This is a genomic window from Polyangium fumosum, assembly GCF_005144585.1.
Lineage (GTDB): Bacteria > Myxococcota_A > Polyangia > Polyangiales > Polyangiaceae > Polyangium > Polyangium fumosum.
Genome location: NZ_SSMQ01000023.1, coordinates 57,672 through 164,862 on the forward strand (window position 1 = coordinate 57,672; position 107,191 = coordinate 164,862).

89 protein-coding genes and 1 pseudogene (1 of these 90 running past the window's edge) are annotated in these 107,191 nt (G+C 69.4%); 49 read left to right on the top strand and 41 right to left on the bottom strand.

The window, feature by feature from the left end:
• Positions 1–304, top strand: partial view of a carboxypeptidase-like regulatory domain-containing protein gene (locus E8A74_RS55570; protein WP_136931071.1) — the 3' portion only. Its footprint begins 2,636 nt before the window's first position; the window shows 304 of its 2,940 coding nt (coding positions 2,637–2,940); its start codon lies beyond the left edge, outside the window; the stop codon is at positions 302–304.
• A 73-nt stretch (positions 305–377) separates the two neighbouring features.
• Here E8A74_RS55570 and E8A74_RS22330 read toward each other — a convergent pair whose 3' ends face one another.
• A complete protein-coding gene (locus E8A74_RS22330) occupies positions 378–1,847 on the bottom strand; it encodes an RCC1 domain-containing protein (RefSeq protein WP_136931072.1) in 1,470 nt (489 codons plus the stop codon).
• Positions 1,848–1,910: 63 nt separating this feature from the next.
• Entirely contained in the window at positions 1,911–3,701 is a 1,791-nt protein-coding gene (gene ggt, locus E8A74_RS22335; protein ID WP_136931073.1) for a gamma-glutamyltransferase, read from the bottom strand.
• 107 nt (positions 3,702–3,808) lie between these two features.
• Between ggt and E8A74_RS22340 the strand changes: the two genes are divergently transcribed.
• Positions 3,809–5,497, top strand: a complete 1,689-nt coding sequence (locus E8A74_RS22340) for a choice-of-anchor Q domain-containing protein (RefSeq protein WP_136931074.1) — start codon at positions 3,809–3,811, stop codon at positions 5,495–5,497.
• Positions 5,498–5,522: 25 nt separating this feature from the next.
• On the opposite strand, the gene E8A74_RS22345 is transcribed toward E8A74_RS22340, so the two are convergent.
• The 4 genes from E8A74_RS22345 to E8A74_RS22360 form a co-directional block, all read right to left on the bottom strand.
• Positions 5,523–6,842 carry a GAF domain-containing sensor histidine kinase gene (locus tag E8A74_RS22345; protein WP_211365424.1) on the bottom strand — a complete coding sequence of 440 codons (1,320 nt, stop codon included), beginning with the start codon at positions 6,840–6,842 and terminating at the stop codon, positions 5,523–5,525.
• Positions 6,843–6,951: 109 nt separating this feature from the next.
• Positions 6,952–8,550 (bottom strand): L,D-transpeptidase, encoded by a 1,599-nt coding sequence (locus E8A74_RS22350; protein WP_136931076.1) that lies wholly within the window; start codon positions 8,548–8,550, stop codon positions 6,952–6,954.
• On the bottom strand, positions 8,547–9,488 hold the full coding sequence (locus E8A74_RS22355; RefSeq protein ID WP_136931077.1) for a type 1 glutamine amidotransferase family protein: 942 nt from the start codon (positions 9,486–9,488) through the stop codon (positions 8,547–8,549). The genes E8A74_RS22350 and E8A74_RS22355 overlap by 4 nt, the downstream gene beginning before the upstream one ends.
• Positions 9,489–9,550: 62 nt before the next feature.
• Entirely contained in the window at positions 9,551–10,135 is a 585-nt protein-coding gene (locus tag E8A74_RS22360; RefSeq protein WP_136931078.1) for a hypothetical protein, read from the bottom strand.
• 112 nt (positions 10,136–10,247) lie between these two features.
• Between E8A74_RS22360 and E8A74_RS22365 the strand changes: the two genes are divergently transcribed.
• Complete coding sequence (locus E8A74_RS22365) at positions 10,248–12,452, top strand: prolyl oligopeptidase family serine peptidase (protein ID WP_136931079.1); 2,205 nt, start codon at positions 10,248–10,250, stop codon at positions 12,450–12,452.
• A gap of 37 nt (positions 12,453–12,489) precedes the next feature.
• Here the strand turns inward: E8A74_RS22365 and E8A74_RS22370 are convergent, their stop codons facing one another.
• Complete coding sequence (locus E8A74_RS22370; RefSeq protein WP_136931080.1) at positions 12,490–13,371, bottom strand: HU family DNA-binding protein; 882 nt, start codon at positions 13,369–13,371, stop codon at positions 12,490–12,492.
• A 150-nt stretch (positions 13,372–13,521) separates the two neighbouring features.
• Between E8A74_RS22370 and E8A74_RS55575 the strand changes: the two genes are divergently transcribed.
• The 3 genes from E8A74_RS55575 (at position 13,522) to E8A74_RS22380 (ending at position 18,581) form a co-directional block, all read left to right on the top strand.
• Positions 13,522–13,644 carry a hypothetical protein gene (locus tag E8A74_RS55575; RefSeq protein ID WP_269749887.1) on the top strand — a complete coding sequence of 41 codons (123 nt, stop codon included), beginning with the start codon at positions 13,522–13,524 and terminating at the stop codon, positions 13,642–13,644.
• 184 nt (positions 13,645–13,828) lie between these two features.
• Positions 13,829–15,826: a hypothetical protein gene (locus E8A74_RS22375; RefSeq protein WP_136931081.1), complete on the top strand. Its 1,998-nt coding sequence runs from the start codon at positions 13,829–13,831 to the stop codon at positions 15,824–15,826.
• Positions 15,827–15,980: 154 nt separating this feature from the next.
• A complete protein-coding gene (locus E8A74_RS22380; RefSeq protein WP_136931082.1) occupies positions 15,981–18,581 on the top strand; it encodes an FG-GAP-like repeat-containing protein in 2,601 nt (866 codons plus the stop codon).
• A 71-nt stretch (positions 18,582–18,652) separates the two neighbouring features.
• Here E8A74_RS22380 and E8A74_RS22385 read toward each other — a convergent pair whose 3' ends face one another.
• Entirely contained in the window at positions 18,653–19,963 is a 1,311-nt protein-coding gene (locus E8A74_RS22385; RefSeq protein ID WP_136931083.1) for a Kelch repeat-containing protein, read from the bottom strand.
• A 245-nt stretch (positions 19,964–20,208) separates the two neighbouring features.
• Here E8A74_RS22385 and E8A74_RS22390 point away from each other — a divergent pair, with 245 nt between their 5' ends.
• Complete coding sequence (locus tag E8A74_RS22390; RefSeq protein WP_170229290.1) at positions 20,209–20,958, top strand: metallophosphoesterase family protein; 750 nt, start codon at positions 20,209–20,211, stop codon at positions 20,956–20,958.
• A gap of 1 nt (position 20,959) precedes the next feature.
• Here E8A74_RS22390 and E8A74_RS22395 read toward each other — a convergent pair whose 3' ends face one another.
• Together E8A74_RS22395 and E8A74_RS22400 are read right to left on the bottom strand one after the other, a co-directional pair.
• Entirely contained in the window at positions 20,960–22,657 is a 1,698-nt protein-coding gene (locus E8A74_RS22395; protein WP_136931085.1) for a carboxylesterase/lipase family protein, read from the bottom strand.
• Positions 22,658–22,673: 16 nt separating this feature from the next.
• The gene (locus E8A74_RS22400; protein ID WP_136931086.1) at positions 22,674–23,996 is read right to left on the bottom strand and encodes a monooxygenase; all 1,323 of its coding nucleotides are present in this window, start codon (positions 23,994–23,996) and stop codon (positions 22,674–22,676) included.
• A 127-nt stretch (positions 23,997–24,123) separates the two neighbouring features.
• Between E8A74_RS22400 and E8A74_RS22405 the strand changes: the two genes are divergently transcribed.
• The 6 genes from E8A74_RS22405 (at position 24,124) to E8A74_RS22430 (ending at position 32,358) form a co-directional block, all read left to right on the top strand.
• Positions 24,124–26,046 carry an acyl-CoA dehydrogenase family protein gene (locus E8A74_RS22405; protein ID WP_136931087.1) on the top strand — a complete coding sequence of 641 codons (1,923 nt, stop codon included), beginning with the start codon at positions 24,124–24,126 and terminating at the stop codon, positions 26,044–26,046.
• A complete protein-coding gene (locus tag E8A74_RS22410) occupies positions 26,043–26,618 on the top strand; it encodes a hypothetical protein (RefSeq protein ID WP_136931088.1) in 576 nt (191 codons plus the stop codon). The genes E8A74_RS22405 and E8A74_RS22410 overlap by 4 nt, the downstream gene beginning before the upstream one ends.
• Positions 26,619–26,691: 73 nt before the next feature.
• Positions 26,692–28,653, top strand: coding sequence for a LodA/GoxA family CTQ-dependent oxidase (locus E8A74_RS22415; RefSeq protein ID WP_136931089.1), 1,962 nt, complete (start codon positions 26,692–26,694; stop codon positions 28,651–28,653).
• A gap of 551 nt (positions 28,654–29,204) precedes the next feature.
• Positions 29,205–30,662, top strand: coding sequence for a GAF domain-containing sensor histidine kinase (locus E8A74_RS22420; RefSeq protein ID WP_170229291.1), 1,458 nt, complete (start codon positions 29,205–29,207; stop codon positions 30,660–30,662).
• On the top strand, positions 30,662–31,573 hold the full coding sequence (locus tag E8A74_RS22425; RefSeq protein WP_136931091.1) for a pirin family protein: 912 nt from the start codon (positions 30,662–30,664) through the stop codon (positions 31,571–31,573). Before E8A74_RS22420 ends, E8A74_RS22425 begins: the two co-directional genes overlap by 1 nt.
• Positions 31,570–32,358, top strand: a complete 789-nt coding sequence (locus E8A74_RS22430; RefSeq protein ID WP_136931092.1) for a hypothetical protein — start codon at positions 31,570–31,572, stop codon at positions 32,356–32,358. The genes E8A74_RS22425 and E8A74_RS22430 overlap by 4 nt, the downstream gene beginning before the upstream one ends.
• A 542-nt stretch (positions 32,359–32,900) precedes the next feature.
• Here the strand turns inward: E8A74_RS22430 and E8A74_RS22435 are convergent.
• Entirely contained in the window at positions 32,901–35,612 is a 2,712-nt protein-coding gene (locus E8A74_RS22435; RefSeq protein WP_136931093.1) for a DUF2961 domain-containing protein, read from the bottom strand.
• 29 nt (positions 35,613–35,641) lie between these two features.
• On the opposite strand from E8A74_RS22435, the gene E8A74_RS22440 reads away from it, so the two are divergent.
• Positions 35,642–36,973, top strand: coding sequence for a DUF418 domain-containing protein (locus E8A74_RS22440; RefSeq protein WP_136931094.1), 1,332 nt, complete (start codon positions 35,642–35,644; stop codon positions 36,971–36,973).
• Here the strand turns inward: E8A74_RS22440 and E8A74_RS22445 are convergent.
• Entirely contained in the window at positions 36,944–37,366 is a 423-nt protein-coding gene (locus E8A74_RS22445; protein ID WP_136931095.1) for a DoxX family protein, read from the bottom strand. The two genes, E8A74_RS22440 and E8A74_RS22445, sit on opposite strands and share 30 nt — an antisense overlap.
• Before the next feature lie 285 nt (positions 37,367–37,651).
• On the opposite strand from E8A74_RS22445, the gene E8A74_RS22450 reads away from it, so the two are divergent.
• The 3 genes from E8A74_RS22450 (at position 37,652) to E8A74_RS22460 (ending at position 41,024) form a co-directional block, all read left to right on the top strand.
• Positions 37,652–39,373, top strand: coding sequence for a thiamine pyrophosphate-dependent enzyme (locus E8A74_RS22450; protein WP_136931096.1), 1,722 nt, complete (start codon positions 37,652–37,654; stop codon positions 39,371–39,373).
• On the top strand, positions 39,370–40,473 hold the full coding sequence (locus E8A74_RS22455) for a 3-oxoacyl-ACP synthase III family protein (RefSeq protein ID WP_136931097.1): 1,104 nt from the start codon (positions 39,370–39,372) through the stop codon (positions 40,471–40,473). Before E8A74_RS22450 ends, E8A74_RS22455 begins: the two co-directional genes overlap by 4 nt.
• A 77-nt stretch (positions 40,474–40,550) precedes the next feature.
• Complete coding sequence (locus E8A74_RS22460) at positions 40,551–41,024, top strand: hypothetical protein (protein ID WP_136931098.1); 474 nt, start codon at positions 40,551–40,553, stop codon at positions 41,022–41,024.
• A 36-nt stretch (positions 41,025–41,060) separates the two neighbouring features.
• Here the strand turns inward: E8A74_RS22460 and E8A74_RS22465 are convergent, their stop codons facing one another.
• Positions 41,061–42,605 carry a hypothetical protein gene (locus E8A74_RS22465; protein WP_136931099.1) on the bottom strand — a complete coding sequence of 515 codons (1,545 nt, stop codon included), beginning with the start codon at positions 42,603–42,605 and terminating at the stop codon, positions 41,061–41,063.
• A gap of 210 nt (positions 42,606–42,815) precedes the next feature.
• Here E8A74_RS22465 and E8A74_RS22470 point away from each other — a divergent pair, with 210 nt between their 5' ends.
• Together E8A74_RS22470 and E8A74_RS22475 are read left to right on the top strand one after the other, a co-directional pair.
• Entirely contained in the window at positions 42,816–43,694 is an 879-nt protein-coding gene (locus tag E8A74_RS22470) for a lysophospholipid acyltransferase family protein (RefSeq protein ID WP_136931100.1), read from the top strand.
• Positions 43,691–44,617, top strand: coding sequence for an SDR family oxidoreductase (locus tag E8A74_RS22475; protein WP_136931101.1), 927 nt, complete (start codon positions 43,691–43,693; stop codon positions 44,615–44,617). Before E8A74_RS22470 ends, E8A74_RS22475 begins: the two co-directional genes overlap by 4 nt.
• A gap of 49 nt (positions 44,618–44,666) precedes the next feature.
• Here E8A74_RS22475 and E8A74_RS54900 read toward each other — a convergent pair whose 3' ends face one another.
• The 4 genes from E8A74_RS54900 to E8A74_RS22495 form a co-directional block, all read right to left on the bottom strand.
• Positions 44,667–45,359 carry a hypothetical protein gene (locus E8A74_RS54900; RefSeq protein WP_232379697.1) on the bottom strand — a complete coding sequence of 231 codons (693 nt, stop codon included), beginning with the start codon at positions 45,357–45,359 and terminating at the stop codon, positions 44,667–44,669.
• Between the two features lie 44 nt (positions 45,360–45,403).
• Entirely contained in the window at positions 45,404–45,907 is a 504-nt protein-coding gene (locus tag E8A74_RS22485; RefSeq protein ID WP_136931102.1) for a hypothetical protein, read from the bottom strand.
• A 130-nt stretch (positions 45,908–46,037) separates the two neighbouring features.
• Positions 46,038–47,645, bottom strand: a complete 1,608-nt coding sequence (locus E8A74_RS22490; protein ID WP_136931103.1) for an FAD-binding oxidoreductase — start codon at positions 47,643–47,645, stop codon at positions 46,038–46,040.
• Positions 47,632–48,747 (bottom strand): AI-2E family transporter, encoded by a 1,116-nt coding sequence (locus tag E8A74_RS22495; RefSeq protein WP_170229292.1) that lies wholly within the window; start codon positions 48,745–48,747, stop codon positions 47,632–47,634. The genes E8A74_RS22490 and E8A74_RS22495 overlap by 14 nt, the downstream gene beginning before the upstream one ends.
• Before the next feature lie 133 nt (positions 48,748–48,880).
• On the opposite strand from E8A74_RS22495, the gene E8A74_RS54040 reads away from it, so the two are divergent.
• Entirely contained in the window at positions 48,881–49,537 is a 657-nt protein-coding gene (locus E8A74_RS54040) for a hypothetical protein (protein ID WP_211365425.1), read from the top strand.
• 28 nt (positions 49,538–49,565) lie between these two features.
• On the opposite strand, the gene E8A74_RS22505 is transcribed toward E8A74_RS54040, so the two are convergent.
• The gene (locus tag E8A74_RS22505) at positions 49,566–50,339 is read right to left on the bottom strand and encodes a MopE-related protein (RefSeq protein ID WP_136931105.1); all 774 of its coding nucleotides are present in this window, start codon (positions 50,337–50,339) and stop codon (positions 49,566–49,568) included.
• Positions 50,340–50,570: 231 nt separating this feature from the next.
• Between E8A74_RS22505 and E8A74_RS22510 the strand changes: the two genes are divergently transcribed.
• Positions 50,571–51,719, top strand: a complete 1,149-nt coding sequence (locus tag E8A74_RS22510; RefSeq protein WP_136931106.1) for a hypothetical protein — start codon at positions 50,571–50,573, stop codon at positions 51,717–51,719.
• 6 nt (positions 51,720–51,725) lie between these two features.
• On the opposite strand, the gene E8A74_RS22515 is transcribed toward E8A74_RS22510, so the two are convergent.
• Together E8A74_RS22515 and E8A74_RS22520 are read right to left on the bottom strand one after the other, a co-directional pair.
• Positions 51,726–52,847: a hypothetical protein gene (locus E8A74_RS22515; RefSeq protein WP_136931107.1), complete on the bottom strand. Its 1,122-nt coding sequence runs from the start codon at positions 52,845–52,847 to the stop codon at positions 51,726–51,728.
• A 34-nt stretch (positions 52,848–52,881) separates the two neighbouring features.
• Positions 52,882–54,063, bottom strand: coding sequence for a saccharopine dehydrogenase family protein (locus E8A74_RS22520; protein WP_136931108.1), 1,182 nt, complete (start codon positions 54,061–54,063; stop codon positions 52,882–52,884).
• Between the two features lie 60 nt (positions 54,064–54,123).
• On the opposite strand from E8A74_RS22520, the gene E8A74_RS22525 reads away from it, so the two are divergent.
• Positions 54,124–54,882, top strand: a complete 759-nt coding sequence (locus tag E8A74_RS22525; RefSeq protein WP_136931109.1) for an NAD-dependent deacylase — start codon at positions 54,124–54,126, stop codon at positions 54,880–54,882.
• Positions 54,883–55,103: 221 nt separating this feature from the next.
• Complete coding sequence (locus E8A74_RS22530) at positions 55,104–55,904, top strand: membrane lipoprotein lipid attachment site-containing protein (RefSeq protein ID WP_136931155.1); 801 nt, start codon at positions 55,104–55,106, stop codon at positions 55,902–55,904.
• A 10-nt stretch (positions 55,905–55,914) separates the two neighbouring features.
• Here E8A74_RS22530 and E8A74_RS22535 read toward each other — a convergent pair whose 3' ends face one another.
• From E8A74_RS22535 to E8A74_RS22550, 4 genes are all read right to left on the bottom strand, one after another.
• The gene (locus E8A74_RS22535) at positions 55,915–57,582 is read right to left on the bottom strand and encodes a serine/threonine-protein kinase (protein WP_136931110.1); all 1,668 of its coding nucleotides are present in this window, start codon (positions 57,580–57,582) and stop codon (positions 55,915–55,917) included.
• Between the two features lie 84 nt (positions 57,583–57,666).
• Positions 57,667–58,371 carry an NAD(P)H-dependent oxidoreductase gene (locus E8A74_RS22540; protein WP_136931111.1) on the bottom strand — a complete coding sequence of 235 codons (705 nt, stop codon included), beginning with the start codon at positions 58,369–58,371 and terminating at the stop codon, positions 57,667–57,669.
• Between the two features lie 58 nt (positions 58,372–58,429).
• Positions 58,430–59,398, bottom strand: a complete 969-nt coding sequence (locus E8A74_RS22545; protein WP_136931112.1) for a Rossmann-fold NAD(P)-binding domain-containing protein — start codon at positions 59,396–59,398, stop codon at positions 58,430–58,432.
• Positions 59,399–59,450: 52 nt separating this feature from the next.
• Positions 59,451–60,032, bottom strand: coding sequence for an NADPH-dependent FMN reductase (locus E8A74_RS22550; RefSeq protein ID WP_136931113.1), 582 nt, complete (start codon positions 60,030–60,032; stop codon positions 59,451–59,453).
• A 188-nt stretch (positions 60,033–60,220) separates the two neighbouring features.
• On the opposite strand from E8A74_RS22550, the gene E8A74_RS22555 reads away from it, so the two are divergent.
• The 4 genes from E8A74_RS22555 (at position 60,221) to E8A74_RS22570 (ending at position 66,508) form a co-directional block, all read left to right on the top strand.
• Complete coding sequence (locus E8A74_RS22555) at positions 60,221–60,868, top strand: RNA polymerase sigma factor (RefSeq protein ID WP_170229294.1); 648 nt, start codon at positions 60,221–60,223, stop codon at positions 60,866–60,868.
• Positions 60,865–61,644: a hypothetical protein gene (locus tag E8A74_RS22560; RefSeq protein WP_136931115.1), complete on the top strand. Its 780-nt coding sequence runs from the start codon at positions 60,865–60,867 to the stop codon at positions 61,642–61,644. The genes E8A74_RS22555 and E8A74_RS22560 overlap by 4 nt, the downstream gene beginning before the upstream one ends.
• Complete coding sequence (locus tag E8A74_RS22565) at positions 61,641–64,382, top strand: CHAT domain-containing protein (protein ID WP_136931116.1); 2,742 nt, start codon at positions 61,641–61,643, stop codon at positions 64,380–64,382. Before E8A74_RS22560 ends, E8A74_RS22565 begins: the two co-directional genes overlap by 4 nt.
• Positions 64,383–64,612: 230 nt before the next feature.
• Entirely contained in the window at positions 64,613–66,508 is a 1,896-nt protein-coding gene (locus tag E8A74_RS22570; protein WP_136931117.1) for a S8/S53 family peptidase, read from the top strand.
• A gap of 154 nt (positions 66,509–66,662) precedes the next feature.
• Here E8A74_RS22570 and E8A74_RS22575 read toward each other — a convergent pair whose 3' ends face one another.
• From E8A74_RS22575 to E8A74_RS22585, 3 genes are all read right to left on the bottom strand, one after another.
• On the bottom strand, positions 66,663–67,778 hold the full coding sequence (locus tag E8A74_RS22575; protein WP_170229295.1) for a hypothetical protein: 1,116 nt from the start codon (positions 67,776–67,778) through the stop codon (positions 66,663–66,665).
• Between the two features lie 114 nt (positions 67,779–67,892).
• Positions 67,893–68,159 (bottom strand): hypothetical protein, encoded by a 267-nt coding sequence (locus tag E8A74_RS22580; RefSeq protein WP_136931119.1) that lies wholly within the window; start codon positions 68,157–68,159, stop codon positions 67,893–67,895.
• Positions 68,160–68,175: 16 nt separating this feature from the next.
• Positions 68,176–68,874: a DUF1775 domain-containing protein gene (locus tag E8A74_RS22585; RefSeq protein WP_170229296.1), complete on the bottom strand. Its 699-nt coding sequence runs from the start codon at positions 68,872–68,874 to the stop codon at positions 68,176–68,178.
• Between the two features lie 113 nt (positions 68,875–68,987).
• On the opposite strand from E8A74_RS22585, the gene E8A74_RS22590 reads away from it, so the two are divergent.
• The 5 genes from E8A74_RS22590 to E8A74_RS22610 all read left to right on the top strand — a co-directional run bounded on the left by E8A74_RS22590 (position 68,988) and on the right by E8A74_RS22610 (position 73,583).
• Positions 68,988–69,527, top strand: coding sequence for a hypothetical protein (locus E8A74_RS22590; protein WP_136931121.1), 540 nt, complete (start codon positions 68,988–68,990; stop codon positions 69,525–69,527).
• A 392-nt stretch (positions 69,528–69,919) separates the two neighbouring features.
• A complete protein-coding gene (locus E8A74_RS22595; RefSeq protein WP_136931122.1) occupies positions 69,920–71,263 on the top strand; it encodes a hypothetical protein in 1,344 nt (447 codons plus the stop codon).
• A gap of 729 nt (positions 71,264–71,992) precedes the next feature.
• Positions 71,993–72,550 (top strand): hypothetical protein, encoded by a 558-nt coding sequence (locus tag E8A74_RS22600; protein WP_136931123.1) that lies wholly within the window; start codon positions 71,993–71,995, stop codon positions 72,548–72,550.
• A gap of 155 nt (positions 72,551–72,705) precedes the next feature.
• Complete coding sequence (locus tag E8A74_RS22605) at positions 72,706–72,921, top strand: hypothetical protein (RefSeq protein ID WP_136931124.1); 216 nt, start codon at positions 72,706–72,708, stop codon at positions 72,919–72,921.
• Positions 72,922–72,938: 17 nt separating this feature from the next.
• A complete protein-coding gene (locus tag E8A74_RS22610) occupies positions 72,939–73,583 on the top strand; it encodes a hypothetical protein (RefSeq protein ID WP_136931125.1) in 645 nt (214 codons plus the stop codon).
• Here the strand turns inward: E8A74_RS22610 and E8A74_RS22615 are convergent.
• Positions 73,510–74,010, bottom strand: coding sequence for a hypothetical protein (locus E8A74_RS22615; RefSeq protein ID WP_136931126.1), 501 nt, complete (start codon positions 74,008–74,010; stop codon positions 73,510–73,512). The two genes, E8A74_RS22610 and E8A74_RS22615, sit on opposite strands and share 74 nt — an antisense overlap.
• Before the next feature lie 104 nt (positions 74,011–74,114).
• Here E8A74_RS22615 and E8A74_RS22620 point away from each other — a divergent pair, with 104 nt between their 5' ends.
• The 6 genes and pseudogenes from E8A74_RS22620 to E8A74_RS56045 form a co-directional block, all read left to right on the top strand.
• Complete coding sequence (locus E8A74_RS22620; protein ID WP_232379698.1) at positions 74,115–75,776, top strand: hypothetical protein; 1,662 nt, start codon at positions 74,115–74,117, stop codon at positions 75,774–75,776.
• A 57-nt stretch (positions 75,777–75,833) separates the two neighbouring features.
• Positions 75,834–77,075 carry a hypothetical protein gene (locus tag E8A74_RS22625; protein WP_136931127.1) on the top strand — a complete coding sequence of 414 codons (1,242 nt, stop codon included), beginning with the start codon at positions 75,834–75,836 and terminating at the stop codon, positions 77,073–77,075.
• 267 nt (positions 77,076–77,342) lie between these two features.
• Positions 77,343–77,663, top strand: coding sequence for a hypothetical protein (locus E8A74_RS54045; RefSeq protein ID WP_211365426.1), 321 nt, complete (start codon positions 77,343–77,345; stop codon positions 77,661–77,663).
• 15 nt (positions 77,664–77,678) lie between these two features.
• Entirely contained in the window at positions 77,679–79,121 is a 1,443-nt protein-coding gene (locus E8A74_RS22635) for a TolC family protein (protein WP_136931128.1), read from the top strand.
• An 18-nt stretch (positions 79,122–79,139) separates the two neighbouring features.
• A complete protein-coding gene (locus E8A74_RS22640; RefSeq protein ID WP_136931129.1) occupies positions 79,140–80,450 on the top strand; it encodes a multicopper oxidase family protein in 1,311 nt (436 codons plus the stop codon).
• Between the two features lie 6 nt (positions 80,451–80,456).
• Positions 80,457–80,657, top strand: a pseudogene (locus E8A74_RS56045) (twin-arginine translocation signal domain-containing protein); the annotation flags it as partial.
• Positions 80,658–80,662: 5 nt separating this feature from the next.
• Here E8A74_RS56045 and E8A74_RS22650 read toward each other — a convergent pair.
• The 5 genes from E8A74_RS22650 to E8A74_RS22670 form a co-directional block, all read right to left on the bottom strand.
• The gene (locus tag E8A74_RS22650) at positions 80,663–81,646 is read right to left on the bottom strand and encodes an adenylate/guanylate cyclase domain-containing protein (protein WP_136931131.1); all 984 of its coding nucleotides are present in this window, start codon (positions 81,644–81,646) and stop codon (positions 80,663–80,665) included.
• 47 nt (positions 81,647–81,693) lie between these two features.
• Positions 81,694–82,227, bottom strand: a complete 534-nt coding sequence (locus E8A74_RS22655; RefSeq protein ID WP_136931132.1) for a response regulator — start codon at positions 82,225–82,227, stop codon at positions 81,694–81,696.
• A 5-nt stretch (positions 82,228–82,232) separates the two neighbouring features.
• A complete protein-coding gene (locus tag E8A74_RS22660; protein WP_136931133.1) occupies positions 82,233–83,534 on the bottom strand; it encodes a PAS domain-containing protein in 1,302 nt (433 codons plus the stop codon).
• 141 nt (positions 83,535–83,675) lie between these two features.
• Positions 83,676–84,116, bottom strand: a complete 441-nt coding sequence (locus tag E8A74_RS22665; protein WP_136931134.1) for a hypothetical protein — start codon at positions 84,114–84,116, stop codon at positions 83,676–83,678.
• A gap of 31 nt (positions 84,117–84,147) precedes the next feature.
• Positions 84,148–84,921, bottom strand: a complete 774-nt coding sequence (locus tag E8A74_RS22670; protein ID WP_170229297.1) for a YoaK family protein — start codon at positions 84,919–84,921, stop codon at positions 84,148–84,150.
• 278 nt (positions 84,922–85,199) lie between these two features.
• On the opposite strand from E8A74_RS22670, the gene E8A74_RS22675 reads away from it, so the two are divergent.
• Positions 85,200–86,693, top strand: a complete 1,494-nt coding sequence (locus E8A74_RS22675) for a HAMP domain-containing sensor histidine kinase (RefSeq protein WP_136931136.1) — start codon at positions 85,200–85,202, stop codon at positions 86,691–86,693.
• 26 nt (positions 86,694–86,719) lie between these two features.
• Complete coding sequence (locus E8A74_RS22680) at positions 86,720–88,189, top strand: sigma-54-dependent transcriptional regulator (RefSeq protein ID WP_136931137.1); 1,470 nt, start codon at positions 86,720–86,722, stop codon at positions 88,187–88,189.
• Here the strand turns inward: E8A74_RS22680 and E8A74_RS22685 are convergent.
• A complete protein-coding gene (locus tag E8A74_RS22685; protein ID WP_136931138.1) occupies positions 88,179–89,135 on the bottom strand; it encodes a PAS domain-containing protein in 957 nt (318 codons plus the stop codon). The genes E8A74_RS22680 and E8A74_RS22685 overlap by 11 nt on opposite strands.
• A gap of 135 nt (positions 89,136–89,270) precedes the next feature.
• On the opposite strand from E8A74_RS22685, the gene E8A74_RS22690 reads away from it, so the two are divergent.
• Together E8A74_RS22690 and E8A74_RS22695 are read left to right on the top strand one after the other, a co-directional pair.
• Positions 89,271–90,236 (top strand): MBL fold metallo-hydrolase, encoded by a 966-nt coding sequence (locus tag E8A74_RS22690; RefSeq protein ID WP_136931139.1) that lies wholly within the window; start codon positions 89,271–89,273, stop codon positions 90,234–90,236.
• A 140-nt stretch (positions 90,237–90,376) separates the two neighbouring features.
• Positions 90,377–91,591, top strand: a complete 1,215-nt coding sequence (locus E8A74_RS22695) for an ammonium transporter (RefSeq protein WP_136931140.1) — start codon at positions 90,377–90,379, stop codon at positions 91,589–91,591.
• Here the strand turns inward: E8A74_RS22695 and E8A74_RS22700 are convergent.
• The 5 genes from E8A74_RS22700 to E8A74_RS22715 form a co-directional block, all read right to left on the bottom strand.
• Positions 91,579–94,248, bottom strand: coding sequence for a sensor histidine kinase (locus tag E8A74_RS22700; protein WP_136931141.1), 2,670 nt, complete (start codon positions 94,246–94,248; stop codon positions 91,579–91,581). The two genes, E8A74_RS22695 and E8A74_RS22700, sit on opposite strands and share 13 nt — an antisense overlap.
• A 145-nt stretch (positions 94,249–94,393) precedes the next feature.
• Positions 94,394–96,433 carry a monovalent cation:proton antiporter family protein gene (locus tag E8A74_RS22705; protein ID WP_136931142.1) on the bottom strand — a complete coding sequence of 680 codons (2,040 nt, stop codon included), beginning with the start codon at positions 96,431–96,433 and terminating at the stop codon, positions 94,394–94,396.
• 15 nt (positions 96,434–96,448) lie between these two features.
• Positions 96,449–97,654: a protein translocase subunit SecF gene (gene secF, locus E8A74_RS22710; protein ID WP_232379699.1), complete on the bottom strand. Its 1,206-nt coding sequence runs from the start codon at positions 97,652–97,654 to the stop codon at positions 96,449–96,451.
• A gap of 39 nt (positions 97,655–97,693) precedes the next feature.
• Complete coding sequence (locus tag E8A74_RS52555; protein ID WP_170229298.1) at positions 97,694–97,852, bottom strand: hypothetical protein; 159 nt, start codon at positions 97,850–97,852, stop codon at positions 97,694–97,696.
• A gap of 199 nt (positions 97,853–98,051) precedes the next feature.
• Positions 98,052–98,579, bottom strand: coding sequence for a hypothetical protein (locus E8A74_RS22715; RefSeq protein WP_136931144.1), 528 nt, complete (start codon positions 98,577–98,579; stop codon positions 98,052–98,054).
• Positions 98,580–98,728: 149 nt separating this feature from the next.
• Between E8A74_RS22715 and E8A74_RS22720 the strand changes: the two genes are divergently transcribed.
• On the top strand, positions 98,729–99,517 hold the full coding sequence (locus E8A74_RS22720) for an alpha/beta fold hydrolase (RefSeq protein ID WP_136931145.1): 789 nt from the start codon (positions 98,729–98,731) through the stop codon (positions 99,515–99,517).
• A 31-nt stretch (positions 99,518–99,548) separates the two neighbouring features.
• Positions 99,549–101,690, top strand: a complete 2,142-nt coding sequence (locus tag E8A74_RS22725; RefSeq protein WP_136931146.1) for a TolB-like translocation protein — start codon at positions 99,549–99,551, stop codon at positions 101,688–101,690.
• Between the two features lie 15 nt (positions 101,691–101,705).
• Here the strand turns inward: E8A74_RS22725 and E8A74_RS22730 are convergent, their stop codons facing one another.
• A complete protein-coding gene (locus tag E8A74_RS22730) occupies positions 101,706–101,897 on the bottom strand; it encodes a hypothetical protein (protein ID WP_136931147.1) in 192 nt (63 codons plus the stop codon).
• Positions 101,898–101,941: 44 nt separating this feature from the next.
• On the bottom strand, positions 101,942–103,747 hold the full coding sequence (locus E8A74_RS22735) for a S53 family peptidase (RefSeq protein ID WP_136931148.1): 1,806 nt from the start codon (positions 103,745–103,747) through the stop codon (positions 101,942–101,944).
• A gap of 98 nt (positions 103,748–103,845) precedes the next feature.
• Between E8A74_RS22735 and E8A74_RS22740 the strand changes: the two genes are divergently transcribed.
• From E8A74_RS22740 to E8A74_RS22760, 5 genes are all read left to right on the top strand, one after another.
• Positions 103,846–104,397: a YkgJ family cysteine cluster protein gene (locus E8A74_RS22740; protein WP_136931149.1), complete on the top strand. Its 552-nt coding sequence runs from the start codon at positions 103,846–103,848 to the stop codon at positions 104,395–104,397.
• A 50-nt stretch (positions 104,398–104,447) separates the two neighbouring features.
• Positions 104,448–104,837 (top strand): ArsR/SmtB family transcription factor, encoded by a 390-nt coding sequence (locus tag E8A74_RS22745; protein WP_136931150.1) that lies wholly within the window; start codon positions 104,448–104,450, stop codon positions 104,835–104,837.
• Positions 104,834–105,478 (top strand): SRPBCC family protein, encoded by a 645-nt coding sequence (locus E8A74_RS22750; RefSeq protein ID WP_136931151.1) that lies wholly within the window; start codon positions 104,834–104,836, stop codon positions 105,476–105,478. Before E8A74_RS22745 ends, E8A74_RS22750 begins: the two co-directional genes overlap by 4 nt.
• 144 nt (positions 105,479–105,622) lie before the next feature.
• Positions 105,623–106,615 (top strand): LysR family transcriptional regulator, encoded by a 993-nt coding sequence (locus tag E8A74_RS22755; RefSeq protein ID WP_136931152.1) that lies wholly within the window; start codon positions 105,623–105,625, stop codon positions 106,613–106,615.
• A 16-nt stretch (positions 106,616–106,631) separates the two neighbouring features.
• Entirely contained in the window at positions 106,632–107,012 is a 381-nt protein-coding gene (locus E8A74_RS22760) for a hypothetical protein (RefSeq protein WP_136931153.1), read from the top strand.
• The last annotated feature ends 179 nt before the right edge of the window (positions 107,013–107,191 follow it).

Consider the following 107,191-nt stretch of genomic DNA (forward strand, 5'->3'; position numbering starts at 1 on the left):
GAACCTGACGAAAAACGCCACGCACTTCCGCGTCCAGATCGGCACCGATCCGGGCAAGGGCAGCGTGTCGGGCACGGTCACCGACGCGATGACGGGCCAGTTCGTGTCGGGCGCGTCGATCACCCTGAACCGCGGCATGCACGACGGGACGACCAACGCGAGCGGCGGCTTCGCCTTCGCGAACGCGGTCTTCGCGCAGCAATACGAGGTGCGCGTGAGCAAGGCCGGATATCAGGACATGGTCAAGATGGTCACGGTCACCTCCGGACAAACCTCGACCGTGAACTTCGCGATCCAGCCCTGACCCGGAACGACCCACCCCTCCGCGGCCGGGACGAACCCGTCCCGGCCGCGCTCCCCTCCCTCGCCGGATCCCGTCAATTGCAGGTGAGCTGCGGCTGCACCGGCGTCGCTTTCAAAAGGACGGCCGTGCCATCGCCGAGCTGCCCGGCGTCGTTACGCCCCCATATGTAGATCGTACCGTCGGCCGTGAGCGCGAAGCTGTGCTGCGCGTCGGGGCCCGCCGCGATCGTCTTGATCGCGGGCAGTCCGGCGATCTGCGCCGGCGTCGCTCGTTGCGAGGTGCTGCCATCACCGAGCTGCCCGTTCTGGTTATCGCCCCAGGTCCATAAGGTCCCGTCGCTCCGGAGCGCCATGCTGTGCAGATCGCCTGCAGCGATGGCCACCACGTCGGAGAGCCCCTGCACCTGCACGGGCGTATTTCGCTGCGTCGTGGTCCCGTCGCCGAGCTGACCGTTCGTATTCTGGCCCCAGGCCCATACGGTCTTGTCGGACTTCAGCACCAGGTTATGCCCCTGCCCGGCTGCCACAGCCACGGCCCCCGTCATGCCTTGCACCTGCACGGCCGTATTTCGTTGCATCGTGGTGCCATCGCCGAGCTGGCCATACAGGTTCAATCCCCAGGCCCACGCCGTTCCATCTGCCCGGAGCGCCACGTTGTGGAGCTGCCCGGACGCGACGATGGCCACGTTGGCGAGGTTCTGCACCTGAATGGGCGCCGTGCGATTGTTGACGCTCCCATCGCCGAGCTGACCGTTCGTGTTCTGCCCCCAAGCCCATACCGCGCCGGCCTTCGTGAGCGCCAGCGAATGGTACGAGCCCGCGGTGACGGAAATGATGTCGGCAATGTTCTGCACCAGCACCGGCGTATTCCGTTGCGTCGTGGTCCCGTCGCCGAGCTGGCCATACAGGTTCGATCCCCAGGCCCGGACCGTGCCGTCACTCTTGACCGACACCGCGTGGACACGCCCCGCGGCGATCCGCAAGGCGCCCGTCAGCCCCTTGACCGGCACCGGCGTGGGCTGATTGTTCGTGCTCCCTTCGCCGAGCTGACCCGAGGCGTTGCTCCCCCAGCCCATGACCGTGCCTTCGCCGCGCACCGCCAAGCTATGCCCGCGACCGCCGGCCACGTCGACGAGACAAGGCCCCTTTTCGCAGGTTGGACCCGTATATCCGGGGGCACAAACGCATACGAAGGCGCCATCCGTGTTCGTGCACGTGGCGTTTGCGCTACACGGGTTCGACGTGCACTCGTCGATGTCCTCGCATTTCGTGGGCTCGCCGCTGCACGTGAAGCCCTGCTCCGTCGAACACGTGGCCGAGCACCCGTCACCGTCCGCCGTATTGCCGTCGTCGCAGTCCTCGCCGCCGCCGACGATCCCATCGCCACATTCCTGGTCGCCCTCCCCTCCGGAACCCCCCTCGCCAATCGTCCCGGAGGCCCGCGCGCAGCCCCCGCCCGATGCTCCGAGCACGCCCGAGAGGAGCGCCCCGCTCAGCAACGTGGCCAGCGCTGTCCAGCTCGTCATCGTTCGAATTTGGTCCACTGCTCGACTCCTCCCTCTGGATCTCGCCGCGTACCACGTCCATATACCCGATTCCAGGAACCTTCAAAGCCCCAGCGCGAGCCCGCTCTTGTTGCGTGGCTCGGCGGCGCCCGTCCACACGCCGCCCGGACCCCGCACGATCGACGGCGCGTCAGCGATCGCGTCCCACGCCTCGAATTTGTGCCCACGCGCGCCGAGCGCCCGCTGCACGTCGTCCGGCAGCCCGCCTTCCTCGATGAAGATCTGATCGGGCAAATGTTGATGATGCACCCGCGGCGCGCCCACGGCCGCGGTCGCGCCCATTCCGTGATCGAGCACGTTCGTGATCACCGCGAGCGCCGCCGAGATGATCGTCGGCCCGCCGGCCGCGCCCGTCACGATCCGCACGGCCCCGTCCGGCCCCACCACGATCGTCGGCGTCATCGACGAGAGCATCCTCTTGCCCGGCGCGACCGCATTCGCCTCGCCCTGCACGAGGCCAAAGACGTTGGGCTTTCCGGGCTCGGTCGCGAAATCGTCCATCTCGTTGTTCAGGAGAAACCCGCCGCCCCGCACGACCACGGCCGAGCCGAGGGACGTATTGATCGTCGTCGTCAACGCCACGGCCGCGCCGCTGCGATCGACGATCGAAAAATGGGTCGTGTGTTTTTTCTCGTCCGCGCCCCCGCGCCCGGGCCCGACCTCGGACGAGGGCGTCGCGCGGGCCGGCTCGATCGAGGCACGCGCCTTCTCCATGGCCTCCGCCGAGAGAAACTCGCCCGTGGGGACCGGCACGAACGCGGGATCGCCCAGGAAATGGTTTCTCTTGGCGAACGCGCGCCGCGACGTCTCCACCGTCACGTGCAGCGCCTCCGTCGAAAGAAACCCCATCTTCCCGAGATCGTAGCCCCCGAGCACGCCGAGCGAGAATGCGAGCACGAGCCCGCCGGACGAGGGCGGCGGCATCGCGAACACCTTGTGCCCGCGATACTCCATCTCGACCGGCGTCCGCCAGACCGGCCGATAGGCCGCGAGATCCTCGGCCGTCACGATCCCCCCGCCCGCCTTCATTTCCTCGACGAGGAGGTTTGCCGTCTCGCCCTCGTAAAACCCCGGCGCCCCGCGCTCCGCGATCCGCACGAGCACCTGCGCGAGCTCCGGGTTTTTCAGGACCGCCCCCACGCCGAGCGGCTTTCCCCCGGGCATGAACATCGCGGCCGAGGCCGGAAACCGGGCGATGTCCGCCGCGCGATCCCGGAGGATCTCGGCGAGCCCCTCGTCCACGACGAACCCCTCCTCCGCGAACCGGATCGCGGGCGCGACGAGCTCCTTCCACGGAAGTTTCCCGTACGTACGATGCGCCTCCCCTAACCCGGCCACCGCCCCCGGCACCCCCGCGGCCAGGTGACCCACGAGCGACGCGTCGTTTTTCCCAAAGAACATTTCCCGCGTCGCCTTCGCCGGCGCGGTCTCGCGAAAATCGAGCGCGCGCACCTCCCCTTGTTCCGCGCGTACGACCATGAATCCCCCGCCGCCGATGTTCCCCGCCTGCGGGAACACCACGGCGAGCGCGAATGCCACACCCACCGCCGCGTCCACGGCGCTCCCGCCCTTGCGGAGGATCTCCACGCCCACGCGCGTCGCGTCGGCCGCGTCGCTCGTGACCATGCCCTCCCGCCCCGACGCGGGCGCAGCGCGCAAATCGAAGCGCCACTTCGCAGGGACACGCGCGAGCGCGGGCACCACGGCAGGCGAGGACGCGACCGCCGGCACCTCCGGCGGTTTTGCGCCTTCGCCGCACGAAGCCGCGAGGATGGAGGAAACGAGGAAAGTGGCGCGGACGAGGAGCCGGCGCGCGGCAGCGTTGGCGTTCACGGGCGCTACATACCACGCGCGTCGCGAAGGCCCGCATCGATCGTACGATCGTCTTCATGCCGCCGCGCGCCTCGCGTAAGGATGGACAGGAACCGCGGAGGTCCTCCATGCGATCTTTCTTTTCGTCCATCACCCTCGCCACGCTCGCCTGCACCACCCTGCTCACCGCTTGCGGAGGCAATGGCGGCAAAGTCGAAAGCGGGAGCGGCGCCGGAAGCGGCAGCGGCGGCGCAGGCGGCAGCGGCGGCGGCAGCGGCGGCGCAGGCGGCAGCGGCGGCGCAGGCGGCAGCACCCCGATGGGCTGCGAGCCGCCGAACGAGCTTGCCGACGTCTCCAGCCCGACCACCGTCGTCGGCACGGGGACGCCCGCGAGCTGCACCGAAGCGGCGCTCGACGCGGCGATCACGAACGGCGGCGTCATCGTCTTCGATTGTGGCCCCGACCCGGCCACCATCGTCCTGAGCAAGGCGAAGACCATCCAATCCGATACCGTCGTCGACGGCGGCGGCCGCGTCACCTTGAGCGGCGACCAAAAGACCCGCATTTTCGAGATGGACACGAAAAACTTCGAGGCCACGAGCCCCACCCTCACCGTGCAGCGCCTCACGCTCCGGGACGGCAAAGCCTCGGGCACGGCCATTCCGCTCGGCACCGACGTCGACGGCGGCGGCGGCGCCATCTACCACGTCGGCGGCAACGTCAGCGTCGTCGATTGCGTTTTTCTGGACAACGAGGCCGCGCTGGAGGGCCCGGACGTCGCGGGCGGCGCCATTTCCAGCATCGGCCGGGGCACGCTCCGCGTCATGAGCAGCCGCTTCGCGGGCAACCGCGCCTCGAACGGCGGGGCCATCGGCGCGCTCGGCGCAGCGATCCTCATCGCGAACAGCACCCTCGAAGGAAACCGGGCCACGGGCTACGGCGCCAACTCCGTCGAGCCGAATGGCCAGCAGATCGGCCGCGGCGGCAATGGCGGCGCGATCTGCATGGATGGGCAAGGGCGGACGCTCTCGATCTGCGGCACGCTCGTCCAGAACAACCAGGGCCGCGCCTACGGCGGCGCGCTCTTTCGCACCGGCTACGAGACCGAACCCACGATCATCGATCGTTCGACCTTCGACGGGAACTCCATCGTGGATCAGAACGACGCCCCCGGAATGCCGAGCAGCGCCGGCGGCCTCTACATCCAGGGCACGCACGTCACGATGACCGCGTCGACGGTCTCGAACAACCAATCCGAGGCCGTCGCGGGCCTCTGGATCCTCGGCCACGGCGCGACGCCCGCCATCGCGGATCTCACGAACGTGACCCTCACGGGCAACACCACCTATCCCCGCGCCGATTTCACGACCCGTGGCATCGGCGGCGGCCTGTACATCGGCGATAAGACCACCGGCAAGCTCACGAACTGCACGATCGTCGGGAACGCGGCCCAGTTCGCCTCGGGCATCGCCAACGTCTCGAACCTCGAGCTCCACAACACGATCCTCCACAACGACGCCGAGAACCCGTACACCCCCCTCAACTGCACGGGCAGCGCCTACGCGCAGCCGCCCGGCACCGGGACGAACAACCTTCAATGGCCCATCGGGATCAAAGACGACATGGATTGCACGCCGGGCATCTCCCGCGTGGATCCGCTCCTCGGCGACCTCGCCGACAACGGCGGCCCCACACGGACGATCGCGCCCCAGGCGGCGAGCCCCGCGATCGGCGCGGGCACCAATTGCCCGCCCACCGATCAACGGGGCAACCCCCGCAATCCGGCGCAATGCACGCTCGGCGCTTACGAACCCTGACGCTTTCGACCGCGCGTGCCCCCGGTCAACTCGCGCCGGCGCGAACGACCGGGAGCCGGAAGCAGAACCGGCTCCCCCGCGGCACGTTGTCTTCGATCCAGCTCGTGCCGCCGTGCGCCTCGACGGCCATTTTGCAAAAGGCGAGTCCGAGCCCCCAACCGGTGCGGCCCTTCTCTTCGACCCGCACGTACCGGTCGAAAATGCACTGACGCATCTCGACCGGGACCCCGGGGCCCTCGTCGCAGATCGCGACCGTCACCCACGCGGCGTCCGCATGCGCCTCGATGCGCACCGTGCTCTTCGTGGGGCTGTGACGAATCGCGTTGTCGACGAGGTTCTGCAGCGTGCGTCCGAGGAGCTCTCGATCGGCCCAGAGCGCGCCCTCGGGCACATCACACGACACCTCGATCCCCTGCTCGCGTTTTTCGGCGAGCGGCAAGAGCTGCTCGCGAATCTCGGCGATGAGCCCGCCGAGATCCACGACAGCGTAACGCGGCACGAGCCTGCCCTCCTCGCTCTGGGCGATATCGAGCACGCTCGCCGCCGTGCGGACGATGCGCTCCGCCGAGGAAAACACGACGCCCCAGCGGCGCCGCTCCGCGGGCCCGAGGTCGGGGCTCCGGAGCTGCAAAGAAGCGGCGAGCACGATGGCGGCGGCGGGGCTCTTGAGATCGTGCACGACGAGCGCGCTCAGCGCCTCCTTTTGCCGCTGAAGCTCGAGCAGGGCCGCGTGCTCCTCGGCGAGCCTTTGGCTCTTCTCCTCGAGCTCGCGCGTCCGGTCCTGCACGCGTTTCTCCAGCTCGGCGTAGACCTCGACATTCTCCATCGCCACCGAGGTGCTATTGGCGAGCGCCTGGAGGAGCGCGAGCTCGTACGGCGTCGTCAGGTGCCGCGTCGCCCAGTAATTGCCGATGGCGCCGATGGGCGCCTTCGTCCGGATGGGCACCATGCACAGGCTCTTCACGAACGTCGGCCGATACGCCTCGAAAGGGATGCGCGGATCCTCGTAGATGTCCTCGATGACGACGGCCTCGCGGTGGATCATCGACCAGCCGCTGATGCACGCGGTCATCGGGAATCGCCGGCCTTTCCAGAGCGGCTCGATGGCGTTCTCCTCCGCGTAGTAGCAGAGGTCGCCGTCCCGCAGGACGAACGTCGCGCCGTCGGCGCCGGTCAGCTCCCGGGCCGCCTTCCGCACGACCTCCATGAGGGCCGGCATGTCGCGCACGAGCGACAGATCCTGGACGACGCCGACGAGCGAGACCGGCGAAGGCTCCCGCCCCTCCGCCCGCGCGCCCTCCCCGAGGCGCGCGGGCTCGATCAGACTGCCAACAGCAGCCGTCATCTTCATTTGATACGGCAGAGCCAAGGCCGTGACAAGCTCGTGTTCAGGCATGCCGTTCGATGGGGACCCACCTCGATCCACCCGCCAAAGGACGAGGACCCCTGCTTGCTCACCGCCGAAGGACGATCCAGGTCCCCGGCGCGCTCGGGCGCGCGTCCGCGCTCGACCAGCCGTCGGGGACGGGCGGGTCGGTCCAGGCAAACACGATCGACGCGTCCTCGAGCGAGAGGTTGATGCAGCCGCCGCTCTTCGGGCTGCCGAAATCCTCGTGCCAGTATGCCGCGTGAATCGCGAAGGGGTTTCGGAAGTATTGCACCCAGGGCACGTCGGCGATCCAGAACTTCGAGGGATCCGGCGTCGCCTCGTCCGTGAGCTGCGCCGCGCGGTATTTCACGGCGATCCGGTAACTCCCGAGCGGCGAGAAGGCCCCGCGGACGAGCTCCTCCGTGGTCGCCTTCGGCGACTCCGTCACGCCGCCCGCGCCCGGCGACATCAACGTCGAATACACCGCGCGGCGCCCTTCGAAGAGCGTCATCGTCCCGCGCGCGAGCGAGACGTCGATCCATTTCTCGTCGGACCCGACCCTCCGGGGCCACGCCTCCGGCTCGGCGACCACGGAAATGTCTCGCGCCCGCGCGTACGTCGGCCCCGGCTCGCGTGTCTCCCAGTAAAGATCCCCCTCGTGCGGGATGGATGTCCCCGACAGCCGCACGAACGTGCGCGGCGCCCAGGTCTCGCTCGTCGCGACGAATGCGCCGCTCTCCTCGCGTTTGTACTTCGTCCGCGCCGCCTTGCGGAACCAGCCGATCGGTAGTGGATTCGTGGTGCCGATGGCGACCCCGTGGAAGGCGCTCGGGCGGAAGGGACGCATGCGATCGGCGGGGACGAGGGTCAGATCGGGCGCGAGCAGGAAGGCGCGTCCTTCGACATCGAACGCGTGCGAATACGAGAGCATGGATCCGTGCGGGATCTCCTTGCGCACGAGGCCGCCGCGCCGGCCCGCGGGCACGGGCGCCTCCTTTCCACCAAGCAAAAACGCCGGAATGGGATCCCGCGGCGGCGTGGGCGCGAGATCGGCGAGATCCTCGTGCCCGTCCCTCGAGCGGCGGACCCGCGCGAGGTCCGCCACGGGCCGCAGCCGCCGCTCGGTCCGCTCCTGCTCGCTCGACGTCGGGACCCGGCCGTACATCGGTGCCCGCGTGGAAAACGCGTAGTCGTACGGACGCGGGCCCTCCCGCGGGGCGGCGAGCGCGAGGGCGCGGAAGCGGGCATCGTCGAGGTCGCGGGTGATCGTCTCGTCCTCGCAGATGAACCCGCGGGGCGCGACGGGGTAAAAGCGGCCGCTCTTGCAGCCGCCGAGCTGCGAAGGCGGCACCTCGACGGGCTCGTCGCTCGTGAGGACGACGGTCGTCCCCGGACGAACCTCGCCGATCCGGCGCTTTCGGGAGCGATCCTCGTAGATGAAGGTGGTGAAGCCGATGGAGCCGAGGCGCGGCGGCTCGTCGTCCGCCGGCGCTTCCGCCGGCGCGTCCGCCGCCGCATCCGCATCCGCTGCCGCGTCCGCTACCGCATCCGCATCCGCATCCGCATCCGCTGCCGCATCCGCACCCGCTCCCGCCCCCGCGCCCGCGTCAGGCATGGGCGCGGCCTTGGGGCCGCCGCAGCCGGCCGCGAGCGCGAAGAGGAGCGTGAGGCGGGCTTGGATCAATGCGAGGCGAGGATCTCCGCGATGCTCGCGTACCGGCTCGGCGCGCGCGTGCCGTAGTGCAGGAGCCCGCCGCCGGCCGTCATCCACGACTCGTCGAAGCGGCCGTCGGGGGACTGGATCCGCACGAGGTGATCCCCGTTGTCGAACGCCCAGTGCCGGCCGTGCGGATCGAAGTGATCGATGAGCGCGCCCTGGCGCGTGCGGATGTGGAACTGATCCGACGGGATGTCCCACGTCCGGTCCACGACGAACTCGTAGATCTGCCAGATGTTGCCCGAGGGCAGCACGCCCCAGTCCGTGTTCAGGCCCGCGTCGTTCGGCAGGCCGAAGACCCGGTAGTCCCCGAAGCGCCGCGCCGCGTCCCAGAGATCGCCGTTGCGGCTCGCGTCGTGGTGCAGCGTGATCATCGACTTGCGCACCAGGCCAAAACCCTTCGTGTCCGTATAGTCGTCGTACGTGCGCCGGAAGATGTGCTCGCAGAGCTGATCGGCGCCCGCCGAAAAGCCCACCGTGAGCAGGCCACGCGCCTTGCGCTCGTGCAGGATCCGCCCGAACAGCCCGGGCTCGCCGTTGAAGCGCGCGCCGAGCTCCTTGTAGCGGTGCAGCCCCGTCACGCTGTGACCGCCGCCGAGGATCACGACCTCCGACGACCACAGATAATGCCAGAACGTCTCGACGTCCTCGCCGCGCAGGCCGCTGTTCCAGTAAAACGGCAGGTACTCGAGGCCAAACCGGTCGTAGAAGCTGAAGAAATACCGGAAGTTGCCCCAGGCGAACTCCTGGCGTTCGTACTCGCTCCCGTTCTGCGGGGTCTCGGACATCGGAAGGAACAGGATCCGCCTGTTGTCCTCGCCGCGCAGCGCGCGCTGCACGATGAAGTGATCGTGGATCAGGTCGGAGCGGTCGTGCGAGCTGTAGACGAGCGAGGTGCCTTTCATGATCGGGGCAGAGTAGAGTCCCGGAAGGCGCCGTTCGTCAAGGCGATCGTGACGGAACGTGATCAGTCCATGAAGAGCATCAAGGAGAGCGCGGAGAGGCGCTCGGCGTCGCTCCATGTGGACAAGCCGCGGCCGACCTGCAGCTCCACCTCCTCCGGCTGCCAGCGCCCGTCACAACGCTTGCGCCCCACGTACACCGGTCCGCGGCGCCCGAGGTCGAGCTCACACGGCCCGAGCACCACACGCGCGCGCTCGTCGCTCAGCGCGACCTCCACGTTCCTCCCGTAGACGAGCCCGCGCGCCGTCACCACGCGCTCTTCGCGCGCGATGGCGAGCTCGAACGGCAGCGACGACGCGAGCCCGCGCACGCGATCGCCCTCGATGCGCATGTCGACGAGCCGACCGTAGACGCGCCCGCGCAGCGCGTGATCGTCGGCGTCGGTGTAGCGGCCGAGGTTCACGTCGAGCCCGAGCACCCCGCCCGCGTTCACCTGACCGCCGATGACCTCGCGGCCATGGCTGAAGACGGCGAAACGATTGTAGTCCCGGGGTTCGTCGTAGAGCTCCTCTTGCGAGGGGAAGTTCGACGGAACCGCACACCCCAGGGGAACGACGAGCGCGAAAAGCGACAACATCCACGTTCGCACGAGCACCTCCCTCGGCCGGTTACGCTCGGGCAAGCCGAGCTACAGCCCGGCGATTCTGCCACGGGATGCAGCCCTTGAAAACCCTCGCGACGCGTGAGCATCATGCGCGCCGATGAAGCACTCGCGCCCCTCCCCTCTCGCCGTTCTGCCCGTGCTCCTCGCCGCCTGCGCCGGCGCGCCGCCGGCCCCGCCCGAAGGCGGCGAGGGCGCGCCCCCGCCCCCGCCCGCGACGGCGACCGCCGAAGTCAAACCCGACGCGCCCGCGAACAAGGCCGCGTTCCCCTACCCGAAGACGCGCAAGGTCGACGCGGCGGACACGTTCTTCGGCGTGAAGGTGGCCGATCCGTACCGGTGGCTCGAAGACGAGCGTTCGCCCGAGGTGCAAGCGTGGGTGAAGGCCCAGGACGAGCTCGCCCGCGCCGAGCTCGCGAAGCTGCCGAAGCGCGAGGCGCTCGCCGAAAAGCTCCGCGCGCTCTCGTACCTCGAATTCGTGAGCCCGCCGCTCCGCCGCGGGAAACGTTCGTTCTGGTCGCACCGGCCCGCCGACAAGGAGAAGAGCACGATCTACTGGCGCGAAGGGGAGAAGGGCGAACAGCGGGTCTTGATCGACGTCGCCTCGCTCAGCGCCGATGGCTCGACGTCGCTCGGCGCGTGGGTGCCCTCGTACGACGGCAAATGGGTCGCGTACATCGCGCACCCGAACAACGCGGACGCGGGGGAGCTCCGCGTGCGTGAGGTCGCGACGGGCAAGGACAGCACGATCGACACGATCCCGGGCGCCGAATACGCCCACCCGCTCTGGACGCCGAAGGGCGACGGGTTTTACTACGTCTCGATCCCGGTGGATTCGAAGATCCCGGCCTCCGAGCTGCCGGGGTACTCCGAGGTGCGCTTCCACAGCCTCGGCAAGAAGGCGGACACGGACACGGTCGTGCTGCCGAAGAACGGCGATCCCGAGACCGAGCTCGAAGCGCGGCTCTCGCGTGACGGCCATTTCCTCGTGGTCAACGTCCTGCACGGCGGCAACGTGAGCGGCATCAAGTTCCTCGACCTGCGCAAGAAGGGCGCGGCCTGGGTCGATCTCGTGAAGGGCTACGAGGGCTCGATGAACGCCTTCGCCTACAAGAACGTGATTTACCTCCGCACCACGGAGGGCTCGCCGCGTGGCCGCATCTTTGCCATCGATCCGGCCAAACCCGCGCGTGATCAGTGGAAGGAGATCGTGCCCGAGTCGAAGGACGCGGTGCTCCAGGAAGCGTCGATCGTCGGCGGCCACCTCGCGCTCGACTACCTACGCAAGGCGTCGAGCGAGATCGAGGTCTGGACCACGGCGGGCAAGAAGGTGCACGCGATCAAGTTGCCCGGCATCGGCACGACGAGTGGCCTCCTCGGCGAGCCGGACGAGGATCGCGCCTACTACGTGTTCACCTCGTTCACCTACCCGACCTCGATCTTCGAGGCGAGCATCAAGACCGGCGAGAGCAAGCTCTGGTACGCGCTCAAAGCGCCCGTCGATCCGGCGCCGTACGTGGTCGAGCAGGTCTTCTACCCGTCGAAGGACGGCACGCAGGTCTCGATGTTCGTCGTCCGCAAGAAGGACGCCCCGAAAAACGGCACGACGCCCTTCCTCCTCACGGGCTACGGCGGCTTCAACATCAGCAAGACGCCGGCCTTCTCGCCGATGCTCTACACGTGGCTGGAGAACGGCGGCGGCCTCGCCCTGCCGAACCTGCGCGGCGGCGCGGAATACGGCGAGGAATGGCACCGCGGCGGGATGCTGACGAAAAAGCAAAACGTATTCGACGATTTCATCGCCGCGGCCGAGTGGCTGGTCAAGGAAAAGCTCACCGCGACGGACCGGCTCGTCGTGTATGGCGGATCGAACGGCGGTCTGCTCGTCGGCGCCGTGGCGAACCAGCGGCCGGACCTCTTCAGCGCCGTGCTTTGCGCGGTGCCCGTGCTCGACATGATCCGGTATCCGCTCTTCGGCGACGGGAAGACGTGGGTCTCCGAGTATGGCTCGCCCAAGGAGGAGAGCCTGTTCAAGGCGCTCTTCGCGTATTCGCCGTACCACAACGTCAAGCCCGGGGCGAAGTACCCGGCGTTCTTGATGTTGTCGGCGGACGCGGATGATCGCGTGCATCCGCTGCACGCATGGAAGACGACGGCGGCGCTGCAGGCGGCGCAGGCGGGGGATCCGCCGGTCCTGATGCGCGTGGAGAAACATTCGGGGCACGGCGGCGCGGATATGGTGAAGAGCCGCGTGGAGCAGGCCGTCGATATGCTCGCGTTCGCGTTCGGGCACGTGGCGCACTGAGAGAGAGGCGGCAGCGGCGACGGTTGCCGCTGCTGCGTCATCCCTTCAGCAAATTCTCGGTCGCGCCGAGGAGCTCGACGTCCGTCGGGACCGGCTCGGCGCCAGTCGTGCCGTACCGCTGCGCGAGGACGCGAGCCTGCGCGTCTTCGCGTTCCGCGACTTCGACAATCACGGCATCGTACGAAAGACCGTAGTTGCGCCGAAGCTCGGCATTGTAGGCGAGAGCGTATCGCGCCGCGTCGAGGGTGCGGACGAACGCGCGCGCATGGTCCACGAGGCGCTCGTCCTCGCCTTCGACTTCGAGGAACCGAACGAGCTTCGTATCGAGCGCACCGGGGGCCTCCATCATGACGAACGGATACGTCTGCGCCGACGGATCGGAGGTCGCCCTCGCGTGGTCGAACGCGCGAGCCGCCAGAAGCTCCAATGGATGGTTTCTTTCGAGGGGAACGGGCGCTGCGAACTCTTCACGCAACGCGCCCTTGAGCACGATGCTCGGCTTGAACGAGAGGCGTCGCTTTCCCCCCTTCTTCTCGATGCGAAGTTCTCCGAGCCCGGACACCTTGACGACATTCTTGCTCGAAAGTGCGGCGACGAGATGCGCGTGAAGGTTGGGACAGGAAACGGTCGGGCCTCCCCCTGTCGCCTCTCCCTGCTCGGCCGAGCGGGGCGCCGATGCATCGTCGACAGCGTCGAGCGTGACCGCCTCCAGGAGTGCCTTCGAGGGAACGAAGCGCGGATCGAGCCGCCGCGGTACGAAAAGGGGCCGGCCGCTGCTCGGCACCACGGAGATGTGGGGGGGAGCCTCGACGCACGCGAAGGAGCCGAAGCTCGTTTCCACCCTGCCCGACGGCCGCCGGAGCGACGCCGCGAGCATTCCGCATAACTCGTTCAGCTCCTGGGCGATGTCGGGTTTCACGAGGGCCTCCCGGTCGGGTCCCAACGTAGCTCATCGTAGCCCGCCTGCGGGCAACGGAGGGTTCGCGTCCACGCGAACGACGAGGGCGACGACGCGAGCGGGGGTTCGTGTTCACGCGAACGACGAGGGCGAAGGCGCGAGTGGGGGTTCGTGTTCACGCGAACGACGAGGGCGAAGGCGCGAGGGAAGGCTCGTGTCCACGCGAGCGACGACGCGCCCGTGCACGTCGACACGCTGGTGGGGATCGGGCTCTTCTTGTCGAGCACACGGTGAACCTCGATAACTTCGCGACCGCCGAGGGGCGCTTCGTCGCGGCGATTTGACCAAACCGTGGCCTCCAGCGGAGCATAACGATCGAAGTCGGACACGGGTTTGGCCATGCAATACCCATGACGGCCACGCGCGTGCCCTTTTTGCCCGTTGCTCCCGGCCGCCCGCTGGGGCATAGGCCGCGCCCATGGGCTCCTTCTTCACCAACGTGCATGTCCGCCTCCCCCAGGGGACCTCGCTCGAGCCGCTCCGCGCCGCGCTGATCGCCGCCGCCGAGGAAGAGGGCGCGGAGCTCTGCGCCGAGGGCGCGGAGCCGGACCGGACCGTGCTGATCCTCGGGCCGAACGAACATGGCTGGGTGTCCCTTTACGACGAGCGTACCGAGGGCCAGGACCAGGCGCGGCTCGACGAGCTCGCCGCGCTCACCTCGCGCGCGCTGGGCGCGCCCGCCCTCACCGTGCTCGTGCACGACAGCGACGTGCTTTGTATGGACCTCTTCGACAAGGGCGCCTGCGTCGACCGATACAATAGCCATCCGAGTTATTTCGGCGAGGAGGTCGACGCGGGGGACGCCGAGGATCTTTCGGGACACCCGGAGCGGTGGGTGAAGGGCTTCGCGCTGGCCCTCTCGGCCGCGGATCTCCGCGCCATCTGGAGCGGCAACGCGCTCTTCGCGGAGGCCACGCTGGCCGAGACGGCGCGCGCCCTGGGTGCACCACCGGAGCAAATGGGCGTGGGGTACCGGTATCTGGACGAGCAGACCCGGGCGAAGGCGACGGCGCTTCGCTTCCGGCTGCGCGAGCGGCCGGGGTACGAGGCCGCCGCCGCGGGGCCGACGGTGCTCGTGGCGCAGACGGTCGGGGAGAACGTGCCGGCGAGATTCGCGGTGGGCGACGAAGTGCGCGTATCGTTGACCACGCACAACCAGGGCGGGCCGTCACAGGGATTGCTGGTGGCGGCCTGGGGCGAGGCGATCACGCAGGGTCTCGTGAAGGTGGAGCACTTCGAGGTGCTCGTTGGTGATGTGCGCGCGGGCGCGCAGCACGAGATGGTGACGCCCTCGGCGCGCGAGCACCAGGGCAGCACGATGGCAGTGGCCGAGCTGAAGGAGGCCGTCTTGCCTGCGGGCGTGCCCGGGGGCTTTCATGCAATGGCGCCCGGCGGGGACTGGCAGCGCGCCTTCGCGGCCATGCAACGGGCGCAGGTGCACGTGAACGTGGTGGGCCGGGTGGTCTCCGCGGGCGCGGCGGCGCTCCACGTGGGATTGGTGCCGCTCGCGCATCGCGAGGGGCAGACGTCGATCACCTACGAGCTGACCCTGGACGCGCCTCTCTGGCGTCCGCTGCGCGCGGCGCCGGAAACACCCTCGCAAGTGCTCCTGCCGCTCTCGATGGGGCAGCTCTTGGTGGCATTCGTGGTCTTCCCCGACCGCAGCGAGGCCGTCGCCCAGCACGCGGCGCAGGCGTTCGAGAAGCTCGCGACGCTGGCGGCGAAAGCGTCGGCCTTCGATACCACCATGTTCCTCGCCGAGGCGGGCCGCCGTCCCGACACGAAATCGGCGCCGGGCAATGATTTTTTCGAGGGCGCGCGCTGGCGGGCGCTCGTCCAGGGAATGCGCGAGGAGCAGGTCGTCACGGTCCAAGCAAAAGAGGACATACACGCGCGCATGGCCCAGGCGGCGGCCACGGGCTTGATGCCCATGCCAGGGCTCGGGATCTCGTTCGGCGGCTCGATCCTGCCGCAAGAGGAGCCGGAGACCACGGTGCTCAGCTTGTGGGTGAACGTCACGGAGCTCGCCGAGGCGCGAGGTTCCGCGGCACGGGCGCACCTCGTCGAGGTGGTGGAGGGCGCCCTGGAGCGGCTGGGCGCGCTGCAAGGGTTTCTCGCGCGCTGGGGGACGGCGCCGTCGAACAGCCTGGACACGACGCCGTACGAGGTGGCGTGTGGCATTCACCGGGGCACGCTGCGCCCGAGCTGGGCCTCGCGCTGGCTGCGCGCGGTGGGGAGCGAGGTGACGTGGATCGGGGCGCCGCTGCTCGCGCATCTGGACGCGGCGTCCCGGGAGAGGCTCGCGCAGGTGGCGGACGTCCGCGCGGGGACAGAATGGCTGCGCGTGGAGGCGCGGCCGGGGGAATCGCTGACGGAGATCGAGCGGGCGCTCGCGGCGTTGCTCCCGGAGCGTTGAGGAAGCCGCGCGGCCGTGGCGTCGGGGGGACGACGCACCGACGGCGCGCGCGGATCAAAAAACGCACGGCTGTGCAAAAAGCGCAACCTTCCGGTCCGACCCCGGCGATGGCCGTCGCGAGCGCGTGTGCACTTCGGCTAGGATGCGCGCACCAATGACATCCTCCTCTTCCATTTCCATGAATGCAGCCACGTTGAAGGTGGTCGGGCGGCTCGGCTGCTGGGCCCTCGGCCTCGGGGTGATGCTCGGGTCGACGGGGTGCGAGATCATCGCCCGCATCGATCGCAGCGAGATCGACCAAGGCACCAGCGGCACGAGCGCGGTCTGCGGCGACGGCGCCCTCGCCGCGCCGGAGACCTGCGACGACGGCAACAAGACGAGCGGCGATGGCTGCTCCAGCGACTGCAAGGTCGAGAGCGGCTGGACCTGCACCGAGCAGCCGAGCACGTGCACGAACGTCGACGACTGCACCCCGAACCCCTGCCAGAACGGCGGCACCTGCACCGACGGCGTCGACAGCTACACGTGCGAGTGCGCACCCGGCTTCACCGGGACGAACTGCGAGACGAACGTCGACGGCTGCACCCCGAACCCCTGCCAGAACGGCGGCACCTGCACCGACAGCGTCGACGGCTACACGTGCGCGTGCGCGCCCGGCTTCACCGGGGCGAACTGCGAGACGAACGTCGACGACTGCACGCCCAACCCGTGCGAGAACGGCGGCACCTGCACCGACGGCGTCGACGGCTACACGTGCCAGTGCCCGACCGGCTTCACCGGGCCGAACTGCGAGACGAACGTCGACGACTGCACCCCGAACCCCTGCCTGAACGGCGGGACGTGCACCGACAGCGTCGACGGCTACACGTGCCAGTGCCCGACCGGCTTCACCGGGCCGAACTGCGAGACGAACGTCGACGACTGCACCCCGAACCCCTGCCAGAACGGCGGCACCTGCACCGACGGCGTCGACAGCTACACGTGCCAGTGCGCGACCGGCTTCACCGGGCCGAACTGCGAGACGAACGTCGACGACTGCACCCCGAACCCCTGCCAGAACGGCGGCACCTGCACCGACAGCGTCGGCGGGTACACGTGCCAGTGCCCGACCGGCTTCACGGGGGCGAGCTGCGAGACGAACATCGACGACTGCGCGCCCAACCCCTGCCAGAACGGCGGCACCTGCACCGACGGCATCAACAGCTACACGTGCCAGTGCGCGGCGGGCTTCACGGGGACGCTCTGCGAGACGAACATCGACGACTGCACCCCGAACCCCTGCCAGAACGGCGGCACCTGCACCGACGGCATCAACAGCTACACGTGCCAGTGCGCGGCGGGCTTCTCCGGGGCGAGCTGCGAGACGAACATCGACGACTGCGCGCCGAACCCCTGCCAGAACGGCGGCACCTGCACCGACGGCATCAACGGCTACACGTGCCAATGCGCGCCCACGTACGCGGGGACCAACTGCGAGGCGTGCGCCGGCACCCTCGCGGACTGCAATGGGCTCGCGGCCGACGGCTGCGAGGCGAACCTCCAGAGCAGCGTCGACCACTGCAACGCGTGCAACCTCGCGTGCTCGATGGGCGACATCTGCTCGAATGGCGCGTGCCAGACGCCGCCCACCGGCCAGGTCCCCGGCACGCCGATCGACGTCCCGGCGACGCACACCCCGCTCGCTCCGGCCATCGCCGATGTGAACGGCGACGGCAGGCTCGACATCCTCGTGGCCAACGCCGAATCCGGCTCGGCGAGCACCCCCTCCGGCTCGGTCTCCGTTTTCTTCGGCAATGGCGACGCGACCGTCCAGGCGGAGGTCAATTATGCGGGCGCCCCGCTCTCCAGCAATGCGGTCGTGGCGGTCGACGTGGACGGCGACGGGTGGCTCGACGCCGTCACCGTCGACGGCCAGACCAACCTGCCCGCCACGAACGGGAACATCAGCGTCTACCGCAACCTCGGCGCGAGCGCGCCCGGGACCTTCGGCACGCTGACGAGCTTCACCACCGGCGCCCCGGGCTCGGTGCACCTCTGCGCCGGGGACTTCGACGGCAATGGGCAGATCGACATCGCCACCACCAGCGTGGTCTCGAACCAGGTGAGCGTGATGTTCGGCGACGGCGCGGGCAGCTTCGGCGCGCCCGTGCTCATCTCCATCCCCTCCACCGGCGGCGTCCAGTCGACCATTGCCTGTCGTGATCTGAGCGGCGACGGCCACCCCGATATCGTGGTGACGAGCCCGAGCTCCGCGCGCCTCTCGATCCTCATCAACCAGGGCGACGGCTCGTTCGCGGCCCCGGTCTCCTACACGAACGCGCTCAACGGCCAGACGGCTGGCATTGCCTTCGGCGACGCCGATGGCGACGGCACGCTCGACATCCTCGCGAATGGCGCAGCCGGCGCGTACCTCTTCTTCTTCAAAGGGAACGGCAACGGCACCGTCGCGAACGGCGTGCAGTCCGCCACGGGGGCCAGCGCAATCGCCAACTCGGCGCTGGGCGTCGTCGCCAGCGACTTCAACGGCGACGGCAAGCTCGACGCCTACATCCTGGCCACCACATCCGCGGGCGGCGTCCGCCCGATGACCGGCAACGGGAACGGGACCTTCTCCGCGGGCGCCTTCGTCGCGACCGGCGCGTCGCCCGGCCTCAACGCCATTGCCGTCGCGGATTTGGATGGGGATGGATACGACGATCTCATCCTGACGAACAAGGGCTCGGCCACCCTCACCGTGATCCCGAACGGACTCTGAGAGGGCGTTCCACGGGCGGCGCGAGGCATCCCTCGCCTCGCGCCGCAGCCTGGGGAACACCCTCGGAGATGTCAGCGGCGACGGCGGCGAAGAAGGAAGCCGAGACCGACGAGCGCGAGCCATCCGGGAGTCCCCGAGGAGCGCGGGGCGACCGCGCATTGCACGCCCCCGCCACCGGGAGGCGTACCTGCGCCGCTGCTGCTGCTGCCGCCGCTGCTGCTGCCGCTGCTGCTGCTGCTGCCGCCGCTGCTGCTTCCGCCGCCGCTTCCGCCGCCGCTTCCGCCGCCGCTTCCGCCGCCGCCGCCTGCGCCGCCGGCTCCACCGGCTCCACTCCCACGGCCATCCACGCACACGCCGTCCGTGCAATCACCACTCGCGCATTCATCGCCGATGACACATGCGGCGCCGAGGGCGGCATTGCCGAGCGGGTAGAGTTCCACGTTCGCCCAAATGGGTCCGCCGAACGCGTACGACTCTCCGCCGGCCACAACCAAACCGTGCCCCGGCACGAACGTGGCCGTGTGTCGCCAGCGGTTCACGGCCATGGGCGGGAGCAACGTCCAGGTCCCCGTCGTGGGATCATACACCTCCGCGGACGTGAGCGCCGTGCCGCCACCGAGGCCGCCGGTGACCATCACGCGCCCGCTCGGGAGCGACGTCATCGTATGCCCCCACCTCGCCTCGTTCATGGGCGCGATCTCGACCCACGTATTCGCGGCCGGATCATAGACCTCTGCCGCCGCCGTGGGCGGAAAGCCTCCCGCGACGAGCACGTTGCCGGACGGCAAGAGCGCGGCCGCGTGCTGGTAGCGGGCCGTGTGCATAGGCGAAACGAGGGTCCACGTATCGGTCGTGGGGTCGTACACCTCCGCCTCGGCCCGGGGCCATTGAATCTCGTCGCCCTCTTCCGTCGGGCCCCACGCCCGGCCGCCCGCGACGAGCACGCGCCCGGAAGGCAACGTCGTCGCCGTATGGCTGGCGCGGCGTTGATGCAGGCTTCGAACGAGGAGCGTTTGGCCCATGCGATCATAACGCCTCGAGGTACCCGACGTGTTGAAGTCCATCACTCCGCCCGTGGAGAGCACATCGCCGTCCGGGAGCGCGGTGAGTGTCATATCGTCGTCAAAAGAGGGGAGCTGGGGTTCTTCGATCCAGGTGTCGCTCACGGGGTCATACGTGTAGGCCTGCTCGATGTCGCAGACGATCCACAGGCCATCTGGGAGCAGAGCCCCTGTCACGAAACGCATGGAGGGCGCGGGATTTCGCGGCGTCCACGTACCGGTGGCCAGATCGAGCGCCTCGAACGAGGAGGGCCCGCCCACGGCGACCACGCCAATGCCCGGAAAAAACTCCGCCGCATGGCCGTGGCGTGCCACGCCCATGTCCGGCAGGCCCTGCCAGGACGGAGCCGCGAGCGCAGCGGACGAAACGAGCTAAAGGCAGAGAGGCGCGATGCAAGCAATGAAGGATTTACGGAGGTGCATGGATCTCCCCATGGGGGTCGAGATACGCCCCCCATTCCTGGTACGACGAGCGGCCACCGTGCATGGTCTGCGTGAGGACGTCAACACGAGAGCAAGCAAAAGCCCCTTGCCTTCCCCCCAGATCCCTGCTGCTCTCGCCGCCCATGCCCGGCCGCACCTTCGCCATTGGCGACATTCACGGCGACCTCGACGCGCTCCTGCGCCTCCTCGGCACCCTGCCTCCGCTCGACGCTGCCGACACCCTCGTCTTCGTCGGCGATTACCTCGATCGAGGTCCCCGCTCGGCCGACGTCGTCGCGCTCCTCCGCGCCCTGCCCTCGCAGACGCCCGCGAAGGTCGTCCTCCTCCGCGGCAATCACGAAGACGGCTGGCTCCGCGTCCTCGAGCGCGGCTGGCCCGAATTCGTCATTCCCCCGCAAAACGGCTGCCTCCCCACCCTCCGCTCCTTCCTCGGCCGACCCCAACCGGCCGAAGGCGAAGGCATGGCCGACGACGAGGTCGAGCCCCTCTTGAAAGGCACCTTTTTCCCGGCGGACGTCGTCGAATGGATGCAGGCGCTCCCGTACTGGTACGAGGACGAGCACGCGATTTACGTGCACGCGGCCCTGCCGAAGGGCCCGAACGGCTTCGAGCACCCTTCCACCACGCAGAAGCGCCTCGCGATGCTCTGGTGCCGCGACGATGAGTTCGTGCGCGACTACCGCGGCAAGCTCGTCCTTTTCGGGCACACGGCCACGAAATACCTCCCGCCCGAGCTCTCGGAGTATACGCCCGAGGACAAGGAGGACGCGTGGGTCGGCCCGTGCGTGATCGGGATCGACACGCGCTGCGGCAAGGGGGGTTTTCTGACGTGTGTGGAGCTGCCGTCCGGGCAGGTGTACGAGTCGCGCTGAGTCAGGGCGCTCCGGCGATCTGCTCCCAGGCGTCGCATTGCGCCTTGCGCACGCCCTCGCCGCTTGAAATCGGCGAATCGAGCACGATGTGCGAGTCCTTCTGCACGTCGTATTGCGGCCAGGGCGCGGCGCCGCTGCCGTTCGGATCTCCCTTCGCGGCGAAACGCCCCCAGTAGCCCATCATTGCGTCCGAGAGCGCGACGTCCTCGGGGGCCGGCGTGAAGAGCGCGATGTCCGTCAGCGTGTGGAAGACGTAAAGCAGCTCGACCGCGTGGGCCGCCGGGTTCTCGCCTTGCGCCGTCTTCGCCCGCCGCGTGAAGAAGTACCGATAGACGGCCTCGCTCTGGTTCCCCGCGACGGCCTGCGCGATGCTCCGGTTCGGGCAGTTGAAGCGCAGATCGGAGTAGAGCGCGACGAGCGCGTCCTGGGGTGTCGGGTAATCGCCGACCGGATACGCAGCGAGGACCTGGGGCGCGAGCGGGCCGAACGATTGCGTGACCACGGTCTCGAATTGCGCGGCCGTGGACACCTCGATCGCCATCCCCTTCGCGAGCTCCTCGCCGTTCGTTCCAATCACGAGCGGCACGTGGTTGTGCTCGCCCGCGGAGAACGTCGCGAGCGTCGCCTTGGGCAGCACGTGGCCGTCGATGACGGGGCCGTACTTGGCGGCATCCATCCCGATCGAGACGTTCCCGATCCCCACGGAGCCCGGCAGCTCCGCGAGCAGTTCCGCCGGCGTCTTGCCCCGCAGGCACACGAGTGTGTCCGCCGCGCTCCCGCAGGACGATGCAGCGACGCGCTCGCTCATCGCCGCCTCGGCGTCCTGCTTGGGCGTCGAGGTCGTGCCCCCGCTCTCGGCGAGCGCCGCGGCGAAGAGGCCCTTCGCGAGCGGCGAAGCCATGAGCGTGAGCGTGTTCAGCGCGCCGGCGGATTCGCCGAACAGGAGGACCTGCGCGGGATCCCCGCCGAACGCGGCGATGTTCTTCTGCACCCATTGCAGCGCGGCGATCTGATCCTGCAGACCGTAATTGCCGGACGCCGAGACAGGCGACTCCGCGGCGAGCTCGGGCAAGGCGAGGAAGCCGAGCACGCCGAGGCGATAGTTGATCGTCACGACCACGGCCTTTTGCGACTCGGCGAGGTCTTGACCATTGTAGAGCGGGGCGCCGCCGGGGAGGCTCTCGCTGCTCGCGCCCTGGATGTTGCCGCCGCCGTGCACGAAGAACAGGACGGGCAGCTTCGCGCTGTCCTCCGTGACGTCGGGGGCCCATACGTTGAGGGAGAGGCAATCCTCCTCGCCGATGGCCGTCTTCGTTTTTTCGTCGAACTGCGGGCATTTCGCGCCGAACGAGCTCGCGTCCCGCACGCCCTCCCAGCAGGCGGCGAGCTCGGGCGGCTTCCAGCGAAGGTCACCCACGGGCGGCGCCGCATACGGAATGCCGCGGTAGACCCAGCTCGCGCCTTCCATCTTGCCGCGGACGAGGCCGCTGTCCGTGGCGACGATGCCCGGATCGGAGGGCGTCTCCACCACGCAACGCGCGGAGTCGCCGCCGCTGCCGCCGCTGCCGCCGCTTCCGCCGCCGCCGCCGCTGCCGCCGCTGCCGCTGCTGCTGCTGCTGCCGCTGCTGCTGCAGGCGAGGAGGGCCGCTGCGAGCGGGACGAGCAGCGTCAAGGCCGAACGTGGGTGACCGAGGTTCATCGAGGTTCCTTCTTTCTCAGGGCGCGGCCTGGCATTCCGAGCTGACCGCCGGCAGCCCCCAGTGCCAGTTCGGGACCTGGACACGCGGGTAATAGGCGGCGAAGACGAAGCACATCTCGCTCGACGTGTCCTCGCCGAAGGTCACGTTCGAATTGCTCGGGTTTTGCCAGACGCAGCGCGTGGTGATGGTGTCGCCGGGGTTGATGGTGGTGCTCGTCATGTCCCAGTATTGATCGTCGAAGCTCCACGGCTCGCGGTGCGTCAGGTCGACGGCGGCTCCACTTCCCTTCTTGTGCTGGGCCGAGATGACCGTGCCGAGCTTGTGCATGTGCGGGCCGATCGCGAACGTGTTGAGCTTCGGGAAGCCCGCCGGGACCGTGAGGCTGCAGCTCAGGTCGAGGTCGCTGTGCGGCGGGATGTTGATCTTCGTCGTGCCGAACGCGAGGATGTCCGCGTCGTTCGGGCGCAGGTTCGTCGTCGTGCACAGGTCGAACCCGCTCAGATCCGTCTGGCCGTCGAGCGCCGTCAGGTTCGAGTAGTGCATTTGAATCATGTAATGGCCCGTGCCCTCGATCGGCAGGCCCGCCTCGGGCGGCAAGACGAGCGCCTGCGCGCCCGGCGCCCACACGCTGACGAGGCGCCCGCCCCCCGAATCGCCCGCGCCGCACGGCTTCGGCGTCGTGCCGTACGCCGACGGCACCTCGTACAAGAGCATGTGATGGACGATGACGTCGTTGTCGACGGCCGGCGCGATCGTCGTGATGTGCCGCTTCGATGGCACGACGGCGTCGGCGCCGAAACACACGTACGCGTCTTGCGTGAGCTTCGGCATGGTCCACGCGGTCTTCGGCCGGAGCAAGACATCGGGCGTGCACGAGGGGCCCGATCCGCCGCCGCCCCCTGCGCCGCCCGTGCCCGAGCACGACTCGCCCGAGGCCCCGGGCGCGCCGGCCGCGATCCACGCATCGAGGACGCCCTGCGAGGCCGGATCGAGCAAGCCCTTCGGCGGCATGGGCCGGGCCGCGTCGTGGATGCGCGTGCCCACGAGCTCGTGGACCTTTTTTGAAGGATCACTCTGCGCGCCGATGTGGAAATCAGCCGCCGTCACGAGGGCCATCGGCGCCCCGTATTTGGGCGGGGACCCGTGGCAGATCTGGCAATTCTCGGCCACGATCTCGGCCACGTCGCAAGGCAAGTCCGGGCCGCCGCCCATGCCGCCGTTCCCGCCGCCGCTCCCGCCTGCGCCGCCTTCGCCGCCCGGCGTCGCCGAGCCGCCGCCGCAGGCCCAAAGCAGGATCGGAATGAGGACCACGCCCGCTCGTAATCGTGTGTTCGTCATGAGGTGCTCCGTTCGCGAGCCCCCATGAGACACCGGAGACGGGCCGAACGTAAAGAGCCCACGGTGACCTTCGCCGGTGTATCCTCCGGCCGCCCGGACGAGGCGCCGGGTGAAGGGTGCGAGGACGATGGCGAACTTCTTCCGAGACAACGAGGACCTCCGCTTCTACGTCGAGCGCTGGATCGACTGGGAGCCCATCGCGCGCGCCACCGAGCACGACTTCCGGAGCGAAGGTGGGCCGCAGAACCTCGGCGAGGCCCTCGACCTCTACCGCGACATCCTCGACATGATCGGCACCTTCGCCGCCGAGGAGATCGCGCCGCACGCCGCGCAGATCGACCGGGAGGGCGTGCTCTTCCAGGACGGCGAGGCCTCGTTCCCGCCGCGGCTCGCGTCGATCTTCGAGAAGATCCGCAGCATGGAGCTGCACGGCCTGTGCCTGCCGCGCGAGCTCGGGGGGACGAACGCGCCGGCGATGCTCTATTTCATCGGCACGGAGCTCTTCGGCCGCGCCGACGTCTCGGTGATGGCGCACCACGGCTTCCACGGCGGCATCGCGCTGGCGATGTTGATGTTCTCCATGCGCGAGGGCACGAGCGAGATCGATCCGGAGACGGGCCGGATCCTGAAGACGCGCTTCCGCTCGTACATCGACGAGATCGTCCGCGGCGAGGCCTGGGGCTGCATGGATATCACCGAGCCCGACGCCGGCAGCGACATGGCGCGGCTCCGCACGCGCGCCGAAGAGGACGCCGAAGGAAACTGGTTCGTCACAGGGCAAAAGATCTTCATCACGTCGGGCCACGGAAAATACCATTTCGTCATTGCGCGGACCGAGGAGCCGAAGGACGAAGCCGACCCGTTCGCGGGCCTCGGCGGCCTCTCCATGTTCCTCGTCCCGACGTACGAGGATCTCCCGGACGGCACGCGAAAGCGGATCGTGACGCTCGATCGCGTCGAGGAGAAGCTCGGCCATCACGCGTCCGTGACCGCGGCGCTCTCGTTCGACCGCGCCCCCGCGCACCTCGTCGGCAAGCGTGGCGAGGGGTTTCAATACATGCTGACGATGATGAACAACGCCCGCATCGGCGTGGGGTTCGAGACCCTGGGCCTCTGCGAGGCGGCGCTCGCGATCGCGCGCGGTTATGCGGCGGAGCGGCGATCCATGGGCAAATCCATCGATCGGCACGAGATGATCGCCGATTACCTCGACGAGATGCGCACGGACATCCAGGGCATTCGCGCGCTCGCGATGCACGGCGGCGTGCACGAGGAGCTCGCGCAAAAGAAATCGCTGCGCCTCCAGTTCGGCCGGCTCTCGGAGATCGAGCGCGCCCGGCTGGGACGCGAGATCGCACGGCACAAGCGCGAGGCGCGGCGCGTGACGCCCCTTGTCAAATACCTCGGCGCGGAGAAGTCCGTGGAGATGGCGCGGCGCGCGGTCCAGATTCACGGCGGCGTGGGGTATACGAAGGAGTATGGCGCGGAGAAGCTCCTGCGGGACGCGACCGTGATGCCCATCTATGAAGGCACGAGCCAGATCCAGTCGCTCATGGCCATGAAGGACGCGCTCGCCGGCATCCTGAAGCGCCCGGCCGCCTTCCTGCGCCGGGGCGCCGAGGCGCGCGTGCGCAGCGTGTCGGCGCGGGATCCGCTGGAGCGCAAGCTCGCGCGCATCCAGGTGCTCTCGCACGCCGCGCAGCAGCACCTCGTCGTGCGGACGGCGGGCGACAAGCTCGGCGACGCGCTGCGCTCGCCCGTCGGGTCGTGGTCGACGAAGCTCCTCGGGAGCTGGGATCCGAAGCGCGATTTTTCTTATGCGATGCTGCACGCCGAGCGGCTCACGCGCCTGCTCGCCGACGAGGCCATCGGCGAGCTTCTGTTCAAGCAAGCCCAGAAGCACCCCGATCGGCGGGAGGTCCTCGAGCGGCACCTCGAGCGCGCCGAGATCCGCGCGCGGCACCTCGCGGACGCCATCACGACCACCGGCGATCGCCTGCTCGCCTCGCTCTCCGGGACGGACGAGGCGACCCCCGCGGCCGCGGAATGAAGAAAAAGGCGCGCATGCTCGCGCTCGCCCTGCTCGTGATCGTCGGGCTCACGCTCTTCGCAATCGCGCTCACCCGGGCGAACGTGAAGCTCGAAGGCCCGCACACGACACGCGTGTCGTCGGCGACGCTCGACAAATCGCTCGAAGCCGCGATCGAATTCAAGCTGCGCGAGGCGCGGCTCGCCACGGTGGAGGACGCGATCGAGCTCTCGCTCCGTTTGACCGGCGCGCGGCTGCATTTCGGGCTCGGGCACCCCACGCGGCTCTCGTTCGGGGCGGAGCCGCGCGAGGGCAACAGCATCGAGTACGCCCACCTCTTCGCGCGGATCTTCGACATGGCCGCCGCGCGCTCGAAGCTCCCGGCGCGGGCCTACGTGGTGCACAGCGACCGCGCCGCGGTGTTCGAGAAGGTCGTGCCGCTGCCGGGGCTGCGGGATCACGACTGGGTCGTGGTCGAGGACGAGACGCCCGGCGCGAGCCGTCAATGGTTCGTCGACGCCACGTTCGAGGACGCGTGGCTCGGCTGGGACCTCACACACAACGTCAAAGGAAACGTGAAGGGCAGGCGGTAAAGGCCCGGCAGGGTGGGTCCTCCCGGCGCTCCGGGATTGACGCGAACCTGGACAATCCGGTAGCGTCCAACGAATGGTCGCCCCAGTCCTCGAATCACCCTCGCTCCTCGACCAGCCCCCAAACACTGCGCCAACGGAAGGCGCCCTCGCTCCCCTCGTCCCCCTCGACGAGGCCGCGCTCGCCGCGGGTCCGACGAGCCGCCGCAACTTCCTCGCCGGCGGCATCGCCGCGGCCGCCACGCTCCTCGGGCGGGACGCCCTCGCCCTCGTCGGCGGCGACGACGTGCCGGTCTTCCGGATTCACCCGGCCATCGGGATCGCCCGGGTCGGCAACGCCCCGCCGGACACCTTCTTCATCGGCCCCGAGATCCCGGGCCAGCCGCCGCTCGGCGACGCGCCCGGCACCGCCGTGCCGAACTACAAAGTCGACGGCAAGATCAAACCCCAAGCCGTTCGGTTCCGCATTTTCGAGTATCGCTGGATCAACGGCACGTTGACGCTGATCCGCGAGGTCAACCTCAGCACGCCCGGCATCCTCGATATCACCTGGACGGCGCACCTCGCCAACAAGAAGGCGTCGTTCCACAAGTTCTACGGGATGGCCGGCGAGAAAGGGCCGCCCGGGCCGCTGCGGAATGCCTCGGTCGAGGATCGACGCTCGCTCGAGATCGACTTTGGCCCGCGCTCGATCAACGGCGCCTCCGCGGGCCCCGTCCGGTTCCGCGCGGGGACGAGCGGCGATCCGAGCCAGGAGTCGTGCCCGCTCGACGTGAACGGCGAGCCCGTCATCAAATACCTCGGCCAGCTCCGCACCGACGACGAGGGGCGGCTCATCGTCCTCGGCGGCCGGGGCCGCGCCCGCTACAACACCGCCGAGCAGCCGCCGATGCCCTCGTACGCGAACAACGACGGCTGGTTCGACGATATCTCCGACGGCCCGGTGACGGCCGTGGTCACGGTCGAGGACAGCAACGGCAGCATCCGGGAGATCCCCGTCGACGCGGGCGGCGGCGCGTGGGTGCTCGTCGCCCCGCCCGATTTCGCGCCGCACATCACGAGCGCGGTCACGCTCTACGACCTGCTCTACGACATGGCCGTGCGCGAGCTGCCCATCCCGCTCGACAATTCGCTCTACGATCCGGGCGGGCCGCTCGCCCGGCTGCGGCAGCTCGCGTCCGATTTCCAGCCCGACGGGCCCGTGGAGTTCCCCAACTTCTTGCCCGATTTCACCACCGAGGTCCGTTCGCTGTTCGCGCGCGGCGGCGGTTATCGCTGGGTGATCGAATCGGCGGGCGACACGTCGCACGCGCCCCTCTTCGGCCCGAACGTGGGGGATCCCGATCCGCAATACGCCGACATGCGAAAAGGCTTCTTCGGGGCCATGCGCGAGCCGAACGGGGCGCCGAACGCCAAAGGCAAAGGGACGATGCCGCTCTTGCTCGGCGACGACCCCTACAACGGCGACGCGCCCAAGTACGAGAAATGGCTGACGGTCACGCGGACGCAGTTCGGGCTCCTGCGCAACTGGGCGAACGGGCAATTCGTCCCGGGCCCCGTCGCGGTCGCGCCGGAGGGGATCACGGCGCACGGGCTCGATCGTGCCCAGCTCGAGTCCGCCTCGGGCGGCGCGTTCTTCCCAGGCATCGAGGTGGGCTGGCAAATCCGCAATGCCTCGCTCTTCATCGAACCCTTCCGGCTCGACCACCAGGCAATGAGCGCCTACTGGGGCGAGGAGGCGCCGATCGGCCCGGGGCATTTCTCGCGTCAAATGGCGCTCCCGTGGCACGCCGATTTCACGGACTGCGCCGCCGAGGGCGCCAAGGGATGGTGGCCGTCCGTGCGGCCGGACCACGTCCTCACGGCGCCCGGATCCACGAAGCGCGAGGACTGGGCCCGGCCCACCAAGAAGTTCAAGTCCGGCAAGAAGAAGGTCCAGCACGAGGACATGGTCGACAACTGGTTCAAGTTCGGCTTCGTCGTACGGCAGCCGGACAAGACGCAGATCGAGACCGAGCGCGAACTCGAGATCCCCTGAGCGCCCCTGCCCCTGCGCATGGGTCTCCTCGTGAAGCCGCCTCGCTGGGGCTTTGCCCCAGGCCCCAGCAGGGGCTGTCCGCCCCTGCACCCGGACCAGCCAGGGGCTGGACCCAGGCTCGATGAACTGCGCGATGCGCAGTTCATCGAACAGGCCCGGTCAAGACCAGCAACGACCCTGCCCACCAAGACAGCCGCGCTGCTGGTTCTGCTGGCACCCCGGCTTCTTCGTCGGCCTGTTTGAAAAACTGCGCGGAGCGCAGTTTTTCAACCCTGGGTCCAGCGCCTCGCTGGTCCGGGGTCGAGGGGGCGGACAGCCCCCCGCGGGGTCCGGGGCAGCGCCCCGTCCGCGTGTTCGCACGCACGGCGGGGGCCATGTGCGTTCGCCAGGGATCGCATTACGTTCGTGACTCGGGCGCTGCGTCCGGAGGAAATGGAACCGAGCGATCGGCAAACTTGGAGACGGGGGAAGGCACGTCCATGGGGAGGACTTTGTGCCCGCCAGACCGGCGGGTGCGACCGCTGCACCACCTCGCGAGGGGCCTCGCTGGGGTGGTCCTGGACGCCTACTTTTCCGATAGCAGGAAGCGGAGCGCCGAGCGGAGCCTGCGCGAAGAGATCCGGATCAATGAGACGCTCCAGCGCATCGGCGCCGCGCTCGCGGCCGAGCTCGACCTCGACAAGCTCGTGGAGAAGCTGACGGACGAGGCGACCGTGCTGACGGACGCGCAGTTCGGCGCCTTCTTTTACGCCGGGCAGGCCGGAGAGCCCCTGACGCTCTATTCGCTCGCCGGCATCCCGCGTGAACGATTCGAGCGCCTCCCGCTCCCTCGTTTCCCCGTGCTGTCCACGCCCACGAGCGAGCGCGTGGTGCGCGTCGACGATCTTCACGTGGATGCCCGTTATGGGAACCCCCCGCTGCATCACGGGGCGCCGCGGGCACCACTGCCGGTCCGCAGTTGCCTCGTGGTCCCGGTCGTGTCGCGCTGCGGGAAGGTGCTCGGCGCGCTCTTCTTCGGGCACGCCGAGCCGCGCGTGTTCACGGAGCGGGACGAGCGGGTCGTCGTTGGCATCGCCGGGCAGGCTGCGGTCGCGATCGACAACGCGCGGCTTTACAAGGCCTCCGAGGGCGCGCGGCGGCAAGCCGAAGAGGCGCACAGGCAGGCCGAGGAGGCGCGCGCGCAGGCTGAAGCGGCGCGCAGGCAAGCCGAGGAGGCGAGCCGGCTGCGGGACGAGTTCTTGAGCCTGGTCTCGCACGAGCTGCGCACGCCGATCACCGCGATCATGGGCTGGACGCAGGTCCTCGCGACGCGCGAGTGCGACGCGGAGACACGAAAGCGCGCGCTCGGCGCCCTCGACAGGAACGTCCGGACGCAGATGCGGATCATCGACGATCTGCTCGACGTCTCGCGCATCATCACGGGCAAGCTCGGGCTCGCGCAGCGGCGCATGGATCTCGGGGACGTCGTGCAGGCGGTGCTCGACGTGGTTCGCCCCGCCGCGCTGGCGAAGGGCATCGAGCTCCATGTCACGCCCGAGCGCTCGTCCATTCCGGTCTTCGGGGATCCCGATCGGCTGCGGCAGATCCTCTGGAACCTGCTCGCGAACGCGATCAAGTTCACGCCGCGCGGCGGGCGCGTCGAGGTGGAGATCACGCGGGACGAGGGCTTCGTCCACCTGATCGTGCGGGACACCGGAAAGGGCATCAGCGCCGGGTTTCTCCCGTACGTGTTCGATCGCTTCCGGCAGGCGGACAGCTCGGCGTCGAGGCCGCAGGGCGGGCTCGGGCTCGGGCTCGCCATCGTGCGCCACCTCGTCGAGATGCACGGGGGCACCGTGAAGGCCGAGAGCGCGGGCAGTGATCACGGGGCGACGTTCACGGTCACCTTGCCGCTGCCGCAGGAGGCGCGGGATGCCGGCCACGACGGCGAGGCGAAGACAGGCGACTATCGCAGCGAAGGTTCGTCGAGGTATGCTGCCGCCGTGGAACACGTACCGAGGAGAACTTGATGAGCCGCCATCTCGACGCGGATCCGGAGTGCAAGGGTGGAGACGGCGGGATCGATCTCGTGATCGAAGGGCGCCCGCGGGACCTCGGGGGCTTCGTCGTGCGGCGGGTGTTGCCGTCGATGATGCGGCGGCTCGTGGGGCCGTTCATCTTCTTCGATCACATCGGCCCCGTGGCGTTTCCGCCGGGCGAGGGGCTCAACGTGCGGCCTCACCCGCACATCGCGCTGGCGACGATCACGTACCTCTTCGAGGGGGCGTTCGTGCACCGCGACAGCGTCGGCTCCGAGCAGACGATCCGGCCGGGCGACGTGAACTGGATGGTGGCGGGGCGCGGCGTCGTGCACTCGGAGCGCACATCCCCCGAGGTGAAGGCGAGCGGCGGGCGGATCCACGCGATCCAGACGTGGGTCGCGCTGCCGCAAAAGGACGAGGAGATCGAGCCGCGCTTCGAGCATCACCCGCGGAGCACGATCCCGCTCGTGAACCGCCCCGGCGCAGAGCTGCACATCATCGCGGGGACCGCGTACGGCGCGAAGGCGCCGACGGGCGTCCTCTCGCCGACGCTCTACGCCCACGCGCGGCTCGATGCTGGCGCGAGCTTGCCCGTGGATGATGAGCACGAGGAGCGCGCCGTGTACGTGGTCGACGGCAGCGTCGCGTGCAGCGGCAAGACGTTCACGGAGGGCACGATGTTCGTGCTGCGCCCGGGCGCGTCCGTGAGCCTCCAGGCGCTCGAGGCGTCGAACGTCATGCTCGTCGGCGGCGCGCGCATCGACGGCGAGCGGCACATCTTCTGGAACTTCGTTTCGAGTTCGAAGGAGCGCCTCGACCGCGCGAAGGCCGACTGGCGCGAGCAACGTTTCCCGAAGATCCCGGGCGACGACGTCGAGTTCATCCCGCTGCCCGAATGACGCTGCGACGCTCCCGCGCGGGCCTCGTGTACGATCTCGGCTGGGCCGGCGCGCGCTTCGGGGTCGCCTTCTTGCCGGTGATCCTCTTTCCCTCGTGGATCACGTGGATCGTCGCCGTGCTGCTCGCGCTCGGCGTCGTCTTCTTGATCGTCGCCGCGTTCATGTATTCGTACGCCGCGGCGTGCCCGGCGTGCGGCGGGCTCGTCCTGGGGTTGTCGCAGCGCGATTGCGCGGGGTACCAATGCGGCCACTGCAAGCGGTTCGTCGAGGTCGAGCGAGGTGACCTCGTGCTCACGCCGCCGGATCGCGTGGACGACACGCCTTCGTTCGGGGTCGTCTTGCGAGGCTCGCCGGGGGAATTGCCGGCGATCTGCTGCACCTGCGGCGCGCCCGCTGCGCGGACGCGGGCGTACGCGGATGCGAGGGTGGGCGTTTCGCTCGCCATTCCCCATTGCGAGCGCCACGAGCCTTCGGTGCGGCTGCGGAAGGTGGCGGGGCACGTGCGGCTCGACGTCGCCTCGCTCCGCTTCGCGCGGGCCCTCGGCGAGCGGGACGGGCTCGAGCTCGTCGGCAGCGGTCCGTACAGCGAGGCGCCGGCCCGTGTCCCCTGGATCTCCGGCCTCGGGGGGCTCGGGTTCCTGGGGCTCGGGTTCTTGATCATGCGGCTGGAGCTGTCTTCCAAGGGGCTGCTCGCGGGGGTCGCCGCGGGGGTTGGCGCGTTCGTGCTGATGCATTTCGTCGTGGGCGCCGGGTTTCTGGTCCGGCGGCGGGTCGTCAGGGAGTGAGGCCGGCGCTCTGACGCGCCTTTCGCCGACGGAAGCGGCAGCGGCAGCGGCACGAGAGGTCGAAGGCACGCTCGCCGGGCTCGTCGACATGCGCACCGTGGTTGCCGGCAAGGGCTGGGGAGGTTGTCGACATGCTCGCCGGGCTCGTCGGCAACGGTTGGGGAGGTTGTCGACATGCGCGCCGGGCTTGTCGGCAACGGTTAGGGAGGTTGTCGACATGCTCGCCGGGCTCGTTGGCAACGGGTGGGGAGGTTGTCGACGTGCGCGCCGGGCTTGTTGGCAACGGGTGGGAGGTTGTCGACATGCGCGCTGGGCTTGTTGGCAACGGTTGGGGAGGTTGTCGACGTGCGCGCCGGGCTCGTCGGCAACGGCTGGGGAGGTTGTCGACATGCGCGCCGGGCTTGTCGGCAACGGCTGGGGAGGTTGTCGACGTGCGCGCCGGGCTTGTCGGCAACGGCTGGGGAGGTTGTCGACATGCGCTGCAGCAGCAGCAGCAGCAGCAGCGAGGCGGGCATTCCCTACAAAAATTGGCAAAACACGAGTCAGAGGCCCAAAAGCTCTTGCAAAAAGACGCCCCCCTGCCCTGCACCGGCGTGCGTGAAGAACAGGCGCCCCACATCGAAATCGCCTCCCTCGGCGATCCACTCGGCTGCGTGCGCCGAGAGCCGCGCGACGGGCTCGCTCGGGAACGCGAACGGCGAGCGCGAGCGATACACGAACGTGGCGTCCCAGGCCGTCGGATAACTGGTCACCGTCAGGTAAAACCAGCCCTTTCGCTCGAACACGAACGGCGACTCCGTATGACCGCTGTCGTGCCGGATCGTGTCCGGCCCGAGCGTCAAGGCCAAATGCGGCTCGCTCCATGTCGCGAGATCGAGCGACGTGCGGTACGCGACGCCGCTCAGGCGGCGGTCCTTGGATGCGCAGCGCGTATAATAGGCGACCCAGAGATTCGCGAATCGAACGAGCATCGGATCCCGGGCGATGCAGAGGTCCTCGAACAGGGTCCCCCCGGCGCGCGTGAAGCTCGTCCCGTTCGTGGAGCGCGCGATGCGGAAACCGGCGCGATCGTGGTCGCGCGCGCCCACGTGGTACATCATGACCAGGCTGCCGTCGTGATCCCGGGCGAGGTGGGGGGCCCAGATCCAGGGCTCGTCGTGCTGGGCGCGGAGCGTGAAGCGCGGAGGGGCGATCGAAAAGCTCGGCGCGGAGGCCTCGTACCAGCGCGCGGGCCCCGGGCCGTCCGCGAGGGTGTGGATGAACGCGCGCTCGTCGAGGCCCTCGTAAGGCTCCTTGTGGAAGATGCCCGTGAGCAACCATCGCCCATCGGCGAGCTCGATCAACGAGTGATCGTTGACGTAATGGGGCCCCTCGGGCAGGGACCCGGTATCCAGGATCTTCACGTTTCGCCCCTGCGAAAGCGTGGGCCATCCGGCGCCGGTGAAATATCGCAAAAGGTAGCTGCTCTCGCTGAAGGGCTCCGGGGACTCCGTCGCGTCGACCTCGACGACGGCCCCCTTGCCGGCCGCGCAGGCCCCGGGAGGAAGCTCGATCCAGAGCGCGTCCTCCGCGAACGCGCGGGCCTTGTTTTGCTGGGATTCGAAGAAGGTGCCGACGTCCTTTCCGTCGAGCCGCACGCGCGCCTCCTGCGGCCCTCGCGATTGCGCGTAGGAGCGGACGAGCAAGAGCGCGCGGGCGTCCTCGGAGGGGCAATGCAAAAGGATCCGCGTGACGCCGCGGCGCTCCCGCACCGGGAAGGTTTGGACGGGCGTGTCCCGCTCGGCGTCGACGGCCGAGGTCCGGAGGCGCGTCGCCCGGATCGACGCCCTTTGCTCCCCGATCGCGCGGATCCCGGAGAACACGTACGCGAGCCCGAGCGAACGCACGCGCAGCGGCGTGTAGGCGCCCGTGGGACCGACCTCGAAGCCAAAACGCATGCCGGAGCGGCTCACGAGCGGGTCGGGCACGTGCAGGCGATAGAGGGAATGCTCGAACTTCGCGCGCTTCCATTCGTCCTCGGGATCCGTGACGAGGAAACGGAGCTGGCCGCTCAACGGGTTCGCGTGGGCCCCGAGGAAGTACCAGCCGCCATTGTAATAATCCTCGGTGCCGGTCCCGTGCTGCACCGGGAAGCGCATGCCGTCGGTCCGGATCATCTCGTCGCCCTCCAGGTACCGGCGATCGCCGCGCAGGCCTTCGTCGAGGTTCTCCAGCAGCGCCACGAACTGGAGGGGTTCGTCGCTCTCGAACATGGGCAGGGTGGTCTCGCGCCCGGGCGCCGCCTGATCGCGATATTGCGCGGCGAGCCGTACGCCGGGCCGGGCCTCCGCGAGATCCGCGGCGACCTTGATTTCCTCGATCGGGTCCTCGGACGCCGCTTCGAGCGAAAGCGCCTCCCCCGCGGCGAGCGGAATGGGCAGGCGTGTCGCGACCCGCCCCAAAGCGCCCCTCTTCCACGCGGCATGCAGCGCGCTGCGGAACGTGACCCACCCTTCGTCGACCGCGTCCCGCTTGCTGGCGAGCCCAAAAAAGAAGGACGCGGGCACGGGGGGCTGCTCCCCGATGCGCACCCGGAGATCCCCGAGGCGCGCGGCCGGCAGCTCGACGAAGAGCCGGGAGACCGTGGTCGGGCCCGTGGCGACAATACGCGTCGTCCCGGGTCCGAGTGTGCTCCCGGGGCTCCACGCCGGCGGCTCTTCCGTCCAGTCCTCGCGCAGGAACCGGGAGAGCGCCGCGGCGTCCGGGCCTGCCGCGGATCCGGGCCCCTCGCGGTAGGTGATCTGATGATAAAGAGCGACGCCGCGATACCGCACCTTGGCCTCGCGGGAATACGCGAACGGCACGTAACTCGTGAATGCCCCGGAGCTCGCGTCGACGCCGAGGACGAGCGGGGATGTCCACGGGCCTCGTCCCTCGAAGAAATCACGCGGGTCTCCGCGGAACGTGGTCTGCCCATCGACCTCGATCCAGAGCTCCTGGCCTTCTTGTTCGAGCTCCTTCCGCGGCGCCGTGATCCAGATCCGGGTGATCCTCCCCTCCCCGCGCGCATGAAAAAGAACCCGAAAATCTCCCTCCACGGCGACGCCCGCGCGGAATCCATCGTCGTTTCCCCCCGCGGGATCGTGCGTGGTCACGCTCTGGGTGATCCACCCCGGATGAAAGGTGAGGAGCTCGGAGAGGACCGGGGAGATGGGCAAAGAACTCCCATGCGGGGCGATTGCGAGCGCTGCGCCGAGGAGGTGCTGGAGGGGCATGGGGCAAACCTAATGTGGTCCCCGCAGGAATGGTGCCGGCCGCCTTGCTCGTCGCGGACGCGAACGTGTATGCTGCGCCGATGACGGAGACCGGTCAGGGCGATCCCGAACCAGCGAAACCGAATACCACGGAGCTCGCGCCCATCGCCGCCGTGGAGCGCGTCGTGGTCCTCGACGTGGTACGCGCCTTTGCGCTCTACGGCGTGCTGCTCGCGAACACCGTGCCGTGGTTCAGCGCGATCGCGTTCATGCCGCGCGAGGTGGCCCTCGCGCAGACGGACACCGTCGACAAGGTGTTCCTCTTCTTGCTCGGCCTTTTCGTCGACGGAAAGGCCATGGCGCTCCTGACCATGCTCTTCGGCCTGGGCTTCTCCGTGCAGCTCGAGCGCGCCGAGGCGCGCGGGCACAGCGTGGTGCCGCTCCACGTCCGCAGGCTCGCGGCGATGGCGCTGATCGGCGTCTCGCACGTGCTCCTGCTCTGGTGGGGTGATGTCCTGTGGGGATACGCGATCGCCGGCTTCGGCCTCCTCCTTTTCCGCCGCGTGCGCGGCTGGAAGCTGCTCGCGTGGGGCCTCTTTCTCACGGTCGTCCCGGCGTTCGTCTGCTCCATTCCCCCGATCTTCAAGGCCCTGCGGGCCTACACGCCCGCGCCGCCCGATTTCATGGCGTTCCGTGCCGACGTGTACGCGGCGATCCTCGGTCACGATCGCCGCCTGCTCACGGTGCTGCACGTGAAGCAGGCCATCTATCACGTGGGCTTCATCTGGATCTGGTACTTCGTGTGGCTCGTCGGGCGATTTCTCGTGGGCGCCTGGGCCGGCACGACGAGGATCTTTCAAGAGGCCGAGGCGCGCCTCCCGTTCTTCCGCAAGCTGCTCGGCTGGGGCCTCGGGCTCGGCCTCCTCGGCTCCGCGATCCATCCCGTGCGCATGCTCCTCCATCGCCGCGGCGTCGTCATTCCGGAGCTCGTCGGGCTCGCGCTCGGCCCTGTCGCGGAGCTCGGGGTCATGCTGCTCGCGGCCGGATACGCGGCCGCCGTGGTCCTCTTGATGCAGCGGCCCGCGTGGCGCCGCGCCCTCTCGCTCTTCGCGCCCGTCGGCCGGATGCCGCTCTCGACCTACCTCGGCCAGAGCCTCCTGAGCACGTTCGTCTTTTATGGCTGGGGGCTCGGGCTCGCGGGCCGTATCCACGTGTGGTGGACGCTCCCGATCACGCTCGGCATCTTCACGCTGCAGGTGATCTTCGCGCACGCATGGCTCGCGCGTTTCCGCTTCGGGCCGATGGAGTGGGTGTGGCGCACGATGACCTACGGTCGATTGCAGCCCAACCGATTACCGGCGCGGCAAGAAGAGCTCGCGTAGGCGCGCGTCCCGCAAAAAGAGCCCTCCCCAGAGGAATGCGGCGACATAGACCGGAAACAGGACATGGCTGAAGAGCGGATTGCCGACGCGCACGTGCGTCGCGATCGCGCCGCCGAGATACCCCGTCAACAAGATCGCCCCGAGAAACGAGGTCCGCGGAATCACGTAGGTCACGACGCACGCGAGGAGCAGGCTCCCGAGGCTGCGGGCGAGGCCCGGGGGAAAACCGAGCTGTTCGTGGGCCGTGAGCACCTCCGGCGGCGCCATCAGCTTGAGGGAAACGTCGAAGAGCAGGAACGCCACCGCGAGGCCGCTGAGGATACGTCCGGTCCAGGCCCTCTTCGTCGACACGGGCTCCATCGGGCGCTCGGACACAAGAGCAGTCGTCACCATCTTCGTTCTCCTCCGGCTTCCAGTCCGTTTCGGGTTCGGCGGCCCGGTCCCCCGCGCCGTCGACACACCCCATGGACCACCCGCCCCCGAAAAACTCATCGGTCCCCGCGAACGTTTTTTACGCGCGCCGATTCGGCAAACTCCACCGATCGTGAGGAGCGTGGTTTGGATGTCGTGCAGGCGGGCATCCCCGCTCACCTCGCCACGCGGAGCGTCTGCCGGACCCTCGAGCAAGTTTGAGCCGTACGTGGCCGAGGCGTATGATTGCCCGTCCGGGTCTCCCTCATGCACCACGCATCTCCACCGATCCCTCCCTTCGGGCCCGGGGCGCCCCGCGCGTCCGTATCCGAGGTCCTGGCCGCGTTCCTCGCGAGCCTCGGCGTGGAGGTCGCGTACGGTCTCGGCGGCGGCTCCATCGTCCCGTTCTGCCACGCGCTCGCGCGGAGCCGGGTGCGCGTCCTGCACTGCCGCCACGAGTCCGGCGCGGCGTTCGCGGCGCTCGAGGAGAGCCTCGCCAAGGATCAGCCGACCGTGGTCTTCGCGACGGCCGGCCCTGGGATCACGAATGCGATCACGGGGCTCGCCGCCGCTCGCATCGAGGGCGCGAAGGTCGTGCTCGTCTCCGGCGGCACCTCGCCCTCGCAGCGCGACCGCGGCGCCGCCCAGGAGACGACCGCGCGGACGCTCCCCGCGGGCCTGCTCTGCGACGGCCCTCTCTTCCACTACGCGACGACCCTGGAGCATCCCGCCCAGTTGCCGGTCATCCTGCGACGATTGGCCGTCGGCGCGCAGGCCGTGGAGGGGTTCGTCGCGCACATCCATTTGCCGCTGAGCATGCAGTCGGCGATGTTCGAGGGCCCGGCCCTCGCCGAGACGAATGCGCTGCCCGGCCCGGCCCCGTCCGCCGAGGCCCTCGACGCCGTGGCGAAGATCCTCACGGAAGAGCCCTGCGCGTTATGGGTGGGTTATGGCGCGCGAAAATCCGTTCCGCTCGTCCGCGCCCTCGCCGAGCGGCGCTCGATGCTCGTGATGTGCTCGCCGCGCGCGAAGGGCATTTTCCCCGAGGATCACCCGCTCTCCATCGGGACCACGGGCGTCGGGAGCCATGCGCGCGTGGCGTCGTGCCTGAAGGCCGCGGGCATCCGCCGCACCCTCGTCCTCGGCACGCGCCTTTGGGAATGCACGTCGTTCTGGCGGCAGGATCTCGTGCCCCCGCGCGGCTTCCTTCACGTGGACGTCAATCCCGCGGTGTTCGGCGCGGCCTATCCCTCGGCGGAGACGCTTGGCGTGCAGGCCGAGATCGGCGCCTTTTTATCGGCATTGCTCCCGCGGCTGCCGGCGCGGGAAGGAGCGCCGCCCGCGCTGCCCCCCATGCCGAGGCCCGCGCCGCTGGATCCGCTCGCGGAAGGGGCGGTCCGGCCGCGATTCCTGTTCGAGGCGGTGCAACGCGTCGTGGTCGAATCCTCCGACGCGCCCGTGCTCACGGAGGCGGGCAGCGCATTCGTGTGGGGCAACCACGTGCTCCGGTTCCAGGAGCCGGGGCGCTATCGCTCGGGGCTCCATTTCGGATCGATGGGCCACGCGACGACGGGCGTGCTCGGGGCCGCGCGCGCGCGGGGCAAGGCGGCGGTCGCGCTCGTGGGCGACGGCTCGATGCTCATGCTGGAGGAGGTGAGCACGGCCGTGCGGTACGGCATCCCGGCGATATGGGTGGTCTTGAACGATCGCCAATACGGCATCGTCGAGCACGGCATGCGCGCGTCGGGGTACGATCCGGTGGAGACGACGCTGCCCGATACGGATTTTTCACTGGTAGCAAGGGGGCTCGGGGCGCTCGGGGCGAGGGTCGAGCGGGAGGAGGAGCTCGAAGCGGCGCTCGGGGCAGCGCTCGCTGCGGGAAAACCCTTCGTGGTGGACGTCCGGGTGGACCCGGAGGAACGACCGCCCATCACGAGCCGTGTCCGAAGCCTGGAGGCGCAAACCGCCAAGGAGAGCTTTTCCCCATGACTACCTCCGCAGGGATGCGATCGCTCGCCATCACGTTCCCCGGTGGCCTGAAGACGAACGATTATTGGCGCCGCCATTATCCGCAGATGCTCGGCGCGGCCGTGGAGAAACGGAACGTGTGGGCGGCGCCCGAGGAGCCACGCGAGAATCCGGACGCGTTCGACGCCGAAATGGCGAAATACCTCGACGACCCGTTCCGCGGCGCCCGGGAGCGGCGCGTGCTCCTGCCGCACGAGAATGCGATGTCGCTCGAGACACGCGCCGCGACGATGGCCCTCGAGGCCGCTGGAATCGAGCGTGCGGAGGTGGATCTCGTGATCGCGTGCTCGCTCTTTCACGACGTGATGGGAATCGGCCACGCCACGTTCCTCGCCGGCGAGCTCGGCCTCCGCTCGGCTGCGTGGAACCTGGAGACCGCGTGCTCGGGCGCGTTCGCCCTCTTCGAGACCGCGTGCGCGCTCGTGCGCGCGGGGCAATACCGGAACGTGCTCGGCGTCGTCTCGTGCACGTATTCGCGATCGGTCGAGGAGCACGATACGATGTCGTGGTTCTCGGGCGACGGCGCCGGGGCGTTCGTGGTCTCGGAGGTGCCTGCGGGCGAAGGGCTCGTCGCCTCGGCGATGCTGCACAGCGCCGAGACGTGCAAGGCCTTCCTGCTCGACGTCGTCGACGATCCGAAGCGCGGCAAGCAGGTGGTCCGGCTCCGCTCGGATCGGAGCGCGAGCAAGGTCCTGCGCCAGGTCTCCGAGCCGTATCTCCGGAAGACGGCCGATATGGCCCTCGAAAAGGCGGGGCTCCGGATGTCGGACATCGACTGGCTCGTCGTGAACACCCCGACCGCGTGGTATGCCTCGTTTTGCGCGCGCGTCCTCGAATTCGATCGGGCGCGCACCATCGACACCTTTCCGCGTTATGCGAACTGCGGCCCTGCGCTGATGCCCGTGAACCTGTATACGGCCGCGGCCGAGCTGCCGATTCGGCGCGGGGATCTGGTCCTCCTGCACACCGTCGGCAGCGCGTCGAGCTCGGGCTCGGCCATCGTTCGCTGGGGCGATGTTGCGCTCGGCCCCTCGCCCGGTCTGCCCCTCGAGGTTTTGTAAGGACCACCGACGAACCCCGGCGACGCGTCGTACGCGATCCTTTTCCGGGGCCGCGTCTCCTGCTAGCCTTCCGGGCCGTGGAGATCGTCTACGACCAACCTGCCGTCGCCATGGGGTGGCGTCCTCCCGTCCTCGTCGTGTTGTGGAAGCAGGCGCCGACGTTGCCGGCGGCCGTCCAGGTGAACGAGCGCGGGTCGAAAATCATGCAGGCGCACCCGGGCGGGAGCATCTTCATCGTGGTCACCAGCGCCGATCATGGCGCGCCCGAGCGCTCCGCGGCGAACGCGCTCGGCCAGGCGACACGCGCGCTCGAGAAGCACATTTTGGCGCACGCGTTCATCATCGAGGGTCAGGGGCTCAAGGCGGGCGCGATCCGCGCGACCGTGAAGACGCTGCAGTCGCTCACGCGCGTGATTTTCCCGTGGACCATCGCGTCGACCACGGAAGAGGGCATCCTGTGGGTGGCCCGCAAGGCGAAGTTCCTCAGCGAGGAGGAAGCGCAGGTCATCCTCGCGGACGTCCAGGCCATGAAAGCGGCGGCGAAGGGCTGAACGAGGCGGGCGTCGAAACGTCGACGCTTTGCAGCCTCAGGCCGCGCCGCGCTCGCTCGGAATGCCGAGCTTGTTCGAGCGCGCGGCGTCGAGCGAAATCGTGAGATGCTCCTCCAGCGCGTCGAAGATGGTATCGACCATGCCAATGGCCACGTCGCGCTCGGCCGTCGTGATGCGCTCGCTCGTGATGAACGCGCTTCGCGGCAGGCGCTCGCCGCGCGCGCCATGCGCCACGTCGTGCCGATCGCAGAGGTAATCGAGCCGGATTCCGTGCTCTTTCTCCACGACCTCCGCGAGCCGCTTCACGTTCTCGAAGAACGCGTGCCCGCTCGCCTCCAGGGCCGCGACGAACCAGAACAGCATCGCCGGATCCCGGTGGCCCATGGCGAGCTTCGCGAACGTCGCGAGGTTTTTCCGGTGCGTCTCGACCTGCGGATCGAGGAACAGGAACTTCAACGTGTCCTTCGCCTTCCACCCGAGGACCTCGTCCATTCCGAGGGCCTGCCAGTCGTTCAGGAAGAGCGCGCTGTGCGTCTCCAGGTCGTCACACCATTCATTGATGCGCCGCTCCTTCGGCGTCCGGGGCTCGGGATAACGGACCGCGTATCGGTTGAGATCGCGGTAGCCCATGATGTCGGGCACCCATAGCGGGAGCAGCCGCATGAGCTTTTCCCGCGGGGAGACGCTCGTCTCCTCACGCAGCCACGCATAAAAAGGATGCCGCGCCGCCTGCGCCTTTCGCTCCTCGATGACGCGAAGGACATCTTCGTGATAAAGCGCCATGGGCTGCTCGAGCTCGACCTCGTACGAAGGCCGCTCCCTCGGCACGGACGCCGCGCGGGGCGTGATCTCCTCGGCGCGGGGTCGTTTCGGGAGCACGCCCGGCTCCATGAAGGTGCGCCCGTAGTCCAGGAAGCAATCGTGGACCTGCTCGAAGAGGTCGAACATGCGGTTCGACAGGCGCATCGCCAGCGGCCGTTGCTGCTCGTCGAGGACCTCGTCGTCGAAGACGCCTTTGGATCCCCAGACGAACCCCGGCTCCCGGTCGAGGTGGTGATTGCCGTAGTAGATGTACCGGAGCCCCGTCTTCGCCTCGATCTCGCTCGTGACCTTCGCCATGTGATGAAAAAACGCGTTCCCCGCGGCCTCGCCGGCCTCGGAGTGCGTGAAGCGGACGAGCGGATCCCCCGCGTCCTCGACGTCGAGCCGACCGAACTCCAGCACGAAATACCGGAATCGCTCGTTCTCCTTCGACAGGAAGAGCCACCAGAGCATATCGCTCGCGCGAAAGCCGAGGCGCTCGTCGAGCTTCATCTTGCTCCAGTCCTCCAGGAAGAGCCGCGAGTGGGTCTCGTCCTCGCGCGTGCCGCCGTTCAGCGCCTCCTCGAAGCGGTTTCGCGGCTTCGGGAAGCGGATGAAATACCGGCTCGCGTCGCGGAAGTTCATCACGAACACGGTCATGATGGGCGCGATCAGGACCTTGTCCTCGAGCGGCACCGCGTCGGAATGCAGCCAATCGAAGAACGGGTGCGACAGGATGCGCTCCCACCGCGCCGCCTTGAGCTTCATGAACTCCTTCATTGTAGGCCTCCTTTGCCTTTGCCGTGGCTCCGATCGGGCGAGTCTATCACGAGCAGAAATCGAAGGAGGTCCCTCCCCGCGAAGCCGCCGTCGAAAGAGCCGGTCACAGGACGCATGTGCGCCGGCCCGCCTCGCGAAGCGTGATCTTCCCTTGCCTCGCGCCTCGCCTTCCGCCTATTCTCCCTCGCCCCCTCCGTCTGGAGAAACCCTGTGTCCTTGCTCATCGATCCGGAGATCGCCGCCCGCGTCGACCGCCTCGAGCTGCCCTTCAACACCTACGGTGTCGATCCCTACGGCGCCTCGAAGCAGCACCTCGCTCGGCTGTTCACGGCCTTCCGGTTCTTCTACCGCCATTACTTCACCGTCGGCGTCGAGGGCATCGAGCACGTCCCCGCCCGCGGCCGCGCCATGCTCGTCGGCAACCACTCGGGCGGCATCGCGATCGACGGCGCCATGGTGATCACGTCCTGCTTCTTCGAGCTCGAGCCCCCCCGGCTCGCCCAGGGCATGGCCGAGAAGTTCATGGCCCAAACGCCGTTCATGGGGCTCCTCGCCACGCGCAGCGGGCAGCTCACCGGGCTCGTGGAGACGGCCGAGCACCTGCTGCACGACGATCGGCTGCTCATGATCTTCCCCGAAGGCGCCCGTGGCACCGCCAAGCTTTATCCCGAGCGCAACACGCTCGTCCATTTCGGATCGGGCTTCATGCGCCTCGCCATGAAGACGCGCACGCCCATCATTCCGTTCGGGTTCGTCGGCGGCGGCGAGGCCATTCCCACGATCGCGAATTCGTATGCCCTCGGAAAGCTCTTCGGCGCGCCCTACGTCCCGATCACGCCCTGGGGCGTCGCGCTCCCGGCGCCCGTGCGGCTCGAGCTCACGTATTCGGCGCCCATGACATTCGAAGGGTCGGGGACCGAGGAGGACGAGGTCATCGAGGGCTACGTCGAGGAGGTGAAGCAGCGGATCGCCGGCCTCATCGAGGTGGGCCGGGAGAGGCGGCGCAAGGCGCTCGCCTGGTCGCGCGGGGCAGAGGACGAGGCCCGGATCGAGGGTGAGCCGGGCAGCACGAAAGAGGAGCAGCGATGAGGGTTCTCATTCCCGGCATCGGGGGCGTGCTCGGTCAGCGCGTCGCGCGCCGCCTGCTCGAGCAGGGGCACGAGGTCATCGGGATCGATCGCCGGCCGTGGCACGACGCGCCGCCCGGCATCGAGCTCCACAACGTGGATATCCGCAAGCGCGCGGCCGAGGACGTCTTCCGCAAGAGGCGGCCCCAGGCGGTCATTCACATGGCCACCGTCACGCACCTCGTGGAGAAGACCGCGGAGCGCTACAAGATCAACCTCGGCGGCACGCGCGCCGTCTTCGAGCATTGCCGCGATTGGGGTGTCGAGCACGCGATCTTCGTCGGGCGACACACCTATTATGGCGCGGCCGCCGATTCGCCGCTGTACCACAAGGAAGAGGACCCGCCGATGGCGGTGACCACCTTCCCGGAGCTGTCGGACCTCGTCGCGGCCGATCTGTATGCGTGCACGGCGCTCTGGCGGCTGCCCAATCTGTGCACGACGGTCCTGCGCATGGCGTACACGCTCGGGCCCACGGGGCACGGCACGCTCGCCACGTTCCTGCGCGGGCGGCACGTGCCCATGGTCCTCGGATTCGATCCGCTCTTTCATTTCATGCACGAGGAGGACGTGACGACGGCGATCTGCCTCGCGCTCGAAAAGCGGGTGCAGGGCGTCTACAACGTCGCCGGGCCGCAGCCGGTGCCGCTCTCCGTGGTCGTTCGCGGGACGGGGCGATCGCCCATTCCGCTCCCCGAAATCGCGTTCCGCGCGGCGCTCGGCCGCTTCGGCCTGCCGCGGCTGCCGCCGGGCGCGCTCGCGCACATCAAATACCCGGTCGTGGTCGACAGCGAGGCATTTCGCGCGGCCACGGGCTTCGTCCACCAGGTGGACGAGGTCCGGGCGATGCAAGAATTTCGGGACGCGTTCCCCGTGCGGGGATAACCGCGAGGGCGCGCCCCTTCCTCGGGAGCGCGCCCTGCCCAAAGACGCTCTACTGGCAAGCGCCGCGGAGGCACTTGCCGCTCAGGCATTCGATGCCCTTCGTGCACGTCTGGCTGGCGACGCTCTTGCACGCGCCCTTGCCGTCGCAGACGGAGGTGCCGCCGCCACACGCCTGGGCCTCGTGGGTCTCGTTCTCCGGGACGTAGGCGCAGATGCCCACGGCGCCTTCGAGGTCGCAGCGGACGCACGCGGCGCCACACGCCTCGTTGCAGCACACGCCGCCCGTGCAGTAGCCGGTCGCGCAATCGCCGGCCGCCCCGCAGGCGAGGCCCTGGGTGCACGGGCCGCAGGAGCCGCCACAATCGACGTCGGTCTCGAGGCCGTTGCGGAGGCCGTCGCTGCAGCTCACGCACGCGCCCATGACGCAGGATTGCCCGGCGGCCGCGTCGCATTGCGGGCCGCACGTGCTGCGCGCGCCCGGGAGCGGCTCCTGGCATACCCAGCAGGGCTCGACCGCGCACGCCGCGTCGCAGCCGTCGCCCGGCGCGGTGTTGCCGTCGTCGCATGCCTCCTTGTCGTGGCGAACGCCGTCCCCGCAGCGCGACGCGAGCGCGCTGGCGCCCAGATCGGGCCCGGACGGCACGACATCCTCGAGGTATTCGCCCTCGACCACGCAGCCGTAGCCGATAAGTGCGCAAGCCACGATCCACAAGCAGTCCCGTCCAACGTGTTTACGCGCCATGACGATCGTACCCCCCAAAAGTCAGAACCGGATGTACGCCTCGGTCAGAAGAGGACCTGGACGCCGAGGAGCCCGCCTTGGAAGCGCACGATCGCCTGCGGGACGATTTCTTTTTTCTTCGCGGTCCTCACGTCGTCCTCGATTTGAATGGCATACAGGGCCGTCCCCAGGCCGGCGACGCCGGCGCCGACGAACGACAGGATCGAGGCGTTCGCGAGGAACGCCATGTCGCGCTGCATGTCATTGAAACCGCCGGGACAGCTCCGGCAGGGATCGGCCCGCAGCCGCTCGCTCTCGGCGTCGAGCGTCGCCGCCGCGGCGCCGAGCCCAATGCCGATCGAGGCGAAGAGCACGGTCGCCGCCACGCCGCCTTCGACCACCTCCTCCGCGCCCCGATCGGGCGTGATGGGCGGCGGGACCGTGACCTCCCAGGGCTCGCGGCAGAGGCCGGTTGCCGATTGGAAGAGCCCGCCCGAGAGGACCAAGAGCGATAGAATGCCCCGCACGACCACGCGCGAAGAACCCCTCGCGTTCTCACGAGAATGCATCGTTCCCCCCATATCAATGCAATCTCTAGCACCCGCGTGGGACTCGTACGAGCAAATGCGTGCGGCGCGGCGCGCTCGCGCGGCCTACGTCCGCGCACCCGCCGATTCCAATGCCGAGAACAATGAAAAATCAGCGTTCGTCGGGCTCGAAGAGCGCGCCGGGGTTCATGATGCCGGCAGGATCGACGGCGCGCTTCGCGGCGCGGAGCGCGCGTTCGAATGGCTCGGGCCGCTCGGCGCGAAAGTAGGGGCGGTGCACACGGCCGACGGCGTGATGGTGCGTGATGGTGCCGCCCGAGGCGAGAATCGCGTGGCTCGCAGCGTCCTTGATGGCCGCCCACGTCTCCAGCTCGTGGCCTTCCCGCGCGGGGCCGAGGAACGTGTAATACGGCGCGGGGCCGTCCGGATACACGTGGGTGAAACGTCGCGCGAGGATGCCGCCGCCCAGAGTACGCTGCAATGCCGGGAGCACGGCCTCGTGCACGGCGACGTCGAGCGCCTCGAACCTGTCCCACGTGCACGCCGTCTCGAACGTGTCCGCGAGGACGCCGAGGGAGACGAGCGCGCTCTGCAGATACGGCGCGCGGAAAAACGATTGCTTGTACGTCGCCTGCGCCCGCGCCCCTTCGCCGCGCTCCTCGCGGAACACCGGTCCCTCGGGACACACGCCGCCTGCCTCGGCCGTGATCTCGAGGGCCCGGTTCATCGAGGGCCCGAGCGGGTGATCCGCCGATTCGAAGGCGAGGAGCAGCACGGCCCCGCCGTCGACGAACACGCCGCCGAGCAGGGCGTCCGTGCGATCGAGCAAGCGACAATTCGAGGGATACAGGCCCGATTGCGCGAGCAAACGGCACGCGCGGGCGCCGTCCGCGAAGTGCGGGAACGTCACGCTCGCCGAGGCCCGGTACCGGGGCCGCGCCTGCAGGCGCACCCACGCCTCCGTGATGACGCCGAGGATCCCCTCGGAGCCAAGCGCGAGCCGATCCGGGCTCGGCCCCGCGCCCGAGGCGGGCAGCCTGCGGCTCGCCCAGGTGCCGGCGGGTGTGATCATCCGGACGGAGGAGACGAGATCGTCGATATGGGTGTACAGCGTCGCGAAATGGCCGCCCGCGCGCGTCGCGATCCAGCCGCCGAGGGTCGAGAATTCGAAGCTCTGCGGGAAATGGCGGAGCGTGAGCCCGTGCGGGGCGAGCTGCTCTTCGAGGACGGGGCCCGTCGCGCCGGCCTGAATGCGCGCCGATCGCGAGACGGGTTCGATGTCGAGCACCCGATCGAGCCGCCGCAGGTCGAGCGAGACCACGCCGCGCGGGCGATCCCCCACGCTTGCCTCGACGCCCCCGACGACGCTCGTGCCGCCGCCGTACGGGATCACGGCGATGCCCTCGGCCGCGCAATGGGCGAGCAATCGCTCGATGTCCTCCTCGGACTGGGGAAAGCTCACCCAGTCGGGGGCGACCGAAAAATCACCACGGTAGGCCCGGACGAGGTCACGATACCCCTTGCCGTACGTGTGGTGGATCCGGTCCTTCGGCGCGGCCGAGGAGATCGGCGCGAGGGACGTCGGCGGCAGGACGCGAGGCTCCGGCAGGCGCGCGGATTCGAGGGTCGGCAAAGGCCGCAGGGAAAATGCACGGCCGAGGAGGGCGCCGACCTGCGCGGCGAGGGCCTCCCGCCCAGGTTCGTCCGGAAAAGCGTCCGTGTACCCCCACGCCCAATGGCTCCGCTCACGCTCGCTCATCGTCCTTTGGCTCCTCCGCGACGGGCGCGGCCTTGGCGCTCACCGGCGCGCTCGGCGGACCGGCCGGCGGATCGGCGGGCGCGTTCGAATCGAGTAGCATGGCCATCCAGCGCGTCTTGTCGCTCCCTTCGAGGAGGATCCGCGCCACCATCGTGAGGGGCACCGAGAGGAACATGCCGGCCGGTCCCCATAACCACCCCCAGAACAGGAGGGAGAGAAAGACCACGGTCGCCGAGAGCCCGAGCCTGCGCCCCATCCACGCAGGTTCGAGGATGTTGCCGAGCACCGTGTGCACCACGAGAAACCCGGCCGAGACGGCCAGCGCCCGTCCCGGGCCGTGCGAGAGGAGCGCGAAAAAGACCGGCGGCGCCCCGGCGATGATCGCGCCCACGTTGGGGATGTAGTTCAAGAGGAACGCGACGAGGCCCCAGAGCAGCGCGAAATCCACGCCGAGGACGTAGACGATGAGGCCCGCGAGGAGGCCGACCGCGATGCTGACGACGGTCTTGATGAACAGGTAGTTCTGCACGTCGCCCACGATCCCGGGGAAGAGCCCCACGTAGCCGCCGCGCGCGCCCGCGAGGGCGCGGAGCTTGCGCGAGAACGTGCGCGACTCGAAGAGCATGAAGCCGAGGATCAAGAGGACGATGAAGATGTTCGAGACGAGCCCCGCGAGATCCCGGATCATCCCGGCGCCGAACGAGAGCACCGTGCCCGGCGAGAGCATCTGCGTGATGGCGCCCCTCGGGACGTGGACGTTGTGCGCGCGCAGCCAGGTCGTGAGATCCACGGCGATGACGTCGAGGCGGGCCTGGTACCGGGGCACGGCCTCGCCGAACTCGGTCGCCGAGCTCGCGACGACGGAGGCGCCGGCGCTGAGGACGGCGATGTTCGCGAGCAGGACGAGCGTCGCGGCGACGGGCTCGGGGACGCGCCGCCTCTCGAGCCACGTGAGCGGCGGAGCGCTGACGACGGCGAGCAGGAGCGCCATCATGATCGGCACGAGCACGCTCGCGGCCGCGTGGAGGGCCGCGACGACGACCACGAAGGCGGCGAGCTGCAAGAGGGCGTCGGAGCGGCGAGACGGGACGCGGGTGTCCAAGGCGGCGGCCATCCTAGCCGGACGGGACGCATCGCGCACCCCGGATGCTCGCCCCTTCCCCACGGCACGGCCCGTGCGATGGGCTGCGCCCCGGATGCGGGCCCAAACCCAATTGAAAGGCGGAGGACACACGATGGGACGAACGATGACCCTGGCCATGTTCGTGCTCGCCGCGGTCGTGGCGAACGCGTGTGACGGGAGCGGTGGCGGCGGAGACGGCGGCGCGGGCGGCAGCGGCGGCGCAGGCGGCATGGGTGGCAGCGGCGGCATGGTTGGCACAGGCGGCAGCGGTGGCACAGGCGGCGCGGGCGGCAGCGGCGGCAGCGGCGGCGCAGGCGGCAGCGGCGGCGGGAACGTGCTCGGGCCTGGGGAATGCCGCACGAGCGCCGATTGCAACCAGGGAGGCGAGTTCTGCTTGTCGCCGGGCGAGCAGCTCCCGTGCGGGATCTGTTACGACCCGCCGAACCCCTGCACGACGGACGCGGCGTGCGCCGCGCAGGATCCCATGACGATCTGCGCGAAGGCGCCGTGTAGCTGCGGTGAACCCGAGTGTTTGCCCGGCTGCACCTCGGACGCGGCGTGCCTGCCCGCGGAGCACTGCTCGCCGGGGCACCGGTGCGAGCCGGATCCGTGCGCCGTGGACGGCGATTGTCCGGCGAATTTCGCGTGTGCCCCGCAGGTGCTGACGTGCGCGCGAAAGGCTTGCAGCGCGGACGCGGAGTGCAGCGGCTTTTGCGTCAATGGCCTCTGCCACGCCGAGGCCGGCGCCTGCGCCCTGCCGCCGCCCTGACGGCCGACGTCCGCGAATCGAACGCGCCTCAGGGGCAATTGCAATGTACCTGGGCCGTGCCCACGCAGAAGACGTCCCACGACAACTTGCAGCACGTCTTGTCGATCAGGCAAACGGCGTTCACGCAGGGGTCGCAGAGCGGATCGAGCTCGCCGCCGGGCGTACACGGGTCGTGCGCGCAAGCCGGCGGGCCCACGCTGCACCCCTCGTCCACCACGCCGTCGCAGTTGTCGTCGACGAGGTTGCCGCACATCTCGTCCTGCGGAGAGGCCAGGGGCGCACACGAGAGCGCGCCCGCGGCGCACGTGCGGATGCCCTCCGCGCACGCGCCGGGTTCGCCCGTATCGCACGTCTCGCCGCCGCCGGGGTTGTCCTCGTCGATCACGCCGTTGCAGTCGTTGTCGAGGCCGTCGCAGATCTCGACGGAAGGAGAGGCCGTCTGGACACAAACGAGCCCCGTGTTGCCATGGCAAACGAGCGCGCCCGCGCTGCACACGCCCGGCGCGCTCGTGTTGCATTCGTCGCCGACGCCCGGGCTCTCCTCGTCGACCACGCCGTCGCAATCGTCGTCGACGCCGTTGCAAATCTCGGGGATGCACGCGCTGCCGCCGCTGCCGCCTGCGACACCGCTGCCGCCGCTGCCCACGCTCCCGCCTCCGCCACCGCTTCCGCCTCCGCCTCCACTGCCGGTGACGTTTTCCTCCACGACGGGACGTGTCGTCCCCCGCGCGCAACCGGCGGCCCCCACGAGGAGCCCCGCCGAAACCATCACCGCCCATCCCACGAGATACCGCTCGCCCATCACGCACCCTCCCCCACGTCGACGCGGGCGAACCACCTCATCGGCCGCCCGCGCCAAGCCATCCGGCCCCCTACGATGCTCCAAAGCACGTAGTGGGGGTCACCAAATGGAATGCGTGAAGAAGCGTTCGCGAGACGAGGACGGAATTCGCCCACGGACAGGCGCCTCGAATACGTGCGCCGCGACCCTCATGGTTCTTCCCGCGCCTTCGTCCCGCGTGTACAAGGAGACATGCTTCGAAACGAAATTGGCTCGGTGGGGCGATGGGGGCGTGTCCTGGGCGTGATGGGCGCCCTTTCTTTGCTTGCGGCTTGCGGGTCGGGCAATGGCACGACCGGGAGCGGCGGCAACGGCGCAGGCGGGAGTGGGGCCGCCGGCGGGAACGGCGGCAGCGGCGGCAACGGCGGGGGCGGCAACGGCGGCAGTGGCGGCGTCGGCGGGAGCGGCGGCGCGGGCGGGTCGGGCACACCGGCGGGGCTCTTCGAGGCGCCGAACCCCTGGAACAAGGACGTCTCGGCCTTGCCGAAAAACGCGGAGTCGGACGCGATCACGGGCTGGCTCGAAGACAATGGCGGCTGGGGCGCGGGCTCGTTCCGGATCGATTTCAGCATCGAGCTGCTCCACGCCGACGCGAACACCGAGATGCGCACGTTCGAGACCACGAACGATTTCTACTCGCCCGATTGCGAGCACGTCCCCTACCCCGTCCCGGCCGGCGGCGCGCTCGAGGGCGAGCAGGGGTATGCGTGCACGAACGACGGCGATTGCCACCTGCTCGTCGTGCACGAGCCGACGAAGACGCTCTACGAGATGTGGCGGGCGAACATCTTGGGCAATACGTTCTACGGCGGCTGCGCGGTGACGTGGGATTTGACGAAGTCGTACCCGCCGAACCTGCGCGGCGAGGGCTGCACCTCCGCGGACGCGGGCGGCTTCCCCATCTCGGCGATGCTCTTCTCGGCCGACGAGGTGGCGGCCGGCTCGATCGATCACGCGATCCGGTTCATCCTGCCGAACGCGCGCATTCGCGACAACGTGTACGTGCATCCGGGCACGCACAGCACGGGCCCGACGTCCGGCGGCCCGAACGCGCCGCCCTACGGCGTGCGCTTCCGCCTGCGCGCAGATTACCCGCTCGAGACGCTGCCGACCGAGGGCGCCCGCGTGGTCGCGCGAGGCCTCCAGAAATACGGCATGTTCCTGGCCGACGCGGGCAACATCGCGCTCACGGCGCAGAGCGACAGGTTCACGACGCACAAATGGGACGAGGTCGGCGTGGACTCGTTCTCGCTCACGGACATCCAGCCCGGAGACTTCGAGGTCGTCGACATGGGCGACCCGATTCAATGGAGCGGGGACTGCGTGCTGAACCCGCCGTGATCGGCGTCAAAGCATCTCGGGGAAGCGGCTCCAGCGCTCCCCGAAATGCAAGACGAACGGGTTCGTCATGAGCTCGTAACGAAAGCCCTGGATGGGCGCGATCGGCACGTCCATCGGCAGATCCTCCACGCAGCCATACGAAAAGATCCAGGTCTCGATGACCTGCCCCGTCGGGGCATCCCGCCGCGCGACGCGCTCGATCCGCCATCCGGACCAGGTGACGTCGGTGATGTACTTCTGCGTGCCCTGATCAAAGACGTCCCACGTGCGCCGGACGAGCCGCCCCGCGTCGTACTCGAAATCGATCGATTGATCGAGCACGCCGTCCCCCTTCGTATCGTACTCGACGCGCGTGATGCCCCCGCTCTCGTTCCAGAAGAAGCGGTCGACGTAGTCGGGCTGTCCGTCACCGTCGGCGTCGAAGTCCCGCCGCGAGAGCCGCCCCGCCGCGAGGTCTTCATACAAAAAATCCTCGGTGACGACCTGCTCGCCGTTCATGTACACATGTTCGCCCTTCACGACCCACTGCCCCGCCGCATAGAACTGGCGGTAGACGTGCTCCTCCGTGCCGTCGCCGCCGTCGTCCCACCCCGCTTCGAGGACGAACGGCTCGCCTCCGAGATACCGGTACCGCATCACGCGGGAGAGGACCCCGTCCTCGAAAAACTCGTCCCGCTCGTGGTTGCCCGCGGCGTCGAAGAAGAAGCGCGATTCGCTCCGCGCGTCGCCCTCGGGCTTCGAGGACAGGTACGCCGCGCGGACCACGCGATCCTGGTCGTCCCATTCCCAGATCATCTCGCGGTGCGGGGTGCTGAAACGGACATCCTCGACCGTCTGCGTGGTCCGTCGGCCCTGCGCGTCATAGCCGCGTTTCACCAGAAAGACCCGCTTGCCCTCCGCCGTCCGCTCGGCGTACTGGAGGACGCGGCCGCCTTCGCCGTAATGGTAAACGGCCGTGAGGCGAAGCGCTTCGTCGAGCTGGTACTCGATCCGGTTCGTGCAGACCGCCCCGGGGACCACGTCCTCGTCCTCGTCCTCCACAGGCAGGGAATCGGCCGCGGCGGGCCCCCCGCAGCCCAAGGCGCCAAAGGCCAGCGGGAGGAGGACGAGCCTGCGGAGGCAGCGCATCCCCCGAGGGTACACGCAAAAAGCGCCGGAGGGTTCAGCCTTCCAGCACCTCGAACCGGATCCCCGCTGCCTGGAGCCGCTCGATCAGCACCTCGCCCATGCCCGCGGCCGGCGTCACGACGCCGACGTGCGGCGCGAGCCGGTCCCGATCAAACGCCAGGCACAACGCGCTCTCCGCGATCATCTTCGAAGTTTCGCCATACCCGGGATCTCCGCCGCTCACCCGCGTGAGCACGCGGCGGCTCGAGCTCCGCCCGCGGAACGTGACCTCGAACCAGCTCCGCGCGCGCTTTTCCGCGCTCGGGCCCTCCCCCGAAGGGCGGAGCCGCGAGAGCAGCTTGCGCGCCGGCCCGATCTGCGAGAGCCCCACGATCGTGCCCATCCCGAGCGTGACGCCCGCGAGCACCAGGGGCGACGAAAAGACGAGGTTGTGGCCATACCGGAAATCGGGGCCGTACACGTCGAGCGCGCGGGCGCTGCGCAGGACGATCTGCGGGTCGATCGATGGCATCGGGCAAGCCCAGCCGCCGAGCTCCGGCTCCTTGCGCACGCGCGGGCGTAGCTCCTCGACAATACGGCCGTCGGGCAACGGATCCTTGGCCCAGGGGCGCGCGTTCCCGGCAGCGAAGCCCACGCCGCCCATTTCGTTGAGCAGCGATTGCCACGTGCCGCCCGAGAACGACCCGGTCGTGCGGACGAACCCTTCGAGCGTGATGGGCTCGCCCTTGGGGAGCTTCTGCACCGTATAAAGCGCGCCAAGGTCGTGCGGGATGCTGTCGAAGCCGCAGCAATTCACGATACGAACGCCCGCCTTGCGCGCGTCCTCGTGGTGCCGCTCGATCAGGCGATTCACGAAGCTCGGCTCGCCCGTCAGGTCGACGTAATCGGCGCCCTCGCGGATGCAGGCCTCGACGAGCGGCTCGCCATGGACGGCATAAGGTCCGACGGTGGTGAGCACGACCCGGGCGGATCGGGCCAACCGCGCGAGCGAGGCGGCGTCGTCGGAGCTCGCTTCGAGGAGCGGGAGGGAGGAACCCGGGGGCAGGACGGACGCGATCTCGCGCTGGACGCCTTCGAGTTTTCCCTTGCTGCGGCCGGCGAGGGCCCAGCGGAGGGGCGTCTTCCTCGACGTCTCGGCGAGGTAATGGGCGACGAGGCGGCCGGTGAAGCCGGTCGCGCCGAAGAGGACCACGTCGTATTCGCGCTCGGTCGTCATGAGAGGCTCGATACCACGGCGGGCCCTCGGGCAGGAAGGGCCGTGCTACCCTGGCCCGCCATGAGCATCGAGCAGGCCGGAAAGCTCATCGCCGAAGCGCAGTCGGCCCTGTTCATCACGGGCGCGGGCATCTCGGCCGCGTCGGGGATCCCGACGTACCGCGGCGTGGGCGGGCTCTACGGAGATCGGGGGACCGACGAAGGGATGCCCATCGAAAAGGCCCTCTCCGGCCCGATGTTCCGGCGCTCCCCCGAGCTCACGTGGAAGTACATCCACCAGATCGAGCAAGCCTGCCGCGGCGCCGCGCCGAACGCCGCGCACGTCGCGCTCTCGCGCCTCGAAGCGCGCCTGCCCCGGAGCTGGGTGCTCACGCAAAACGTCGACGGCTTCCACCGCGCCGCCGGCTCGCGCAACGTGATCGACATCCACGGCGACATCCACCGGCTCCACTGCACCGGCTGCACGTTCACCGAGGTCGTCCAAGACTACGCCCACCTCGCCCCCTGCCCCCGCTGCACCTCCTGCGAAGAGGTGCTCCGGCCCGACGTCGTGCTCTTCGGCGAGATGTTGCCGATGGCCAAGCTCGAAGTGCTGCAACGCGAGCTCGATCGAGGCTTCGATGTCGTCGTCTCGGTCGGCACGTCGAGCCTCTTCCCGTACATCGCCGAGCCCGTCCTCGACGCTGCGAGGCACGGCACCCCCACGATCGAGGTCAACCCCGAGCCGACGGTCATCTCGCACGCCGTCGCGCTCCGCCTGCCCATGGGCGCGGTGGAGGCCCTCGAAGGGATCTGGCGGATCGTGGAGCGCAAGCCGTAGCGCCGGGGTTTCACCCCGGACCCGACGAGGGGTTGTCCACCCCTCGACCCGGACCAGGGCCAGCCCTGGACCGCTGGTGCATCGACCGCGATGCGGTCGATGCAAAGAGCATCGGTTCGCGCATGTCGGTTGCCTGAAGCGCCACGCTCGCGAAGAATCGCGCGCGTCCTTTGGCACCACATTCCGGTGCAGCGCTTGTTCGAGGAGAAGACATGAGGAACATGAAACAAATCCTGGTCGCTTTGGGGCTCGTGGCGTTCTTGGCCGGCTGCAGCGACGGCGGCAACGAGAACACGGGCGGCGCAGGCGGCGACGGCGGCAGCGGCGCCGCAGGTGGCCAAGGCGGCGCAGGTGGCCAGGGTGGTCAAGGCGGCGCGGGCGGCGCGGGCGGCGACGATCTGCAGGCCCTTTACGAGGCCGCCGTCACCGACGCCTCGACCCCGGAGGCGGACGAGATCTCCGACAAGCTGACGGAGATCCGCCCGGACAACGCCGAGCTCGTCCTCGACGCGAATGGCCGGGTGAAGATGGTCACCTGGACCTCGTACGCGGGCTACGACGCGCTCGTCGGCATGGAGACGACCGTGCCCGTGGAAGTGTGGGTCACGCCGGCGCCGAAGCTCGCGGAGTTCTGCAAGGCGACGGGCCTCAAGGGCGCCGCGCTCGACCTCCGGCTGGAGCAGCTCCTCGGCCTGCCCCCCGGAAACGGCAAGACCCGCGTCGTCGAGCTCTGGGTCCCGATGAACAGCATGTTCCGGCCCTCGCCCGACATGGAGATCGACGACAACGTTGCCCAGCTCGACTTCCCCGCCGGCACGCCGCAGACGCACATCGATTGGATCACCAACCTGCGCATGACCTCGTACGGGGACCCCGGGTATCCCTGGACCCAGCTCGGCTACACGTACGACTGGCTCCCGGGCGGCGCGTCCGAGGTCGGCCTGAGCGAGTTCGTCATCAGCAAGGGGACGATGCTCGCCGTGGCGGACGTGAAGAGCCAGGAAGAGTACTGCACGCCGTGATCCCGCGGCGTTAGCCCCACGCCCGCAAGAAAAACAGCCCCACCACGATCACGACGAGCGCCACGATCCCCCAGACGAGCAGCGCTCGGCCCTCCCCGCGCGGCTTCGCCTTGGGCGACGTTGCCCGGCCCTCGCGCGGGGCGAGCACCTCGATCTCCCGCCGCCCCGATTTCTCCCCCGCCCCCGGCGGCACGTCCTTTTTCTCCCCGAGCACCCGCAGCCACTCGGCGAGCGCGCCGATCTCCCGCGTGATCTGCGCGAGCTGCGTCTCCGTGTTGTCCGCGATCGTGCGCAGCACGGCCGGCTCGGCCTCGCCCCGCTGCTCCTGCGCCTCGCGCAGGATCGCGCCGAGCAGCGAGAGCCGCTCCAGCACCTCGCGCATCGGCGTCATCTTGTCGCGCAAGCTCGTCACCTTGCGGGCGAGGCCGTCGATCCGGACGAGCGCGTCCTCCAGATCGCGCAGCCGCTCCTGCTGGTAGGACGCGACGAACGCCTCCAGCGCCTTGCGCATGTCGTTCGCCGCGGAGAACCGCGCCTCGGCCTCGAACGCGAGCGCCTTGACGAGCACGTGGTAGAGCCCCTCCGGCATGAACGCCGGCCGCGCGGGCGGCTCGTACAGCGTCTTGGCGCGCCGCTCGATGATCTCGTGCACGCGCCCGTCGGTCGTCGCGGGGTACGGCACCGAGCCCGTCGCGAGCTCCCACAAAACCGAGCCAATCGCGTGCAGATCCGACGCCGCGCCCACCTTCTCGCCCGTCGACTGCTCCGGGCTCATGTACGCGGCCGTGCCCGCCGTGCCGGGCATGCCCACGAGCGAGAGCGAGTCGCTCTCACCTTGCACCTGATCAAAGGCCCACAGGCCGAGATCGGTGATCTTCACGTCGTAGCCCTCGCGATCGGGCACGTGCCGGACGAAGATGTTCGCGGGCGTGAGATCGCGGTGGACGATGCGGTGGAAGTGCATCTTCGCCGCGCCGCGCAGGATGGCGATGCCGATGCGGGCCACCTGCGCCGGCGGCAAACGGCGCTCGATCGCGGGGAGCGAGGCCACGACCTCCGCGAGCGTCTGCCAGGGGACGTGCTCCAGCGCGAGGTAGGCCGGCGCGACGTCGTCGAAGCCGAGGACGTCCACGAAAAACTGCTTGTGCTGCGCGAGCATCTGCGCCGCGGCCACCTCGCGGCGGAACATCTCCTTGAGCGACGCCTCGAGCTCCGGCAGGCCCTTCTGGATGACCTTCACCGCGACCCAGGGCCGATCCTTCGAGGCCTGATCGTAGGCCCGGAAGACCGCGCCCATGCCCCCGCGGCCGAGCAGCTCGACGAAGAGGAACCGCCCGCGCAGGACGTAGGGCATCGCGGCCCAGCCCTCGACGGGGCGCGGACGCTCGCAGGCGCAGGAGAGCTGCGAGCCGTCGGTGAAGGTCCGCCAGCACTCGTCGCAGACGAAGAGCAGCGGCGCGGCGGCGGCCGGGGTCGCGGTCACGGAGGGCGGCGGGCCCTCGTAGAGGTGGGCGACGCCGGGGAGCGCCTCGTTGCGGAAAAAAGGCGACGATGGGGCGCGGGGCGAGAGCGACCGGGCGCGCACCGTGGGCGTGGGCAGGCTCGGCGAAGGGCTCACCACCGCGCCGCTGTCGCTGTCCGCCGGCTTTCGATCGTCCTCGCCCTTGTCCGTCGTCACGCTCGGAGCGCCTCGGAGGCGAGTATCTCTTGCCCTTCGGCAGAAATCACGGCCGTTCTTGCGCGGGCGTGACGCGCGGGAAGGTCAGGGCCGCGCGAGCCGGAACGAGGGATCGTACGCGGAGAGCGAGGGGTACTCGAGCGGCGCCGTCGTGTCCCAGGCGAGCAGGCGCTCGCGGTAGGCGGCGAGCATGTGGGCGCGATCGGCCTCCGTGGAGCGCGCGGGCGCCCAGGCGACGAAGGACGGCAGCACGTCGAAGCCGACGTACCGGAAGACGCCCTGGTTCACGGGCGCGAGCAGCATGTTCATGTCGCCCGCGAGGCCGTTCTCCTCGTACATCGTCGCGGGCCCGCCCGTGGTGACGGAGGCCATGGCCCGCTTGCCGCGCATCGTGCCGTGGTCGTACCACCGGCCCCCGCCGTAGACGCGCTGGAACGCGAACACCCGATCCACCCAGCCCTTCAGGATCGCGGGCATCGAGAACCACCACATCGGGAACTGGAAGATCAAGGCGTCGCAGGCGAAGAGTTTTTCCATTTCGGCCTGGACCTCGGGCGCAAAGCCGTTCGTCTCGACCGCGTGGGCCTCCTCGACCTGCTGCTTGTAGACGGCGGGATCCTTGCGGCCCGTGAAGTTGTGCGGCCCCGAAACAGGATCCCAGCCCATCGTGTAGAGATCCGACACGACGACGTCGTGCCCGCCGCCCTCGAACGTCTCGACGGCGAGGCGCGTCAGGGCGGCGTTGAAGCTCTTCGGCTCGGGGTGCGCGTGAACGATGAACACCTTCATGGCGTGGCGCTCCTTCAAGAAAGACGGCGACCCCCCCGGGGGCGCCACCCGCATCGTATCAGCGGAAAAAGTCGAAGCTCGTCCCGAGCCCCTGTTCACGCGCGGCCGCATGCACGACCCGCGCGAGCGCGACGTCTTGCACGGCGAGCCCCGTCGAATCGAACACCGTGATCCGCGCGCCCTCGCGTCCCGGGCGCTTGCCCGCGAGGACCTCGCCGAGCGTCGCGTGGATCTGCTCGCGGCGAAGCTCGCCCGTTTCCAGCGGGACGTTCACCTCCCCGCTGTGCGTGGCCTGCTCCCAGTCGTCGATGACGACGCGGCCGTCGACGAGGATCGCGGGATCGAGCTCCTGCTTGCCGTGGGCATCCGCGCCGATCGCGTTGACGTGGGCGCCGTCCTTCACCCAGGCGCGCTTCACGACGGGCGCGCGCGCCGGCGTCGAGGCGTTCACCACGTCCGCGCCCGAGGCCTCTTCGAGCGAAACGACACGCCCGCGCGCCTCTTCTGCGAACACGCGCGCGGCGTGCTCCGAAACGTCGGCGCAGAGCACCTCGAACGTGTCGCCGTAGACCGCGCGATGCGCTTCGAGCAGCGTGCGCGCCTGCACGCCGCACCCGACGAACCCCACGGTCCTCGGCGCGCGCGCGGCAAGGTGCTTCGAGGCGATCGCGGCGGCGGCCCCGGTGCGCACGGCCGTGAGCAACGTCGCATCCATGACGGCGAGCGGCAGCGCGGTCGCGGGATCGGAGAGGATGTACATGCCCATCACGGAGGGCAGATCGAAGCGCGCGGGGTTCTCCGGGTGGGAGTTCACCCACTTCACGCCCGCGGCGCCGTCCACGTACGCGGGCATGGCGCGTAGATCGCCGTGGTAGGCGTCGAGCTCCAGGTAGACCTTCGGCGGCATGAGCGCGCGGCCCTCGCCGTGCGCGGCGAAGGCGGCCTCGACGGCGGCGATCGCGGCCTCCATCGAGAGGAGCTTTTGGACATCGGAGCGCGAGAGGAGGATGGTTGCGTGCGGAGGCATGGGCAGGCCGGCGATATAGATCAGCGAGCGGCCTGCTTCCACCCGGCGTGGCTCAAGGGGCCGGCTTGGCGGCGCGGGCGGCGCGGAGGTGCGCGAGGGCCCCGCCCCAGGCAACAAGCTGGTCGAGCATGCCGTGTACGGTCTTCTCGTGGTGGTCCGCCGGCTTGAAAATCGAAAAATTCTCGAAATCGGTGCGAAGCGAGAGCGCGACCTGGTTCCGGACGTGGGCGATCTGGAGCTCGGACAGGACGAGGCGGAGCTGCTCGACGGCGCGGGTGCCGCCGGCGCTGCCATACGCGACGAACCCGGCGGCCTTGTCGTTCCATTCACGATAAAGGAAATCGAGCGCGTTCTTCAGGGCGCCCGAGGGGCCGTGGTTGTATTCGGGGGTGACGAACACGTACGCGTCGAAGGAGGCGATCGTCGCGCTCCAGGCCTTCGTGTGGTCCTTCGTGTATTTGCCCGTCGACGGAGGGAAAGGCTCGTCGAGCAGCGGGAGGTTGTAGTCCGCGAGGTCGACGAGCTCGAAGCTCGCGTCCGTGCGCTTTTGGGCGAGGTCGTGCACCCAGCGGGCGACGGCCTCCGCTTTCCGACCGGGGCGCGTGCTGCCGATGACGATGGCGACTCGAATCATGCGAGGTCGATCTCCTGGGGGGGGTTGTCTCGCCGCAGCGTGCCACGGATGGGCCGGTTTTGCGGGAGAATCCGCTGCCGTTTGGCTTTCTCGTCGAAGCCACGAGGCGCACGAGCGCCCGTGGAGGGAGCTTGCCCGCCCCGCCCGGGTGCGGGTACCTTCCCCCCGGACGAGCAGAGGAGCCTCGGGTGCCGGAGGACATCGCCGCGCTTTTACGGAGAGCCCTCGCGGGCGAGCGGGCCGCGGTCCGCGCGTTGATCGATGCGCTCGCGCCCGTCGTGCAGGCCCGCGTCGCCCGCATGTTGCTCCGGCGCCGCGCGCCCCAGCGTGATATCCGCCAGGAGACGGAGGACCTCGTCCAGGAGGTGTTCGTCGTCCTTTTCGCCGACTCCGCCCGCGCCTTGCGCCAATGGGATCCCGCGCGCGGAATGAGCCTCCCCAATTTCGTCGGCCTCGTCGCGGAGCGCGAGGTCATCTCCATCCTGCGCAGCAAACGGCGCAACCCCTGGACCGAAGAGCCGATGCTCGACGAGGAGCTCGACCCGAAACACGGCGAGCAGCCCTCGGCGGAGCGGCTCTTCGAGGACCGGGAGGCCCTCGCGGCCCTGCTCGCGGCCATCCGCGCGCGGCTCGGCGACCGCGGAATGCTCCTCTTTCAATGGCTCGTCGTCGAAGGCCGGCCCGTCGAGGAGATCTGCGCCGCGCTGGGCATGACCCCGGACGCCGTGTATGCCTGGAAGAGCCGCCTCGCCAAGCTCGTTCGCGAGGTCGCCGAGGATCTCGCGTCAGACCCGGGCCTTTCGCCGCGAATCCCCTCGTCCAAGGTCAAGCCATGAAGGACGACGACCTCCTCGACGCCCTCGGGCGCGCCGCGCGAAAAGACGATCGCCTCGCCGATCCGCGCTGGGATGCGCTCGCCCGCGGCGAGCTGTCCGACGAGGAAATCAAGACGCTCGCCGAAGGCTCGGACGCCGCGCGCGACGCGGTCGAGGCCTTTCGTCCGCTCGGCGAACCGACGCGCGCGCGCCTCACCGAGCAAGCCCTCGCCGCGCTCGGCGCGCAAAACCCCGGCGCGGCCCCCGCCGAGGTCGTCCGGCGCAAGCACCCGCGACGCGCGCTCTTCGTTCTGCTCGCCGCTTGCCTGGCCGCCCTCGTCGCGTTCGTGTGGCTCGCACGAAACGACGCAGGGCCCCCGCTCCCGGCGTATGCCCTCGCCGTCGAAGGCGGGGATCGACCGTTCCGCGCGGATACACCCTCCCCCGACGAACCCCGCCTCGCCCCCGGGTCCCGGCTTTCCCTCTCGATCCGGCCCGCCGCGGACGTGCTCGGCGCCGTCGAGGCGCGCGCCTATTCGATACGAGACGGCGTCGTCGCTCCTTCTCGCCCGCGCATCGAGATCGCCGCGAGCGGCGCGATGCTCGTCACGGGCACGCGTGAGGAGCTCTTCCCCGACGTCGGGCCGGGCCGGCTTCAGATCGTGATCCTCGTGGGCCGGCCGGGGACGCTGCCCGAACACACGCCCGCCGCTGCCGAGCTCGCCCCCGAGGGCCCTCCGCGGGCCTTTCAGGTCCTGCGCGCCGCCGTTTGGCTCACGGACCCGAACGAACGATGAGCGCGCGCGTTTCCCGTTGGCTCGTGGCCCTTCTGTGCTGCGTTGCCTGCGAGGACGCGCCCGCCCCGCCCGCCCCGCCCCCGCTTCGTGTCGAGTTCGCCGGCTGCGCGGCCGTGCGCGAAGGCCCGGTCTGCGAGGTCCTCGCCCCGAGCGCGCTGACCTTCTGGGTCGAGACCCCCGAGGACGCCCATCTCTCCGCCGAGATCGACGGCGCGACGCAATCCTTCCCCACGGCGAGCGCGCCGGGAGGCCGCCGCGTGACCGTGGACGTGCCCGCGGGCAGCCGGGAGGTCGCCCTTCGCGCCACGCGCGGCGGCGCGGCTGCGGTCTTTCGGCTTCGCCTCGAACCGCTCGTCACCTCGCCGGCCCTCGACGAGGCCGAGGCCCTGCGCCGCCGCGGAAAGCTCGACGAGGCCGAGGCGAAGCTCGCCGCGCTGCCATCGGATCCTTCCCGCGTCCTTCGCCTGGGAGCGCTCCGCAAACGCGCGCGTATCGAGAGCAAGCGCGGGGCCCTGGAGCAAGCCGCCCGCCTGTTCGCCGAAGCGCTCACGGAGGATCGCGCGCTCGGCCGTGTCTCCGACGAGCTGCACGACCGCTTCGCCCTCTTCCACATGCACCTGTATACGGGCCGCCGCTTCGCCGACGCGCGCGCCGCGCTCTCCGACGTCGAGCGCCTCGCGCGTGATTTCCCCGAGGGCCGCGTGATGGCTTCGTATTACGAGGGCCTGCTCGCGCGGGAGACCGGCGACCTGCGCGGCGCGCTCGGCCACCTGCGCGCCTCGCAAGAGGCCGCGGCCCGGCTCGGCTTCGAGGCCCAGCGCGTCGACGCGCTCGAAGTCGAAGCGAGCGTCCTCTCGCAGCTCGGCCGCCACCACGATGCGCTCGCCGCCATGGATGCGGCGCGCGGCGCTTTGCCCGCAGACGCGAGCCCGTGCCGGCGCGCCGAATCCGACAACAACCTGGGCTGGGTCGCCCTGCGCGCGGACGCGGACGGGCAAGGGCCACGCGCGCCGGAGCCTCCGCTCCGCGCGGCGCTCGAAGGTTTCCGCAAGGAATGCCCGCGACCGGCGGAGGTCGCGAACGTCCTCCTGAACCTCGGCCTGCACGCGATGCATCGAGACCACCCCGAGCAGGCGCGGGCCCACCTCGAAGAAGCCCGGCGCGCCGCCCCCCGCGTGGATGCGCGTTTCGAGGCCTGGGCCGCGGTGCTGGACGGCCGCATCGCCCTCGCCAAGCCGGAGACACGCACGGCCCTCGCGCCACACGAGCGAACGCGCGCCATCGGACGGGCCGCGCTCCTCTCGGACGTGGAGCTCGAAGGTGCGCTCGGCCGCGCGCGGGCGCTCGAGGCGCTCGGCCGGACGGACGATGCGCAGCGCGCGTATGCCGAGGCCGACGTGTTGCTCGACGTCGCGCTCCGGGCCGTCCCGCTCGGCGAAGGCCGCGAGACCTTCCTGCATGGCGCCGAGCAGGTCACGCGCCTGCGGGTCGAGTTCCTCCTCGGGCGGGCCGAAAAAGCGGATCGCGGCGCGCGCGACGCGTGGCTGCGGGAAGCGGCGCTCGCGGCCAAACACGGCAAATCGAGGCTCTTGCGGGCGCTCGGATGCGCGGCGCCTGCCTCGCCGACCCGCCGCGAGGCGCTCGATCGCTCTCTCACCCGATACCAACAAGGGCGCGCCGCCCTCGAAGCGGAGCTCGCCGCATCGTGGCGGCTGCCGGGAAACCGCCTCGACGCGGCGCTCCGCGCGCACGACGCGCGTATCAAGGACCTGCGCGCCGCCCTCGACGACGCGCTCGCGCACCTTTGCCCGCACGACCCCGATTCCACGCGAGGACCCTTCGTCCCAGCCCCCTCCGAGGTCACGCTCGTCCACCTGCCCACGCGCCGCGGGTGGACCGGCTTTGCAATCACATCCGACGCGATCGTCGTTCACGACGCTGTGGGCGCTCGGCCCGACCTTTCGCCGTCCCGCCTCGCCGAGGCGCTGCTCGAGCCCTTCGCAGGCATCCTTCGCGGCGCGTCGCGGCTGCGGCTGATCACGCATCCGTCGCTGGATCGGCTCGATCTGCACGCGCTGCCCTTCGAGGGCGCTCCGCTCGGCGCGCGCCTGCCCGTCGTGCACGGCGCGGGATTCGACCGCCCGCCGAGGCCCCCTTCGGAGGGCCCGCGGAAGGCGCTCGTCGTCGCCGATCCACGCGGCAACCTTCCCGGCGCGCGCGAGGAGGCCCGCGTGGTCGCCGCCGCGCTCCGCGCGCGGGGCGCCTCGGTCCTCTTGCTCGAAGGAGAGGCCGCCACGCACGCCGCCGTGGTCGCGGCGTTGACGGATCCGGCGACGCACCTGTTTCACTTCGCGGGTCACGGGATCTACGAGGGCCGTGACGGCTGGGAGAGCGCCTTGCCGCTCGCCACGGGCGCGCTCGCCGTGGCGGACGTCCTCGCGCTCGCGCGGGTGCCGGCCGACGTCGTGCTCTCGGGCTGCGATACGGGCCGGGCGGGGACGAGCGCCGCCGCCGAGGGCCTCGGGCTCGGGCAGGCCTTCGTCGTCGCCGGGGCGCGGGCCGTCGTCGCCTCGACGCGCCCCATCGAGGACAAGAAGACGCTGCCGTTCGTGCGCGCCTTGTACGGCGACAGCGCGGGGCCGCTCGACCTGGTCGCGGCGCTCCACCACGCCCGGCGCGCGGCGCACGAGGGGGATGGGCCGAGCGACGTGGCGAGCTTCCGACTCCTCTCGCCTTGAACGATCTTTTTTCCGAAGCCGCGTCAGATGGCCGCTCCCCGCGGCGAAGACCCAGGATGCGCCCGAAGCGCATCCCCATGCTTATGGTCTCCCGACGCACGCTTCTCCGCCCGGGCCGAGGGCCCGGCGTCCTCTCGGCCTTCGCGTCTTTCGCGACCGCTCTCGTTCTTTCGACGAGCTGCTCTCCGGAGCCCCCACCGCTGCACGACGTGTCCCCAGGGCTCTCGCCCATGGCGGGCGGGACGTCGACGCCCACGGCGGGATGCGCGGGCCTGCGCTGGGTGGGCCTGTCCACGACCGGCGCGTGCCCAATGCCACCCCCGGGCTGGGTCGGCGGGCCGGCCTTTGGCGTCCCCGCGGGCAGCCCGCCCTTGCCGCCGTACCTCGCGGATTATTGCCTCTATTCATGGACCGCGCCCGGGCTGCCTGCGGCGGCGGACGTGAACAACCTCGGCGTCCAGCTCGCGGGCGCGGGTGTCCTCGGCCTGGCGGAGGATTGTGTCGTGGTCGGGCCGCTCGCGGACGGTTTCTCCGACGCGTCACGCGAATGGCTGCACGCCGAATACATGTCGCGGATGGGCAGCTTCGGTCCGCTCACGTTCGGGAGCAAGCGGCCGGCCGAAGTGCGCATCGCGCTGGCCGACTCCTCGCCCGACGACACGGCGGGGACCCTCCCGCTCGGCACGCTCGACCATGGTTATCTGCTCGGCTGGCTCGCGAAAGACCTCGCCTGCCCCGCGGGCGGCCCTTGCGCGGCGCGCGTCACGACCGAGCTCGCCCTCCCGCGGATCGACGCCGAGAAGGCGGACTTCACGAAGGGGGGCCTGGTCGGCACCCGGCTCGACCTGGCCCGCGCGATCGTCATGGCCGTCGAGCGGTGGAAAAAAGACCGCGCCGATCACCTCCTCCTCGGCGCCGGCGTCGATCATCCGCGCCTCGTCGTCAACCTCAGCGTCGGCTGGGAGCCCGCGCTCGGCTGCGACAGCAATCCCGCGTCGAATGCGGTCTCGGCGTCGGTCTACGATGCCCTGGTCCACGCCCATTGCCATGGCGCGGCCGTCATCGCCGCCGCGGGCAACGACAGGGGCGGCCCGAGCCCTCCCCACGGATTGGTCTGTCCAGCCGCCTGGACGGTCGATGCCGGGCCGACCTCCGGGACCTGCACGTCCCTCGAAGGAACGGGGTACACGAATGCCTTCGCCGGTGGCCTGCCCCTGTTTCCGCCGGGCCGCGAGCCTCCGCTGGTGCATGCCGTCGGCGGGCTGGAGTATGCGGATCGACCCATTGCACGGACGAGGCCGGAGGGCATGCCGCCCCTCGCCGCGCTCGCGCTCCAGGGCGTCGCCGCGGGGCCGTCGCGGCCCTTCCCCGCGCCGCGCACGGGCACTTCGCTCGGCGCGGCGGCGGTGTCGGCGATTGCCGCGGCGGCGTGGGCCTACCGGCCGAGCCTCTCCGCGGGGGAGCTCCTGGAGCTCGTATACGCATCGGGCGAACGAACCAACCTCGTCGCGGACGTGCCCTCGCCGGCGGAGGTGAAACGCCCCTCGCTCTGCGCCGCGATCGCGGCAGTCTGCTCGCTCGGGAACAACGCCGCGTGTCCGCCCGGCCTCGCCTGCGCGCCCATCCCGCCGCGATTCGACCAGAACCCGCCTTTGTTCCCGGGTGGGCTCGCGCTCCTCGACGCGGCGTTCGAGGACGCGCCCGCGTTCGTGGCGCCTCCGCCGAGCGACGACCCGGCGCCGAGCGAGCAGGTTCCGAGCCTCGCCATCCCTCCGTGGGTGCGTCCGCAACCCGACAGCCCGCCTTGCGGCTCGTGTGTGATTCACTTTGGCTCTGTCCACGACCCGGCCTGGCTCGTGGTGGAGCTTGATTCTCGTTATGGCCGGGAGCTCACGGACATGAGCTTGATCCTCTCCGGCGTGACCCCTGCGGGGACGCTCGCGCGGGTGACGGTGGGCCCGCTCGGGCCGGCGCAGATGAACGGCCTGACCGGGCCGTTCCGCGTGACGGGGATCCAGCGCTCCTCGCTCGCGCGCGTGAGCTCGGCGGTGCTCTCGTGGCAGTCCACGGACCCGGTGACGGGCGAGGTGGGCTCCGTGAGCGAGCAGATTTTGATTTCCGATTGAACGACCCCCTGGTCTTGCCACCGGCCCGTTGGAAGAACTGCGCATCGCGCAGTTCTTCCACCTTCGGTCCAGGCCGCGCCTGGTTCGGGTCGAGGGGCGAACAGCCCCCGCGGGGTCCGGGGCGGCGCCCCGGCGCGGCGGCCTGCGCGAAGGCTCAGGGACTCCCGCAGACCTCGTTCGAGTCCACGCTGTCCACCCCGCCTGCCTTGCATTGCGCGCGATAGCAGTAGACCGTCACCGACGAATAAGCGCCGTCGTCGTGTTGCTCGATCGTGCTGCCTCCGAGCGTGTAAACGAGCGAGAAGGCCCCGCCGTTCTCGTTGCGGTAAAGGAGGATCTTGTCGCATCCCGCCGCGGTCCACGTGACGTGGAGCGCGTCTCCCATCGGGATGACCTGATCGAGCACGGGAGGCTGCGGCATCGGGGGCGCGTCGTACACGCGGGGCCACACCAATCGACCCGGAGCCCCCTCGGTGCCCTGCTCGGTATGGCACTTGTTGCAATCGCCGTCGGTCTGCGGCCCGGTCATGGAGCGCGTGACTCCATTCGCGACGAGCCGCGCCGAATACGGGACCGGCACGCCTGCCACGACCGCGCTCGACATGAAGTTGCCGGCGGCGTTCGGCAGGAGCGTCATCGTCACCTTGCCCGTCGTGTCGAGGATCTCCACCTTCGCGCCGGGCGGCGGCGGGCTCAGGCAAAGATCCTTCTCGTGGAACGCGGGAAAGACCGTGCCCATGAAGAAATAATTGAAATCCGAGGCCTGGGTCTTGTGACATGCGCGGCACGCGAGGCCCGGGTTCATCTGGGCCGTCGACGTTGCGGCCGGATCCCAGGTCTTGCCGCTCGCGCACGTGGTCTCCGCCGGCTTGTCGGGAATGGCCCCGCACGACCCCGCCGGCATGCCCGCGGCCACCCATTGCTCGAAGACTTCCACCTGCTTCGTCGACGCGGGGGGTTCCGACAAGGGCGGCATCGGCGCTGCTGGCAAATGCATTCGTTCAAGGCTCCGTTCCCCGACGGTCTTGCCAGTGTCGCCCGCGAGCGCGAGGAAATCGTGCCGCGTGACGAGGGGCATGGGCGCCCCGGCCGCGACAGGGGACGCGTGGCAGCTCACGCAGATTTCTTCGAGGACCTCACGCACGTCGCAGGGAAGCTCGTTGGGTCCCAGGTCGACGCCGGCGTCCGGCGCTTGCCCCGTCGAGGACGCGCCCTGGGGGTCCTCACCCGAAGGAGGGCCGCCCGACGAGCAACCGAGGGCGGACACCATGAGGAGAGAAAAAAAGGAGAAAGCCGTTTCTCGGGCGCGCATGCGCGGGAGTATCACCGACGGCGCGCCGCTCGGCCATGCGGCGGATTGTCGCATGGCGCGCGGCAGACCCTGTCATTGAGGAAGCGCGAGACCCGGCGGAATGTACTCGCAGGGAAGCTTCCCGCTCGGCGGCCTCGGCAATGCATCCACCTCGTCGAGACACGAGACGAGCGCGGTGGGCTCGCCGCCGCCCGCGCCTCCGCTCCCGCTGGAGGAGCCGGAGGAGGACGAGCTGCCGCCGGTGCCACTCGAAGAGGAGGTGCTCGTATTCTGCGCGGGCTCGTCGGAGCAGCCCCACAGACAGGCCACCGCGGTGGCCAGAAAGAGCCAATGTTTCATCACGGCCCCCTTCCGGCTAGTAACGAACCCAGATTTCGTCATTCGCCTTCACGCCGTCCGCGGACAGCAGGTTGACGCCTTGCGTGCCCTTGATGAGCTCGACGGTGGCGTCATTGAAGCTGTAGGCATCGGAGCCACGCCAGACGATGAGCGCATCCTTGAAATAGATGCTCAAGTCGGGGATGTCGGCGGGCACGGTGAACTTGTTCCAGCCCGGGAGGTGATCCGGGACGAGGGCTTGCGCGGCGGCGGGCTCGCCCATCTCGCCGGGCAGGGCGACCCATTCGGCGTACGAGAGGGTCGCGTCGGCGGCGCGGCAGACCTGATGAATCTTGTAATAGATCGAGGTGAACGGCGCGGCGGGCAGCTTCGCGCGGAAGGCGATCTTGTAATAGTTCGTGTCCTTGGGGAGGGCGTCCGCTTCGTCCTTCTGCCACGTCACGCTCGTCACGAGCGCGGTGTCGACGGCGTCATAGGTGAGCGAGGTCTTGCCGAAATCACTCTCCATGGGGCGCACGGAGGTCATACCTTTGGGGATGTCGACGGTGATCGCATAGGTGTCCGCCCCCTCGCAGCCGTGGCCGACGCCGAGCTCGACGAGGAGGGTCTTTCCGGCGATGGCCGTCGGGGCCACCGCGGCGATATGGGCCTGCGCCGAGGCGCTCGCGGCGAGCACGCCCGCCATGGCCAGCGAGCCGAGAACCTTGTTCTTCATTTTCATGGTCTCCTTCGATAACGGAGGCCGAGGACTAGCATGACGGGCGTAGGGCGATGGTGCGTCACGATGTCGCATGGACGCCTCCCGCCTCTTGTTCTACGAGGGGCGCCGTGCTTGATCGATCTCGGACTTTCAAGGTGGATCGTTATGCGTTCGCCGCGCTCGTGCTCGTGCTTGGGATCACGGGCTGTTCACGTCGCGACGAGGGGGCCCCGGAGCCGGGGCCAAAGCCGGTCGCCTCGGCGGCGCCGCAGGGGACGTCGGCGCCGGGGAACCACGAAAAGGCCCCGGCGGCGAACGACGCGGAGCCGCAGCCCGATTTCATCAAGCATCCGCCGGTTCACCTGAAGCCACCGTGTGCGAGCACGAGCGCGGCGGCGGCCAAGGACGGCGGCAACCGTTGCGTGACGCTGACCCTGCGTTGCGCCGAGCTCGACCGGGGCGAGCCCGTGTGGCTTTTGACGAGCCCGGCCCTCACGAAGGTTCGGTTGCCCGAAGGCGCAAAGGGGCTCCGGGTCAGCGCCGAGGACGAGGTCTCGGCGACGGTCTGCTGCAAGGCGCCGGCCGCGGAGAAAGGGCCCGTTCAGGCGCAGATACGGCTCTTCACGGACGACGTGGCCGGCGCGACGCACGCGTTCGAATGCCCTTGAGGGCCGCGGTGGCAGCGCGCGGATGCCGCCGGCCTTGTCTTCGCGTCTCCAAACGTCCTAGGCCCCTCGCGTCACCGTCGCGCGCGGGTCTCCAAAACGTTCGAACACCCTCGCGTCACGCTTGCGCGTGCCGGTTCGAACGTTCGGACTCCCTCGCGTCACCGTCGCGCGCGGGTCTCCAAACGTTCGAAACACCCACGCGTCACGCTCGCTTCTGCCTCGCCAAGCGTTTGATCCCCCTCGCGTCACCGTCGCGCGCGGGTCTCCGAACGTTTGGAGACCCGCGCGTCACGTTCTCCCGCCCCCCTTGGAACGTTCGAACACCCTCGCGCGCCAAAAACCTGCGCACGAGAACACAGGCATGCGTAGAGGGACATGGTAGGCTCCGCGCCGTGAGCCCTCCGGAGCCTTCGCGCAGCCTCGCCGTCTCGTCGCGCGCCTTCGAGCACCCGGCCAAGACGCTCGACGATGCCGTGCGGCTCTGCGACCCGTTCACGCCGCTGCATCCGAAGGAGGACGAGGATCTTCGCCAGGACCTCCAGAACGTCCGCGGCGGCGACCGCCTGGCGCTCGTCGCGCGGAGCATCCGGCGGGCGGGCGGCATCCCCACGTTGCACCTCCTGAGCGGCCATCTCGGCAGCGGCAAGACGACCGAGCTGCTCCGCATGCAGCGGCGCCTCGCGTCTGCGGAGGGCGGCGGCTCGCCCGTCGCGACCCTCTTCCTCGACGCCGACCACATGCTCGACCGCACGAGCGTCGACCTCGAAGACATCCTGCTCGCGTTATGGGGCCTCGTGTACAACGAGCACCCCGCGGCGGCCGCGAAGGTGCTCGTGCCGCTCTGGAAGAAGCAGATCGGCGATAGCCTCGGGACGGTCGTCAAGAACCTGCCGAGCGGCATTCCCCAGGCGATCCAGAAGGTGCTCGATTACATCCGCGTCCAGGGCATCGAGCAAAAGCAGGTGGTGCGCGCGTCCCTCGCGTCCGTCGTCCCCGCGCTCATCGAGGGCTTGAACCAGGCGTTCCAGACCATCCGCGAGACGCCGCCGTTCGACACGTCGGAGCCGCTCGTGGTCCTCATCGACAACCTCGAAAAGCTCTCCGAGGGCCAGCGCGCGGGCGTGGAGCGGCTTTCCCTCGACCGCCTCGTCGCGCTGAAGGGGCTCGACGCGCACCTCGTGCTGACGGTGCCGCTTTATCTCTGTTATGCGGCGGCCGGGGCGGGCCTCATCGGGCTGTACGGGGGCAAGGTCGTCGTGCTGCCGATGATCGAGGTCGGCAAGCGGGTGGCCCTGGGGGGAGGTGACAACCCCCTCGGCCTGCGGGCGATGGTGGAGCTCTTGCAACGCCGGGTGCGATTCGATCTCCTGTTCGAGGAAGGCGACCAGGCGGCGCTGCGGATCGCGCGGGCCTCGGGCGGATGCATCCGGCACGCGCTTCGCATCGTGCTCGACGCGGTGAACGAGCACGACGATCCCCCGGTGACGGCGGCCTCGGTGAACCGCTCGATGGCGGGCGTGCAGGCCGATTTCGAGCGCGCGTTGCCCGAGCCCTACGTGCCCGTCCTGAAGCACGTGGCGCGGACGAATCGATTCCCGGACGATTGCAAGGAAGACGTGAAGCGCGACCTCTTGCGGCACCTCTTCGTGCTGGAATACCAAAACGGGGATCCGGAGCCCTGGTGGGGCGTGCATCCGCTGGTCGAGACATGCCGGAAGTTCCGCGAGCACCCCTGACCCGCCCAGGGCCGCTCGCGTGGCTCACGGAGGAATCGGAGCACGGCCTCGGCGTGCTCCGCCGGGGGCTGCGGCGGGCGAGCTCGTTTGGGTTGTTCGTGGTGCTGGCGTCGGATGCGGCGCGGGCGGAGGTGTTGTGGCGGCTCCTGGAATGGAGTGGCCAGGAGGGGCTCCCGCCCTTGACGTTTTTTCCGTGGGGCGCGGAGGCCGCGGAGGCCGTGGACGCGTTTCTCCTGGCGTCGGACCGGACGAAGCCGCTGGCGGGGGCGGTGGTGCCTTATGCCGAGGTCTTGCTCGACGAGAAAGGCGGAGAGGCGCTGCGATCGCTCAACATGGCGCGCGACGTGCTCGGGCGGCTGATTGCGGGGCCGCTCGTGCTCGTGTTGCCGGAGGCGAGGGCGGGCGACTTCGCGCGCGGGGCGGATGATTTGTGGGATGTCCGGGCGGGGACGACGGTCGTGGAGGCGGAGGCGGGCACGGAAGCGGAAGCGGAAGCGGCGGCGGAAGCGGAAGCGGCGGCGGAAGCGGAAGCGGCGGCGGAAGCGGAAGCGGCGGCGGAAGCGCTGCGTCTACGAGAGATCGAGGCATCGGGGGAGGTGGCGCCGGGGGCGCTGGCGGATGCGTGGCTGAACGTTGCAACGGCGTTCCTTCGAGCGCATGCATTCGAAGAGGCGATGAGCGCTGCGGAGGCAGCGGAACGGCGCGCGAGGCGTCGGATACACGACTGGGGTGATCAAGGCGTTGCAGATCCGGGCGCACGTGCTCCAGTTGATCGGCCTGCAGGAGGAAAGCGTACGTGTGTCGAGGGAAGCTCTCGCGCTGTCCACGTCCGCGGGCCATCGGTTGAGCATGGCAGTAAGCCGTTTGAGGCTGGGAAAAGCACTCCATGCCATGGGCGCCCTGGAAGAGGCGCTTGTGCACCTGCAAGGAGCCCTCGAGGACTTCGAGGCGCTCGACATACCGCAAGGGCGGGCAGTCGCTCTTGATGAAATCGCCGACATTCATCTTGCTCGCGGTCAGCTCGACGAAGCCCTGCGCATCCGACGAGACGAAGAACTCCCTCTCTACGCGCGCATCGGCGAGGTGCAAGGTCTCGTTATCAGCCGCACCAAGGTTGCAATGACCCTCCTCGCCCGCAACGCCCCCGGAGACCGCGAGGAAGCCGCCCGGCTCCTCCGCCTCTCATACGCGGACGCCGAGCGCCTTCAACTGCCCCAAGCAGAGCAGATCCGCAAAGTCCAGCAGGAGCACGGTCTTCCTCCAGAGGACCCCCCTCCCCGCCCGTAGCCCGCTCCTCCCCCTCCCGCCGAGCCCGGCGCTCCGCTGCACGACCGCGGTCTCGATCCCGGACAGACAACGTCCGCACCACTGTCTTTTGTCTTGCCCGACCCGTTCGTCCTCCTGAATCATTGAACTCACCTCATCGCAGGAGGGGTTTTCCAATGAGACGAGGGGATCTTCTCGTCGCGGCGCTCGTCGTCGCGGCGCCGGGCGTCGTGTTGCCTGGGTGTTTGTGGTCGTTCGGGGAGGATGAAGCGCAGGGCCGCATTTGTGCGGCGCCTGTGGAAGGCAGTGAGTTTTGCGTCTCGTCAGGCGAGGGGCCCGCGAGCGCGTGGAACCAAGCGGCGGCGCACGGATCGCTCCCCATGCAAATGTAGGCCGAGCGGCCGGAGGGATGACGCTCGACGCGCTCGTGACGAGCCCGGGCGACATGGAGCGGTGGCTCGTGGATATGGAGCGAGCCCTCGGGTATGTACGCGACGAGCAGCGGAGCGCGGAGCCCTACAAGGCGAGCATGGCGGGCCGGCTCCGGCACCTGCTCGGGTCGGCTCGTATCCAGCAAAAGGAACTGCTGGAACAAGAGCCGATCGACGCCGTGGGAGGCTTCGAGGCGGCGCTCGCGGAGAAGGCGATGAGCGATAAGGATCCGCTCGTCGCGGAGATCGCCGTGGAGACGATTTCCATGGGCGCCGTGCAGGGCATCCTCGATCGAGTGACGCAGGATGTCGGGCCGCTCTCGGCTGCTTATGCGGACCTCGCGGCGGATTTCGTGGCGTATCGGGAGACGGAGTCCGCGGAGCTGGATACGTATATCAAGCTCGTGGCGAAGGCGTCGATGGCCACGGTCCTCGAGCTCGACGGGATCGAGACGGTGATCCTCGAAGCTGCGCATGACGCGAGCGCAGGGCCGCAGGAGATGGTGCTGCGCGCGATGAAGCTCTCTGCGGAGACGGTCCAATTCGAGGTCACATCGCAGGAGACGCTCTCGCGCCGCACGCTGATTTCATGGTCACGCACGGCGCGGCGAATCCGGACATGACCGCGAGCGCGCAGCGCTCGATCCACGCGATGCTCGGGTACGTCGAGCGGCGCGTGCGCCGAAGTGATCGGGCGGCGCTTTCGCTCCTTTTCGGGATCACGATGCGCAGGCAGGCGCTCGTGTTGCTCGACGAGAGCCAAGCCGTGCGGGACACGGTCGCGGAGGCGAAGATTGCGAAGGCGGAGGCGACCTTCCAGGAGAGCGCAGAGGCGCAGGTGCTCGCATTTGAGAAGGCGCCGCCGCTCGGGCTGAAGCTGTCGATCCCGTACCTCGCGAAGCGATATGGCGAAGTGACGGCCTTCTTGCAGATGCGCCCGCTCTGCGAGTTGCCCTCGTCGTCGTGGCGCGAGGCCGGCTGCGCGGCGATGCGCCCGCATTTCAAGGCGGCGATGACATACCGCGCGACCACGTTGCCGGGGCTCGTCAAGACAGGGATCGCGACGATGAACGCGCAAGGCGTGGGCGGCGCGCTGCTCGACGCTGCGGCGGCGAAGCTCGCGGCGGGTGATGTGAAAGGGGCTGCCGTTTTGCATGATGCCGCGTTGCGCGGCGCGGAGGGAGAACGCGTCGAAGGCCGCGAACCTCGCGGAGAGGCTCGATCTGCTCCAGCAGCTCGACACGGAGCTGCACGACCTCGTGTCGCGACCGCTCGACGAGATCAGCGAGGTGGACCTCGATGCGATTCTGGAGCGGTATGGAGACGTGGTCGACGAGGCCACGCGGGCCGCGCTTTCGCAGCTCCTCGCGGATCTGAAGAAGAGCGTTCAGGATTTGAAGGACGAGCTCGCGAACTTGCTCGATCATTTCGGCGCGCAGGCGGACGCGGTGGCGGATCTCGTGACGGGGGAGGCGCGGGCGGCCGGGTTTTCGCCGGACGATCCGTGGGAGTATTCGCTGACGTCGTCGGAGGTGCCGTGGGTGGAGGTGCCCGATGTCTCGGGCGCGGCGGGGGCGTTCGAGCCGGGGAAGGATCCTTATGCGGCGTATGCGGACGCCGTGATCGAAGCGCTGTCGCAGGATGTACAGGGCGGCAAGGTGGTCCTGCGCGGGGACTTCGTGACGAACGTGCGGGCGTGGCGGTCGAACACGGCGGCGATCGAGAAGGCGCTGGCCGCGCGGGTGAGTGTTTCGCAGGCGGAGACGAGCGCATTCTTGCAGGCCCAGATCCGCGTCACGGATTTCGTGCGGCAGTACATGGATGCGTCGGATTGGTTTCTGGATTCGCCGATCCCGCCGGATGTCCGGGCGCAGGTGGATGGGGTCCTGAAGAATGCTTTCGCCGATCTCGCGGAGCAAATGAAGGAGAGCCTCAACGTGTGGGAGGCGATCGCGCTCGGGCCGGAGAAGGGCTCCTTCATGGAGATGGTGCGGGCCTTCGCGGGGGCGATGTCGACGGTCGGGGATGGGGCGGCTGCGTATGCGGAGGTCATGCAGACGCTGGTGCATGCGTCATCGCGGATTGCGATCGGATTCGTGCCGTATGCGGGGCCGGCGCTCGATCTCTGCGAGGCGGTGACGGGGAAGCTCTTGTGTTTGCCCGGGGGGAAGGACCTCACGACGGGAGAGCGCGTCTTCTCGGCGATCGGGTTCGGGATCGGCAGCGTCATCGTGCCCATGAAGGGCGTGAAAAACGCGGGGGTGAACCCGGGGGCCAAGGAGGTCGCGCAGCAGGTCGTGAACCTGGGGGACGACCTCGGCTTGGCGCTCCAAAACCGCTTTATCACGAAATGGAAGGGGCTCGGGGTACAACACGGGAGCGTCGAGCTCATCACGGACTTCGCGAACGAATTCGAGCGGAAGGCGATCCTCCACTTGATGAAGGACAAGGGGCACAAGGTGCTCGGCGTGGGGGGCAGCGTGCGGGACGCGCTCGGGATCGCGAAAACCTCGCCGGTACCGGACTTCGCCACGATCTCGAAAACCGACGGGCTCGTCCTCAGCGAGGTCAAGGCCGTCACCTCGGGCAGCGTCGATGTGACGAAGGTGCTCAAGCAGCTCAACAGCGCCGTGACGACGCTCAAGGGTAAAAACCTCGACGGTCTCGTGGAGAGGGTGCAGATCATCGCACCCAAGGGCGCGAGGTACAAGAACGACTACATCCCGAAGGACGGGAAGCTGTTCAACTTCAAAACCCAAAAGTTCGTGGCAATGTCCGCGAGGCCCGACCTCGTCGTTCACGTGTTGGAGCTGTGACCGAGCCGAGGGGCGCCCGGTTTCAGAAAGACGTTTGCCCACGACGTCGAGCGTGGTATGGGCGGCCTGCCTCCACGCAAGGAGCCTCGAACCATGAGCGTAGTTTCCGAACCCGATGTCTATGCCTATGCCGACGAGGCAAACAAAATCGATGCCTATGTAGCTGCGCTGTCCGCCCTGCACACGCGGCCACCGAGCTACGTACACACGTGGCAAACACAAAACATCCACATATCGACGCTAGGGGTGGAGGAGGAGATCTACCGCGACCCCATTTCGCTAGAAGAGATGATCAAACTGATCCGTGCGCATCTCACGCCGACATCGGAGGCGACGGCGCACGTGACCGTCCACATGCCCGGCCAGGATTGGTTCGCCAATCTGTCGGTTCTTTGCCAGGCGGCAAGGTATGGCAGCGAGGAGTTCGCCGTCCAGCCGCTCACGGTCAACTACGGTCGCACTTACATGTTTCTGACCGAAGTGGAGGTCGCCGCGTCGCACGAGGCGTTGTCGGTCCCCGTCGGGGCGGCGATGCTCGCGCGGTTCGCTCAGCAGGACATCGAGAACATCCTCCGCCGGTTTTGCGCGCCCGACGCGAGCGGGCGCGTCAAGGCCGGCGGCGTCACCGTGCGGGACAAGGACCGCAGGATGGAGGGTTTCTGGTGGAACGCGCCGCTCGAGCTGTCGGCGACGTACAACGTCGACCTCCACGTGGCGCGGGACGTGGCGCTCTCTTGGCTTTACCTCCACGAGGGCGATCGGGTCGAATACATTGCGGGCCTCTCCCTCGACGCGCTCGCGGCGCGGGTGGAGGCCGCGCCAAAGCGGACCACGATCGGCCTGGCACCGACGACGAAACTCCTCATCGACCACCTGGGGGAGGACTCCGATGCCTCCGATCACGAAGAAACCCGCGGCCTGCACGCCGGAGCCATCCGCCGCGTCCCCCGCGCACGATTGCCGGAAGACGAGGAACTCTCCCGCGAGCAAGTCCTCGCCATCCTCCAGACCCCGCCGGAGGTATTGTTACAGGCGCTCGAAGCCGCCGCCGCCGTACCGGATGAACCATGGGTGGAGGCGGAGCGCCGCGCCCTGGAGGCCCTGGAAGCGACGAAAAAGACCGAGCAGAAGGTCGTCGTCAACGTCGATACCTACGCGCATCGGTGCTTCATGGAGCGACACGCCCCTTATCATGTCCGCCGCCTGGAGACGGGCGGGGTCATGATCGCGACCCACTGCTACCGCCACCTCTGGCCCCTCTGGTCGGAGGCGCTCGCGCTCCTCGGGATTCGGCCGTAAAAAGCTCCGCTCTACGCGCGCATCGGCGACGTGCCAGAGAGCCGGACTGTTCTAGCTTTCGTCGTCGGCCGCACCGAGGTCGCGATGACCCTCCTCGTGCGCAGCGCCCTCCGCCGAGCCCGGCGCTCCCCTGCCATGACCCCCGTGTAATCCTCGGGCCCGGTCTGCGTCAGCAGGGGCGAGGGTTGCGACCCTGCGGCGGCCGCGTGATGGATCGGGGCCCCGCACCCCTGCGAGATCGCACGGAAAGGAGCTCGGAGTCACCGCATGAAGACCACGCTGGGCCTGCTCGTCCTGCTCTTCGCGTCCGCTTGCAGCGGGCCGGAGGTCCCTTCGGCCTACCAGCCCACTTCTCCCGCATCTCCCGCGGCGCCCCCGGCGCCCCGTCCCCCCGTCGCGGCCGTCCTCGTGGCCTCGGATCCGCTGGAGGCCGGCGTCTGCGTGCCCGGAAAACCCTGCGTCCTTCCCGACGCCCAGGGCGCCGCGGAGGACAAGGGCGGCCACGACCACGGAAACCACGGCGGCCACGACCACGGGCATCACGGCGGCCACGGGGACCACGGCGGCCACAACGGCCACAACCATTGACCGGGTGAACCTGCCATGACGACGAGGCCTTTCTTTTCGTTCTCCGCGCTGGCGCTCGCCCTGGGCCTGTCCGCCGGCTGCGCGAGCGCGTCGCTCCCCCAGCACGTGGGCGAGGTGAACGACCTTTTCGCGGCTCGAAACCGGCGGGATCTCGCCGTCTCCGTGCCCGGCGAGGACGAAGACTGGGAGAAAACCGCCGCCGAGGTGCCGAAGCTCCTCGGAAAACCGCTCGACGCCGACGGGGCCGTGCGGATCGCGCTCGCGCAGAACCGCGAGCTGCGCGCGGCGTTTTACGAGATCGGCATCGCCCGCGGCCGCTTCGTGCAGGCCGGCCTGCCGCCGAACCCCGAAATCGATCTCAGCGTCCGGCGCCCGGACGATCCCACGCAGCCGCTCCAGCTCGACATCGGCATCGAATACAACCTCAGCGGGCTCTTGATCCTCCCGCTCCGCAAGGGCGTCGCCGAAGCCGAGCTCGCCGCCGAGCGGCTCCGCGTCGCAGGGCAGGTCCTCGAGATGTCGTACGCGGCCCGGACCGCGTTTTACGCCGTGCAGGCGCGCCAGCAGGAGCTTGATCTCCGCGTCCGCGCGCTCAAGGCGTTTCAGGCAGGGTTTGCCGCCGCCGAGGAGCTGCATCACGTCGGCAATCTCCCCGAGGTGGATCTCGCCAATCAGCGGGCCGCGGTGGAGGCGGCGCGCGTCGACGTCGCGGAGGCGGAGAACCGGCTGCTCGATGCGCGGGAAACCCTGCATGTGGCGCTGGGGCTCTCCGGCGAGCAGACCCAGTGGAGCATCGAAGCGAGGCTCCCGGATCCGCCGGCCGAGGCGCTCGTGTTCGAGCGGGTCGAGGAGCGCGCCGTCGCGTCGAGCTTCGAGTTACAAGAGCTCGACGCGCGCATGCGCGCCGCCTCGAAGCGCGCCGGGCTCGCGCGGACCGAGGGCAACCTCCCGCATATCTCGGGCGGCTTCCACGGCGAGCGGGATGCTTCCGTGTGGGAGATCGGCGGCCACGTCACCGTGGGGTTACCGATTTTCGATCGCAACCAGGGCACGGTCCTCAGCGCGCGCTCGGAGTTCGGCGCGCAGCGCGAGCGATACCTGGCGACCGCCACGGCGCTCCGCGCGACCGTGCGGACCGCCCTGAACCGCGTCGAGTCCACGGGGCGGCGCGCACGCCATTACCGCGAGGTCGTCCTGCCCGCGCGGGAAAAAGCCCTCGCGGAGACGGTGCTCCAGTACAACGCGATGCAGGTCAGCGTCTTTCAGGTCCTCGACAGCCAGCGGCAGGTCACGCAAACCGGCCTCACCTACGTCGAGACGCTCCTCGATTATTGGAATGCGCGCGCCGCGCTCGATCAGATCCTCGCCGGCCGCCACCGCGGCCTCGCGCTCGGCCCCGCCGGCGCGGCGCGAAACAACCTCCCCACGGGCGGCGACAGCGCCGCGGCCGGGCACTGACGGCAAGGAAGAGACACCATGGATCGCCGCAAATTCGTTCAATTCGGGGTCGCCGCCGGGGGCGCCTTGCTCGCCTCGCAAGCGTTCGGCCAAAACGCAAAGCCCGGCGCCGCGCCTGCGCGCCCCGCGCCGAAGCGCGCCGTGTTCCCGGGCGGACAGGTCGCCGTCACCACGCCGAACGGCGTGACGCTCCCGCTCAAAGAAAAGGACGGCTTGAAGATCGGTCACCTCGTCGCGATGCCCGTGAAGCACACGTTCGCGCCGGGACTGGAGGGCGATTGCTGGGGCTACAATGGCCGGACGCCGGGGCCCACGATCGAGGTCGTCGAGGGCGATCGCGTGCGGATCTACGTGACGAACAAGCTCCCCGAGCCGACCACGGTGCACTGGCACGGCGTGATTCTGCCGAACGGGATGGACGGCGTGTCCGGCCTCAACCAGCGCCCCATCAAGCCCGGCGAGACGTTCGTCTACGAGTTCACGTTCCGGCACGCGGGGACGTACATGTATCACCCCCATTTCGACGAGATGACGCAGATGGCGCTCGGGATGATGGGGATGATCGTGGTGCACCCGAAGCGGCCGAAGGGACCGGCGGTCGATCGGGATTTTGTGCTCATGACACACGAATGGAAGATCACGCCGGGCTCACGCCGGCCCGATCCGAACGAGATGACCGATTTCAACGTGCTGACCTTCAACTCGAAGGCGTTCCCCGGGACGGAGCCGCTCGTCGTGGGCCGCGGCGAGCGCGTGCGCATCCGCTTCGGCAATCTCTCGGCGATGGATCACCACCCGATCCATTTCCACGGCCTGACCTTCGAGACCACGTGGACCGACGGCGGCGAGATCCCGGCGGCCGCGCGGCACCCCGAGACCACGGTCCTCGTGCCCGTCGGCAGCACGCGCGTCATCGAGTTCGTCCCCGACGAGCTCGGCGACTGGGCGTTTCATTGCCACATGACCCACCACGTGATGAACCAGATGGGCCACGGGATGCCCGTCATGGTCGGCGCGAATGCGCGGAAGATCGACCCGCGGGTGCAGAGCCTCGTGCCGAGGTACATGACGATGGGACAAAGCGGCATGGGCGACATGGCCGAGATGGGCATGCCGGTGCCGAAGAACTCGATCCCCATGGGCGGCGGGCCCGGGCCCTTCGGGTCGATCGACATGGGCGGGATGTTCACGATCCTGAAGGTCCGCGACAATCCCGAGACGGCGGATCCCAAGGGCTGGTATACGCATCCGAAAGGGACCCAGGCGGAGCGCGCGGAGGAGGCGCTCCTGAAAGCGGATGGAATCGATCCGGAGGCGACGTTTGGCTGAGCGCGCGTGCGGATCGAGGGGCATGGCCTCGTCCGCCGCCGCCTGCGCGCGCCTTCAGCCCCGCAACACCACGCAGCACGAGGTAGCCGTCGCGGTGATACGAGTCGACGAGGTGCCCGATGTCCATGCCCTCACCCCAGCGCAGGGCCGAGGTCGCGTCGGGGTTTCCTCAAGTTGTCGGCTGCGACGAACGCCACGGCGGGCCCTCCCCTTCAGCTCGACTTCGGCTCGATCGTCGGGGAGGCGTTCCCCAGGCTCGCCTCCGGGCGGGCTTTGAATTCGAGGGTCACGGCCTTCGAGAGCCGCACGACGGAGCCGGGCCGGATCGGCGCTTCTTGGTCCGGCGCGACCATCCGCCCGTCCACCTCCGTCGGCTGGCGCGAGACAGGGCGCAGCACATACCCCTCGGGTTTGCGCCGGAGCTCGAAATGAAAACGGCTCACGAGCTGTTCGAGCTGCTTGTCTTGCAGCGCGAGGACCACGTCATTCGCCCGCGTCCCCTCCTCCCCGCGGAGCCGGCCGAAGCTGATGATGTCCTGCCGCGGCAAAACGAAGGTGTCGCCGGTTTCGCGGAGGACGACGCTGCCGGGCAAGCGGTGTTCGTCGCGCCAATCGAAGCGAAAGAGCACGAGCGCCTCGGCGTGCCCCCGGACGACCACGGGGGGAACGGGCCAGGCGCGCACGCGCATGCCGGGCGGCGACTCGCGCAGGGCCGCCGCCGAGAGGCGCAGCTCGCCGGGCTCCGCCGTCGAGGCGATACGCGCGCACAGGTTCACGGAGTCGCCCGATACGATGACGCCGTCGGTCAGCACAGGCCCGGCGTGCACGCCGAGCCGCACCACGAGCTGATGATCCCGCGACCGGGTCCCGTTTTCCTGCGAGGCGCGCTCGAGGAACGTGACGAGCCCGGAGACGGCCTTTTCGACGTCGGGAAAACAGGTGAACGCGCCGTCGCCCGCGACGTCGACGATACGCCCGCCGAACCCGTGGATCGACTCGCCCAGGAGATCGTGATGGAGCTGCTGCAGCGCCCGGCCTGCCTTGTCCCCGAAACGCGCGAAATAGGCCGTCGAGCCGACGATGTCGGTGAAGCCGAGGGCGAGCGGCTTCTCGAAGCGCCGCGTGAGGACCTGCGAGAGCTGGGTCTGGAGCCGGATGATTTCCGTCAGGCTCATCGCATCGAAGTCGAGCTTCATCGTGGGCCGAACCAAGGTAGCTCGAAAGATACGTCCCGCCTAGCCTTTTAGGAGGCACGCGCGGGGGATGTGTCGATCGACCCGAGGACCCGCTCCAGCGTGGCGAGGTCGACGGGCTTCACCAGGTGCGCGGTAAAACCAGCCTCCCTCGCGCGCCTGCGATCCTCCTCGTGGCCGTAGCCAGTCAGCGCGATGAGAATGGTCTCGGCCTGCGCGGGGTCACGCCGGAGCGCGGAGGCGACCTCGTATCCGTTCATCCCGGGCAAACCAATGTCGAGCAAGACGACCTCGGGCCGGAAGGTGCGCGCGGCTTCCAGCGCGGCGCAGCCATCGAGGGCCGTGTGGACCTCGTGCCCCGCGATTCGCAGGAGCATCGAGAGGCTCTCCGCGACGTCGGTATGGTCGTCCACGACCAAAATGCGGCGCGGCCCCGCGGGGCAGCCCCCCGCCGGAGGCCTCGGGCCCGACGGCAGGTCCGTCACCGGCAAGGCCGGCAGGCGGACGATGAATTCGCTCCCCTTCCCTCGCCCCTCGCTGCGGGCCTCGACCGTGCCGCCGTGCATTCCGGCGATGTTTTTCACGAGCGTCAGGCCTGGCGCTCGATCATCGCCGTGGAGCGCTCGACCCGCGGATCGGCCATCCCGACGATCCGCAGGATCTGCGCGGCGCTGCGGATCGGCGCCAGGGGATTGCGCAGCTCGTGGGCGAGCATGGCCAAAAACTCGTCTTTGTGGCGGTCGGCCTCGCGGAGCGCCTGTTCGGCCTCCTTGCGGGCCGTCACGTCCATGAAAATGCCCTCCCACATGGTCTGGCCCGAAGACAGGCGGCGGAGGCCCGAGCGGCAATGAATCCACACGAGGCTGCCCCAGCGCGTCCACAATCGATATTCACAATCGAACGGGGCGAGGCCACGGACGGCGGCGATCTCCTGCGCGGCCACGCGAGCGCGGTCGTCCACGTGCACGAGGCCATAAAGGACGGAGGCGTTCGCGAGAATCTCGGCAGGCGTGAAGCCGAGGAGCGGCTCGACGCCGGCGCTGACATAAAGAAATCGCCGGTGCCCCTGGGCGTCGGCGAGGAGCTGGTAGATCGCGCCCCGCGGCAGGTTGTCGCTGAGGGTCCGGAGCCGCTCCTCGGTCTCGCGCAGCGCCTTCGTGGCCTGTCTGGACTCGGTCACGTTGACGATGGTCGCCACGAAGCCCGTGATCCGGCCCTCATCGTCGAGCTCGGGATCGTACGCGCACCGCATGACCTGCGGGCCCAGGTCCTCATAAGGGATTTCGATCTCGAACTCGACACGCTCGCCGCGAATGGCAGCAGAAACGTGCGGCTCGATGGCCGCATACGCGAGCTCGCCGAGCATGTCGCGGATCTGTCGGCCGACGAATTCGCTCTGCCGGCGGCCGAAGCGGGCGGCGTAGGGCTTGTTGACGTACTTGTAACGGCGGTCGGCGTCGCAATGGGCGATCAGGACGGGGATGCGGTCCGTGAGGAGGTGGAGCTGCCGCTCGCGGTCGTGCTCCGCCTCCTCGACCTGCTTGATGTCGGAGCGGTCCCGCATGATCTGGGCGAAGCCGCGGAGGAGCCCAGCCTCGTCCCGGAGGGGCGTGGCGACGCCGGCCGACCAGAAGCGCGTGCCGTCCTTGCGGACGTGCCAGCGATCGTCGTCCCCGCGCCCGCTCGCCAGGGCCTCGTCGCGCTCGTGCTGCGGTTTGCCGCTCCGCACGTCCTCCGGCGTGAAGAAGAGGTCGGAGGACTGGCCGAGGACCTCGTCCTCGCGATACCCGAGGAGCCGCTCCGCGCCCTTGCTCCAGCTCAGGACGACGCCGTCCGGGTCGGTGATGAAAAGGGCGTAATCGAGGACGTTCTCGGCGAAGAGCCGGAACATCTCGCCTTCCCACGCCCTCCTCTCCGCTCGCTCGTGTTTGGTCACGAAGCCCCGCCCTGCATGTAGGGCGAAACCCGCGGGAACGGTCAGGACCGCGCGGCGCGAAAGGAGCGCGCAGGCGGGCGGGGCGCTCCGAGCGGATCAGACGTCGAACGCGTCCGCGTCGCCACGCGCGGCGCGCGCGCGGAACGCCGCGGTCTTCGCAGCCGCCACGCTTTGCGCGGCATCCTCCGCCAAACCCTGCGCGCGCCCCGTGCGTTCGATCTCCTGGCGGAACGCGCGCAGCGCGAGGATCCGGCTCGTGACGGACACGAGCACGGCGAGCGCGAGGAAGACGATCATGAAGGTCGTCGAGATGTTCCACACGGCAAGCCCCGTCGCGGCGAAGAAGCACACGGCCGAGAGGAGGCGCGATTGCTGGATGGTCTGGGAGTAAACGCCCTGGGCGCGCGCCACCACGAGCTCGGCATTCGCGAGCGTGGCCGCCTTCTCGCTCTTCACCGCTCGCTCCGGACGCGCAAGCGTCAAATCGCCCCGCGTCTGGACATTCGGCAACGTCGTCATGGCATCCTCGTTCGTCATGTCGTGGGCCGTCATCAATCGATGGTCGTTTCTAAGCGATGCGGTGGCCTCGGCTGAGCGTCGGCTGCCGCGTGGAGGGAGGCTCGACGCTGAGGCCGGGAATGAAGCTCAGCACGGTCGCCGTGAGGATGAACGCGCCTGGCGCCAGGAACGCGAGATACCCGCCGACACGCACGGCCGGCACCATCAAGGCCGCGCCCGACGCGAAGGCGATGATCTTTCCGCCGCGCAACATCGCGCCCTGCAGCGCCATGCGACGGGCCTCGCCGCGCGAGAAGAACGAGCTCGCGAGCTGGACGCCGAGCTCGGTCGCCGGCCCCGTCATGTGGGTCGTGCGGACGGCGAGCCCCGTGGCTGTGGAGACGGTCGCGTTCTGCAGCCCCATGGCGAAGCTCAGGAGCGACAGAAGCACGAAGTCCTTCGGCTGCTCGACGGAGGCGCCGAAAGGCCCGAAAAGCCCCACATGGCCCGCGATCGCGACGCCCCCGAGCATCAACGACACGAAGATCAGCGGCGCGGCATGGAGCGGCTGCTTGCCACGCTGGTGGCGCCTCTGGAGCACGATCACCGACGACATGGCGCCCACGATGAAGCAGAGCACCACGAGGCCATATTCGGCCATGAGCCCCCACAACCCGGCGTCGATGCCGAGCTGGGTGGTCAGCCCCGTGATATGCGTGACGAACCGCTGGCAGGCCAGAAACGCGCCCGCATTGACGCTCCCCGCGGCGAGCGCGAGCAGAAGCCAGCTCGGCGCGTGGCGCATCGAGAAAATCGTGGGAGGCGTATGAAGCGCGACGGACATCAACATCCCTTCGTGTGGTGTTCGATGGATAATCCACTCCGCGGAGCCACCAGCGCTTTTTCACGGAACGTGCCAGCGACGGATCCCGCACGAACAAGGGGGGCGCCGCGCGGGATCCGGGTCCTTCGTCGGGCCCCACCGACGCCGGATCGACGGCCCTCACCGACAGTGTCGGGGATCAGCGACAATGGCGCCGGGCCGAGCTCCGTGTCAGCTCATGTCCGGCACGATCCACGATCCACGTATTCCCGGCTTTCGTCCTCTTTCGGAGCTCATTGATGCGGCTCGTCTCGCGGCTCGTCCTCTCGCACGCGCTCCCCGTCGGACTCATGGTCTGCGCGCTCGTCGTCATGCTCGGCTCCCTCGCCCGGATCAGCTCGTCCCTCAAAGAGGTGCGTGACGCCGAGCTCGGGTCGCTGAACACGGAAGAGGCCGTTCACCGCGCCGCGTGGGCCGTCGAGATCGCCGTGCGGCACGGCGCCGTGGACTGCGAGCACGGGCGATCGTCCGAGGACGCCGCGCGTGTCATTCAGCAGCGCTTGGATGAGCTCGCCGCCGTCCTCGAAGCCGCGGGCAAACCCGTGCGCGAGTCCATGCTCGAGCCCGTCCGCGGCTACCAGGCGCTCGCCGCCCGCGTCTCGACCGGCGATACCTGCGCCCACCTGCTCACGACCACCACGCGGCTCGAGCGCGAGCGGCTCGACGAGAAGCTCACGGATGCCTGGATTTCGCGCATGTTCGAGCTGCACTCCGCGCTCCTCCGCAAGGACGAGGAGTCGGGCCGCGCCGCCGGGTCGGCGCTGTCGAGCGGCATCGTGCTCGCGCTCGTGGCGTGCGTCGCGTCCGTCTTGCTCGCGCAGCGGCTCGCCCGCACGGTGACGCAGCCGCTCGCCTCGCTCTCGTCGAGCATACGCAGCGTGGGGCGCGGTGACTTCACCGTCACGGTCGAGGCGAAGGGCCCGCTCGAGGTGTACGAGCTCGCCGAGGAGATGGAGGTCATGCGCCGCCGCCTCGCCGAGCTCGAATCCCTCAAACAAGGGTTCCTCGCGTCCGTCTCGCACGAGATGCGCACGCCGCTCACGAAGATCCGCGAGGCGCTCGCGCTCCTCGCCGACGGCGCGGGCGGCAAGCTGAACGAGCGGCAAGCGCGTATCGTGGAAATCGCGCAGGTGGCCTGCGAGCGCGAGATCCGCACCGTGACCACGCTGCTCGATCTCTCGCGGCTCCGCGCCGGCGCGCCCCTGCAACGCAAGCCCGGCGCCTCCGTCGACGAGGTCCTCTGGGCCGCGGTGCGCGACGAGGACATCGAGGCCCGCGAGCGAGGCGTCCTGGTCGACGTCGAGACGCCCGGCGAGGCGGCCAAGGCCCTGCTCGACATGGTGCTCGTCGAGCGCGCCATCGCGAACATCGTGCGCAACGCCGTCGCCGTTTCGAAGAAAGGCCAGCACGTGCGGGTTCGTCGGGACCTCGTACCCGAAGGCCCCGGCGGGGCCGCCGGCACCTGGGCACAGATCAGCGTCGCCGATCAAGGGCCGGGCATTCCGCCCGAGATCCGCTCGGTCATCTTCGACGCGTTCGTGACGCACAGCGTGGACAGCTCGCCGAAGCGGGTGGGCATCGGGCTCGGACTTGCGCTCGCACGGGAAATCGCGCGGGCGCACGGCGGCGACATCGAGGCCGCGGACGACCCGGCGGGCGGCGCGGTGTTCCGCATGTGGCTGCCCCTCGAAAACGCCGATCCGACGTCGCGCGCCCTGCCCCCGCACGTGTGATAAAACCCCGCCCGAGGGGGAATCCCATGCGGAAGGACGAGCTCGACACCACCCCGCGCCCGCACATCCTCGTCATCGACGACGAGCCACACCTCTGCGAGCTGCTCGCCTACCGCCTGGAGCACCACGGCTACCGCGTCAGCACGGAGCTGTCGGCCCGCGGCGGGCTCGAAGCGCTGGAGCAAGCGAACATCGACGCGATCATCCTCGACCTGCGCCTCGAAGACGCCGACGGCATCGAGGTGCTCAGCGAGGTGCAAAAACGCTCGCCCGATCTGCCGGTCATCATCCTGACGGCCCACGGCACGATCGAGACCGCGGTGCTCGCGATCCAGCGAGGCGCGTACGGATTCCTGACGAAGCCGTTCCAGGACTACGAGCTGCTGCAGAAGCTCGCGCAGGCCATCGAGAGCGGGCGGCTCAAGCGCGAGGTGGCGGGCCTGCGGCGCATCGTGGGGGACACGTCGAGCGACATCCGGCTGCTCGGCACGAGCGACAACATCGCGGCCGTGCGCGAGCGAATCGCCCGCGTGGCGCCCGCGGACGCGACCGTGCTGCTGCTCGGCGAGTCCGGTACGGGCAAGGAGCTCGCGGCGCGGTCGCTCCACGCGCTCTCGGCGCGCAAGGCGCGTCCGTTCGTCGCCGTGAACTGCGGGGCGCTGCCGGCGGAGCTCCTGGAGAGCGAGCTCTTCGGGCACGTGCGCGGCGCGTTCACGGGCGCGAGCCGCGACAAGGACGGCCTCTTCGCGGCGGCGCGCGGGGGAACGCTCTTGCTCGACGAGATCGGCGAGGCCCCGGCGCCGGTGCAGGTGAAGCTCCTGCGCGTGCTCCAGGAGAAGCGTTTTTCGAAGGTCGGATCCGCGACCGAGGAGGACGCGGACGTGCGCATCGTGGCCGCGACGAACCGCGATCTGCGCGCCGAGGTCGCCGCCGGGCGCTTCCGGGAAGATCTCTTCTACCGGCTGCACGTGGTGCCGATCGTCATGCCGCCGCTCCGCGAGCGCACGGACGACATCCCGCTGCTCGCCGAGCTTTTCCTGCGCCGCGCAGCCGCGCGGTACGGCCTGCCCGAGCCCTACCTCTCGCCCGACGCGATGCGCGTGCTGCTCGCCCATTCCTGGCCGGGCAACGTGCGCGAGCTCGCGAACGTCATGGAGGGCGCCATCCTGCTTTGCCAGGAAGAACGCATTCGCCCGCAGCACATCCTGGCGACGCTGGCGACGCCCGCCCGCGCGCCCGCGCCGCTCCCCGGGGAGACGTCGGCCGAGACGAGCGAGGAGGAGCCGCCGTCCGGGCTCGCGAACCTCGATCCCGAGGCGCCGCTGCCGCCGCTGCGCGCCGCGCGGGACTCGTTCGAGCGCGCTTATCTGGTCGAGGCCTTGCGCCGCGCCAGCGGCAACGTGAGCGCCGCGGCCAAGCTCGCGGGGCGCAACCGCACCGACTTCCACGATCTGCTCCGCAAGCACGGCCTCTCGGGCGCCGATTTCAAGGCATGATCTTCACACGGCGGTGAACGCCGGACGACGCGCTCGCCCGCGGCGCGGCGCGGCCGAGCGCGTATGCGACGCCGCTGCGCAAGCTGCCGAGGAGCACGATCGCGCCGAGATCAGCGCCGAGATCCACGAGCGTCCGCGCGACCTCGGGCCGCATGCCGGTGATCACGGCCCTGGCGCCGAGGAGCCCGATCGCGCGGGAGGCGCGGACGAGCGCCTCGGCCACGGCGGCGTCGACGACGCGCACGCCGGTCACGTCGAGGATCACGGTGGTCGCGCCGTGCTGCTCCACGCCGGCGAGCAGCGTGCAGAGCAGGTGCTCGGCGCGCGCGGGATCCATGGCGCCGATGAGCGGCAGGAGGACCACGCCCTCCGCGATGGGGATGAGCGGCGTGGAGAGCTCGAGCAGCGTCGCGCGTTGCGCCTCGATGAGGCACTGCGACAGGCGCGCGCGCTCCTCCTCCATTTGCTTGCGCTCGGTGATGTCGCGCAGCGTGCCTGCCATGCGGATGGGTTTGCCGTCCGCGTCGCGGACGAACACCTTGGCGCGGCTCATGACCCAGACCCAGCCGTTCGATTTGTGCCGCATGCGATACTCGAGGTGGTAGGTCCGGAGGCGGCCTTCGAGGAAGCTTTGCAGCGTCTTCCACACCTCCCCGGCGTCGTCGGGATGCATGAGCGAGCTCCACGTCTCGGCGTTGCAGGGCATCTCGCCGGGCGCGAGGCCGAGCATCTCGAACCACGTCGGGCTCATGAAAGCCTCGTTCGTTCGGAGATCCCAGTCCCAGCCGCCGTCGTCGCTGCCATCGACCATCCAGCGAAAACGCTGCTCGCTCTCGGCGAGCATCCGCGCACGCTCGTTTCCCTCCGCGATCTCGCGCTCGAGCTCCGCGACGCGCGCTTCGAGCCGTGACACGTCCGCTCGCGCAGCGCTCTCGGACCCATCCATGAGCCACCTCCCCCCGTTTGCCCCGGTGTCATGAAAGGATCGTGCGCCGGCGAGGTCAACGGGAATACGATTGCGAGATCACCGAAAAAACGTTCCGTCTTGCACGGCATCCTCCGATCTCGGATACATGCACGCATGGGTCTCTCCCGTTTTGTCTCGCCCCTCCTTTGCGTGGTGCTCCTCGGCGCGTCCCTGTCGGCTTGCGGCGGAGCGGCTTCGCCTTCGCCGGACGTGGCCACGTCGGGTAAATCCCGAAAGGCGGGCACGTCCGCGCGCCTCGAAGCCGATCCGCGCATCGGCGTGTACACCTCCATTCCCTGGGGCTTCGAGACGAACTCGTTCTGGATCGAGGGCCCGACGGGGCTCATCGTCATCGATACCCAGTTTTTGCCCTCCGCCTCGGCGGAGCTCCTCCAGCAGGCCGAGTCCGTCACGGGCAAGAAGGTCGAGCTCGCGATCGTCTTGCACCCCAATCCGGACAAATTCAATGGCACGGCCACCTTCCAGGCGCGGGGCATCCGGGTGGTCACGTCGGCGCAGGTGCTCGCGAAGATCCCGCACGTGCACGAGATCCGGACGCGCGCCTTCGCGGCGCGGTACGCGCCCGATTACCCGAAGGATCTCCCCAAGCCGGAGAGCTTCGGCGACACGACGCAGGAGCTCTCGGCCGGCGGGGTGACGGTGAAGGCGCACGTGCTCGGCCCGGGTTGCTCCGAGGCGCACGTGGTCCTCGAATACGATGGGCACGTGTTCGTGGGGGATCTCGTGGGGCAAGGGACACACGCCTGGGTCGAGATCGGCGAGACGGAGGCCTGGATCGAGCGGCTCGCGGAGATCGCCGCGAAGAGCCCGCGGTTCGTTCACCCGGGCCGGGGCAAGACGGGCGGGGCGGATCTGCTCGCTTGGGAGACGGGGTATCTGCGGCGGCTGCTCGACGAAGTGGCGAAGGAAAACCCCACGATGCCTCCGCCGGCGGGGGCGATCGATCGGGTCAAGGAGCGCATGCGGAAGGCGTACCCCGGGCTCGATTACGACGTTTTCCTGGACGTCGGCCTCGAAGAGGTCTGGCAAAAACAAGCCGCGAAGGCGGCCGCGAAATGACCGGCCGCTCCCCCCGGACGGCATGACGGACCTACAGCGGCACACATGAGCTGCGCGTTTCCTCCGTTCGGGTCGGAGCGCGCGTGTCTTGACGCACTGCGGAAACCTTCACGAAACATGCGGGGGTGTATCGATCGAGCATGAAGGTCGATACGGGCGACACCGCCTGGCTCCTCGTCTCCACGGCCCTCGTGCTCTTCATGACGCCGGGCCTCGCCCTCTTCTACGGCGGGATGGTGCGGCGCAAGAACGTGCTGTCGACGCTGATGCACGCCTTCGCCGCGCTCCCGATCGTGACGCTCCAGTGGGTGCTCTTCGGTTACTCGCTCGCGTTCGGGCCCTCGATCGGCGGGCTCGTGGGCGGACTCGGCTATGCCGGGCTCGCCCCGCTCGCGACCGAGGCGCGCGGGACCGTGCCGCACCTCGCGTTTTGCGCGTTTCAGATGATGTTCGCCGTCATCACCCCGGCCCTCGTCGCCGGCGCCTTCGCGGAGCGCATGCGGTTTCCGGCGTATGCCGTGTTCGTCCTGCTCTGGTCGACGCTCGTGTACGATCCGGTCGCGCACTGGGTCTGGAGCGAGAGCGGCTGGCTCTTCAAAATGGGCGCCCTCGATTTCGCGGGCGGCACCGTCGTGCATCTCTCGGCCGGCGCCTCGGCGCTCGTCTGCGCCGTGGTCCTCGGCAAACGCGTCGGATACCCGCACGAGCGCCACCAGCCGCACAACCTCACGATGACGCTCACGGGCGCGGGGATCCTCTGGTTCGGCTGGTTCGGCTTCAACGCGGGCAGCGCCCTCGGCTCCGGCGCGCTCGCCGCGCTGTCGATCGTCACGACGCACGTCGGCGCGGCCGCGGGCGCGCTCGGGTGGATCGTGGTGGAATGGTGGCAACGCGGCAAACCCACGGCGCTCGGCGTCGCCTCGGGCCTCGTCGCGGGGCTCGTCGGCATCACGCCCGCCGCCGGGTTCGTCTCGCCGGCCGCAGCCGCGGTCATCGGGTTCGTCGCGGGCGCGGCTTGTTATTTCGCGGTCGTAGGAAAAGAGCGGCTCGGGTATGACGACGCCCTCGACGCCTTCGGCGTGCACGGCGTGGGCGGCGCGATCGGCGCGCTCCTGACGGGCGTCTTCGCGCAGAAGGCCTTGAATGATGCCGGCCGGGACGGCGCGCTCGCGGGCAACGTCGCGCAGCTCGGGCCGCAGTTCGCCGGCATCGTGGTCGTGGGCCTGTATGCGGCGATCGTCACGTGGCTCCTGCTCAAGGCCATCGACAAGGTGATCGGCCTGCGTGTCGCCGAGGACGAGGAGCGCGAGGGCCTCGACGCGACCGAGCACGGCGAGACGGGCTACGCGTCCTGATCGCGGAGGATCGGCGCGGACGGCCCTCCTTCGCGACCTTCCTGCGCGAGGGGCAGCGTGAATGCGAACGTGCTGCCCCTGCCGATTTCGCTCTCGACCCAGATACGCCCGCCGTGGGCCTCGACGAGCTGGCGGGCAATGAAGAGCCCGAGCCCGAGCCCCTCGACCTTCGTGCCCGTCCTCGCCCGGTAATACCGCTCGAAGAGGTGGGGCAGCTCCTCGGCCGGCACGCCGCAGCCGCGATCCCGCACGGCGATCACGATCTCCACGTCCTTCGCCTCGATGCCGATCGTCACGATCTCCTCGGGCGGGGAGTATTTGAGCGCATTGCTGACGAGGTTGACGAGGATCCGCTCGAAGCGCGCCGCGTCGAGGATCACGGGGGGCAGCTCCTCGGGCGGGCGCTCGAGCCGCAGGCGCGCCTGATCCTGCGTCGTCCACGCGCGCGAGACGATGTCCTGGATCAGGGGCAGGAAATCGAAGGTCTCGGTGTGGAGCAGGAGCTGGCCCGAGTCGAGCCGCGCCGAGTCGACGAGGTCGTCGATCATCGAGGCCATGCGCCTGGCGCTGCCGACGACGCGGTCGACGACGGACACCTCGTGGTCCATCCGGGCGCGCGAGAGCATGCGCCGGAGCATCTGCGCGGCCGACATCATCACCGTGATGGGCTGGCGCAGGTCGTGCGAAATGGCGTGCAGCACGTCCTCCCGCGCCTTCTCCAGCCGCCGCAGCTCGGTGATGTCGCGCGCGACGACGACGCCGAGGGAGATCGGCCCCTCCCCGTCCTGCACCGCGCTCGTGCTCACGAGGTTGTGGCGGCGGGAGCCATCCTGAAGCTCGATCACGTATTCGACGTCCGTGATGGTCTCGCCCCGCAAGAGCCGCTGGGAGGGGTATTCTTCCCAGGGCAAGAGCGCTCCGCCGGGCGAAAGCAGCCGCATGTGCGTCAGCGCCTCGCGGACGTGGGAGACCAGGACGCCGCTGAGCGCGCGGCTCGCCTGGTTTTGCAATATCACGTGGCCATGGCCATCCATGACGAGCACGGCCTCGGCCATGCTCCGGAGGAGCGCGCGTAGCTCGGCGGCCTTGCGCTCGGCCTCCGCGCGCGCGGTCGCGAGCGCGTGCTCCATTCGTTTTCGCTCGGTGATGTCCGAGAACACCCCCACGGCCGCGACGATACGCCCTTCGCGATCCACGACCGGCGCCACGCTCATGCTGACCTCGACGCGCTCGTCGGGGCTCCGCACGTACGTGTACTCCTCGTCCCGGATGGTCTCGCCCCGGAGCGCGCGCGTGAGCGGAAACTCCTCGACGGAGCACTGGTTGCCCTCATGGAAAAAAGCGGCGCCCTCGCATTCGGCGAGGGTCGAGGCCTGCTGCGGGGCGCCGGCGATGCGCGCGCTCTGTTCATTCGTGAGGAGAAACCTGCCCTTCGCGTCGACGATGTTCACGCCCGAGGGCATCTGCCGCAGCACCGCTTCGAGCAGCCCGCGCTCGGTCTCGATCCGCGTGAGCAGCCGTTCGCGCTCCACCGCGGCCTGCCGTTCGGCCGTGACGTTGCGGACGACCGCGACGACTTGATCGTCGAGGAGGGGCAACATGCGCGCCTCGAAAAAGAGCGTTCGCTCGTCCCACGTGAGCTCGTATTCCAGCGTGAAGGGGACGCGGGTCGTGAGCACCTCGTGGATCGCGGCCTCGCACCGGCGGGCGACCTCGGGCGGCAAGACCTCACCGACCCGTTGGCCGAGGATCTCGTCGCGAGGCACATAGAGATCGGCCAGGCGACCTGCCCTGCAATCGAGGTAGGTGCCCGCGGCGTCGAACCGGAAATACAGATCGGGCAGCGCCGAAAAGACCGCCTCGAGCTCCTTCGTTTTCCTCCAGAGCGCGTCCTCCATCTTCTTGCGCTCCGTGACATCGCGGGCGAACGCCGCGATCCCGACGATTCGCCCCTCGGCGTCGCGCTGCGGCGCATAAAAGGCGTCGAAGCAGCGGCGCTCGTCGCCGATCGGGAGCCAGGACTCGCGCTGCACACCTTTCCCCGTCGCGAGGACCTCCTTCTTGATGGCCGTGAGCTCCTCGGCCGACGCCCGCGGAAAAACTTCGAAGTCGGTCCGGTCGATCAAGTCCTGCCGACGAAGGGGCGGGCAGAGGTTGTAGACTTCGGTATAACGGAGGTCGAGGTCCTGATAAAAGACGATGTCCGGCAGCGCGTCCACGAGGTGACGGAATCGCACTTCGCTCTCGCGCAGCGTGTCCTCGGCGCGCACGCGGGCCGTGACGTCGCGGAGGAGGGCATACGCGCCTACGATCGCGCCTGCGTCGTCCCGGATCGGGCTCGCGGTCACGGCGATCAGCCGATCGGCCGCGCCGGGCACGTCGAACGAGAGGATCTCGTCCACGACCGACGCACCCTCGAGCGCCCGCACCAGGGGTGTCTCCCCCCAGGCGAGGATTCGACCGTCCTTCCGGCGCACGGTCGCCTCCGCGATCACGAGCCGGATGTCCTCCCCGGCCTGGAGCGGGCGCCGCACGAGCGCTCGCAGGGGATCCTCGGCGAACGCGACGCGACACGCGGCGTCGACCACCAGCACCCCATCGGCGATGGGCGCGAGCGTGGCGCCGAGGGAAGACAGGTGTTCGATGGATCTGGGCAAGGCCCCCCCGTCCCGCGAGGCCCGTCCGGGACGCCCGCACGAAGGCTCGCGGGGGCCTAGACCCTACCAGGAAAACCACACGGAGAGTAGCGGAATGGGGGGAGCCTCGGCACGCCCCAGCACACCGAGGGCTCGCCACGAGCCCTCAGGGCGAGAGCTCGCCTTCGGCGGCCGGCTGCGCCGAGGGAGAGGACGGGCGCGTCAGCATATCGAGCGCCTTTTTCACCGAGCCAACCGCCCCGGCGAGGTACACGATGTCGCCGGCCATGAACGGATCGTTCGGGTCCGTCTGTTCGAGGAGCTTTCCCCCGCGCCGCATGGCCACGATGAGGGCCCCCGTTTGCCCACGGACCCCGAGCGCAGCCGCAGATCGGCCGACGGCCGCGCTCGTCTCGGTGAGGAGCGCGCTCTCGATTTTCAGCTCGGCGAGATCCCCGTGCTCGCCGAGGACACGCCGCGGAAGGGTCTGGGCCCGCTCGGTCGTCTGCGTCGAGGCGCGGACCTCGTCGATCCGCTCCTCGATGACGTTGCGAGGGATCTCGAGCCAGCGGAGCAGCCGCGCGAGGATCTCCACGCCGCCCTCGACCTCCTCGGCGACCACGTCGGTCGCGCCCATCGAGAGGAGCGGCTCCTTTTCGAGCATGTAACGCGCCCGCATCAGGATCGGCACGTCCTTGGCGACGCGCTTGGCCGTGTCCACCACGCGCTGGGCGGCTTGCGGGTCGTTCATGAGGAGCAGGAGCGCGCGGGCCTTTTCGAGGTGTGCGTGCCCGAGCGCCTCCTCGCTCGTCGCGTCGCCGTAATAGACCGGCTCGCCCGCCGCGCGCGCGACGCGCACCGTCTCGGAGTTGAGCTCCAGCACGACGTACCTCGCGCCGCACGCCGCAAGCGCGCGCGCGACGAGCCTGCCCGCGACGCCGTACCCCACGATCACCACATGCCCAGAGAGCGCGTGCTCGTCGCCCCCGTCGGCCTCGTCGATGCTGCGCACCCCGATGAGCCGTTCGAGCGGCAAGAGCAGGCGCTCGCCCGCCGTCAAATGCGGCGCCACGCGCACGACGACGGGCGTGAGGAACATGCTCGTGATGCCGGCCGCGAGCAGCGGGCGCGTCGCGCTCGCATCCACGACGCCCGTGCTCTCGCCGAGCCGCGCGAGCACGAACCCGAACTCGCCGAACTGCGCGAGCCCGACGCCCGCGAGCCACGCGACGCGCGCCGGGAACCGCATGGCGAAGGCCGCGAGCGTCGCGAGGAAGCCCTTCGCCCCGAGGAAGCCCGCGAGCAAGAGCAGCACGAGGAGCGGCTGCTCCAGCACCACCCGCGCGTCGAAGAGCATGCCGAGCGAGACGAAAAAGACGCTCACGAAGGCGTCTCGGAGCGGCAACATGTCCCCCATGGCCCGGTGCCCGTATTCGGTGTCGGCGACGACCATGCCGCCGAGGAAGGCGCCGAGCGCGAGGGAGAGCCCCGCCTTCGCCGTGAGCCATGCCGTGCCCACGCAGAGCGCGAGGACGGCGAGGAGGAAGACCTCGCGGCTCCGCGCCGCCGCGACCCAACGGAGCGCGCGCGGGACGACGAGGCGCGCGACGAGGACGGTCGCAATCACGAGGGCCGCGGCTTTGCCGAGCGCGAGGCCAATCGCGCGGGCCATGTCGCCGCCCTGCGCGGCCGTCCCTAGCATCGGCACGATGAGGACCATCGGCACGACGCAGAGGTCCTGGAAGATCAAGGTGCCGACGATGAAGCGGCCGTGCGGCGCGTCGAGCTCGCGCCGCTCCGCGAGCGCCCGGAGGACGATCGCGGTGCTGGAGAGCGCGAAGACGAACCCATAAAACACGCTCCGCCCCGCCGGTTGTCCGAGCGCCATGGCGACGCCGGCCACGACGGCCGTGGTCAAACCGACCTGGAGGATCCCGCCGAGCGCGACCTGCCGGAAGATGCTCTTCAGGCGCGCGAGCGAGAACTCGAGGCCAATGGTGAAGAGCAAGAGGACGACGCCGACCTCGGCGAGGATCTCGATCGAGTGAATCGAATGGACGAGCTTGAAGCCGAACGGCCCCACGAGTGCGCCCGAGAAGAGCAGCCCCGCCACGGTCGGCAGGCGCAGGCGCGAGAGGATGACCGTGACGAGCACCCCGAGCGCGGCAATGACGGCAATTTCATCGAGGAGAGGGATTTCACCCATGGGACCGCCTCTGTTTCATACGACCGCGTGCGCGCGCTTCTCCTGCTTCGTGCGCTTGGGCGCCCGACGCTGGACCGCGCTCCCGCCGAAGAACCGCTTGTCGATCCACTCCGTGAGCGGAGCGGCGATGTAGATGGACGAATACGTGCCGACGGCGATGCCGACGAGCAGCGCAAAGGCAAAGTCTTTGATCATGCCCGTGCCCCACCAGAGGAACGCGAGCATCGAGAGGGCCGTCACGCCGGAGGTGATGATCGTGCGGCCAAGCATCTCCGAAATGGAGAGGTTGATGATCGCCGCGAACGAGAGCCCGCGGTGCCGGGGCAGGTTCTCGCGGATGCGGTCGTAGACGATGACCGTGTCGTTGATGGAGTAGCCGACGATCGTGAGCATCGCGGCGACCGTGGAGATCGTGATCTCGCGCTGGGTGATCGCCATGGCCCCGAGCGCGATGCCGACGTCGTGGACCAGGGCGACGATCCCGCCCGGCGCGAAGCGCAGATCGAAGCGGAGGGCGATGTAGCCCATGATGAAGATGAGCGCGATGAGGACGCTCTTGATCGCCGCGTCCCGGAGCTGCGCGCCCGCCTTCGGGCCGATCCACTCGACGCGCAAGGCCTGCTCGGGGACCTTGTCGGCGCCGAGCTCGTGGCGGAGCCCGTCGAGGAGCAGATCGCCCTTCGATCGGAGGTGGATGTCGACCTTGTGATCCCGCTCGTTCGCCAGGACCACGCCTCGCTCGCGTGATTGCAGCGTGATGCCCTCGATGCCCTCGATCTGCTTTTCGATCGCGGCGAGGTCGGGATTGCTCTCGTAACGGAGCGAAATCTTGTCGCCGCCAGGGCTGAAGCGAATCTCCGTGGGGACGAGCACGCTCGCGCAACGCGGATCCGCCGTGGCCTCGCCTTCCTCCACGAGGCAAAGCCGCTGCCGCACGGCCTGCTTTTGCCCCTCGGTGAGCGTATTGACTTCGAGGACACGAATCATCACCCGGTTCGGCGTGCCGGGGCTCGTGACTTCGATCACCTCCGGAGACTCGAATCCCGCGCGCTCCACGGCGTGCCGGATCTCGGTCGTGGGGATGCTCTGCTTGAGCGCGACCTCGATCTCGGTGCCGCCTCGGAAATCCGTGCCCAGCCGGAGGCCCGGTACGAAATAGGTGACGATGGAGAGGACGAGCAAGAGGACGCTGCCGCCGATGAAGTATCGGCGCTTGCTCATGAAATCGAACTGACGTCCGGGCTTGATGAACTCCATGGCTCAAGCCCCCGCCGGGGGCTCGGCCCCACGATTTTCGATGAGCGCGCGGCAAACATTGCCGGCGACGAGCCGGATCCCCACACCAAGGAACACGGGGACCGACGCGAGCAGGAGGAGCAGGAGCTCCGAGCGCAAAACGACCGCATACAACGTTGACATCTTTTCCTCGAACCCAAGCCCATGGGCATACGAGCCAGCGCACACCCGGAACCATGCGTCCCGAGGGCGTGCGTCATCGAAGGACCAAAGCCAAAACAGCGCCCGCTCCCCGTTTGGGAGGGCGCGAAGGACCTTGGTTCCGTGGCGACGAACGGAGAAGGCGGAGCGTTACGTCGCGCCAAACGCGCGAATTCGCCGTTCAGCTCCGCCCTTCGGGCTGGGGAGGACCGCGGGCCGGGTTGACGGCCAGGTAATCCGAGGATCGGAGCGCCCGTTCGGGGAGCTCTTGGAATCGGCGCCGCTCGACCGGCGAACCCGCGAGCGCGCGCGCGGCCGCGGCGCGGACCATTGCGACGGGCCAGCCGATCGCGCCGGGATCCAGCGGCGTATCCGTCAGGCCGCGGGGCCGCGCCCAGGACGGTGGGGGCGGTTGCCGGGAGGGGCGATCCGCTTGATCGCCCGGGCCCTCGGGCACGGGACGCACGCGCGCCTGCACGGGCGCGGGGGCCGCGGCCTGCTGCAGGAGCTCGACGACCGCGCCCACGGTCCGCGTCGTGGAGAACGTGCCCGCGCCGCTCCCGCGCACCTGCACGAGCCCGATCGAGCTGAACACCAGCGAGACGAGCGCGAGCAGGCCGGCGACGACACCGAGCGGGAGAGCGCGGCCTTCGTGTGGCCTCGGGTCTCGGCGCCCTGTCGGGTCGTATGCCATCGGAGGGCGCGGCATGAAAGCTCGTGGGGACGATCCTTCTCCCTCGGATCGTCCAGAAACTCAAGCCCGAAGATCAGAAAATTGATTTGAGCTACAACGACCTCGCGACGCTCCCCGAGCCGACCTCGACAACTGGGGGACGTCGGATATCCTCATGCCCTCGGATGTCTGCGTCAAAAACCCCACCCCTCCACGGCGCCCGCCTCGAATACGTCCGTCTGCCCGCGGCCGCGCCGCGCGCGGGGGCGCCTTCCCTCGTGTTCCTGCACGAAGGGATTGGCTCGATCACGATGTGGCGAGATTTTCCGCAAAAGGTGGCCGATGCCACCGGATGCGAGGCCGTGGTGTACGACCGCGCCGGGTATGGCGGGTCCGATCCGGCAAAGCTGCCGCGCCGGCCGACGTACATGCACGACGAGGGGCTGCGCGTGCTCCCCGCGCTGCTCGATACGCTCGGAATCGAGCGTCCGATCCTGATCGGCCATTCGGACGGTGGATCGATCGCGCTGATCTGCGCCGGGGGCACCGAGACGCCGCTCGCGGGCCTCGTCCTGATGGCGCCGCATGTGCGGGTGGAGGACATCTCGATCCGCAGCATCGAAAAGGCCAAGGACGCGTATACGACCACCGATCTGCCGGCGCGGCTCGGCAAATACCACGACGACGTGGACGCCGCGTTCTGGGGCTGGAACGACATCTGGCTGCACCCGGATTTCCGCGCCTGGAACATCGAGGAATACCTGCCGCGCATTCGCTGTCCGATCCTCGCGATCCAGGGCGTGGACGACGAATACGGCACGATGGACCAGATCCACCGCATCGCCGCGCAGGCAAACGACGTCGCGCGCGTCGCGCTCGACGCGTGCCGCCATTCCCCCCACAAGGATCAGCCGCAGGCGGTGATCGACGCGGTGCGGGCCTTCGTCGCGCGGCTGCTCTCCGAATCGGCTTGACGGTGCACGGCCGCCCACGTAGCGAAAGGCAATGCGCACGCTGCGGCCCACGGCTCTCCTCCTCGCCTCCGCGTCGATCGCCTCGTGTGGTGGCGCTGAACCGGCGGTGACGAGCGCGCCGCCCGCGCGGAGCGCCGTGGCGACGGCCCCGGCGGCGCCAACCGAGGCGCCGAAGCCCCCGAAGCCCCCGAAGCCGGTCGCGGATCCGTGCGCGCTGCCGACGGCGCCGATCGAGGAGCTCACGACGGCCGAGGGCGCCACGGTGTTCACGACCGACGGCGCCTATCTCGTCTGGTCCGACGGCAACGCCGTGGTGCGCGCCGCGATGAACGGGGGCGATCGCAAGACGCTCGTCGCGGACGTGACGAAACAGGCGGTGGTCCGGGGGCTCGCCCTTTCCCAGGGAGAGGTCTGGTTCCGGGCGGAGGAACGCTACGATCAGGGCTGCGCGGGGCTCCTCGGGTTCGTCGGGCAAAACGGCGGGCCGGTCACGTCGGTGACGCCGGAAGGGTGCATCTCGGGGTTTGCCCTGACGCCCGACCGGGTCGTGTTCACGCGGGAAGAGTCGGTCCCGACGCAGTCGGGCATTTCGAGCGGGCTTTACGCGGCGCCACGAAAAGGAGGGCCCGGAAAAACCCTCCTGCGCCCGTTCAGCGGAGGCAACCGCGTCACGACGGACGGCGAATTCGTTTATTTTCAGGGCGGCTACGACATGCTCCACCGCGTGCCCCTGGGCGGCGGCGACGGCCAGGCGGTGTCGGACGGCAAGATCGGCGATGCGTTCGGCGGGTACGACGGGCGCCGCTTCACGCTCGCCGGAAACGACATCTTTGCCTTGCACGGGCACCCGAACCTCGGCGGCATGAAGATCGCGCGGCTCACGAAGGACGGCAAGGACGCGCAGCTCCTCGGCCCCGCGGTCCCGGCGCATCCGAGCGGAGCGACGCTCCCCGCAGGGCCGCTCGTCACCGACGCGCAATTCGTGTATTGGGCGTCTCCCCTGCGCGGCGCGGTCCTTCGTGTCCCCCGGAATGGCGCCTGCGCGCCGTACGAGATTGCCACGGGCCGCGAAAAGCCGGACTGGGTGGCGGTGGCGGGCTCGTACGTGTACTGGATGGAGCTCGACGCCAAACCTCCGCGTATCGCCCGGCGCAAGCTGTACGAGGATCCCGAGCCGGCCATCGTCCCCGCCGCGACGACGGCGCTCCCGACGGGCGCGCCCACGCCGCCACCCGCGCCGCCTGCGCCCACGCTCGCCGCGCCCGAGCGGCCGTTCGTCCTCGCGGGCGAGTTCGCGGAGCCGACGACGGTCTCCTTTGCCGGCGGGAAGGTGTTCGTTTTGCTTCAGGATGATGGCCCGAAGCCGCGCAACGAGGAGGACGCCCCGGCCCCGTACTGGATTCACGTCCTCGAATTGCGCGGGACGAAGTTCCAGCCCATCAAGAAGCACCGGGTCGAAGGCCACCTCGTCGCCGAGCGGGTGACCGAGAAAAACGGAAAGCTTTACCTCGTGGTGCGGAACCCCGACGCGCGGGGCGAGGCGCATTATTACGAGCCGCTCGGCCCGGGGAAACAACTGGCCGGGTACGACAACGAGTGGGAAGACCCGACCGGCCCGAACATGCCCCCCTCGTGCGAAGCCGCGCCCCCGCCGGCCACGAAGCTCGCGCCGATGCGGGATCTCTATGGCTGGCCGAGGCTCGACGACGCGCGCTTCTTCATCGGGACGTCGTGCGACGGAAAACCCAAGATTCAGGTCCTCGCCCAGGACAAATCCCAGATGATCGCCATCGAGCCTTCCGACGAGCTCATGCACGCGCAGCTCGGGATCCTCTGGAAGGGCGCGGCCGGCGTGTCCCTCTTCGAAAAGGGCGCGTTCCGGCGCATCGCGGCAAACCTTCCCAAGGATACGTGGGACGTCCTCCGCGCGCCCGACGGCACGATCGTCGCGCGCGGCCGGGAGAATTTCGCCCTCCGCGGCGAGGCATGGGCGCCCTGGCAGCTCGCCGTCGGCAGCGCCCGTTTCACGGTCGTGTCCGACGGCGCGGCGCTGTGGGCTTATGCCGGGGAGTCATCGATCGGCATCACCGAGCTGCATCGGTACGCGCCGGGCGGCGCGAACAACGCGGCGCCTATCGACATGAGCACGGCGCGGCTGCCCAAGGGGCGCTGAGAGGAGCTTCGGGGCTCAGAAGCGGATCCCGTTCTGCGCCCGATGTTTCCACCACTTCCAGCCGAGCACGGCCGCCGGGACCGCGGCGACGGTCGCGAGGACGGGCATGCCCGCCACGGCCAGAGCCACCGTGCCGGCCGTCACGACGCCCGCCTTGACCGCGTTCTTCTTGGACTCCTCGAGGACCTCTTTCCGGGACTTGCTCATGCCACGATCATGACACGCGCCGGGCAGGACGGTAGCCCCGGCGGTCAGCCGCCCTTCCCCGCCCCTTCGAGGGGCGTGCCGAGCGCGACGAGGTGCTCGACGAGGTTCGTCACGTGCGGCACGCCGAGGCCCGTCACCGGATCCCAGTCCGTGCACGCGCTATAGCCGTCGACGCGCTGGACGACGGCCTTGCCCACGCTGTTCGCGACGCGCACGCAGACGTCGGTTTGTCCGATCGTGATGTCGCGGAACGCCGGGGGCTCGGCCTTGCGCAGCGAATAGAGCGCCGGGGTGACGAAGCCGACCCGGCCCTTGCCCGCCCGGCGCCGCCCCTCGTTCGCGAGCGCGATGATCGCCGCCCAGATCGGCGCGGCCATGCTCGTGCCGCCCGCGTAATCGATCCAGTTGCGGCCGATCACCGCCTGGTACCCGAGCGCGGAGAGCACCTCGCCCCGCTGCACCGAGGGGCCCGAGGCCATCAAGGCGACGTCGGGAAACCCGCGGCCATACGGGACGACCGCGGGCGAATTCGCGCCGCGCGCATACCATTTGCGCAAGCTGTCGCGTTGCCACGCCGGCGTGGGCACGTCCTGGCTGAAGCCGCCGCTCGAAGCGAGCTGCGTGAACTGGACCATCTTGGCCACGGCGACCGGCGGCGGGCCGCTCCAGGCGAGCTCGGTGAGCGGATCGAGGCACGTGATCATGGTCCCGCCGACGCCGAGCACGCGCTCCTCGACCGCAGGAAACACGCCGTGCGGCCAGGGCGCGTCGCTCACGGCATATCCGTCGACCATGCGGCGCGGAATGCCGTCGAGCGCGCCCCAATCACCCGCCGCGCTGACCACGGTGATCCCGAGCGCCGCGGCTTGATCGAGCAGACCCGTGACGACACTCGATCCGAAAATGCGATAATACTTCCGCTCGGGGGTGATCCAGCTCGTCGAGGCCACCGTGACGTCGCGGGCCTCGTCGCCGATGACGGCGAGCAGGAACATCGACCAGGGATCGGCGATGACCTCGGGGTCGACGAAATACACGACGAGCCGCGCCCCGGGCGCCATCGCGCCGGCCCAGGCGACGGTCATCGTGGCCTCCAGCCGGTGCAGCGGATCGACGAGCCGGCCGCCGCGCGTGGGCCCGAGATCGATCATCTCCACCGCGGGCGGCGTGACGCCGTGCGCGCGCCAGAAGAGGTGCAGGTCCCCGATGTCGATGGAGCCGCCGAGCATGAGCAGCGCAATGGTCTCGCCCTCGCCCGTGAGGTGGTCCGGGAACGAATAAATGCGGCGGATGTCGGCGGGCGTGACGCCGGCGAGGTTTGGCGGGGGTTTGCCCGGTTCACTGCGGACCGAAAAAGGAAATCCCTCGCGGAGCTCGACCGGGACTTCCTCTTGCCGGGCGCGGGAGACCATGGAGCTGCGGGCCTCGGGGGCGTTGCGCAGGCCGTGGACGGCCTGGATGAAGCCGGCGAGATCCCGGGGCACGGCCGTGTCGACGCGCGGGGCGCGGTGGCCCGTGGGCTCGCGGAGCCAATCGGCGAGGTGGCGGCCGAAGGCGCGGCGGATCGGCTCCTCGGGCGCGCGCACGACGATGAGCTGTCGGCCGACGGGCCCGGACGGCAGGGGTTCGAGGCCGGCGTGCCGGAGCCACGTGTGCACGGCGTCGATCTGCACGTCGTGAAGCGCGACGAGGCCCGCGAGCTCGGCGCGCGAGAGGTGATGGCCGAAGCGCGGGCTCGCGGGATCGGAGCCCTCGATCACGAAGTCCAGGAGCTCCGCGCGCGAGCGTTCGTGGAGGATCACCGTGATGTCGATCGGCTCGTTCGGGCCCGGCGGCGGCGTCATGGACATGCGGCGAGCCTACCCGAGCGGGCTCGGGTGAGGCAAACGGGGGCCTCGTGCGCGCGCCGCGGCTCGTGTTTGGCGCGGGCGGATGCTAGAGAGCCGGGATGTCCGAGGTCCGAACGCCCTCTCCCCGCGAGCGCTTGCACGAGCTCTTCCTCAAGGTCGACTCGTTTTTCGCGCGCGCGCAGGGCCGGCACGGCGAGGCCCTCACGTGCCGCGCGGGGTGCGACGACTGCTGCCGGCGGCGCTTCTCGGTCACGACGATCGAGGCGGCGGCGGTGCTGGAGGCGCTCGATCACCTGCCCGCCGAGGAGCGGCAAAGGGTGGCGGCGCGGGCGGCCGATCCCAGCGGGACAGTTTGTCCGGCCCTCGGCGAGGACGGCCGCTGCGCCGTGTACGAGGCGCGCCCCACGATCTGCCGGACGCACGGCTTGCCCATTCGTTTTACCGAGCGAAAGGCCGGGCGATCGCTCCCGGTCGTCGACGCGTGCCCGAAGAACTTCGTCGGGCAGGACCTCGGGTCGATGGATCCGTCGAGCGTGCTCGATCAAACAACCCTCTCGACGGTGCTCGCGGCGCTCGACGCGGCGTACGCGGATGCGGAAGGGCTCTCGCGCGGGCAGCGGATCGAGATGACCGCGCTCTGCGCCCCCTGACACGAACATCAGCCTTGACTAATATAAGCGGGTGATGGTACTCATCCGCCGTGGAAGCGTTCGACGTCCTCGGGGATCCGGTCCGCCGCCGGATCCTCGAGCTGCTCGCCGACGGTGAGCAGACTTCTGGGGCGATCTCCGAGGTCATCCAGAGAGAGTTCGGGATTTCGCAGCCGGCGGTATCGCTGCACCTGAAGGTGCTGCGGGACAACGGATTTGCCACGGTCCGGGCGGAGGGAACCCGCCGGCTGTATGCGGTCGACGTCCGCCCTTTGCAGGAGGTCGACCTGTGGCTCGATCGCTTCCGCCGATTCTGGGAGCAGCGCCTGGACGCGCTGGCCACGGAGCTCGCGCGCGGCAAACGCGAGCGCCGCTTGAAGGCCGAAGCGCGTGCGTCCACGAACGACGAAACGACACCGAGGGAGAAAGACAAACCATGATCGATCTCGTGAAGGAGCTCAACGCCGTCCATCGCTCGACCGGCCCCAGGACCATGCCCGGGGGCGAAGGCCACACGGTGAAGTTACGACGGAGCTATGATGCGGCGATCGAGGACGTCTGGGATGCGATCACGACCCCGGCCCGCGTCCAGCGCTGGTTTCTCCCCCTCACGGGTGACCTGCGCGTCGGCGGTCATTACCAGCTCAAAGGAAATGCCGGTGGCAAGATCCTGCGCTGCGAGCCCCCCCGCCTGCTCGAGGTGACGTGGACGATCGCCCCGCAGGACGACGGGAACAGCAAGGTCGAGGTGCGGCTGTCGGTCGGCGAGAACGACGAGACGGTCCTCGAGCTCGCGCACGCCGCCATCCCCCCGCCCGGCATGTGGCCCGAATACGGGCCCGGCGCCGTCGGCGTCGGCTGGGATCTCACGCTCCTCGGCCTGGTGTACGAGCTCCGTTCCCTGTTCATCGAAGACAAGGACGCCTGGGGGCTGACGCCGGAGGCGCGGGTGTTCATCACCGGCAGCAGCGTCGCCTGGGGCGCCGCGAGCCAGGCCGCCGGGGCGTCGGCCGCCGATGCGCAGAAGGCCGTCGAGAACACGACCAAGTTTTACGCGCCAGACCCGACGCCGGGGACCTGAGCCGCGCCGGCGTGGCCTGCATGACCGCGCGCGCATGGTAGGCGCGACAAGCGGCCTGCGGGAGCCGGATCGATTATGGATGCATTTACATAAGTCGTACAGGATTGGCGCCTCCACGGGGATCGTGTAGCCCTGGTTCGGGCGATGAACCTTGCAGGCATCGACGTGAACCTCGTCGTCGCCCTGGACGCTCTTCTCCAGGAGCGCAGCGTCACGGAGGCCGCCAAGCGGATCGGGCTCAGCCAGCCGGCGATGAGCCACACGCTCGCCCGGCTCCGCGAGACGCTCGGGGATCCGCTGCTCGTGCGCGTGGGCCGCACCATGGCGCTCACGCCCCGCGCCGAGGCCCTCGTGCCCCGCGCCCGGGCCGTCGTCGAGGAGCTCGAAACCCTGCTCGCGCCGCTCCCCTCGTTCGACCCGAAGACGAGCCGGCGCACCCTCAAGCTCGGCGCCACGGACTACGTGCAGTTCGTCCTTTTGCCCGCGCTCGAAGAAATCCTCTCCCGCGAGGCGCCGAACCTCACGCTGCACATCCTGCCCATCGGCGTCCCTCCGGCCGCCGATTCGCTCTGCGAGGGCGAAATGGATGTGGCGGTCGGGCGCTTCGAGCACGAATCGCTACCCCTCGACGTGCGCCGCGTGCCGCTCTTCCAGGACACCTTCGTCGGCGTGGCGCGCGCCGATCACCCGCGGGCGCGCGGAAAGCTCGATCTCGCGACGTACGCGGAGCTCTCGCACGTGCTCGTCTCCCCGCGCGGGACACCGGGCGGGATCGTGGACGGCGCGCTCGCGAAACAGGGGCTCGTCCGCCGCGTGGCCCTCACCGTCCCGCATTTTCTGGTCGTGCCCCACATCGTGGCGACCTCGAACCACGTGACGACGATGCTCGCCCACGTGGCCGCGACGTTCACCGCGCTCCTGCCACTCACCACATTCGAGCCGCCCCCCGAGCTCGACCTCACACCGGTCACGATGACGATGATGTGGCACGAAAGGACGCACGAGGATCCCGGCGCGCGCTGGCTCCGCGACGCGCTCGTGCGGGCCGCGCGACCGCTCGCCCACGCGCGAGGCGCGGAGCGCGAGAAAAAGGCCCCAAGCCCCAAGCCCCCGCTCGCCCCCGAGCACGCCTCGTGACAAAGTCGAAAGCGTCATGAGCGACGCAAAACCGCAGGAGACGAAGGCAAACCCAGTCCCCCTCCCCGCGATCCCCAGGGTCGAGGTGCCGCCCATGCCGGCCATCCCCGACGTCGAGGTGCCGCCGTTCGCTCCGCTCGCCGGCGAGGGCCCGCGCGTCCCCGAGGCGCCGCCCATCCCCCCGCCGCCGGTGATCCCGGAGTCCCCGCTCGCGCCACGCCCGCCCCTCGCAGCAGCGCCCCCGGCGCCCGCCGCCACGCCGTACGTGCCGCCCATTCCCCCAGAGACCTATCCGGTGCCCGCCGCGCCCGAGGCCTACGCGACGCCCGAGCCACCGGCCGCGTACCCCGTCCCCGAGCCGCCCGCGCCGTACCCGGTCCCCGAGCCGCCCGCCTGATCACAAGCGCCTCGCCTCGCCCGACGTCCGTTGCGGCACACCTGGGAAGCGCCGCGCCGGGGCGCTGCCCCGGACCCCGCGGGGGGCTGTCCGCCCCCTCGACCCCGGACCAGCGAGGCGCTGGACCCAGGGTTGAAAAACTGCGCGGTGCGCAGTTTTTCAAACAGGCCGACGAAGAA

What these genes read in the sequence shown, in the direction of transcription:
- secF (WP_232379699.1), bottom strand. Translation starts at nt 97,654, where the DNA reads ATGAGCAAGCGCCGATACTTCATCGGCGGCAGCGTCCTCTTGCTCGTC.
- E8A74_RS22345 (WP_211365424.1), bottom strand. Translation starts at nt 6,842, where the DNA reads ATGACGGCTGCTGTTGGCAGTCTGATCGAGCCCGCGCGCCTCGGGGAG.
- E8A74_RS22690 (WP_136931139.1), top strand. Translation starts at nt 89,271, where the DNA reads ATGGGTCTCTCCCGTTTTGTCTCGCCCCTCCTTTGCGTGGTGCTCCTC.
- E8A74_RS22395 (WP_136931085.1), bottom strand. Translation starts at nt 22,657, where the DNA reads ATGAACCTCGGTCACCCACGTTCGGCCTTGACGCTGCTCGTCCCGCTC.
- E8A74_RS22410 (WP_136931088.1), top strand. Translation starts at nt 26,043, where the DNA reads ATGAAGAAAAAGGCGCGCATGCTCGCGCTCGCCCTGCTCGTGATCGTC.
- E8A74_RS22380 (WP_136931082.1), top strand. Translation starts at nt 15,981, where the DNA reads ATGACATCCTCCTCTTCCATTTCCATGAATGCAGCCACGTTGAAGGTG.
- E8A74_RS22435 (WP_136931093.1), bottom strand. Translation starts at nt 35,612, where the DNA reads ATGCCCCTCCAGCACCTCCTCGGCGCAGCGCTCGCAATCGCCCCGCAT.
- E8A74_RS22750 (WP_136931151.1), top strand. Translation starts at nt 104,834, where the DNA reads ATGATCGATCTCGTGAAGGAGCTCAACGCCGTCCATCGCTCGACCGGC.
- E8A74_RS22570 (WP_136931117.1), top strand. Translation starts at nt 64,613, where the DNA reads ATGGCGGGCGGGACGTCGACGCCCACGGCGGGATGCGCGGGCCTGCGC.
- E8A74_RS22430 (WP_136931092.1), top strand. Translation starts at nt 31,570, where the DNA reads ATGACGCTGCGACGCTCCCGCGCGGGCCTCGTGTACGATCTCGGCTGG.
- E8A74_RS22685 (WP_136931138.1), bottom strand. Translation starts at nt 89,135, where the DNA reads ATGGATGGGTCCGAGAGCGCTGCGCGAGCGGACGTGTCACGGCTCGAA.
- E8A74_RS22760 (WP_136931153.1), top strand. Translation starts at nt 106,632, where the DNA reads ATGAGCGACGCAAAACCGCAGGAGACGAAGGCAAACCCAGTCCCCCTC.
- E8A74_RS22635 (WP_136931128.1), top strand. Translation starts at nt 77,679, where the DNA reads ATGACGACGAGGCCTTTCTTTTCGTTCTCCGCGCTGGCGCTCGCCCTG.
- E8A74_RS22510 (WP_136931106.1), top strand. Translation starts at nt 50,571, where the DNA reads ATGCTTCGAAACGAAATTGGCTCGGTGGGGCGATGGGGGCGTGTCCTG.
- E8A74_RS22450 (WP_136931096.1), top strand. Translation starts at nt 37,652, where the DNA reads ATGCACCACGCATCTCCACCGATCCCTCCCTTCGGGCCCGGGGCGCCC.
- E8A74_RS54900 (WP_232379697.1), bottom strand. Translation starts at nt 45,359, where the DNA reads ATGGCGCGTAAACACGTTGGACGGGACTGCTTGTGGATCGTGGCTTGC.
- E8A74_RS54040 (WP_211365425.1), top strand. Translation starts at nt 48,881, where the DNA reads ATGGGACGAACGATGACCCTGGCCATGTTCGTGCTCGCCGCGGTCGTG.
- E8A74_RS22575 (WP_170229295.1), bottom strand. Translation starts at nt 67,778, where the DNA reads ATGGTGTCCGCCCTCGGTTGCTCGTCGGGCGGCCCTCCTTCGGGTGAG.
- E8A74_RS22505 (WP_136931105.1), bottom strand. Translation starts at nt 50,339, where the DNA reads ATGGGCGAGCGGTATCTCGTGGGATGGGCGGTGATGGTTTCGGCGGGG.
- E8A74_RS22610 (WP_136931125.1), top strand. Translation starts at nt 72,939, where the DNA reads ATGACGCTCGACGCGCTCGTGACGAGCCCGGGCGACATGGAGCGGTGG.
- E8A74_RS22680 (WP_136931137.1), top strand. Translation starts at nt 86,720, where the DNA reads ATGCGGAAGGACGAGCTCGACACCACCCCGCGCCCGCACATCCTCGTC.
- E8A74_RS22550 (WP_136931113.1), bottom strand. Translation starts at nt 60,032, where the DNA reads ATGATTCGAGTCGCCATCGTCATCGGCAGCACGCGCCCCGGTCGGAAA.
- E8A74_RS22755 (WP_136931152.1), top strand. Translation starts at nt 105,623, where the DNA reads ATGAACCTTGCAGGCATCGACGTGAACCTCGTCGTCGCCCTGGACGCT.
- E8A74_RS22425 (WP_136931091.1), top strand. Translation starts at nt 30,662, where the DNA reads ATGAGCCGCCATCTCGACGCGGATCCGGAGTGCAAGGGTGGAGACGGC.
- E8A74_RS22485 (WP_136931102.1), bottom strand. Translation starts at nt 45,907, where the DNA reads ATGCATTCTCGTGAGAACGCGAGGGGTTCTTCGCGCGTGGTCGTGCGG.
- E8A74_RS22730 (WP_136931147.1), bottom strand. Translation starts at nt 101,897, where the DNA reads ATGAGCAAGTCCCGGAAAGAGGTCCTCGAGGAGTCCAAGAAGAACGCG.
- E8A74_RS54045 (WP_211365426.1), top strand. Translation starts at nt 77,343, where the DNA reads ATGAAGACCACGCTGGGCCTGCTCGTCCTGCTCTTCGCGTCCGCTTGC.
- E8A74_RS22355 (WP_136931077.1), bottom strand. Translation starts at nt 9,488, where the DNA reads ATGAAAGGCACCTCGCTCGTCTACAGCTCGCACGACCGCTCCGACCTG.
- E8A74_RS22665 (WP_136931134.1), bottom strand. Translation starts at nt 84,116, where the DNA reads ATGACGAACGAGGATGCCATGACGACGTTGCCGAATGTCCAGACGCGG.
- E8A74_RS22525 (WP_136931109.1), top strand. Translation starts at nt 54,124, where the DNA reads ATGAGCATCGAGCAGGCCGGAAAGCTCATCGCCGAAGCGCAGTCGGCC.
- E8A74_RS22365 (WP_136931079.1), top strand. Translation starts at nt 10,248, where the DNA reads ATGAAGCACTCGCGCCCCTCCCCTCTCGCCGTTCTGCCCGTGCTCCTC.
- E8A74_RS22540 (WP_136931111.1), bottom strand. Translation starts at nt 58,371, where the DNA reads ATGAAGGTGTTCATCGTTCACGCGCACCCCGAGCCGAAGAGCTTCAAC.
- E8A74_RS22385 (WP_136931083.1), bottom strand. Translation starts at nt 19,963, where the DNA reads ATGGGCGTGGCACGCCACGGCCATGCGGCGGAGTTTTTTCCGGGCATT.
- E8A74_RS22605 (WP_136931124.1), top strand. Translation starts at nt 72,706, where the DNA reads ATGAGACGAGGGGATCTTCTCGTCGCGGCGCTCGTCGTCGCGGCGCCG.
- E8A74_RS22620 (WP_232379698.1), top strand. Translation starts at nt 74,115, where the DNA reads ATGATGCCGCGTTGCGCGGCGCGGAGGGAGAACGCGTCGAAGGCCGCG.
- E8A74_RS22375 (WP_136931081.1), top strand. Translation starts at nt 13,829, where the DNA reads ATGGGCTCCTTCTTCACCAACGTGCATGTCCGCCTCCCCCAGGGGACC.
- E8A74_RS22660 (WP_136931133.1), bottom strand. Translation starts at nt 83,534, where the DNA reads ATGTTCCGGCTCTTCGCCGAGAACGTCCTCGATTACGCCCTTTTCATC.
- E8A74_RS22400 (WP_136931086.1), bottom strand. Translation starts at nt 23,996, where the DNA reads ATGACGAACACACGATTACGAGCGGGCGTGGTCCTCATTCCGATCCTG.
- E8A74_RS22455 (WP_136931097.1), top strand. Translation starts at nt 39,370, where the DNA reads ATGACTACCTCCGCAGGGATGCGATCGCTCGCCATCACGTTCCCCGGT.
- E8A74_RS22580 (WP_136931119.1), bottom strand. Translation starts at nt 68,159, where the DNA reads ATGAAACATTGGCTCTTTCTGGCCACCGCGGTGGCCTGTCTGTGGGGC.
- E8A74_RS22715 (WP_136931144.1), bottom strand. Translation starts at nt 98,579, where the DNA reads ATGCCGCGCCCTCCGATGGCATACGACCCGACAGGGCGCCGAGACCCG.
- E8A74_RS22445 (WP_136931095.1), bottom strand. Translation starts at nt 37,366, where the DNA reads ATGGTGACGACTGCTCTTGTGTCCGAGCGCCCGATGGAGCCCGTGTCG.
- E8A74_RS22390 (WP_170229290.1), top strand. Translation starts at nt 20,209, where the DNA reads ATGCCCGGCCGCACCTTCGCCATTGGCGACATTCACGGCGACCTCGAC.
- E8A74_RS22530 (WP_136931155.1), top strand. Translation starts at nt 55,104, where the DNA reads ATGAAACAAATCCTGGTCGCTTTGGGGCTCGTGGCGTTCTTGGCCGGC.
- E8A74_RS22520 (WP_136931108.1), bottom strand. Translation starts at nt 54,063, where the DNA reads ATGACGACCGAGCGCGAATACGACGTGGTCCTCTTCGGCGCGACCGGC.
- E8A74_RS22740 (WP_136931149.1), top strand. Translation starts at nt 103,846, where the DNA reads ATGTCCGAGGTCCGAACGCCCTCTCCCCGCGAGCGCTTGCACGAGCTC.
- E8A74_RS22720 (WP_136931145.1), top strand. Translation starts at nt 98,729, where the DNA reads ATGTCTGCGTCAAAAACCCCACCCCTCCACGGCGCCCGCCTCGAATAC.
- E8A74_RS22725 (WP_136931146.1), top strand. Translation starts at nt 99,549, where the DNA reads ATGCGCACGCTGCGGCCCACGGCTCTCCTCCTCGCCTCCGCGTCGATC.
- E8A74_RS22675 (WP_136931136.1), top strand. Translation starts at nt 85,200, where the DNA reads ATGCGGCTCGTCTCGCGGCTCGTCCTCTCGCACGCGCTCCCCGTCGGA.
- E8A74_RS22490 (WP_136931103.1), bottom strand. Translation starts at nt 47,645, where the DNA reads ATGAGCGAGCGTGAGCGGAGCCATTGGGCGTGGGGGTACACGGACGCT.
- E8A74_RS22735 (WP_136931148.1), bottom strand. Translation starts at nt 103,747, where the DNA reads ATGTCCATGACGCCGCCGCCGGGCCCGAACGAGCCGATCGACATCACG.
- E8A74_RS22340 (WP_136931074.1), top strand. Translation starts at nt 3,809, where the DNA reads ATGCGATCTTTCTTTTCGTCCATCACCCTCGCCACGCTCGCCTGCACC.
- E8A74_RS22405 (WP_136931087.1), top strand. Translation starts at nt 24,124, where the DNA reads ATGGCGAACTTCTTCCGAGACAACGAGGACCTCCGCTTCTACGTCGAG.
- E8A74_RS52555 (WP_170229298.1), bottom strand. Translation starts at nt 97,852, where the DNA reads ATGTCAACGTTGTATGCGGTCGTTTTGCGCTCGGAGCTCCTGCTCCTC.
- E8A74_RS22705 (WP_136931142.1), bottom strand. Translation starts at nt 96,433, where the DNA reads ATGGGTGAAATCCCTCTCCTCGATGAAATTGCCGTCATTGCCGCGCTC.
- E8A74_RS22475 (WP_136931101.1), top strand. Translation starts at nt 43,691, where the DNA reads ATGAGGGTTCTCATTCCCGGCATCGGGGGCGTGCTCGGTCAGCGCGTC.
- E8A74_RS22545 (WP_136931112.1), bottom strand. Translation starts at nt 59,398, where the DNA reads ATGCCTCCGCACGCAACCATCCTCCTCTCGCGCTCCGATGTCCAAAAG.
- E8A74_RS22565 (WP_136931116.1), top strand. Translation starts at nt 61,641, where the DNA reads ATGAGCGCGCGCGTTTCCCGTTGGCTCGTGGCCCTTCTGTGCTGCGTT.
- E8A74_RS22415 (WP_136931089.1), top strand. Translation starts at nt 26,692, where the DNA reads ATGGTCGCCCCAGTCCTCGAATCACCCTCGCTCCTCGACCAGCCCCCA.
- E8A74_RS22560 (WP_136931115.1), top strand. Translation starts at nt 60,865, where the DNA reads ATGAAGGACGACGACCTCCTCGACGCCCTCGGGCGCGCCGCGCGAAAA.
- E8A74_RS22640 (WP_136931129.1), top strand. Translation starts at nt 79,140, where the DNA reads ATGGATCGCCGCAAATTCGTTCAATTCGGGGTCGCCGCCGGGGGCGCC.
- E8A74_RS22465 (WP_136931099.1), bottom strand. Translation starts at nt 42,605, where the DNA reads ATGAAGGAGTTCATGAAGCTCAAGGCGGCGCGGTGGGAGCGCATCCTG.
- E8A74_RS22625 (WP_136931127.1), top strand. Translation starts at nt 75,834, where the DNA reads ATGGGCGGCCTGCCTCCACGCAAGGAGCCTCGAACCATGAGCGTAGTT.
- E8A74_RS22440 (WP_136931094.1), top strand. Translation starts at nt 35,642, where the DNA reads ATGGTGCCGGCCGCCTTGCTCGTCGCGGACGCGAACGTGTATGCTGCG.
- E8A74_RS22695 (WP_136931140.1), top strand. Translation starts at nt 90,377, where the DNA reads ATGAAGGTCGATACGGGCGACACCGCCTGGCTCCTCGTCTCCACGGCC.
- E8A74_RS22670 (WP_170229297.1), bottom strand. Translation starts at nt 84,921, where the DNA reads ATGTCCGTCGCGCTTCATACGCCTCCCACGATTTTCTCGATGCGCCAC.
- E8A74_RS22585 (WP_170229296.1), bottom strand. Translation starts at nt 68,874, where the DNA reads ATGAAGAACAAGGTTCTCGGCTCGCTGGCCATGGCGGGCGTGCTCGCC.
- E8A74_RS22650 (WP_136931131.1), bottom strand. Translation starts at nt 81,646, where the DNA reads ATGAAGCTCGACTTCGATGCGATGAGCCTGACGGAAATCATCCGGCTC.
- E8A74_RS22515 (WP_136931107.1), bottom strand. Translation starts at nt 52,847, where the DNA reads ATGCGCTGCCTCCGCAGGCTCGTCCTCCTCCCGCTGGCCTTTGGCGCC.